The organism is Bradyrhizobium sp., assembly GCF_052389815.1.
Lineage (GTDB): Bacteria > Pseudomonadota > Alphaproteobacteria > Rhizobiales > Xanthobacteraceae > Bradyrhizobium.
The window spans coordinates 1-114,270 of sequence record NZ_JBQTHN010000016.1; the positions used below are offsets into that span (position 1 = coordinate 1).

General features: G+C 60.7%; 103 protein-coding genes, 1 tRNA gene and 1 pseudogene (1 of these 105 only partly in view). 32 read left to right on the forward strand and 73 right to left on the reverse strand.

Features of this window, described 5'->3' with window-relative positions:
• Positions 1–29 precede the first annotated feature (29 nt).
• The 4 genes from ACT4OC_RS03815 to ACT4OC_RS03830 form a co-directional block, all read right to left on the reverse strand.
• Positions 30–266 (reverse strand): hypothetical protein, encoded by a 237-nt coding sequence (locus ACT4OC_RS03815; RefSeq protein ID WP_444837680.1) that lies wholly within the window; start codon positions 264–266, stop codon positions 30–32.
• Positions 267–462: 196 nt separating this feature from the next.
• Positions 463–1,329, reverse strand: a complete 867-nt coding sequence (locus tag ACT4OC_RS03820; RefSeq protein WP_444837681.1) for a hypothetical protein — start codon at positions 1,327–1,329, stop codon at positions 463–465.
• A gap of 323 nt (positions 1,330–1,652) precedes the next feature.
• Positions 1,653–1,733 carry a pyrroloquinoline quinone precursor peptide PqqA gene (gene pqqA, locus ACT4OC_RS03825; RefSeq protein ID WP_444837780.1) on the reverse strand — a complete coding sequence of 27 codons (81 nt, stop codon included), beginning with the start codon at positions 1,731–1,733 and terminating at the stop codon, positions 1,653–1,655.
• Between the two features lie 498 nt (positions 1,734–2,231).
• Positions 2,232–3,329 (reverse strand): helix-turn-helix domain-containing protein, encoded by a 1,098-nt coding sequence (locus ACT4OC_RS03830; protein WP_444837682.1) that lies wholly within the window; start codon positions 3,327–3,329, stop codon positions 2,232–2,234.
• A gap of 377 nt (positions 3,330–3,706) precedes the next feature.
• On the opposite strand from ACT4OC_RS03830, the gene xoxF5 reads away from it, so the two are divergent.
• The 4 genes from xoxF5 to gfa all read left to right on the forward strand — a co-directional run bounded on the left by xoxF5 (position 3,707) and on the right by gfa (position 7,892).
• Positions 3,707–5,512, forward strand: a complete 1,806-nt coding sequence (gene xoxF5, locus ACT4OC_RS03835) for a lanthanide-dependent methanol dehydrogenase XoxF5 (RefSeq protein WP_444837683.1) — start codon at positions 3,707–3,709, stop codon at positions 5,510–5,512.
• Between the two features lie 105 nt (positions 5,513–5,617).
• The gene (locus ACT4OC_RS03840; RefSeq protein WP_444837781.1) at positions 5,618–6,106 is read left to right on the forward strand and encodes a c-type cytochrome, methanol metabolism-related; all 489 of its coding nucleotides are present in this window, start codon (positions 5,618–5,620) and stop codon (positions 6,104–6,106) included.
• A gap of 73 nt (positions 6,107–6,179) precedes the next feature.
• Positions 6,180–7,289, forward strand: a complete 1,110-nt coding sequence (locus tag ACT4OC_RS03845) for an S-(hydroxymethyl)glutathione dehydrogenase/class III alcohol dehydrogenase (protein WP_444837684.1) — start codon at positions 6,180–6,182, stop codon at positions 7,287–7,289.
• 33 nt (positions 7,290–7,322) lie between these two features.
• Positions 7,323–7,892: an S-(hydroxymethyl)glutathione synthase gene (gene gfa, locus ACT4OC_RS03850; protein WP_444837685.1), complete on the forward strand. Its 570-nt coding sequence runs from the start codon at positions 7,323–7,325 to the stop codon at positions 7,890–7,892.
• A 299-nt stretch (positions 7,893–8,191) separates the two neighbouring features.
• Here gfa and ACT4OC_RS03855 read toward each other — a convergent pair whose 3' ends face one another.
• The 3 genes from ACT4OC_RS03855 to ACT4OC_RS03865 form a co-directional block, all read right to left on the reverse strand.
• The gene (locus tag ACT4OC_RS03855) at positions 8,192–8,992 is read right to left on the reverse strand and encodes an FAD binding domain-containing protein (RefSeq protein WP_444837686.1); all 801 of its coding nucleotides are present in this window, start codon (positions 8,990–8,992) and stop codon (positions 8,192–8,194) included.
• Between the two features lie 13 nt (positions 8,993–9,005).
• Entirely contained in the window at positions 9,006–11,345 is a 2,340-nt protein-coding gene (locus ACT4OC_RS03860; RefSeq protein ID WP_444837687.1) for a xanthine dehydrogenase family protein molybdopterin-binding subunit, read from the reverse strand.
• Positions 11,346–11,455: 110 nt separating this feature from the next.
• Positions 11,456–11,941 (reverse strand): (2Fe-2S)-binding protein, encoded by a 486-nt coding sequence (locus ACT4OC_RS03865; protein WP_444837688.1) that lies wholly within the window; start codon positions 11,939–11,941, stop codon positions 11,456–11,458.
• A 296-nt stretch (positions 11,942–12,237) separates the two neighbouring features.
• Here ACT4OC_RS03865 and ACT4OC_RS03870 point away from each other — a divergent pair, with 296 nt between their 5' ends.
• The 5 genes from ACT4OC_RS03870 (at position 12,238) to ACT4OC_RS03890 (ending at position 17,999) form a co-directional block, all read left to right on the forward strand.
• On the forward strand, positions 12,238–12,690 hold the full coding sequence (locus ACT4OC_RS03870; RefSeq protein WP_444837689.1) for an SRPBCC family protein: 453 nt from the start codon (positions 12,238–12,240) through the stop codon (positions 12,688–12,690).
• Between the two features lie 327 nt (positions 12,691–13,017).
• Entirely contained in the window at positions 13,018–14,709 is a 1,692-nt protein-coding gene (locus ACT4OC_RS03875; RefSeq protein ID WP_444837782.1) for a PQQ-dependent dehydrogenase, methanol/ethanol family, read from the forward strand.
• A gap of 137 nt (positions 14,710–14,846) precedes the next feature.
• Entirely contained in the window at positions 14,847–16,094 is a 1,248-nt protein-coding gene (locus ACT4OC_RS03880; protein WP_444837690.1) for a c-type cytochrome, read from the forward strand.
• Positions 16,095–16,218: 124 nt separating this feature from the next.
• Positions 16,219–16,893, forward strand: coding sequence for a response regulator (locus ACT4OC_RS03885; protein ID WP_444837691.1), 675 nt, complete (start codon positions 16,219–16,221; stop codon positions 16,891–16,893).
• Positions 16,890–17,999, forward strand: a complete 1,110-nt coding sequence (locus ACT4OC_RS03890; RefSeq protein ID WP_444837692.1) for an ABC transporter substrate-binding protein — start codon at positions 16,890–16,892, stop codon at positions 17,997–17,999. The genes ACT4OC_RS03885 and ACT4OC_RS03890 overlap by 4 nt, the downstream gene beginning before the upstream one ends.
• A gap of 33 nt (positions 18,000–18,032) precedes the next feature.
• On the opposite strand, the gene ACT4OC_RS03895 is transcribed toward ACT4OC_RS03890, so the two are convergent.
• Positions 18,033–18,653 (reverse strand): response regulator, encoded by a 621-nt coding sequence (locus tag ACT4OC_RS03895; protein ID WP_444837693.1) that lies wholly within the window; start codon positions 18,651–18,653, stop codon positions 18,033–18,035.
• A 363-nt stretch (positions 18,654–19,016) separates the two neighbouring features.
• On the opposite strand from ACT4OC_RS03895, the gene ACT4OC_RS03900 reads away from it, so the two are divergent.
• Positions 19,017–19,703 (forward strand): response regulator transcription factor, encoded by a 687-nt coding sequence (locus ACT4OC_RS03900; protein WP_444837694.1) that lies wholly within the window; start codon positions 19,017–19,019, stop codon positions 19,701–19,703.
• Positions 19,704–19,864: 161 nt separating this feature from the next.
• On the opposite strand, the gene ACT4OC_RS03905 is transcribed toward ACT4OC_RS03900, so the two are convergent.
• Positions 19,865–21,211 (reverse strand): hybrid sensor histidine kinase/response regulator, encoded by a 1,347-nt coding sequence (locus tag ACT4OC_RS03905; RefSeq protein ID WP_444837695.1) that lies wholly within the window; start codon positions 21,209–21,211, stop codon positions 19,865–19,867.
• 5 nt (positions 21,212–21,216) lie between these two features.
• Entirely contained in the window at positions 21,217–22,383 is a 1,167-nt protein-coding gene (locus ACT4OC_RS03910) for an FIST N-terminal domain-containing protein (RefSeq protein WP_444837696.1), read from the reverse strand.
• 222 nt (positions 22,384–22,605) lie between these two features.
• On the opposite strand from ACT4OC_RS03910, the gene ACT4OC_RS03915 reads away from it, so the two are divergent.
• The 4 genes from ACT4OC_RS03915 to ACT4OC_RS03930 all read left to right on the forward strand — a co-directional run bounded on the left by ACT4OC_RS03915 (position 22,606) and on the right by ACT4OC_RS03930 (position 26,191).
• On the forward strand, positions 22,606–22,980 hold the full coding sequence (locus ACT4OC_RS03915; RefSeq protein WP_444837697.1) for a c-type cytochrome: 375 nt from the start codon (positions 22,606–22,608) through the stop codon (positions 22,978–22,980).
• Between the two features lie 630 nt (positions 22,981–23,610).
• Complete coding sequence (locus ACT4OC_RS03920; protein WP_444837698.1) at positions 23,611–24,345, forward strand: ABC transporter permease; 735 nt, start codon at positions 23,611–23,613, stop codon at positions 24,343–24,345.
• Complete coding sequence (locus tag ACT4OC_RS03925; RefSeq protein ID WP_444837699.1) at positions 24,308–25,072, forward strand: ABC transporter ATP-binding protein; 765 nt, start codon at positions 24,308–24,310, stop codon at positions 25,070–25,072. Before ACT4OC_RS03920 ends, ACT4OC_RS03925 begins: the two co-directional genes overlap by 38 nt.
• A gap of 147 nt (positions 25,073–25,219) precedes the next feature.
• Positions 25,220–26,191: a YVTN family beta-propeller repeat protein gene (locus ACT4OC_RS03930; RefSeq protein WP_444837700.1), complete on the forward strand. Its 972-nt coding sequence runs from the start codon at positions 25,220–25,222 to the stop codon at positions 26,189–26,191.
• A gap of 71 nt (positions 26,192–26,262) precedes the next feature.
• Here ACT4OC_RS03930 and ACT4OC_RS03935 read toward each other — a convergent pair whose 3' ends face one another.
• Together ACT4OC_RS03935 and ACT4OC_RS03940 are read right to left on the reverse strand one after the other, a co-directional pair.
• Positions 26,263–26,658 (reverse strand): addiction module antidote protein, encoded by a 396-nt coding sequence (locus tag ACT4OC_RS03935; protein WP_444837701.1) that lies wholly within the window; start codon positions 26,656–26,658, stop codon positions 26,263–26,265.
• Entirely contained in the window at positions 26,655–26,810 is a 156-nt protein-coding gene (locus ACT4OC_RS03940; RefSeq protein ID WP_444837783.1) for a hypothetical protein, read from the reverse strand. Before ACT4OC_RS03940 ends, ACT4OC_RS03935 begins: the two co-directional genes overlap by 4 nt.
• 585 nt (positions 26,811–27,395) lie before the next feature.
• Here ACT4OC_RS03940 and ACT4OC_RS03945 point away from each other — a divergent pair.
• On the forward strand, positions 27,396–28,361 hold the full coding sequence (locus tag ACT4OC_RS03945; RefSeq protein ID WP_444837784.1) for a hypothetical protein: 966 nt from the start codon (positions 27,396–27,398) through the stop codon (positions 28,359–28,361).
• Positions 28,362–28,479: 118 nt separating this feature from the next.
• On the opposite strand, the gene ACT4OC_RS03950 is transcribed toward ACT4OC_RS03945, so the two are convergent.
• The 5 genes from ACT4OC_RS03950 to ACT4OC_RS03970 form a co-directional block, all read right to left on the reverse strand.
• A complete protein-coding gene (locus ACT4OC_RS03950) occupies positions 28,480–30,297 on the reverse strand; it encodes a DEAD/DEAH box helicase (protein ID WP_444837702.1) in 1,818 nt (605 codons plus the stop codon).
• A 290-nt stretch (positions 30,298–30,587) separates the two neighbouring features.
• Positions 30,588–31,508 (reverse strand): SWIM zinc finger family protein, encoded by a 921-nt coding sequence (locus ACT4OC_RS03955; protein ID WP_444837703.1) that lies wholly within the window; start codon positions 31,506–31,508, stop codon positions 30,588–30,590.
• Positions 31,509–31,511: 3 nt separating this feature from the next.
• Entirely contained in the window at positions 31,512–34,214 is a 2,703-nt protein-coding gene (locus ACT4OC_RS03960; protein ID WP_444837704.1) for a DEAD/DEAH box helicase, read from the reverse strand.
• Between the two features lie 326 nt (positions 34,215–34,540).
• Positions 34,541–34,810, reverse strand: a complete 270-nt coding sequence (locus ACT4OC_RS03965) for a type II toxin-antitoxin system Phd/YefM family antitoxin (RefSeq protein WP_444837705.1) — start codon at positions 34,808–34,810, stop codon at positions 34,541–34,543.
• Positions 34,780–35,073: a type II toxin-antitoxin system RelE family toxin gene (locus ACT4OC_RS03970; protein ID WP_444837706.1), complete on the reverse strand. Its 294-nt coding sequence runs from the start codon at positions 35,071–35,073 to the stop codon at positions 34,780–34,782. The genes ACT4OC_RS03965 and ACT4OC_RS03970 overlap by 31 nt, the downstream gene beginning before the upstream one ends.
• 554 nt (positions 35,074–35,627) lie before the next feature.
• Between ACT4OC_RS03970 and acs the strand changes: the two genes are divergently transcribed.
• Together acs and ACT4OC_RS03980 are read left to right on the forward strand one after the other, a co-directional pair.
• The gene (gene acs / locus ACT4OC_RS03975) at positions 35,628–37,658 is read left to right on the forward strand and encodes an acetate--CoA ligase (protein WP_444837707.1); all 2,031 of its coding nucleotides are present in this window, start codon (positions 35,628–35,630) and stop codon (positions 37,656–37,658) included.
• A gap of 56 nt (positions 37,659–37,714) precedes the next feature.
• Positions 37,715–37,972, forward strand: a complete 258-nt coding sequence (locus ACT4OC_RS03980; protein WP_444837708.1) for a hypothetical protein — start codon at positions 37,715–37,717, stop codon at positions 37,970–37,972.
• A 512-nt stretch (positions 37,973–38,484) separates the two neighbouring features.
• Here ACT4OC_RS03980 and ACT4OC_RS03985 read toward each other — a convergent pair.
• Together ACT4OC_RS03985 and ACT4OC_RS03990 are read right to left on the reverse strand one after the other, a co-directional pair.
• Positions 38,485–41,259 (reverse strand): UPF0182 family membrane protein, encoded by a 2,775-nt coding sequence (locus ACT4OC_RS03985; RefSeq protein ID WP_444837785.1) that lies wholly within the window; start codon positions 41,257–41,259, stop codon positions 38,485–38,487.
• A 235-nt stretch (positions 41,260–41,494) separates the two neighbouring features.
• Positions 41,495–41,570, reverse strand: a tRNA-Glu gene (locus ACT4OC_RS03990).
• 114 nt (positions 41,571–41,684) lie between these two features.
• Between ACT4OC_RS03990 and ACT4OC_RS03995 the strand changes: the two genes are divergently transcribed.
• Positions 41,685–43,091 carry a tyrosine-type recombinase/integrase gene (locus ACT4OC_RS03995; protein ID WP_061979539.1) on the forward strand — a complete coding sequence of 469 codons (1,407 nt, stop codon included), beginning with the start codon at positions 41,685–41,687 and terminating at the stop codon, positions 43,089–43,091.
• Between the two features lie 160 nt (positions 43,092–43,251).
• On the opposite strand, the gene ACT4OC_RS04000 is transcribed toward ACT4OC_RS03995, so the two are convergent.
• The 7 genes from ACT4OC_RS04000 to ACT4OC_RS04030 form a co-directional block, all read right to left on the reverse strand.
• Positions 43,252–43,470: an excisionase family DNA-binding protein gene (locus ACT4OC_RS04000; protein WP_082773477.1), complete on the reverse strand. Its 219-nt coding sequence runs from the start codon at positions 43,468–43,470 to the stop codon at positions 43,252–43,254.
• 293 nt (positions 43,471–43,763) lie between these two features.
• Positions 43,764–44,945, reverse strand: a complete 1,182-nt coding sequence (locus ACT4OC_RS04005; protein ID WP_211377814.1) for an NAD(P)/FAD-dependent oxidoreductase — start codon at positions 44,943–44,945, stop codon at positions 43,764–43,766.
• Positions 44,946–45,091: 146 nt separating this feature from the next.
• The gene (locus ACT4OC_RS04010; protein WP_006018766.1) at positions 45,092–45,592 is read right to left on the reverse strand and encodes an aromatic-ring-hydroxylating dioxygenase subunit beta; all 501 of its coding nucleotides are present in this window, start codon (positions 45,590–45,592) and stop codon (positions 45,092–45,094) included.
• A gap of 9 nt (positions 45,593–45,601) precedes the next feature.
• Complete coding sequence (locus tag ACT4OC_RS04015; protein WP_249130839.1) at positions 45,602–46,936, reverse strand: aromatic ring-hydroxylating oxygenase subunit alpha; 1,335 nt, start codon at positions 46,934–46,936, stop codon at positions 45,602–45,604.
• A gap of 184 nt (positions 46,937–47,120) precedes the next feature.
• Complete coding sequence (locus ACT4OC_RS04020; RefSeq protein WP_211377812.1) at positions 47,121–47,462, reverse strand: non-heme iron oxygenase ferredoxin subunit; 342 nt, start codon at positions 47,460–47,462, stop codon at positions 47,121–47,123.
• 35 nt (positions 47,463–47,497) lie between these two features.
• A complete protein-coding gene (locus ACT4OC_RS04025) occupies positions 47,498–48,178 on the reverse strand; it encodes a glutathione S-transferase N-terminal domain-containing protein (protein ID WP_211377811.1) in 681 nt (226 codons plus the stop codon).
• A 12-nt stretch (positions 48,179–48,190) separates the two neighbouring features.
• Positions 48,191–49,843: an FAD-binding oxidoreductase gene (locus ACT4OC_RS04030; protein ID WP_013500414.1), complete on the reverse strand. Its 1,653-nt coding sequence runs from the start codon at positions 49,841–49,843 to the stop codon at positions 48,191–48,193.
• Between the two features lie 359 nt (positions 49,844–50,202).
• Here ACT4OC_RS04030 and ACT4OC_RS04035 point away from each other — a divergent pair, with 359 nt between their 5' ends.
• From ACT4OC_RS04035 to ACT4OC_RS04055, 5 genes are read left to right on the forward strand one after another with little or no spacing between them, the layout of a single operon-like run.
• A complete protein-coding gene (locus ACT4OC_RS04035; RefSeq protein ID WP_321175269.1) occupies positions 50,203–51,171 on the forward strand; it encodes an ABC transporter permease in 969 nt (322 codons plus the stop codon).
• A 4-nt stretch (positions 51,172–51,175) separates the two neighbouring features.
• On the forward strand, positions 51,176–52,078 hold the full coding sequence (locus ACT4OC_RS04040; RefSeq protein WP_006018760.1) for an ABC transporter permease: 903 nt from the start codon (positions 51,176–51,178) through the stop codon (positions 52,076–52,078).
• A gap of 33 nt (positions 52,079–52,111) precedes the next feature.
• Positions 52,112–53,809, forward strand: coding sequence for an ABC transporter substrate-binding protein (locus tag ACT4OC_RS04045; RefSeq protein ID WP_444837709.1), 1,698 nt, complete (start codon positions 52,112–52,114; stop codon positions 53,807–53,809).
• Positions 53,810–53,869: 60 nt separating this feature from the next.
• Positions 53,870–54,811 carry an ABC transporter ATP-binding protein gene (locus tag ACT4OC_RS04050; protein ID WP_311970907.1) on the forward strand — a complete coding sequence of 314 codons (942 nt, stop codon included), beginning with the start codon at positions 53,870–53,872 and terminating at the stop codon, positions 54,809–54,811.
• Positions 54,808–55,848, forward strand: a complete 1,041-nt coding sequence (locus tag ACT4OC_RS04055; protein WP_211377808.1) for an ABC transporter ATP-binding protein — start codon at positions 54,808–54,810, stop codon at positions 55,846–55,848. The genes ACT4OC_RS04050 and ACT4OC_RS04055 overlap by 4 nt, the downstream gene beginning before the upstream one ends.
• A gap of 27 nt (positions 55,849–55,875) precedes the next feature.
• Here the strand turns inward: ACT4OC_RS04055 and glcF are convergent, their stop codons facing one another.
• The 7 genes from glcF to gor form a co-directional block, all read right to left on the reverse strand.
• Positions 55,876–57,183 (reverse strand): glycolate oxidase subunit GlcF, encoded by a 1,308-nt coding sequence (gene glcF / locus ACT4OC_RS04060; RefSeq protein ID WP_061979548.1) that lies wholly within the window; start codon positions 57,181–57,183, stop codon positions 55,876–55,878.
• A 17-nt stretch (positions 57,184–57,200) separates the two neighbouring features.
• Positions 57,201–58,391, reverse strand: a complete 1,191-nt coding sequence (glcE, locus tag ACT4OC_RS04065; RefSeq protein ID WP_056299309.1) for a glycolate oxidase subunit GlcE — start codon at positions 58,389–58,391, stop codon at positions 57,201–57,203.
• Between the two features lie 15 nt (positions 58,392–58,406).
• Positions 58,407–59,843, reverse strand: coding sequence for an FAD-linked oxidase C-terminal domain-containing protein (locus ACT4OC_RS04070; protein WP_211377807.1), 1,437 nt, complete (start codon positions 59,841–59,843; stop codon positions 58,407–58,409).
• Positions 59,844–59,930: 87 nt separating this feature from the next.
• Positions 59,931–60,800: a hypothetical protein gene (locus tag ACT4OC_RS04075; protein ID WP_006018753.1), complete on the reverse strand. Its 870-nt coding sequence runs from the start codon at positions 60,798–60,800 to the stop codon at positions 59,931–59,933.
• Positions 60,801–60,927: 127 nt separating this feature from the next.
• Positions 60,928–62,382, reverse strand: coding sequence for an NAD-dependent succinate-semialdehyde dehydrogenase (locus ACT4OC_RS04080; protein ID WP_006018752.1), 1,455 nt, complete (start codon positions 62,380–62,382; stop codon positions 60,928–60,930).
• A gap of 25 nt (positions 62,383–62,407) precedes the next feature.
• Entirely contained in the window at positions 62,408–63,964 is a 1,557-nt protein-coding gene (locus ACT4OC_RS04085) for a class I adenylate-forming enzyme family protein (RefSeq protein WP_211377806.1), read from the reverse strand.
• A 218-nt stretch (positions 63,965–64,182) separates the two neighbouring features.
• Complete coding sequence (gene gor, locus ACT4OC_RS04090; protein WP_061979552.1) at positions 64,183–65,568, reverse strand: glutathione-disulfide reductase; 1,386 nt, start codon at positions 65,566–65,568, stop codon at positions 64,183–64,185.
• Positions 65,569–65,770: 202 nt separating this feature from the next.
• On the opposite strand from gor, the gene ACT4OC_RS04095 reads away from it, so the two are divergent.
• Complete coding sequence (locus ACT4OC_RS04095) at positions 65,771–66,499, forward strand: FadR/GntR family transcriptional regulator (RefSeq protein ID WP_061979553.1); 729 nt, start codon at positions 65,771–65,773, stop codon at positions 66,497–66,499.
• An 87-nt stretch (positions 66,500–66,586) separates the two neighbouring features.
• Here the strand turns inward: ACT4OC_RS04095 and ACT4OC_RS04100 are convergent, their stop codons facing one another.
• The 4 genes from ACT4OC_RS04100 to ACT4OC_RS04115 form a co-directional block, all read right to left on the reverse strand.
• Entirely contained in the window at positions 66,587–67,435 is an 849-nt protein-coding gene (locus ACT4OC_RS04100; protein ID WP_152343749.1) for a carbohydrate ABC transporter permease, read from the reverse strand.
• A gap of 134 nt (positions 67,436–67,569) precedes the next feature.
• Positions 67,570–68,442, reverse strand: coding sequence for a carbohydrate ABC transporter permease (locus ACT4OC_RS04105; RefSeq protein ID WP_211377805.1), 873 nt, complete (start codon positions 68,440–68,442; stop codon positions 67,570–67,572).
• A 32-nt stretch (positions 68,443–68,474) separates the two neighbouring features.
• Positions 68,475–69,836, reverse strand: coding sequence for an ABC transporter substrate-binding protein (locus ACT4OC_RS04110; RefSeq protein ID WP_211377804.1), 1,362 nt, complete (start codon positions 69,834–69,836; stop codon positions 68,475–68,477).
• The gene (locus ACT4OC_RS04115) at positions 69,796–70,956 is read right to left on the reverse strand and encodes an ABC transporter ATP-binding protein (RefSeq protein WP_211377803.1); all 1,161 of its coding nucleotides are present in this window, start codon (positions 70,954–70,956) and stop codon (positions 69,796–69,798) included. Before ACT4OC_RS04115 ends, ACT4OC_RS04110 begins: the two co-directional genes overlap by 41 nt.
• Before the next feature lie 261 nt (positions 70,957–71,217).
• On the opposite strand from ACT4OC_RS04115, the gene ACT4OC_RS04120 reads away from it, so the two are divergent.
• The 7 genes from ACT4OC_RS04120 to ACT4OC_RS04150 all read left to right on the forward strand — a co-directional run bounded on the left by ACT4OC_RS04120 (position 71,218) and on the right by ACT4OC_RS04150 (position 78,440).
• On the forward strand, positions 71,218–72,465 hold the full coding sequence (locus ACT4OC_RS04120; protein ID WP_061979556.1) for a CaiB/BaiF CoA transferase family protein: 1,248 nt from the start codon (positions 71,218–71,220) through the stop codon (positions 72,463–72,465).
• Between the two features lie 308 nt (positions 72,466–72,773).
• Positions 72,774–74,366 (forward strand): GMC family oxidoreductase, encoded by a 1,593-nt coding sequence (locus ACT4OC_RS04125; RefSeq protein WP_061979557.1) that lies wholly within the window; start codon positions 72,774–72,776, stop codon positions 74,364–74,366.
• Between the two features lie 446 nt (positions 74,367–74,812).
• Positions 74,813–74,932, forward strand: a complete 120-nt coding sequence (locus ACT4OC_RS04130) for a hypothetical protein (RefSeq protein ID WP_329958366.1) — start codon at positions 74,813–74,815, stop codon at positions 74,930–74,932.
• Positions 74,929–75,678 carry an ABC transporter ATP-binding protein gene (locus tag ACT4OC_RS04135; protein WP_211377801.1) on the forward strand — a complete coding sequence of 250 codons (750 nt, stop codon included), beginning with the start codon at positions 74,929–74,931 and terminating at the stop codon, positions 75,676–75,678. Before ACT4OC_RS04130 ends, ACT4OC_RS04135 begins: the two co-directional genes overlap by 4 nt.
• Positions 75,679–75,986: 308 nt before the next feature.
• Positions 75,987–76,697: a helix-turn-helix transcriptional regulator gene (locus ACT4OC_RS04140; RefSeq protein WP_211377800.1), complete on the forward strand. Its 711-nt coding sequence runs from the start codon at positions 75,987–75,989 to the stop codon at positions 76,695–76,697.
• A 94-nt stretch (positions 76,698–76,791) separates the two neighbouring features.
• A complete protein-coding gene (locus ACT4OC_RS04145; protein ID WP_061979585.1) occupies positions 76,792–77,424 on the forward strand; it encodes an acyl-homoserine-lactone synthase in 633 nt (210 codons plus the stop codon).
• A gap of 62 nt (positions 77,425–77,486) precedes the next feature.
• A complete protein-coding gene (locus ACT4OC_RS04150; RefSeq protein WP_061979559.1) occupies positions 77,487–78,440 on the forward strand; it encodes a LysR family transcriptional regulator in 954 nt (317 codons plus the stop codon).
• On the opposite strand, the gene ACT4OC_RS04155 is transcribed toward ACT4OC_RS04150, so the two are convergent.
• From ACT4OC_RS04155 to ACT4OC_RS04265, 23 genes are all read right to left on the reverse strand, one after another.
• Positions 78,413–78,655, reverse strand: a complete 243-nt coding sequence (locus ACT4OC_RS04155; RefSeq protein ID WP_061979586.1) for a DUF2274 domain-containing protein — start codon at positions 78,653–78,655, stop codon at positions 78,413–78,415. The two genes, ACT4OC_RS04150 and ACT4OC_RS04155, sit on opposite strands and share 28 nt — an antisense overlap.
• 7 nt (positions 78,656–78,662) lie before the next feature.
• Entirely contained in the window at positions 78,663–79,865 is a 1,203-nt protein-coding gene (locus tag ACT4OC_RS04160) for a TrbI/VirB10 family protein (protein ID WP_061979560.1), read from the reverse strand.
• Positions 79,862–80,836 (reverse strand): P-type conjugative transfer protein TrbG, encoded by a 975-nt coding sequence (gene trbG, locus ACT4OC_RS04165; protein ID WP_444837710.1) that lies wholly within the window; start codon positions 80,834–80,836, stop codon positions 79,862–79,864. Before trbG ends, ACT4OC_RS04160 begins: the two co-directional genes overlap by 4 nt.
• A gap of 2 nt (positions 80,837–80,838) precedes the next feature.
• Entirely contained in the window at positions 80,839–81,519 is a 681-nt protein-coding gene (gene trbF / locus ACT4OC_RS04170; protein WP_061979562.1) for a conjugal transfer protein TrbF, read from the reverse strand.
• Positions 81,520–81,567: 48 nt separating this feature from the next.
• Positions 81,568–82,779 carry a P-type conjugative transfer protein TrbL gene (gene trbL / locus ACT4OC_RS04175; RefSeq protein ID WP_444837711.1) on the reverse strand — a complete coding sequence of 404 codons (1,212 nt, stop codon included), beginning with the start codon at positions 82,777–82,779 and terminating at the stop codon, positions 81,568–81,570.
• 3 nt (positions 82,780–82,782) lie between these two features.
• The gene (gene trbK-alt, locus ACT4OC_RS04180) at positions 82,783–83,148 is read right to left on the reverse strand and encodes a putative entry exclusion protein TrbK-alt (protein WP_329958365.1); all 366 of its coding nucleotides are present in this window, start codon (positions 83,146–83,148) and stop codon (positions 82,783–82,785) included.
• Positions 83,148–83,879 (reverse strand): P-type conjugative transfer protein TrbJ, encoded by a 732-nt coding sequence (trbJ, locus tag ACT4OC_RS04185; RefSeq protein ID WP_061979565.1) that lies wholly within the window; start codon positions 83,877–83,879, stop codon positions 83,148–83,150. The genes trbK-alt and trbJ overlap by 1 nt, the downstream gene beginning before the upstream one ends.
• Entirely contained in the window at positions 83,879–86,317 is a 2,439-nt protein-coding gene (gene trbE, locus ACT4OC_RS04190; RefSeq protein ID WP_444837712.1) for a conjugal transfer protein TrbE, read from the reverse strand. Before trbE ends, trbJ begins: the two co-directional genes overlap by 1 nt.
• A 7-nt stretch (positions 86,318–86,324) precedes the next feature.
• Positions 86,325–86,588: a VirB3 family type IV secretion system protein gene (locus tag ACT4OC_RS04195; protein ID WP_061979567.1), complete on the reverse strand. Its 264-nt coding sequence runs from the start codon at positions 86,586–86,588 to the stop codon at positions 86,325–86,327.
• Complete coding sequence (locus tag ACT4OC_RS04200; protein ID WP_444837713.1) at positions 86,588–86,914, reverse strand: TrbC/VirB2 family protein; 327 nt, start codon at positions 86,912–86,914, stop codon at positions 86,588–86,590. Before ACT4OC_RS04200 ends, ACT4OC_RS04195 begins: the two co-directional genes overlap by 1 nt.
• Entirely contained in the window at positions 86,911–87,831 is a 921-nt protein-coding gene (gene trbB / locus ACT4OC_RS04205; RefSeq protein ID WP_444837786.1) for a P-type conjugative transfer ATPase TrbB, read from the reverse strand. Before trbB ends, ACT4OC_RS04200 begins: the two co-directional genes overlap by 4 nt.
• A gap of 247 nt (positions 87,832–88,078) precedes the next feature.
• Positions 88,079–89,386: an MFS transporter gene (locus ACT4OC_RS04210; RefSeq protein ID WP_444837787.1), complete on the reverse strand. Its 1,308-nt coding sequence runs from the start codon at positions 89,384–89,386 to the stop codon at positions 88,079–88,081.
• A gap of 106 nt (positions 89,387–89,492) precedes the next feature.
• Entirely contained in the window at positions 89,493–90,146 is a 654-nt protein-coding gene (locus ACT4OC_RS04215; protein WP_061979570.1) for a hypothetical protein, read from the reverse strand.
• 238 nt (positions 90,147–90,384) lie between these two features.
• A complete protein-coding gene (locus ACT4OC_RS04220; protein WP_230551328.1) occupies positions 90,385–90,807 on the reverse strand; it encodes a CopG family transcriptional regulator in 423 nt (140 codons plus the stop codon).
• A 9-nt stretch (positions 90,808–90,816) separates the two neighbouring features.
• On the reverse strand, positions 90,817–92,793 hold the full coding sequence (locus ACT4OC_RS04225; RefSeq protein WP_230551329.1) for a conjugal transfer protein TraG: 1,977 nt from the start codon (positions 92,791–92,793) through the stop codon (positions 90,817–90,819).
• Between the two features lie 91 nt (positions 92,794–92,884).
• Positions 92,885–94,612: a relaxase/mobilization nuclease domain-containing protein gene (locus ACT4OC_RS04230; protein ID WP_444837714.1), complete on the reverse strand. Its 1,728-nt coding sequence runs from the start codon at positions 94,610–94,612 to the stop codon at positions 92,885–92,887.
• 717 nt (positions 94,613–95,329) lie between these two features.
• A complete protein-coding gene (locus ACT4OC_RS04235; RefSeq protein WP_444837715.1) occupies positions 95,330–95,836 on the reverse strand; it encodes a S26 family signal peptidase in 507 nt (168 codons plus the stop codon).
• Positions 95,836–96,300 carry a DUF2840 domain-containing protein gene (locus tag ACT4OC_RS04240; RefSeq protein WP_444837716.1) on the reverse strand — a complete coding sequence of 155 codons (465 nt, stop codon included), beginning with the start codon at positions 96,298–96,300 and terminating at the stop codon, positions 95,836–95,838. The genes ACT4OC_RS04235 and ACT4OC_RS04240 overlap by 1 nt, the downstream gene beginning before the upstream one ends.
• Positions 96,301–96,628: 328 nt before the next feature.
• Positions 96,629–97,531 (reverse strand): replication initiator protein A, encoded by a 903-nt coding sequence (locus ACT4OC_RS04245; RefSeq protein ID WP_444837717.1) that lies wholly within the window; start codon positions 97,529–97,531, stop codon positions 96,629–96,631.
• A 2-nt stretch (positions 97,532–97,533) separates the two neighbouring features.
• Complete coding sequence (locus ACT4OC_RS04250) at positions 97,534–97,812, reverse strand: helix-turn-helix transcriptional regulator (protein ID WP_444837718.1); 279 nt, start codon at positions 97,810–97,812, stop codon at positions 97,534–97,536.
• A 124-nt stretch (positions 97,813–97,936) separates the two neighbouring features.
• A complete protein-coding gene (locus ACT4OC_RS04255; protein WP_444837719.1) occupies positions 97,937–98,410 on the reverse strand; it encodes a DUF2285 domain-containing protein in 474 nt (157 codons plus the stop codon).
• Positions 98,411–98,516: 106 nt separating this feature from the next.
• Complete coding sequence (locus ACT4OC_RS04260) at positions 98,517–98,708, reverse strand: transcriptional regulator domain-containing protein (RefSeq protein ID WP_444837720.1); 192 nt, start codon at positions 98,706–98,708, stop codon at positions 98,517–98,519.
• A 159-nt stretch (positions 98,709–98,867) separates the two neighbouring features.
• The gene (locus ACT4OC_RS04265) at positions 98,868–99,146 is read right to left on the reverse strand and encodes a DNA -binding domain-containing protein (RefSeq protein ID WP_444837788.1); all 279 of its coding nucleotides are present in this window, start codon (positions 99,144–99,146) and stop codon (positions 98,868–98,870) included.
• A 181-nt stretch (positions 99,147–99,327) separates the two neighbouring features.
• Between ACT4OC_RS04265 and ACT4OC_RS04270 the strand changes: the two genes are divergently transcribed.
• Entirely contained in the window at positions 99,328–99,573 is a 246-nt protein-coding gene (locus tag ACT4OC_RS04270) for a helix-turn-helix domain-containing protein (RefSeq protein ID WP_444837721.1), read from the forward strand.
• Between the two features lie 105 nt (positions 99,574–99,678).
• Here ACT4OC_RS04270 and panD read toward each other — a convergent pair whose 3' ends face one another.
• From panD to ACT4OC_RS04335, 13 genes and pseudogenes are all read right to left on the reverse strand, one after another.
• Entirely contained in the window at positions 99,679–100,026 is a 348-nt protein-coding gene (gene panD, locus ACT4OC_RS04275; protein WP_444837722.1) for an aspartate 1-decarboxylase, read from the reverse strand.
• Positions 100,027–100,311: 285 nt separating this feature from the next.
• Positions 100,312–100,632: a DUF736 domain-containing protein gene (locus tag ACT4OC_RS04280; protein WP_444837723.1), complete on the reverse strand. Its 321-nt coding sequence runs from the start codon at positions 100,630–100,632 to the stop codon at positions 100,312–100,314.
• 543 nt (positions 100,633–101,175) lie between these two features.
• On the reverse strand, positions 101,176–101,658 hold the full coding sequence (locus ACT4OC_RS04285) for a hypothetical protein (RefSeq protein ID WP_444837724.1): 483 nt from the start codon (positions 101,656–101,658) through the stop codon (positions 101,176–101,178).
• Between the two features lie 141 nt (positions 101,659–101,799).
• Positions 101,800–102,729 carry a DUF2493 domain-containing protein gene (locus ACT4OC_RS04290; RefSeq protein WP_444837789.1) on the reverse strand — a complete coding sequence of 310 codons (930 nt, stop codon included), beginning with the start codon at positions 102,727–102,729 and terminating at the stop codon, positions 101,800–101,802.
• A 310-nt stretch (positions 102,730–103,039) separates the two neighbouring features.
• The gene (locus ACT4OC_RS04295) at positions 103,040–104,104 is read right to left on the reverse strand and encodes a DUF7146 domain-containing protein (protein WP_444837725.1); all 1,065 of its coding nucleotides are present in this window, start codon (positions 104,102–104,104) and stop codon (positions 103,040–103,042) included.
• Positions 104,104–108,438: a strawberry notch-like NTP hydrolase domain-containing protein gene (locus ACT4OC_RS04300; RefSeq protein WP_444837726.1), complete on the reverse strand. Its 4,335-nt coding sequence runs from the start codon at positions 108,436–108,438 to the stop codon at positions 104,104–104,106. Before ACT4OC_RS04300 ends, ACT4OC_RS04295 begins: the two co-directional genes overlap by 1 nt.
• A 247-nt stretch (positions 108,439–108,685) precedes the next feature.
• Positions 108,686–109,057, reverse strand: a complete 372-nt coding sequence (locus ACT4OC_RS04305; RefSeq protein WP_444837727.1) for a hypothetical protein — start codon at positions 109,055–109,057, stop codon at positions 108,686–108,688.
• A 113-nt stretch (positions 109,058–109,170) separates the two neighbouring features.
• Positions 109,171–109,515: pseudogene (locus ACT4OC_RS04310) on the reverse strand (DUF4326 domain-containing protein).
• A gap of 169 nt (positions 109,516–109,684) precedes the next feature.
• Complete coding sequence (locus ACT4OC_RS04315) at positions 109,685–109,879, reverse strand: hypothetical protein (RefSeq protein WP_444837728.1); 195 nt, start codon at positions 109,877–109,879, stop codon at positions 109,685–109,687.
• Positions 109,880–109,881: 2 nt separating this feature from the next.
• The gene (locus ACT4OC_RS04320) at positions 109,882–110,256 is read right to left on the reverse strand and encodes a DUF6915 family protein (protein ID WP_444837729.1); all 375 of its coding nucleotides are present in this window, start codon (positions 110,254–110,256) and stop codon (positions 109,882–109,884) included.
• 11 nt (positions 110,257–110,267) lie between these two features.
• Positions 110,268–110,744: a DUF6878 family protein gene (locus ACT4OC_RS04325; protein ID WP_444837730.1), complete on the reverse strand. Its 477-nt coding sequence runs from the start codon at positions 110,742–110,744 to the stop codon at positions 110,268–110,270.
• Between the two features lie 108 nt (positions 110,745–110,852).
• Positions 110,853–112,997 carry a ParB/RepB/Spo0J family partition protein gene (locus ACT4OC_RS04330; protein ID WP_444837731.1) on the reverse strand — a complete coding sequence of 715 codons (2,145 nt, stop codon included), beginning with the start codon at positions 112,995–112,997 and terminating at the stop codon, positions 110,853–110,855.
• Positions 112,998–113,174: 177 nt separating this feature from the next.
• Positions 113,175–114,270 carry the 3' portion of a DUF932 domain-containing protein gene (locus ACT4OC_RS04335; RefSeq protein ID WP_211379701.1) on the reverse strand. 98 nt of this gene lie beyond the right edge of the window, so only the last 1,096 of its 1,194 coding nucleotides appear in the window; its start codon lies off the right edge, out of view; its stop codon occupies positions 113,175–113,177.

Consider the following 114,270-nt stretch of genomic DNA (forward strand, 5'->3'; position numbering starts at 1 on the left):
AGCCCGGCCGGGCAGCGCCGGACGCGGCTTCAGCCGGTTGGCGCGGCGCTGCCGAGATCGGCCTTGTCCTTGCTGTGCGGATATTCGCAGCGCCATTTGACCGCGGTCCATTTCGGATGCTCGGCGAGCCATTGCGCGACATAGGGCTGAGCGGCCATAACACATTGCCGCAGGGAGAAATCCGAGGAGAACACCAGCCGCCGCTCTTCGCACGTGGCCGGCGACGCGACGGCGCATACCGTCACGATCAGGTTTATCGCATTCATACGCACGTCCTTCTTCAAACAAGCGGCTCCGGAATTACGCCGCCGACCGGGCGAAGTTTCAAGAGACCTGGTGGAACTCAACGGCTCGATCCGGCCTGGAGCGAGATGAACTCTCTTCGAACCGTCGTCTCCCTCCAGTCATTTGTTTGAGCACGATCTTGTCGGAAGAACCGCTCCCACACTTCCGGATCGTGCTCTAGAAGTTGACACCGAACACCAGCCGCGCCTGGTGACGCTCGAAATTGACGAGATCGAGGGCGGCGCGCGAAGCGGCCGGACGTCCCCAGGCCTGCATGCTCCAGGCAGCGGTCAGCCGGGAGCGTGGCGACAGCTGGAAAAATGCCGTCGGGCCGATGAAGACGGCCTGGCCCGAAAATTCTTCCAGTCCAATCCCCTCATACTTGCGAAGATAGCGCGCCTCGCCGCCGACCAGGATGTCGGGACGTATTCGGAACATCGCCCCCAGCGCGGCGCCGACGGTGGACTCCTGCTCCGCGGCGCCGGTTGTCAGGTTGCGCGTCCATTCCGGCTGATAGATCAAGTTGAGGGTGGCGAGCACATGGTTCGGGATCAGGTCGCGCTCCACGGCCAGGCGGAATTCGGTTTCGACATTGCGCACCGCAGCCCCGCTGACCTCATCGATGCGGTTGAGCTGGCCCTCGACGCCGAATGTCAGCCCGAAGGGTGCGCTCTCCCGACCGAGGAGCCTGTAGCGCAAGTCGACCGAAACGCCCTGCCAGGTCAATTGCCGGCGATCCGCCATATCCGGGACGGCACGAATGTCGTGCGCGGTGAAAGTGCTTCCGATCTCGATACGGAAATTCTCGACTGGCACGAATTCCAGCTCGAAGTCCTGACTGCCGGCGCGATACCTGCCGCCATCCCTGGCAAAGCGTCCGGTGGTCTTGGTCTGGAATTCGCGCTCCCCGACAGTGCCGACATCCGTGCCGATCATGAATCCGTACACATGCTCGGTTTCGATGCCGTCGGCACAGGCGTTGCTCGGCAGCAGCGCGGCAAGGCACAGAACGGCCGCCCGGAACGTTCTTGCTGGAATTGGCATCCGCATTCCGATGGCCTGGGGAAAGATTTGAAAGCTGCGCCGCTCGTGGACGCATCCTTATCACAGGCGGGAACCGGCGGCGAGCAAGCCTGGAGCCAAATCCGGACCGCTGCGCCCTGCCCGGCAAAAAAATTCCCCGGCCGAAAGTGCCGAGGCGGCGCCTTGTTCGTGGTGGAAGACCGAGGGCATCGCCCTCGTTATCCGATGGATTGCAATATCCAATGGACGGCAGATCCGATGGACTGAAGATCCAATGGACTGCAAGCCGCGTCTGCCGCGGCTCCAGCCTGCAGTTGCCGAAGCCGGGCAGATCGCTGTGGCGTCTACTTGCGCGAAGCGCAAGCGTACATGTTGATTTCCATGCCCACCTGTACTTCAACGATTTTCGGAGTCTTCCAAGTCATTGGGGGCCTCCCACTAGTGTTGGCGCGAGGTTCGCGCCGGGATTGAACGTAGGGCGAGCGCGAAAGCAACGCAAGCGTGGAACGCCACGGCCAGGCTCGCGTGTGACAATCGTGCAGTCGATACTTCGCTCTCGGGCAACAATCACTTCACTCCTAGGCAATCACGGCGCAATTCCCCGATCGATCGAGGATCTCATTGCTCTGCCATTCCTTTGTTTCGGGCGGGCGCGCGGGCCGCCCTTTTCGACCGATGCGGCTGCGGATTCCGGGTGGTCAGGCCAATGTTGCCGTTGTTCAATCGAACGCTTCGCGGACCAGGATTTGCGAGGGTACTCATGCGATCAACATGCTGCGGAACACTCGGTGTATTGCTTGCCGTCTGGCTTGCGGGGCCGGCTTGTGCCGAGGACAGTGCCGGCGCGCCGGCTCCGAACGCGGAAAGCCCGACTCAGACCGGGAAAGAGCGGCTCGGCAGGAAGTGGATGGATGAGCAGCGCATCAACAATTGCAATGTGCCGACCGACAAACGGGGCAATAGGCCGCGACCAAGCGTTTGCCCATCTGCGCCCACGGACTGAGGCTCACGTCGCCGGCGTCGCCGTCGAGTTTAGGCGGTCGTTCATCACTCGGGACACGCCTGGAGGCGTCTTGAGGATAGTGCGCCTTGTGGATGGAAGACGGAACGATCCCGAAGTACTTGCGAAACACGCGGCTGAAATGCGACGAGCTCGAGAAGCCCCATGAAAACGCCACGTCGGTAACCGTCTTTCCGGGGTGCGTCTCCAGCTCGTGGCGGCAGTTCTGCAACCGCGCGTGCCAGATGTAATCGCTGACGGTCATTCCCCTGTCGCTGAACAGCATGTGCAGATAGCGCTTGGTGCAGCCCAAGTGCGCGGAAATCCGGTCGATGCAGAGTTCGGGATCGCGCAGATGCTCGCGGATGAAAGCCTGGGCGCGAATGTACATCGCCTCGGGGCCGCCGCGATCGAAAGCTGCATCCGCCTCGCGCAGCGGCAACAGCAACAGATCGATCAGCGAATCGGCGACGATGACGGCGTTGTTCGGCGAGAGCTCCGCGGCCTCGCCGAACGCGGCAAGCACGAAATCATGAGAGATCCGGCCGGTCCCGGTGCGCGCCGAAAGCTTGCACGCCGACATCCGCTCCGCGTGAAAGCCGCGCTCGCGAAGCAATTCCTTGGGCACGATCACCACGTCGTGCCGTGTCAGGCCCGGATTGACGAACGTATGCGGGCAGGCAACGTCGTAGGCCAGGCAATCGCCCGGCCTGAGCTCGATGCGCCGGCCGTCCTGCTCGAAATAGGACACGCCTTCGGTCTGAAAGTGAATCTTGACGTAGGGATGCTCGGTCGATCTTGCGCGGGACACCGTGTGCGCGAGCCGATGCTGGCTCACCTCGATATGGCAGAGCTTCAGCCGCGAAACCGTCGTGAAGCTGACTGTCGCATCGAGCGACAAACCCTTCAGCGGATCGATGTCGAACTCGCCGCAGAGATCGGTCAGTGCATCTGACCAACATTGAATCTGCTTCCTTGGCGACAATCCGACAGTGCTCAGCGAGTGAACCGTTTCGGACATTTCCCGCCACCGATCGAGAGACGTGACACTTGCCGCGAGGGCTCCGTCACGATGAAGCCACATTCATCTCAGGTAGAACGTCGTTTGGGCGTCGAGCACGCATCCCCCCGCGCCCGTCTTGCAATCCTCCGACTTAGTCTCTGCGCCGTCAAGAAAAACCTCGGCTGCGACTACCGGCCTGTTGCCGCACGCGTCGTCACGCGGGCGCGGCCCACGAGACTCGATTCAAAAAAGTGCCCGGGGCTTCTCTTTGAAACAAATCCCCTTCCCTCTTGGGCAAGTCTCCCGTTCTCGAACGGGACTAGCATGCAGGAACAGGATGGAAAAAGTGGGCCGCTTCGACGGAACCCAGAGTTCATCAGTGGGAGGAATCCGCTATGCGCAACGTTGTGATTGCAGGTTGTCTTGGTTCCGTCGCGGCGTTTGCCGCGGGCGGCGCCGTAGCCAACGACGAACTGATCAAAATGGCGCAGAACCCGAAGGATTGGGTGATGCCGGCCGGCGACTACGCCAACACGCGCTACTCGAAGCTGAACCAGATCACGGCGGCCAATGCCGGCAAGCTGCAGGTCGCATGGACGTTCTCGACCGGCGTGCTGCGCGGCCACGAAGGCGGGCCGCTCATCATCGGCAACATCATGTACGTCCACACGCCATTCCCCAACAAGGTCTACGCTCTTGACCTGTCCAAGGACCAGCAGATCGTCTGGAAATACGAGCCCAAGCAGGATCCAAACGTCATTCCGGTGATGTGCTGCGACACGGTCAACCGTGGCGTGGCCTATGCCGATGGCAAGATCTTCCTGAACCAGGCCGACACCACCCTGGTCGCGCTCGATGCCAAGACCGGCAAGGTCGAATGGAGCGCGAAGAACGGCGATCCGGCCAAGGGCGAGACCGGCACCTCGTCGCCGCTCGTCGTCAAGGACAAGATCCTGGTCGGCATCTCCGGCGGTGAATTCGGCGTGCCGTGCCATGTCACCGCCTACGACCTCAAGTCGGGCAAGCAGGTGTGGCGAGCTTTCTCCTCAGGACCGGACGACCAGATCAAGGTCGATCCCGAGAAGACGACCGAGCTCGGCAAGCCGATCGGAAAGGATTCGAGCATCAAGACCTGGCAGGGCGATCAGTGGAAGATCGGCGGCGGCTGCACATGGGGCTGGATGTCCTATGACCCCGCGCTGAACCTCGTCTATTACGGGTCGGGAAATCCGTCGACCTGGAATCCGAAACAGCGTCCGGGCGACAACAAGTGGTCGATGACCGTGTTCGCGCGCAACCCGGATACCGGCATGGCCCGTTGGGTCTACCAGATGACGCCGCACGACGAATGGGACTTTGACGGCGTCAACGAAATGATCCTCAGCGACCAGCAGATCGGCAACACGACGCGCAAGCTGCTGACTCATTTCGACCGCAACGGTCTCGCCTACACGATGGACCGGGAAACCGGCGAGCTCCTGGTCGCCGAGAAGTACGACCCGAAAGTCAACTGGACCACCGGCGTCGACATGAACAAGAGTTCCCCGACCTACGGCCGACCCAAGGTCGTCAGCCAGTATTCGACCGAGCAGACCGGCGAGGACAAGAACACCAAGGGCGTCTGCCCGGCGGCGCTCGGCACCAAGGATCAACAGCCGGCCACCTACTCGCCGGACACCCAGTTGTTCTATGTGCCGACCAACCACGTCTGCATGGACTACGAGCCGTTCAAGGTGAGCTACACCGCAGGCCAGCCCTATGTCGGGGCGACGCTTTCGATGTATCCGCCCCCCGGCGAGACCCACATGGGCAACTTCATCGCCTGGGACAACAAGACCGGCAAGATCGTGTGGTCGGTCAAGGAGCCGTTCTCGGTCTGGTCGGGCGCGCTCGCGACCGCCGGCGGCGTGGTGTTCTACGGAACGCTCGAAGGCTACCTCAAGGCGGTCGACGCCAAGACCGGCAAGGAGCTCTATAAGTTCAAGACCCCGTCCGGCATCATCGGCAACGTCACGACCTACGAGAACGGCGGCAGGCAGTATGTCGCAGTACTATCGGGCGTCGGCGGCTGGGCGGGCATTGGCCTCGCAGCCGGTCTGACCGATCCGACCGCAGGCCTCGGCGCCGTCGGTGGCTACGCCGCGCTGAGCAACTACACCGCGCTCGGCGGAACGCTGACGGTGTTCGCCCTGCCGCAATGAGCCAGTCAACCTCATCCGGCGCATGGAGACATCCATGCGCCGGTCTCATCCGGTTCCGGTATCGAGGACAAGCTCTTGCGTAGCATACAGGTCGTGGCCGCCGCGCTGATCGTCGTGGCGATTGGAGGAATCGCCTTCGCTCGAGACAAGGTCGATCCGGCCGCCGTCAAGTCGGAGGACGGGAAGTACTTCGACAAGGAAGGCACTCCGACCTTCAAGGTCGCGGCCGACGGCACGGTGGACTGGTACACCTACTCCGGCTACCGCCGCTATCACTCGGAATGCCATGTCTGCCATGGGCCGGACGGGATGGGATCGACCTACGCTCCGGCACTGACCGATTCACTCAAGACCATGAGTTACGGCGACTTCCTCGGCGTCGTTGCCAGCGGCCGCAAGAACGTCAACACGGCGCAGGAGAATGTGATGCCGGCGCTCGGCGATAATCCGAACGTCGCCTGCTACATGGACGACATCTACATCTATCTGCGCGCCCGCGCCAATGACGCCGTCGGGCGTGCGCGTCCGGCCAAAAAGGAAGACAAGCCGGACGCCTACACCCAGGCGGAGAATTCCTGCATGGGAAAGAAATGATCCTTCGGAAGATGCAAGGCCCGGCGGGCAGGCATGTCCTTGCGGCGCCTGCAAGGCGAAAGTGGAGTTGGAAATGAAGACGCGCGCTGCCGTCGCATTCGAAGCCAAGAAGCCGCTCGAGATCGTCGAGGTCGATCTGGACGGTCCGAAGGGCGGCGAAGTGCTGGTCGAAATCAAGGCGACGGGGATCTGTCACACCGACGCCTATACGCTCGACGGCCTCGACAGCGAGGGAATCTTTCCTTCGATCCTCGGCCATGAGGGCGCAGGCATCGTCCGCGAAGTCGGCCAGGGCGTGACGTCGGTGAAGCCGGGCGATCATGTGATCCCGCTCTACACGCCCGAATGCCGCCAGTGCAAAAGCTGCCTGAGCCAGAAGACCAACCTGTGCACCGCGATCCGCGCGACGCAGGGCAAGGGCGTGATGCCCGACGGCACCAGCCGCTTCTCCTACAAGGGCAAGCCGATCTACCATTACATGGGCTGTTCGACCTTCTCGAACTTCACCGTGCTGCCCGAGATCGCGGTGGCGAAGATCCGCGAGGACGCTCCGTTCGACAAGAGCTGCTACATCGGCTGTGGCGTCACGACCGGCGTCGGCGCCGTCGTCAACACCGCCAAGGTCACGCCGGGCTCCAACGTCGTGGTGTTCGGACTCGGCGGCATCGGGCTCAATGTCATCCAGGGTGCCAGGATGGCCGGCGCCGACAAGATCATCGGGGTCGACATCAACGATTCCAAGGAGGAATGGGGCCGCAAGTTCGGCATGACCCATTTCGTCAACCCGAAGAAAGTCGGCGGCGACATCGTTCAGCATCTCGTCGGACTGACCGACGGCGGCGCCGATTACACCTTCGACTGCACCGGCAACGTCACGGTGATGCGTCAGGCGCTGGAATGCTGCCACCGCGGCTGGGGCACCTCCGTCATCATCGGCGTCGCCGAAGCCGGCAAGGAAATCGCCACCCGGCCGTTCCAGCTGGTGACCGGCCGGGTCTGGAAGGGCACCGCATTCGGCGGCGCGCGCGGCCGCACCGACGTCCCGAAGATAGTCGACTGGTACATGAACGGAAAGATCCAGATCGATCCGATGATCACCCATGTTCTGAAGCTCGAGGAGATCAACAAGGGCTTCGATCTGATGCACGAAGGCAAGTCGATCCGCTCGGTCGTCGTGTTCTGAAATCAACAACGTCAAACACAAGGAGGATAGGCCATGTCCGTTCGTATCCACCCATCGGTTGACAGCGGCGTGAAGAAGGGTTCGGGCAGCTTTTCCGGCGGCACGTTGGTCTGCAAATGCAGGGACAAGCCGGTCAAGATCGGCATCAAGGGCGACGTCGCGCACAATCACGCCTGCGGCTGCACCAAGTGCTGGAAGCCAGAGGGAGCGACTTTCTCGGTCGTCGCGGTCGTGCCGCGGGAAAATGTCACCGTGCTCGAAAACGGTGACAAGCTCGCTGTCGTCGATACCTCGGCGGCGATCCAGCGCTATGCCTGCAGGGCCTGCGGCACGCATATGTACGGTCGCATCGAGAACAAGGCCCACCCCTTCTACGGCCTCGACTTCATCCACCCCGAACTGTTCCAGGAAGCCGGCTCCGCGGCGCCGGGCTTTGCGGCATTCGTATCGTCCGTGATCGAGTCCGGCGTCAATCCGTCGGAGATGCCGGCGATCCGGGCAAGGCTCAAGGAGCTCGGACTCGAACCCTATGATTGCCTGTCTCCCGCGCTAATGGACGTGATCGCCACCCACGTGGCGCAATCGAGAAAGGAAGCGGCCTGATCTCGCTTCACGCGCGACCGCCGGTAGCAACCATTCGCCACCGGTGGAATGGCGATCGGCCGACGCACGGCCGCGCTCGTCCGCTGCTGGCCGTGCAGCCCTCGATCGGCATCGAGCGGAGGCGGGGGCGATCTCCCGCGCGACGAGAGCGCGACCTGCCGCGCCGTCCCGGTGCATTTACTCCTCTTGGGTCATCTCCACAGCGAAAAAAATGCGAGGACCCGCGGTCCTCGCAGTTGGGGAGAGCTCGCCGAGACCGCGCTGCCGCCGCCATCGGCGAGATTCACGGATCCTGGTCGTCAAACGGCCGACGCGACCGCACGTTGCGCCATCACCCTGATCAGGTTGGCACGGTAGTCCGCCGAGCCGTGGATGTCGTCCAACAGCCCGTTGGCCGCGATCTCGACATTGTCGAGCGCGGCGGCCGACCAGTTCGCCTTGAGCGCCGCCTCGATTGCGCCGACCCGCATCACACCGTTCGGTGACGCGCCGGTCGCGGCGACCCTCACATCGCCGGCCCTGGTTTTCGCGACAAAGACGCCGGTCAGCGCGAAACGCGAGGCCGGATGCGGAAATTTGGCGTAGCCTGCCTTGGCGACGACCGGGAACGAGACCGCGGTGATGATCTCGCCGTCGGCAAGCGCGGTCGAGAACAGGCCCTTGAAGAACTCGTCCGCGGAGACCACTCGCCTGTTGGTCTTGATCGTCGCAGCCAGCGCCAGCACCGCCGCGGGATAATCCGCGGCCGGATCGTTGTTGGCGAGCGAGCCGCCGATGGTGCCGCGATGGCGCACGGCGGGATCGCCGATCTGCGCGGCGAGACCGGCCAACGCGGGAATCGCCTTTTGCACCGCGACGCTGGTAGCGACGTCGTAATGCGTCGTCGCAGCCTTGATCGCGATCACGTCACCCGATGCCTCGATGCCGATCAGCTCCTTCAGCTTGCCGAGATCGATGACGTCGGATGGCGACGCCAGCCGCTGCTTCATCACCGGGACCAGCGTGTGACCGCCGGAGAGGTATTTTGCCTCGCTGGATTTGGCAAAGAGAGAAGCGGCCTCGTCGACCGAGGCGGGACGGTGATAGGTGGTCTCGTACATCTTGCTTGCTCCCTTAGCCGTGGATCGCGCGCCAGACGCGGTCGGGCGTCGCCGGCATTTCCAGCTTGTTGTGGCCGATCGCATCGGTGATGGCGTTGATGACGGCGGCCGAGGAGCCGATCGCACCCGCCTCGCCGCAGCCCTTGACGCCGAGCGGATTGCCCGGACACAGGGTGGTGGTGTGCGAGAGCTTGAACGACGGCAAGTCATCCGCGCGCGGCACGGCGTAATCCATGAAGGACGCCGTCACCGGCTGGCCGTTGCCGTCGTAGAGCGCGTGCTCGAGCAGGGCCTGGCCGATCCCCTGCGCCAGGCCGCCATGGACCTGCCCCTCGACGATCATCGGGTTGATCAGGCGTCCGAAGTCGTCGGCGGCGACGAAATTGACGAACGAGGTCTTGCCCGTGCCGGGGTCGACCTCGAGCTCGCATATGTAGGAGCCGGCGGGGAAGGTGAAGTTGGTCGGATCGTAGAACGCGCTCTCCTTCAGGCCCGGCTCCATGCCGTCGGGCAGGTTATGCGCGGTGTAGGCCGCCAGCGCGACCATCGGCAGCGCAATCGACTTGTCGGTGCCGGTCACCTTGAACTCGCCGTTCTCGATGACGATGTCGCCTTCGGATGCTTCCAGCGCGTGCGCCGCGATCTTCTTCGCCTTGGACTCGACCTTCTCCATCGCCTTGACGATGGCGGACAGACCCACCGCAGCGGAACGCGAGCCGTATGTGCCCATGCCGAACTGCACCTTGTCGGTATCGCCATGGACGATCGAGACCTGGCTGATCGGGATGCCCAGTCGATCGGAAATCACCTGCGCGAACGTCGTCTCGTGACCCTGGCCATGGCTGTGCGATCCCGTGAGGATCTCGATGGTGCCGACGGGGTTGACGCGCACTTCCGCGGATTCCCACAGGCCGACGCCGGCCCCGAGGCTGCCAACCGCCTTCGACGGCGCGATGCCGCAGGCTTCGATGTAGCAGGACACGCCGATGCCGCGCAGCTTGCCTTCCGACTTCGCCTTGGCCTTGCGCCCGGGGAATCCCGCATAGTCGATCGCCTTCATCGCCGCATCGAGCGAGGCGTCGAAGTCGCCGGTGTCGTAGGCCATGATGACCGGGGTCTGATGCGGGAACTGCTTGATGAAGTTCTTCTTGCGCAGCTCTGCCGGATCGATGTTGAACTGGCGCGCCGCGGTCTCCATCAGACGCTCCAGCAGATAGCTCGCCTCCGGCCGGCCGGCGCCGCGATAGGCGTCGACGGGCGTCGTGTTGGTATAGACCGTGATCACCTCGGCATGGATTGCCGGAATGTCATACTGACCCGACAGCAGCGTCGCATAGAGATAGGTCGGCACCGACGAGGAGAACAGCGACATGTAGGCGCCGAGATTGGCGTGGGTCTTTACGCGAAGCCCGAGGATCCTGTGATCCCGGTCGAACGCCATCTCGGCATGGGTGATGTGATCGCGGCCGTGGGCGTCGGTCAGGAAGGCTTCGGTGCGATCGCCGGTCCATTTCACGGGACGGCCGACCTTCTTCGATGCCCACAGCGCGACCATTTCCTCCGGATAGATGTAGATCTTCGAACCGAAGCCGCCGCCGACGTCGGGCGCGATCACCCGCAGCTTGTGCTCGGGCGCGATATTGTAGAACGCCGACAGCACGAGGCGCGCCACATGCGGATTCTGCGAGGTGGTGTAGAGCGTGAAATGCTCCTCGGCCGCATCGTAGTCCGCGATCGCCGCACGCGGCTCCATCGCATTCGGCACCAGGCGGTTGTTGGTGAGATCCAGCGAAACGACGCTTGCAGCCTTGGCGAAGGCGTCCTTGACCGCAGCCTCGTCGCCGATCACCCAGTCATAGATGACGTTGCCGGGAGCTTCGGGATGGAGTTGCGGCGCCCCCGGCGCGATCGCCGCGCGAACGTCGGCGACCGCCGGAAGCTCCTCATAGTCCACCGACACGGCCTCCGCGGCGTCCCTCGCCTGGTTCCGGGTTTCCGCGATCACAACGGCTACGGCCTGGCCGACGAACCGAACGATCTCGGGCGCCATCGCCGGCCACGCCCCCATCTTCATCGGCGAGCCGTCCTTGGAGGTAATGGCCCAGCCGCAGATCAGGTTGCCGACCTTGTCGTCGACGATCTGCTTACCCGTCAGCACAGCCACCACGCCCGGCATCTTCACTGCGGTCGACGAATCGATGCCCTTCACCCGGGCATGCGGATGAGGGCTGCGCACGAAATGCGCGTAGGTCATGCCCTGCAGCTTGACGTCGTCGACGTAGCGTCCCTTGCCGGTGATGAACCGCCTGTCTTCCTTGCGCGCAACGCTTGCGCCAATCCCTTCAACGCCCATCGCGTTTCTCTCCTGTCGGACCGATCATCGCTGTGCGGATTTCGCAAAGGCGATCCCGGCCGGATTGAATTACGTGTTATGAAGTCCGTAGAGGAACGATCCGCGCGGGACTATTCCGCCGCCTGCGCCAGCTTCATGCGGCCGGCGGCGTCGAGCACGGATTTGACGATGTTGTGGTAGCCGGTGCAGCGGCAGATGTTGCCCTCGAGCTCGTGACGCACCTTGCTCTCGTCCAACTCGCCGCCGTTGCGGTTCACGACGTCGACCGACGTCATGATCATGCCCGGCGTGCAGAAGCCGCACTGGAGCCCGTGGTTGTCGCGGAAGGCGGCCTGCATCGGGTGCAATTCGTCGCCCCTGGCAAGACCCTCGATCGTGGTGACGCTGCTCCCGGCCGCTTGCGCCGCCAGCACCGTGCAGGACTTGACCGCCCGTCCGTCGATATGAACCACGCAGGCACCACACTGGCTGGTGTCGCAGCCGACATGCGTGCCGGTCAGATTGAGATGGTCGCGAAGCAGATGGACCAGAAGCGTGCGGTCCTCGACATCGACTGCGACCGCCTTGCCGTTAACTGTAAGCTCGACATTTGGCACGCCGTTTCCTCCTCGAAGTTGTTGCAGTTTTTTTGAATAGGAACACGGCCGCAAAAATTTGTAATCGCGATCTTGGTAGTAGGCAGCGACACGTTAACTCGTTGAAGTTCAACGAGCCCGTCGCCGGACCTCTCTGGAAACGGCACGTCGCGCCCCTCCTCGATCGAGCACCGATGCCCGCCACGTAGCCCAAACAGAGGCGTTCGTCGCCTAGTACTTCCTGGCGATTGCCCGTCGACGCAACCCGACCTAACCACCCCGTCAACCAGAACAACGAAACGTGGAGGATTCTGCCGATGCAGATGACCGAGAGCCAACGCATTCCCGCCCCCAAGGCCAAAGTGTGGGCCGCGCTGAACGATCCGGAAATTCTTCGACGCTGCATTCCCGGCTGCCAGGAACTGGAGATGACGTCGCCTACGGAGATGACCGCCACCGTCGTCATCAAGCTCGGCCCCGTCAAAGCCAGGTTCGGCGGCAAGGTCACCCTGACGGATATCGACGAGCCGAACAGCTATCGCATCGTCGGCGAGGGATCCGGAGGCGTTGCGGGCTTTGCCAAGGGCGGTGCCGACGTGCGGCTCGAGGAAGAGGCGCCGGACGTGACGATCCTGCACTACGAGGCCAAGGCGCAGATTGGCGGCAAGCTGGCGCAACTCGGCTCGCGTCTGATCGATTCGACGGCCCGCAAGCTTGCGGCCAGCTTCTTCGAAAATCTCGCCGGCGCCGTCGCGCCGGCCGCGACCTGACCTGTGGCGGCTCGCGAGAACCTGGCGTCCATCAACCGAGGAACCTGAAGAGGCAGCGGTGCTGACTCAATTCCTCGGCCGTCCTGCGTTCGCATCCGCGCTGCGAAGCGCGAATCGCGCGGCGCCGACAACGGGGCTGCAAGGCGGCGCGCAGATCTGACTACTACCTTCCGCCTATACTACGTGCAGCGAGCCGATGCTGTAATTTTTCGCGATGTCTCGCAGCACGTCTGCGCATCGAAGGCTTGGCATCTGCACCAAGCGCTGATTGGCGACGCAGGTAATCACATCCCGGAGGAAACAATGAGATTAGCGCACAGGGGACTGTTGGCTGGCATATCGATCGCCGCAGTCATGGCGGCAAGCACGTTAGCGACACACGCCAATGATACCGTGTTGAAGGCCGAAGCGGTGGCGGAGCAATGGGCGGTGGCCGGCCGCGATTACGCCAACACCCGCTTCAGCCCGCTCAAGCAGATCAACACCGACAACGCGAGCAAGCTCTCGCTCGCCTATTCATTCTCGCTCGGATCGCTTCGCTCGAACGAGGCCTCGCCGATCGTCATCGGCAACACCCTCTATGTTTCCACGTCGTGGGGACCGAAATACGTCTATGCGCTCGATGCTGCGACGGGTGCGCGCAAATGGACCTATGAGCCGGAAATTCCCGACGACGTGCTGCAATACGCCTGCTGCGACGTGAACAGCCGCGGCATCGCCTACGCCGACGGCAAGCTGTTCGTCGGGCGCCTCGACGGCAAGCTGACGGCGCTCGATGCCGCCACCGGCAAGGCACTGTGGACCACGAAAGTAGTGGACTACAAGCAGGGCTCGGTCATCACCTCGCCGCCGCTCGTGGTGCGCGACAAGGTCATCACCGGTTTCGGCGGCGGCGAATACGGCGTGCGCGGCGCGCTGCTGGCATTCGACATCACCACCGGCAAGCAGGTCTGGCAGACCTACACCGTCCCTGCACCGGACGAGCCCGGCGGCGATACCTGGAAGGGCGACAGCGCCCAGCACGGCGGCGGTGCCGCCTGGCTGGTCGGCTCCTACGACGCCAAGACCGACACGGTATACTGGGGCACCAGCAATCCGGCCCCCTGGAACACGGCCGTGCGGTCGACCGGCAATGGCAATTTCGGCAAACTGACCAACCTCTACACGGCATCTACCCTGGCGCTCGATCCGAACACCGGCAAGATCAAGTGGCACATTCAGACCACGCCGGCCGATGCCTGGGACTATGACGGCGTCAACGAGGCCATCCTTGCCGACCTCAAGATCGGCAACAACACCGTGCCTGCGCTGCTCAAGGCCGATCGCAACGGCTTCTTCTTCGTCGCCAACCGCGAGACCGGCAAGGTTCTCTCGGCCGAGAAGTTCATCTTCGCCAACTGGGCCGAGAAGTGGGACGTCGCCACCATGCGCGCCGTCGAGAATCCCGACAAGCGTCCCGGCCCAGGCCACCCTGCAAAGGACATCTGCCCCAACCTGATCGGCGGCAAGAACTGGCAGCCGATGTCGTACAACCCGCAAACCGGGCTGGTCTACATTCCGACCAACAACGTCTGCATGGATTGGTCGGTCAGCGACGTCACCTACAAGCGCGGCGTGTTCTATCTCGGCGCGGAATTCCCGACCAAGGAAGGCCCGGGCGGCTTCCTCGGCGAGCTCGTCGCCTGGGATCCGGTGAAGCAGAAGAAGGTCTGGTCCATCAAGGAGGACCTGCCCTTCAACGGCGGCACGCTGACGACCGGCGGCGGCCTGGTGTTTTCGGGCAACCTTCACGGCGACTTCCGCGCCATCGACGCCAAGACCGGCAAGGTTCTCTGGAGCAAGACGCTCGGCTCCGGCATCGGCGCGGGCCCGATCACCTACATGGTTGACGGCAAGCAGTATGTCGCCATCGTCGTCGGCCGCACCGCCGCCATTCCCGCGTTCCTTGGCGAAGTCGGCAAGAAGATGACGGCAGCGGCGCCCGAGGGCGGCTCGCTGTTCGTGTTCAGCGTCCAGTAATCGCAAGAAGGCCGGCGCGTATCCCGACGGGGTACGCGCCGCCACCCGACGAGCAACTGGTTTTCGGACAACCGCACCGTTGCCGGAAATCCGCTCCAAGAAATACCGCACAGAGCAGGAATACCGGGAGGATGACGATGCACTCAGCGAATCCCATTGTTGCCGGGTCCACGCGACCAAAGCGCCGCGCCCTTGCCCGTTCGGGCTTCTGCGCGCTGCTCGCCGTCGCCGCGGTTGCGGCTTCCGCCGGGCCAGGCCGCGCGGAAGAACAACTCCCCCTGCGGCTCTGCGCCGATCCGACCAACCTGCCGTTCTCCAGCGACAGTCCCGCGCAACCCGGCTTCTATCTCGAGATCGGTCAGGCCATTGCGCAGGCGCTGGGACGGCCGGTCACCTACGACTGGTACAAGTCCTACTTCGGCAAACGAACGGTGCGCGTGACGCTGCTCGGCAGGCACTGCGATGCGATGGTCGGTCTGCCACGTTCCGAAGACTTCATGGGACCGGCTGTGATCTTTTCCAGGACGTTCGTGACCGAGAGCTATGCGCTGGTAACCGCAAACGAGCTGACCATCGCCGGCATCAACGACCTCAAGGGCAAGCGGGTTGCCGTTCAATTCTCGACGACGCCGCAAAATCTTCTTGCCGAGCGGAATGATGTCCAGATGGTCACCGTGCTCTCCCCGGAAGCGGGCATGAAGGCGCTGGACCAGGGCAAGGCCGACGTCGCCTTCATCTGGGGCCCGGTCGCCGGCTGGCTGAACAAGACCAGCTACGGCAATCGGTATCGGATCCAGCCTACCGAAGGCGCGGGACTATCGTGGGACGCCGCGATCGGCTTTGCAAAGGCGTCGAAGCAATTGCGCGACCAGGTTGACGCCGCGCTGCCCGGGATCGAGCAGAAGATCCTCGAGCTGTCCGCAAAGTACGGACTGCCAACGGCTTCGCCGATCCGGATCGGAGCGACCCGCAACGCGATAAGGTTCGCCGCGCTCGAGACTCGCATCATGTCGGATCTCGCGCCGTCCGGCGCCGCGGCGGCGGTGTCGTCGTCAGAAGAAGCCGTGCCGCGTCCCGCCATGCGGGTCGCCGACGCCGCATCGGCCAAGCCGCCGGCGGCGGTGAACGCCGGAAAGGAGATCTTCAACGGCACCTGTGCGCATTGTCATGGCCCTGACGCGGTGCAGAGCGAGCGCAAGATCGACCTTCGGCTGCTGAACAACCGGTATGGCGAGGACATGCGCGCAAGATTCATGACGACGGTGAATGAGGGACGACCGTCAAAGGGAATGCCGGCCTGGAATGAGGTCTTTACTGAGGATCAGTTCGAGAGCATCTATGCATATCTCCTCACCGTACAGGCGCCGGCCGACACCACCAATTGAGCCGCGTTCGGGAGAATCGGCAGGGCTTGCGGCTGCGCAGCCGATGGAACCTTGCGTCGTTGGTGAGCAGGGACCGGACGGACGAGTTGCGTCCGGCCCCGCCTCTAAGTCCGGGACTGACGCAATGACCACCTTCCTGATCATCGACGACCATCCGTTGTTCCGGGAGGCGCTGGGCAACGCGGTCCGGCTCGCACATCCCGAGGCCCGTATCCTGGAAGCGATGTCGATCGCGGAGGCGCTTCATATCCTCACCAGCGAGGAAAGCATCGATCTGGCCCTGCTCGATCTGTCGCTGCCGGACGCCATGGGGTTTTCCGGCTTCCTCCGCCTGCGCGAGACCTATCCTCGACTGCCGGTCGCCATCGTCTCGAGCGAGGAAGATCAGAACGTCGTGCACGAGGCGCTCTCGCTCGGCGCGGCGGGCTACCTGCCGAAATCGACGTCCAAGCGCGAACTTGCGGCCTCGATCGGGCGCGTCCTGAGCGGCTCGATCTCTGCGCCGAGGGACTTCGTCGCCGTCCCCAACGCCGGTCACAAAAAGACATTGCAGGCGCGGCTTCGCGAACTCACCCCGCAGCAGATACGAGTGCTGGACCTGGTCCGGCGCGGCTATCAGAACAAGCAGATCGCGCTTGAGCTCCAACTCGCTGAATCCACGGTCAAGGCGCATGTGACGGAAATCCTGCGGAAGTTGCGGCTGTACAGCCGCAACAAGGCTGTCATCGAGATCGGCAAGATCGAGCTGCCGGCCCCCAGGCAACGCCAGTCCAGGGCCGATAACGGCAAACCGCGATGAACGGAATGGAAGCGAAGTTCCGCAAGGACGATCGCAAACGGCGGTCCGCAACCGGTGCAGACATGCCGCCAGCCGGGCAGCGCCGGAATCCCGATCGCCACGCGCCGCGGCGCGCGCCTTGGTCGCTACGCCTTTGCCTTGCTGCGCTGATACTGCTTATCGCCGCGATTCCGGCGTCAGCCGCCGAGACCCTGCGTGTCGGATTCCAGGCGACAGGAACCTTCGCATGGGTGCTCGACGTGATCCGCCGCCACGGCCTCGCCGAGGCCGCCGGACTCGACATCAAGGTGACCGAGTTCGCCTCTCCGGATGCCGCCAAGCTCGCCCTCAACGGCGGGTCGGTCGATATCGCGATCTCCGACTGGCTTTGGGTCGCAAGGGAGCGCGCGTTCGGCAGCAAGCTCCTGTTCCATCCATATTCGAGCGCGGTGGGCGCGGTGATGGTCAGGCAGGATTCTCCGCTGAAGGAGTTGTCCGACCTGAAGGGACGCGTGCTGTCGGTTGCCGGCGGCCCGCTCGACAAGAGCTGGCTCGTCGTGCGAGCCGCAGCGCTCCGGCGCGGCATCGACCTCAGGCGGGAGGCAACGCTGCAATACGGCGCCCCGCCGCTCATGTTCCACAAGCTGCAGCAGGGCGAGGCCGACGCCGGCCTCAATTTCTGGAACTTCTGCGCTCGACTGGAAGCGGCCGGTTTCCGCCGGCTCCTCGACGTGCGCGACGCCGAATCCGAGCTCGGTATCGCGGAGCCGGTCGCCATGATCGGATATGTCTTCCCGGAATCGTTTGCAGCGAGCCGTCGCCACACGATCGACCGCTTTCTCGAGGCAACAAAGGCCGCCGGCGACATCATGGAGCGGTCCGACGCCGAGTGGGACGCATTGCGTCCCTTGATCAGGGCCGAAGACGAGGCGACGTTTGCAGCGATGCGCGATCGAACCCGGGCCGGCTTTCCCCGGCAATCGCTCGAAAAGGAGATCGCAGGCGCTCGCAAGCTCTTCAGGACGCTCGCGGAACTGGGTGGACCCGAGCTCGTTGGCCCGGCCAAGGAGCTCGATCCCGGCCTCTACTACGATCCTTCCGCCAACCGGGGAGTAGAGATTCGATGACGCGGCGCCGGATTTCCCGTGATTCGCAATGGATCAGGCGAGCTGGCTCTGGATGGCGAAGCGCACCAGTTCCGACGATGTGCGGACGCCGAGTTTCTGGCGAATGATCGAGGAGTTGTTGGCAATGGTCTTGTAGGAAGCGTTGATCATCCAGGCGATCTCGGCCAGGCTCTTGCCGGTGCCGAGCAGACGCAGGATCTCGATCTCCCGCGGTGTGAGTTTCGCGAGCCGGTTTCCAGTCGGGGTGAGCCGGGCAAAGGCTATGCTCTGTGCGATCGCGGACGGGAGAAAAACCCGTCCATCGCCGACCTCGCGGATCGCGCTGACCAGATCGGCCGGATCGCCTGATTTCGAAACATAGCCGCGCGCGCCGCATTCGATGGCTCGCGCAGCAAAGATCGGATCTTCATTCATGCTGAACATGATGATGCGAGCGCAAGCCTCCCGGGCGAGCATGCGTTTTGCGAGCTCGAAGCCGGACACCCCGGGCAGGTTGATGTCGAGCACGCTGACGTCGGGACGCTCGGCAAGAAATACCTCCAGGCCCGTCTCTGCGTTTGGCGCGTCCAGAATTACGAGCTCGGCATCATCGGCCATCAAGGCCCGGCAGCCCGAGGCAACGATCGGATGGTCATCGACGATCAAGACGCGCATCGGACAATCTCACTCGCCGGCATTGGGCACGCCTTCGACGATGGGGGCCGCAGGGGGCGGAACGACCGGCTCGCCCGCGGAAAAGTCGACCGCGCCGCGGCAACACTCGAAGAAGCAGCCTGCCGTGCAGAGCTCCAGCTGTTTTGTCAGGCTCTCCAGCATGAAGTACGGAATGATTCGGCAAGCAAGGGCCTACTTGGTAGTAGAGGACGGTCGCTCCGATTTCGCACGAGCGAAACGTGCCGGCGCAAGGAATTTGAGTTTGCGTGCGATTAGCGGCCGATTTTTGATCTGGATCAAATCGAGGCGGTGCCGAGCCGCCATGCTATATATATCATGGTGGGACTTGGGATGGGCGCGAACGTGACCACATTTCTCATTGTCGAAGACCATCCGCTGTTTCGCGAGGCGCTGGAGAACGCGATTCGTTCCGCCACGCCGGAGGCGGAAATCCTGCAGGCCACATCGATCGATGAGGCCATCGAGGTGCTGTCATCGACCGATGCGGTGGATTTGACCCTTCTCGATCTGTCGATGCCGGGCACGACGGGCTTGTCCGGACTCATTCGCATCCGCAAGGCATTTCCCCGCAATCCGGTCGTCGTTGTCTCGGGTCACCAGGACCCGCAGATCGTGTCGAGCGTGCTTTCCCTGGGTGCCTCCGGTTATGTCCCGAAGTCCACCTCGAAGGAGGAGCTGGCCCGTTCGATCGAGGAAGTGTTGCGGGGGTCGATCTACGTTCCCAGCACCTATCGCGCCGTCGCCTATGCGCGCGGGGCCAAAGGTCCCGCGCAAGAACTGCTGAGGCGCCTGCACGATCTGACGCCGCAGCAGTTGCGCGTCCTCGACATGGTGCGCCGCGGCTTGCAGAACAAGCAGATCGCCTACGAGCTGCAGATTTGCGAAACGACCGTCAAGGTTCACGTCTCGGAAATCCTCCGCAAGCTCAATGTCATCAGCCGCACCAAGGCGATCATCGAGATGTCCAAGATCGATTTCGCGAATCTAGCAAGCGACAGCGCAGCGAAGCGAGCCCAGGACCGCATATGAGCCGCCCGCCGCGGCGTTCCGCTGCGCGTGCCGAAGCGCGATGAAATTGGGATGGCTAGTCATCGCGCTTCGGGTCGTTGTTCGGGCGTTATCCCTCGGGTCGAGCCCTAGGGCATGCTTTTCGGAAAGCCGCTTCACACCTTTCCGGATCATGATCCGAACTAGGCCAGCATGAACGAAAGCAACGCCCGCATCTCGGCCGGCTTGACCGGCTTTTTCAGGACCTCAAGACCGTTGAGGCTCGCCTCCTTTGCGGCCGCCTCCGAGTAGTCCGCGGTGACGATCACCGCGGGAATATCGACCTTCGCGTGCCGCCGAATTTCCTGCACGGCCGTCAGCCCGCTTTCGTCATCGAGATGCAGGTCCGCGACGATCGCATCGGGAATCTCTCCGAGCACGGCCAGGCGCTCGAGCGCGTCGGCTGCCGACGTCGCAGGCACGACCTGACAGCCCCATTTCTCGAACAGAATGGCCATCGCCTGCGCGCTCGACGGATCGTTCTCGATCAGCAGAATGCGCGCCCCTTCCAAGCCGCCATACTCGAGATCGATGCATTCGACCTCGCGCCTTTCTTCCCGGACGGTGGCGGGATCGGCGCGATCAAGCAGGAGGCAAAACGTCGATCCATGTCCCACGCGCGACCAAAGCCGGACCTCGTGCCCGAGCACGGTGGCGAAGCGGCGCACGATCGACAGACCGAGCCCGAAACCCGTACGGTCGCCGGCACTGGTCTCGCCGCGCTGGAACTCGACGAAAATTGCCTCCTGCTGCGCCCTGTAGATTCCCGGCCCCGTATCGGAGACCTGGATGCGGACGCGCTTTCCGTCGCGCCTGCACCCCATGACCACCCCGCCTGACCTCGTGTAACGCAGCGCATTCGACAGCAGATTCTGCAAGATGCGGCGAAGCATCATCGCGTCGGAGACGACCGCGAGCGAGGACGGACAACAGCGCAGCGAGAGACCCTGCTTCGCCGCGATGGGCGCGAACTCGAGCCGAAGCGGATCGAACAGCGAGGAAATTGCGATCGGCCGCACGTCGGGCCGCAACGCGCCTGCGTCCAGCTTGGAGATGTCCAGCAGCGAACGCAGCAGATCCTCGAGCGTCATCAGGGAGCGATCGGCCTGCTCGACCAAGCCCGACCCGCCTTTTCCATCGATCATCTCCGCCAGCGTGGACAGCGTAAGTCGCGCCGCGTTGAGCGGTTGCAGCAGATCGTGCGTGACCGAAATCAGGACCGACGATTTCAGCGAACTCGCGGCCTCGGCCTGCTGCTTGGCGCGATACAGGCTTTCGTTGGCCCGCTCGATGGAGTACAGCGCCTCGCGCAATTGTTGCGTTCGGTCGCGAACCTTGTGGTCGAGCGCGATTGCCGTTTCGAACAGCGAGAAGGCGTTGAACTGCTGATCCATCGAGCGCTCGACGCGCGACATCAGCACCGAATTTATCTTCCTGAGCTTGGCAGTCTCCCGCTGCAGCTGCTCGATCGCATCCGGTTCCTGTGACATCTCGATCAATCCGGCCGCCTGCCGATGGCCACGCCGGTCAGCGTCTGATTCACATGCATCGAACCGTACTGCTCGCCATAGGTATGGAAGCCGATGACCCGGTTCTGGCGGTACAGCTCCGACATCTCGCGCGCGAACTGGTGCTGCTCGGCGTCCAGACGCCGGAAGATGCATTCGAATCCGATGTAGATGGACACCTCGCCGATCTCGTCATTCAGCCGGGAGAACACCTCGCGCGTCGCGCCGATCGGGTTGCGCGACTTGGCCGCGGTGAGCACCATGCCCTCGTCGATCGCACAGAAGAAGCTGAGCGAACCGTCGGGATTCATCCGTTGGATCGATCTCGCATAGTATGCTCCGCCCACCCTCACCAGCACGGGGTGGGAGGCGAAAGAGAACGGATCGAGCCGCGCATCGGCAAGGCCGACTGCGCGCGAATATTCCTCCGCAGCCGGCTCCGCGTTCAGCTCCTTGACGATCCGCCCCTCGATGTCGGCTTCCGTCACGACCATCTTGGTCGACGTCGGTTCGAAGTTGTCGCATTTGAACAGGCGAAACGGCAGCGGCGTCGTGAGAAGGATCAGTACCGCGGCGTCCGTATAGGCCCGACCGCCGAAGAAGACCCAGGTCTTCTCGAAGCGAAGCCCATCGCCCGCGGATCCGCCGACGACCGGAATGTCGTCCAGCGAGGCGTAGATCGCCGACATGACGGCTTCCTCGCGCCGGCACATTCCGTCGATCAGGACCAGCCCGAACGACCGCTGATCCTCGACGTCTGCATCGCGTCGCAGCAGCTCCTGCCGAAGCTCGGCTCCGATCCTGCGGCCGTCCTCGACGCGAAAGGCCGCCAGATCGAAGATGGGTTTTGCCACCACCTTGAAATCGCTCTCGCTGAACGCGAGCGCTACGACGCTGTTTTCCTCCCAGCCGTCCGGCGCCAGCTCGCCTGCCGTCGTGCAGCCGTAGATCGGCGTATCGCCGAAATGCGCCGCCATCTCGGCGATGAACCGGTCGGGATCGTAGTATGGCGAGAGAAAAACCAGCACCATCGCCAGCCCGTCAGACGGCAATTGTTCTGCGATTTCCGTTGCAGCCTGCGCGACCGAAACTGCCCGCGACCTGGCGGCTGCCACACCACATGAATCGCCAAACCGGGCCTCGGTTTGCCTCACTTGGTCTCTCCCGGAAACAGGGCTGGTCTGCCGCCAATTTGTCCGCAAGGATATGGTGCTTTTCCTTCGGCTGCAACCGAACCGACCGCTCGTTTTGATCCAGAGCAAGGACCCATGAACGCGCGGGTGCATGGTGTTCCGCACGTCGGCACGGTTCCCGATCGCAGATACTGCGGCCGACAATGGCCCCGAATTCCCGGAGCCAGCCAATGGGGGATAAGCATGATCGAGCGCGCGATTCTCATCGCTTTGCTGGCCATGTCGGCCGCGGGAGTGCGGGCGGCGGATGCCGGAGACCCGGCCGCGGGCAAGGCGTTGTTCGAGCGCACTTGCCAGAATTGTCATTCCGTCGAGATCGGCGTCAACAAGGTCGGGCCAAGTCTGTGGAACGTGGTGGGACGCCAGCCCGCGGTGGTGCCCGATTTCGTCTATTCAGACGGGATGAAGGCCAACAAGTCGGCATGGACGATGTCCGCGCTGGATGCCTACCTCGCGGATCCACGGGGTGACGTGCACGGCGTGAAAATGTTCTTCAAAGGACTGCCCGCGCAGAAGGATCGTGCTGACGTCATCGCGTTTCTGCAAACGTTGAGATAGGCGGACCCAAGCCGACCGGAGCAGCCGGGCGTTGCCGCTTGCCGATGCATCACGCCGAATTTGCCGCCGATCGGGTAAGGCAACCGGAGCTGCATTGCACAAGCCGGCCGCCTTCCGCGTCCTACTACCAAGATCGCGATTACAGCCACCGCAATCCGTGTTCTCATCCTGACAAACAGGGCTCGCACCCTATCGCGGTCGACGGTCGCGGTCGTCGAGACATGTTCGTCGGCGCGTCGAAAGGCCGTCGATGATCGTACCGCGTTGGCAAAACTACAGATTCCTGCGCCGCTTACGGTGCACGGAAACATCCGTCCTGCCCGCGGAGAATGATGCCGGGGAGCCGGCAGGCGCATCGCGACGCGGCTTTGCGCATCGCGCCGTTGTTGCCGCTTCTGTTGCACAGATCGGTCGACCTGACGTGGGATGTGAACCGGTTCCTGCCGGTGCACGCGCTCTACGCACGTTTTTGCCGGCCAGTGCATTCGTGACGCAGGCGGACGCGACTTCGACTATCATTCGTCTTCAGGTCATGTTCCGGTGGTGAACGACAGGGCCGGCGGCTGCGGCAGGTTCCGTCCCGGTGGCACGCCCGGTCGCCGCCGGCTAACGAGTTGCGGAGGATGAGCCGTGGCACGCGTCCTGTCGATCCTCGCCTTCGTGGCCATCTGGGCCGTCGCGGCCCTGCTCGCGCAGTCGCGGATGCTGCCGGGCCCGCTCACCGTTGCCGAAACGATCGTCGCCGAGACCGTCAGCGGAGAGCTTCCCTACGAGATGGGCTGCACGCTCGCGCGGGTCATCGTGTCGTTCTCGATTGCCCTGGTGCTCGGCTCGCTCGCCGGATACGCCATGGGGAACTGGAGGACGGTCGACCGGTACGCCGATCCCTGGCTGGTGGTGCTGATCAACCTGCCGGCGCTGGTGACGATCATCTTTGCCTATATCTGGATCGGTCTGTCGGAGACAGCAGCGATCGCGGCAGTTGCGCTGAACAAGCTGCCGAACGTGGTGGTGGTGATGCGCGAAGGAACGCGGGCGCTCGACCAGGGACTGGACGAGATGGCACGGGCATTCAGATTGTCGGGCCTCGCGCGCATCCGCCATGTCGTTGTCCCGCAGCTCGCGCCCTATTTCGCCGCAGCATCCCGATCGGGACTTTCCATTGCCTGGAAGATCGTGCTGGTGGCGGAACTGATCGGGCGCCCGAACGGCGTCGGGTACGTTCTCGGCTCGGCGTTCTCCCTGTTCGACTTGACCACGATTCTCGGCTATGCGCTGACGTTCAGCGCGCTCATGCTGGCAATCGAAAACTTCCTGGTGCAGCCGCTTGAAAGACGAGCCCAACGCTGGCGCCGACGCGCTTGAGCTTCGCGTCGACCGCAAGACCTTCATCTCCGCCGAGGGAGCCCCGGCAGAAGTGATCCGCGGTCTCGCCCTGCGGCTCGAGCCCGGCAGCTTCGGTGTCCTGATGGGTCCGTCCGGCTGCGGAAAGACGACGGCCCTGCGCATCGCCGCCGGGCTGGATGCGGACTTCTCGGGTGTGCGCCGCCTGCCGCCATCCGCGCGACTCGGAATCGTGTTCCAGGAGCCGCGTTTGCTGCCCTGGCGGACGGTCGAGGAGAATATCAGGCTTGTCATGCCGGCAGGGGATGCTGGAAGCGACATCGGCGACCTGATCGACACGCTCGGCCTCGCCTCGCACATGTCGCACTACCCCGGAGAGTTGTCCCTGGGCCTGGCGCGCCGCGCCGCGATCGCGCGCGCCTTTGCGGTTCGGCCCACCATCATGCTGCTCGACGAGCCGTTCGTCTCGCTCGACGAGACCACTGCCGCCCGCCTGCGGGAGGAATTGTTCACGCTGACGCGGCGCGAAGGGATGACGACGCTGTGCGTCACCCACGATCTCGGCGAAGCGGTCGAGCTGGCCGACCATCTGTTCTTTCTGTGTCGTCGGCCGGCGCGGGTGATCTTCGAAAAGCATCTGCCGTCGAGCGCGGTGCCCCGCAGCAAGGCCGATATCTCGCTGATCGAGGCGGAGCTTCGGGAAGTGCTGTCCGGGTTCAACGGAACGGACCCGCCTCGCGCCGGATAGATTCGAGCCGGACGGCTACGACTTTGGTCCCGATGCCGCGTCCACGTCGACGCGACAGAGTGTTTCCCCGCAGCCAACAGCGGCAATGCGCCACCGGCAAAATTTCCAAACCGCGTACCCGGCTGCACCGAGAAGGGGATGCCATCGATGCCGCGCCGTTGCCTGCCGGCCTGCCTCGCCGTTCTGTTCCTGCTGACGGCGCCGGCCAACGCCTTCGTCGCCTACGTCTCGAATGAGAAGGCAAACTCGGTATCCGTGATCGACACCGCGACCTGGACCGTCACCTCGACCATCAAGGTCGGGCAGCGCCCGCGCGGCATCGAGCTCACGCGCGACGGCAGGTTCGTGCTGGTCGCGGTTGGCGACGACGACACCATTCAGATGATCGATACGGCGAGCCGACAGATCGCCGGCACCCTGCCCTCGGGCCCCGATCCGGAACTGTTCGTGCAGGACGCCGCCGGCAAGATCCTCTACGTTGCCAACGAGAACGACAACACGGTTGCCGTGATAGACATCGAGAGCCGCGCGCGCCTCGGCGAACTGGAGGTCGGCGTCGAGCCGGAAGGTATGGCCATCAGCCCCGACGGGGCGATGCTGGTCAGCACCTCGGAATCCACCAACATGGCGCATTTCATCGACACGGCGACGCGCAGGATCGTGGCCAATGTCCTGGTCGATGCACGGCCGCGCTTTGCGGAGTACAAGCGCGACGGCTCGGAGGTATGGGTATCGTCCGAAATCGGCGGCACCGTCTCGGTGATCGATCCCGCCAGGCGTTCGGTCGCCAAGCGGATTCAATTCGCCGTTCCCGGACTGCGAAAGGAGGCCATTCAGCCCGTCGGCATCGCCATCACAGCGGACAGCAGGACGGCGTTCGTTGCCCTCGGCCCCGCCAACCGGATCGCGGTCGTCGATGCGTCCAGCCATCAGGTGACCAAATATCTGCTGGTCGGCCAACGCGTCTGGCACATGGCCTTCACGCCGGACCAGAAGTATCTGCTGGCGACCAACGGCCTGTCGAACGACGTTTCCGTCATCGACGTCGCCGCGCTCAAGGTCGTCAAGACCATCCAGGTCGGCGAACAGCCCTGGGGCATCGCAATCTCGCGACAATGAAGACTGGCGGCATCGACCACCCTTGCTGCGCCGCGCTGGTATGAGCAGGACAGTGCAGCCTCGCTCGCCACCTACGCCGCTGTCAGCTTGCGGGCCTTCTTCGCTCGCGCCGGCAACCTGCTTTCGACTGAAAACCCGACATTCAGCGCCCTCATGATGGTGGCAATCGTTTCGAAACGCGGCTTGGCACCATGCGCAAGTGTCTTGTACAGGCTTTCCCGGCCGAGACCGGACGCCTTCGCGACCTCCGCCATGCCGCGCGCCTTGGCCACGTCACCAAGCGCCTTGAGCAGTACGCCGGGGTCTTCGTCGCTGGCGGCGAGCGAAAGATACTCCGCAATCGTTTCCTCGCTATCGAGGTAATCAGCGACCTCGAATGGCGCGTAAGCAACTTTTGGCTTCGCGCTGGACTTGGCGCTGGATTTGGCTTTGGACTTGGCTTTGGGCTTGGCTTTGGCCTTCTTCATCGTCCGCTTTCCTTCAATTCCCTCGCCATGCGCTTTGCCCTGGCAATATCGCGGCGCTGGCTGGACCTGTCGCCACCGCAAAGCAGCACATAGACAGCGGCACCATGACGCACGAAATAGACACGGAATCCCGAACAATGGTGGATTCGCATTTCCGAGACGCCTTCGCCCACCGGCTCGCAATCCCCGAAATTACCCAGGGATCTTGCGACAGCCGGTGGAGTATCCGCGCCCTGGTCCTCTGGTCTTTCAAGCCATTCAGCCAATCGGAAAAGACGGATGACCGAATGAGCGTGTTCATGGCCTGATGTATCTAATTGGATACAGATTATCAAGTAGAAGCCGCGCTTCCTGACCGAACGGGATGGGACGCATTCCAACCGCGATCGTCGATCGAAGCGGGCGATGCGGCCCGACCTGATGTACGCCGCCGTGCTCTATCTCGCCGCAACGGGCTACGCGCTGAACAGGATCTTCCTCGCGCTGGAAGCGCGGATGGTGCCGTGGATGGGCAGGTCGTGAGGCCTGGCGTGCGGCGGCGGCCGCCGGCATTCAAAAATGTGCTTGCTCGCCAACCTGCGTTTCAGGACTGCAAAGCGGAAGATAATCGACTATCATCTGCGTAGATCGGCCGAATGCGGCCATCGAATCCGCGATTGCCGGATCACTACCGGAGCAGCAACCGAACCGGGAAAGTGTCAAGGAAGATGGGGGATGTTCCGTTTCTGCAGTCGGGAATGCACCTTCTCAAGAGGCTTTGTCTCGTCGGCACAATTGCCGTTTGGGGGACGGCTGCATCCCTTGCAACGGAGCAACCGTCCGACATTCCGGCCTGGCTGCGGAGCCACATCGGCGAAGGCGAGGGTCAGATCGCCCAGGTGGTCTTGCAGAGGGCGCGCGCGCTCTATCTGAAGAAGGTGGCCGAAGGCATCGTCAAAAATCCCTGCTATTTTGCCATGGACGCGACGCGTCCCAACGGCGGCAGAATGGGGAAGCGGTTCTACACGATCTGCGAAGCCGACCGGTCGTTTCGTGCGGTCTCCACGGGTCATGGCAGCGGCCGCAACATGAAGGGTGTCCCGAACTTCGCGAACGGAAGGGAATGCGTGAAGAATTTTGGCAATGCGCTGGATTCCTATCTGACGACCGGCGGCGCCTACGTGACGGCCGAGACGAGAACCTCGTTCAAGGGCTATTATCGCAACTCCGCCAAACAGGATGCCGCCTTGATGCGCTCGTTCGTTCAGTTCGACGGCGAGGGAGAGACCGCCAATGCCAGGGAGCGCGCCATCGGCGGGCATCCGGCCGTTTTGCTGAGGAAGATACGTTATCGCTGGAGGCCGCGCAGTCCGCACGCGAATGAACACGGCTGTGGTCCGGTAGGCACGCTCGAGGACTACGCCGGCGGACGCAGCAACGGGTGCACGACCTGGTCGCGGTCCGACGCAGAAAAAATCATTCCATTGCTCAAGGATCCGACGACGCTCTACATCTACCCGGAATCGGAGGACATCAAGGCGGTCGCGCAAGCCGTCTCGGCTCGCAAGCCGCATTTGCGCAACAGCTCCTATTGGAACGCCGTCTGCCTGAAGCAAATCGGCGCCCCGAAATTCTGGTCAAGAGAGCAGCTCGAACCGCTCCTCGCCCAGTACCACAGGGATCCGGAACCGGCCCCCAGCCGCCCGGCGACCTGCAAGCCGTAGATTGTTCTGCTTCTCTCAATCCGCTGTACACGCAGCGGTTCGCCGGAGGTCGTCTTTCTGATCCGTTACCGCGCGAGTGCGTCCTACCAATACAAGGACAAGCAATATGGGTTCTGGTCTACGCGATCAACCGCTGCACCAGCGCCGACTCACTTGAGTACGTCAAAAGTGCCTCGTGAGTCGCCCGAGTGACCCCAACGTACGTTAGTCGAACACATTCCTCCACCGGCTCGCCGTGGCGGCCGAGCAAGCCCAATCCCGCAATAGCGACGCACGGAAACTCGAGCCCTTTCGCGGTGTGCATGCTCAAAAACCGCACCGCCATCCGTTTCGTCGAAACTCTGTTCCTGTTGTTTTTGGCCATATCGATCGGCACTTCATGCTTGGTGAGTATCTGAGCGACCCGCTCCCCAATCCAGTGCTCCGGATAAAGGCAAGCCATTTGCGCCCACTCGTACCCTGCCTTTTTGCGCCCGAGAAACCACTCGGCGACGCAGTGAGCTTCTGCGTCGATGCTGACACACTGCCGCACGTCTGGCACCAGTCCCTGCCGACCCGCATCTTCCGGCATCAGGATGGCGTGCTCATCATCGGCCGTCGTTCCAGGAGCGCCGATCACGTCTGAAGCAAAGCGTCTCGCGAAGGCAACGATCTGGGCTGTGTTGCGGTAGTTGACTTTTAGCACGGTCGTTCTGCCCTTCGCTTCAATTCCGAGCTGACTCCACACCGGGCGCTCACGCCCTTTGTAGATGGCCTGTATATCGTCGTAGACGACCATCAGCGCCTTCGTATGCGGGTTCACCATCTTGGCCGCAAGCGCGAGCCATTGCGGCTCGAAGTCGTGTGCCTCGTCGACCAGGACAGCGTCGTACTGTGCCGTTGGGATATGCCCCTGATCTACAGCCTTCACGACCTCGGTAACGCTCGCAGCCAGTCGCTTTGCGTAGTCCGGATATTCTCGCTCGGATGGGGCGGGAATCCCGAAAGTCCGCAGCATCCGGTAACACCATGAATGAAAGGTGAGGACCTGAACACGGTCCTCCACGCCGCGATTCTGCATCGCATCCTCAAGTCGCCCAGCGATGCCATTGGCGTAGCACAGGATGAGCACCGGCTTTGTCGCCGTACGCGCCAGATATTCGGCTCGAAAGGCAAGGATCAGCGTCTTACCCGATCCAGCAACGCCGCGAATAATTCGATGCCCCTCTCCCAAGCTGCGCGCAATCTGCTCCTGATGCATGTCCATGACTGCAAGCGTCCGGTCGGATGGATCGGGCACCATCGCTTCGTCCAGAGGTAGAGCAATCTGTCGTATGCGGATCTCGGGAAAGAGCAGCGCACGCAGCCGGTCGAACTGCGGCATCGACAGAGGCTCTCCGAGACGCGGATAAACCATGCGCCACAATCTGGACCGGAATTCTTCAGGGTCCGCGCCCTCCGTCATTTCATCCTTGAACACACATAGATGCTCGGCGAACACCTCCTTGAGATTGGTCTGATCGAACTGCTTGCGCGTGATATTCGTGAATACTGCCCCGAACCCGAAAGGAAGGATGGGTCTGCCCATGAAACGATGACCGGCCGGAAACAGCAATTGCCCATCCCGCTCCAGCGAGCGCACGACCTCGAAGGTATACTTGCGAGCCTGCTCCAGGGGATTGCTCTCCCGCACGATGCCGCGACTCGTCAGCAGTTCGACTTTTGCCTTGTCGGCCGACACGATTGACTCCAGGCGCCAGTCCTTCACCTCAAGCACGAGCAGGCCGTTCGCTGGATGAACGATGATAAAGTCCGGATGCCGGTTGCGAGGGCCTACCGGGAGGTTGTGCCAAACGACAGCGTTCTCTTCGAGGAAGTCCTTGAGGCGCTCCGCGAGTCGCAGCTCGCCACTGGTGTCGAAGCGCGCGAAGCCCAGGCTAGGGATCAGGATTGCCATGTAACGACCAAGAGGCGGACAACCAGCTCAGAGCTTAATGCTACCTCAACACGCTTGGGATCGATGCTCACGGCTCTGCCCCTTCGCAAATCGTGCGTTTTCCCGCAGTCAGTGAGAGCAGAACTGACCTCGCTTGTAAATTGCGTCACGGAGCGCTGATGAGCCGCCCTTGTATAATTCCCACGAGAGGAAAATCAGATCGAAAGGAGTGAGGCTGGCGCGCCAGTCAGGATAGAACTGCGAACTCTTATGTCATTGAAATTTCGATATAATCTACTGGCCAGGATATATCATGCGGTATGAGACGATCGCTGGGGGCGCCGTTTCCTGGCACTTGTTCGAGTCGTTTTCTTTCCGGAGCCGACCCGACTCGCGCGATCTGAAGTATCGTCCTTTGCCGCCGGTTTCGTCTTCTTGGCAGACGTCTTCTTTCCTTTTTCCGGCTTGGACCCTTGGGGTGGCTTTGAGGCCGGGGAGGCGGGACCCGGGGTATGACCGGATTCAGCCATCTCCAGCCCGAACAGGGCGGCGACATCGCTTTCATCGAGCACCTTCGCTGCACCTGACGCCGCCCTTGTCAGCGGTGAACCTTGTCCAGCACTGGCGATCAATTCATTTTCGTCCACGTTGCGCAGTACGAAAAGAAGCTGAGGTCTTTCGTCGAGCCTGGCGCCGACGCCATACAGGACCGCCGCAACGTGCTTGCACATGTCCGCCCAATCCGGACAGCTACAGGACAGCTTGATTTCCGCCGGCGACGGAAACAGGCCGTCCCCCTCTCGACAGACCCGGTCCATGACGCCTTTCGCCAAGCGGCCCTGCAGGAGTTCAACCAGCGAATCGACGGTTCCGGCGCAGTCCCGGCATATGGATTTCCAGCGTGCCGGCGTAACCGGCGCAATGGCAATCTTGATCCGGTAGAGTTCAGAGCCGGCGACCATTGCGGCGATCTGGCCCTTGGTCATTTGCAGATCGACAACGGAACCGTTTCGGACATAGGACCGGCCGCGCGGCAAGCGATTCGCATAATCGCTGTATCGTTCGAGGTTAACGCACCAGGACTTGCCCCAGAAGCTGTTGGCAATCGTGCGGCCGTCGATCTTCACGGGTGCAATGGACCGTCCCTGCTTTTTGAGCTTGGCCAGCTTGCGTTCCGCCTGCCGCCGCCTCTCGGCCACCGATACGTAGGGATGCCATTCGTAGTAGCTCATTCGTCATCCCTCCTTCATCGCCGCGCCCAGATCGAGAGTCACGAGTTTAAGCAACTCCTCGTCCCTCATCTCAGTCAACAGGATGTCGGCTCCGCCGCTGAGGAAATCCCCAGCCAATTGCTTCTTCGACTCGATCATATCGTCGATCTTTTCCTCCACGGTGCCGCGACAGACGAACTTGTGCACGAGCACATTCCTGGTCTGCCCGATCCGGAAGGCGCGGTCGGTGGCCTGGTTTTCGACGGCCGGATTCCACCACCTGTCGAAATGGATGACATGCGAGGCCGCGGTGAGATTGAGCCCGGTACCGCCCGCCTTGACCGAGAGCACGAAGAACGGGACGCTTTCGTCTTCCTGAAACCGGCGCACCAGCTCCTTGCGCTTCCTGACCTCCGTCTCGCCGTGCAGGACGAGGCCGGGCCTTCCGAACACGGAACCGAGGAACGCTGCGAGGGGCGACGTTGTCTCCCTGAACTGGGTGAAGACCAGGGCCTTTTCCTGCCGGGCCGCAACCACTTCCGCGATGTCGCGCAGACGCCCGAGCTTACCGCTGTCCTCTTCATCCCACGCGCCGTCCCCGAGCCAATGCGATGGATGGTTGCAGATCTGCTTCAGCCGCATGAGAGAGGCCAGGACGATGCCCCTGCGCTCGATGCCATCGGCATGTTCGAGATGGCCGGCCAGCTCCGTCACCGCTTGCTGATAGAGCGCCGCCTGCTTGCGGCTCAAAGGGCAGAAGGTTTTCACCTCGGTCTTGTCGGGCAGGTCGGCAATGATGCTCTTGTCGGTCTTCAATCGCCGCAGGATATAAGGGCGCACCAGGTCGCGGAGCGGGCCATAAGGATTGTGTGGCCTGTCGGCGAGGCGTTTGACGAATGAAGAAAACTCCTTTGACGATCCCAACAGGCCCGGATTGATGAAGTCGAAGATCGACCACAGGTCACCGAGCCTGTTCTCGACGGGCGTACCGGTCAGCGCTATGCGCATTTCGGCCTTGAGCTTCTTGACCGACTTTGTCTGCTTGGCCGCCGGATTCTTGATGGCCTGCGCCTCATCGAGCACCACGAACCGCCAGGATGCGTCTTGCAGCCCGGCCGTGCGCGTCAGAAAGCCGTAGCTCGTGATGACGAGATCGACATCTGCGAATTTGTCCGCACCGTGGCTGATTGGCGTCTCGGACGACGATGCGGATGGATGGACGACGATGGTCTTCAGGCTTGGTGCAAACCGGGCAATCTCCGCGCCCCAATTGGCCAACAGCGAGGCAGGGGCGACGAGCAGGCACGGTTTCCGATTTTCCTTCTCCTCGTTCTTGAGCACCAGCAACAGCGACAATATCTGGATGGTCTTGCCGAGCCCCATATCGTCGGCAAGGCAAGCCCCCAGCTTGAGCTGCGTCAGCAGATAGAGCCATTGCACACCCGAGTGCTGATAGGGTCGCAGTGTACCCTTGAGCTCCCGACCTGGGCCGACCTGCGCGCGCCCGTCGGGATGGCGCAGGGACGCAAGCTTCTCCGCCAGCCAGGGACCGGCCACGATCTGGCTCCAGTCGAGACCGGCCGGCCCAGCAACCTCATCTCCGGCCATGCCGGCCCCGGCCAGCATGCGCATCGCCTCGATGAACGAAAGGCCATCGGCGACTGCGCGACGCTCGACGGCCTCGAATTGTTCGAGCGTGCGACTCAGTCGTTCATGATCGACCTCGACCCATTTGCCGCGAATGAAGGCCAACCCTTCGGAATGCGCCAGCAGCTGCTTGATCTCGCCCTTCGAGAGGGTTTCACCCTCGAGCGTCACCTCCATTTGAAAGTCGAGCAGCGCATCCATGCCCACTTGTGACGGCGCATTGCCCCCAACCGTCGCCTTCACTTGCGGCCGTGTAGGGCGGTTCATGCGCCAGCTCGCCGGCATGCGCACGATCACGCCGGCACTTTCGAGCGCGGGAGCATCCTTCAGGAATTGCAGAGCCTGTTGCGGGCTCCAGCGCAGCGGGTGAAAGATGTCGCCCGCATCGACCATGGTCCTCAACCAGGGACAACTCTCGGCGGCGCGCTGGACCGGCACCAGCAACGAGAGCAGGCGTTCGCGGTTTCTCGCACCGGCATATTCCTGCAAGGCCTTGCCGAGCGGCAGATGCTGGGCTCTGGCCTCGATCGAAAGCCGGGTCGTATAAGTCGCAAGAAACGCGAACGGGGCATCCTCGTCCTTCCGGTTCTCCGCAAGGTTGAAATGAACGCGCCCGACCAGGTTCCAGGCCGGATGACGCCTTTTGAGGAACTCCTGCACCGAGAGCTTGGCTTGCGACAGTTCGGCATCGAAGGCCGCATCCATGCCTCGCCAAAGATCGGCCAGAACGGCCGCTGTCAAATATTCCGCACCGATCATGGGCGGAACGGCCGCCGCCATCACGTCCAACTCGCCATCCGCGGGAATTGGCACAGGCGGCTTGGTACGACCGTCTCCGACACCGGGAAGAGCGCACAGCGCGGTCACGTAGCGCACGCCAAGCTCTCGCCAATACGACACCGCCAGCGGCAGGGCCGTCCCGACCTCGTTGGCGCCGAGCCACAACAGCCCGTGGCCGGAGCCCCGAATAAATGCCTGCTCCAGCCGCAAGCCTTGATCGGCCTGCCGCGCGGCAGCTTCCCCCGTTTGCCGCAGCGTTAGCGCGCCGTGCGGAGTGAGAATGGGTTCCAGCGCCATCATGACGTGCGTCGTTGCGATCCCATCGGGAACATCAGCGATGATAGCGATGAGCTTCGCGCCTCATCGAGAAGCACCTCGCTATCCGCTGTTCGACCACGATGTACCAAGCGCGATCCCGGTTGGATATTCCGTTTTGCGGTTACTCACGCAAGAGTCAGTGGCGCCAGCACAGACGCAGAGTTCGCAGTCTTATTCTCATTGGTGGCAAAATGGCGCCGATGAAAATGGGCACTACTGCTTCGTTGTGGCGCTATGATGCTGCGCGCCACGCCATTCCTTCCACCTGCCTGACCTGCGCGCGCTCCGACGCGAGCTGTGGGTATGGGCTATTCAATGTCCTCGAGCCTCGTCCCACGTCCCGCACGCAGACTGTCTCGCGCCTGCTCGATACGACGCAGGAAGCGCGGGTCATGTTCGAGACGGTACTCGAACCAGTCCTCTTCGGACTCGAAGCCGATCAGAACGCCAGCAGGCTTGCCATGGCGCGTGATAACAATCTCCCGCGTCTCGGCTTCGCGAAGAAAGCGAGAAAGGTCGTCCTTAACCTCGGACAGCGGAACTTCCTTCATTCCGGATTTACGAATTGTGCGAGCCATGACTCGGCCTCCGACTTGGCCACGATCGCCAAAACTTCGACGGTCGTGCCGGATACATCATAGAATACCCGGACATCGTCCACCCGCAGCCGAGACTGCGGACGGAATAGTCCTCCCAATCGCTTGATGCGACTGCGGCTCGTTTTCTCAGGTTCGTGTCTCAGATGCGTTTCGAGCGCAGCCCGCACGGTCGCCCTATCATTTGCCGTCAGCCTTCTGAGGTCTCCGACAGCTTCAGGAGCAAGGATGATCTCGAAAGGCATTCTGGCCAGATCATAGCCAGAATAGCGCGAACGTCAAACTATCGGCACACGGCCCATCCTGCATCGAACGATAGCGCAAGGACGGCGACGTCGGAGCTGCTGCAGCGTGCTCTGGCGTAAGTGGCGCGCCACTCAGAATATAACTGCGAACTCTTATGTCACTGAAATACCGATATAAATCCTGCAGCGTGAATTTCCTCGAGCGAGGATCGTCGATCTTAGTTGGCGTAGAAACGTAACGTCCGTTGCAGGGCGGGCGGGTTCCATCACGCCAGACAGGCTATCCGCCGGGAGCGGTCTGTGTGAGAGGCAGAGAGGGAGAAAACCTCGCCAAGCTGGCTGAAACGATTTAAACTTTGCTGGCTCGTTACGCCCCCGCTGGGCGTTCGGCACGAATTGCGCTCCCGCCATGGCATAGGGGGTGCCGGATGATCGGATTTCTTCGACATGCCTTCTTGAAGCGGCCTCGCGCTGCGAGCGCCGCGCGCGTCTGCGCGAGAGCACCACACCGCCCATGTGATTTCGAGGCTACGCGATAGCTTGGGAGACAGCGTATGGCACATACAACAACAGCAGAAGTGTCGGAAGCCGAGATCGCGGTCCACTGGCAGGAAGAAAACTACGTCAACCCGCCGGAGCGATTTGTCGCGCAGGCCAACCTGACGGACAAAGCGGTCTTCGACCGATTCAGCCTCGATAACGTCCCGGACTGCTTCAAGGAGTACGCCGATCTTCTTCACTGGTACCGGCCCTGGGACGTCACGCTTGATACGAGCAATCCGCCGTTCTGGCGATGGTTCGTCGGCGGCAGGATCAACGCCAGTTACAACTGCGTCGATCGCCATCTCGCCAAGTACAGAAACAAGACCGCGATCCACTTCGTCCCTGAGCCGGAGCACGAAGCGATCCAGCACGTCACCTACCAGGAGCTCTATGTGCGCGTGAACGAGGTCGCTGCATTGTTGCGAGATGGCTGCGGTCTCAAGAAGGGCGACCGGGTGACGCTGCACATGCCGATGGTGCCGGAGCTTCCGATCACGATGCTCGCATGCGCCAGGCTCGGGATCATTCACTCGCAGGTCTTTAGCGGCTTCAGCGGGAAGGCCACGGCAGATCGCATCGTCGATTCCGAAAGCCGTGTGCTGATCACAATGGACGCCTATTGTCGTGGCGGCCAGCTTCTCGATCACAAGGAGAAAGCAGACGTCGCAGTCAGCGAGGCGGAGAAGGAAGGCGTCAAGGTCGAGAAGGTGCTGGTATGGCAGAGATATCCGGGGCAATACTCGAGCAAAACGCCGCTGGTTGGAGGCCGCGATTTCGTCATGAACGAGATGTTGTCGGCCTATCGGCACCGCCGGGTCGACCCCGTGGAAATGCCTGCGGAAGATCCGCTGTTCCTGATGTACACCAGTGGCACCACCGGGAGGCCGAAGGGATGTCAGCACGGCACCGGCGGATATCTGTCCTACGTCGCGGGAACGTCGAAATACATTCAGGACATCCATCCGGAGGATGTTTACTGGTGCATGGCCGATATTGGCTGGATCACGGGGCACTCCTACATCGTCTATGGGCCACTGGCGCTCGCCGCCTCGTCGGTGGTGTACGAGGGGCTTCCTACCTATCCCGACGCAGGGCGTCCGTGGCGCATCGCCGAAGAGCTCGACGTAAATATCTTTCATACCTCGCCGACAGCAATACGGGCGCTTCGGCGCGCCGGGCCTGACGAGCCGCTCAGGTACAATCATCACTTCAAGCATATGACCACCGTGGGCGAGCCCATCGAACCGGCAGTATGGAAGTGGTACCACGAGATCGTCGGCAAGGGCGAGGCGGCCATCGTCGACACCTGGTGGCAAACGGAGAACGGCGGCTTTCTGTGCAGTACAGTACCGGCTCTCGACCCGATGAAGCCGGGAAGCGCAGGGCCGGGCGTGCCGGGCATTCACCCGATCATCTATGACGAGGCCGGCGCCGAGATTCCACCGCGCTCTGGCCGTGCCGGAAACATCTGCATCCAAAACCCGTGGCCGGGTTCATTTCAGACGATCTGGAAAGACCCCGACCGCTTCGTCCAACAGTACTACGCGCGCTACTGCAAGGACCGAACGAGCCGCAACTGGCGTGATTGGCCGTACATGGCCGGCGACGGCGCTCTGCAGGCGGCCGATGGCTATTATCGGATCCTGGGTCGAATCGACGATGTCATCAACGTGGCCGGGCATAGGCTTGGGACCAAGGAGATCGAGTCCGCCAGCCTGCTTGTCGAGGAGATCGCCGAGGCGGCAGTGGTTCCTGCCAGGGACGAAATCAAAGGCAAGGTCCCCGATCTCTACGTATCGCTGAAGCCCGGGCTCGCCCCCAGCGAGGACATCCGCAAGCGAGTGGAGGACTCTGTGATCCGTGAGATAGGGGCGATCGCTCGTCCGCGCCGTGTCGTGATTGTCCCCGATATGCCAAAGACCCGTTCCGGAAAGATCATGCGCCGCGTTCTCGGGGCGATTTCGAACAACGAGGACGCCGGCGACATCTCGACGCTGGCCAATCCCGAGATCGTCGATGAGATTCGCAAGATGAAATCCTAGTCCGCGGTCTTCGCGGCTTGTCCCGCGAAACGCATCGGACAGAACACGGAGGAGCGATGGGCACAAACGAAATCGTGGAATGCATCCGGCCATTGCTGGCGAGGTTCTCCGAGGATGAGGAGGTCGTGCGTCGGTTAGTGGCGACGGACGGAACCTTCGACGCGCTTTGCCACCAATATCGCCGCGTCACTGATCTCCTTAAAGCTCACGAGGCGGAAGCTGGTCAGGAGGCGGAAATTGAGTGGCTCGAGAAACGCCGGGCTAGTCTGGAAGAAGAATTGCTGACGCGCATTGAGGGATATCAGCCGCAGTAGTGCTACGCCGAAGAGGCGCGGAGCGCACAGCAGTCACGGATGGCGAGAGCCGAGTGTCCGGCGGGCGATCGGGTCGCTGGCACGTCTCAGCAGAGCGACGCGCGCTGTCGCGGAGCCGCTGGATCGCGCTGCAGATCGATGCGATCCTGCTCGTCTCGGCCCTGGGCGAAATTGCCAATGCGGCCATCCATGTTGCGATCGGTAATAAGCACTGGCCCAAAATTAATTTTGTCCCAGGTGGGTGCGGGCGTAGCCTCGTTGGCGGATCGCGCGAGGCTGCCCACGCCAGCAGAGCCCGAGCGGGTCGCTCCCGCCAGCGCCAGTCGAAGTGGGCCCGATCCACGCGTTTGGTGCACCAGAACGGCGCTGGCAACAGCGCCGTTCTTATTCTTCCGAGGCAGCGCACAGATTTTCTCCTCCCGCTGCAGATCGATGCGATTGGGCGGGCGGCTGGGGAAGGATGTTCGCGTTAGGTGGAGAAAGGAGGCGGCACCGGACTGCGGATCGGGACCCTAATGGCCGGCGGAGTCTCGGTTCATTTCCTCCAAAAGCTCGCGCATTGCATCGAACTGCGTACCGAAGCCCTTCCAATCTCCGGACTTCAATCGCTCCACGGCTTGATTGTAGCGATCGAGCGCCTCCCGTGCCTGACCTGTGCGGGGCCTCCCCCCCGGCATGCTTGGGATTGCCGGCGCTGCATCGGGTTGAATGAACAGCGCTGACAAGGCCTCGGCGAGCGTCTCCTTCATCACCACATGTTCGCCGTAGGCTGCGATCACGCGTTTCAGTTCCGGCAGATGTCCGTGCTCCGCCCGCAGATAGAGCGGCGTTACATAAAGGATCGAGTTCTCGATCGGGATCACAAGCAAGTTCGCACCGCGTATCACCCGCGAGCCCATCTGATTCCACAGCGTGATTTGTTGCGAAATCTCGGTACTCTGATTGATCCGCGCTTCGATCTGGAACGGCCCGTAGACGAGCTTCTCCTTGGGAAATTCGTAGACGATCAGCTTGCCGTAGTCGGGCGCGTCGCAGCGCGCGGCAAGCCACGCGATCATGTTGTCGCGGCGGCTAGGCACCATCGGAAGCATGAGAAAGAACTCGGCCTGCGGCTCGCCGGGCAGCCGCATGATGATGTAATAGGGCGCCATCATTGCAACGCCGCCGCCGCCCGGCTGGCGCGGAAACTGCCAGAGATCCTCGCGGTTATAGAAAACGTCGGCCGCCTCCATGTGATATGTCTGATAGAGCCGCGCCTGAATCAGGAACAGGTCCTCCGGATAGCGAATGTGCCTCTGCAGGTCCGCCGGCATAGCCGCGAACGGCTTGAACAAGCTCGGAAAGATGCGCTGGAAGGTTGCCGCGACCGGGTCGCCGGTGTCCATCAGATAGAAGTCGACGGTCCCGTTATAGGCGTCGACAATGACCTTCACTGAGTTGCGGATGTAGTTGAGGCCCAGCCCTTGCGCAGGCTCCGCATAGGGGAAATAGGAACTCACCGTATAGGCATCCTGTATCCAGAACATCCGCCCGTCGCTGATGACCAGATAAGGATCGTGATCGAGCCTGAGGAAGGGAGCGATCGTTCGTGCCCGTTGCTGGATGTTGCGGCGGATCATGATCCGGCTGTCGGCGGTGATGTAGCTTGAGAGCACCAGGTTCGGGTCGTTGAAGTAATAGGCAAGCAGGCCTCTCCACGCCATCGCTCCTATGGGAATGCCACCGGTACCGTCATAGGCCGCGTAAACATTGTCCTTTCCCTTCGGATAGTCGAACTCGGGTGTGCTCCCTTTGACGATGACGTAGCTGTCGGGTTCCTCGCCGTAGTAGATGCGCGGTTCGCGGATCTGAGGGCCTCCGTCCGCTACAGGAGGTATGTCGCGCAAATACAGGAATGGCAGCCCCTCGGTGGTCTTGCGAGTGACCGGGCTCATCACCGCGCCGATGCCGTGGGTAAACAGCACGTGGCGGTTTACCCATGTCTGAGCATTCGGCGGCAGCAAGGAGGGCCGCAGTTCGCGGGCCGAGATCATTACGCTTTGATAGGAGCCATCAAGCCAGTAGCGATCAACGTCAAGATGATGGAATTTGTAGTATGTGCGGATCTCTTGCAGTTGCGCGTAGGTGTCCGACAAGGGCAGCCAGTCCCACAGCCTGATATTCTCGATGGTCGCCTTGTTGGCGTCGAGCGTCTTCGAGGTGAGCGTTTGTTCGGCGGCAAACGGCTCGGCTGTGATCCGATCGAGATCGTATGCCTGCCGGGTGAGCGCAATGTTGCGCTCAATGTAGGGTTTCTCCAGCTCCAACTCGCTTGGTTTGACGAAGAACTGCCGGAACAGCACCGGAACTATGCCGGACAGGACGAAAGAGCCGATCACGACCAGCATGACCGCGGCGGCAGGTAGCCGGTAGGTCCTCAGCCGCAGGTTTGCCAACGCAGCAAACGCCGCAATGATCGACAGCCCGATCATCAGCCAAAGGCCCGGTAGCCCCACATACACATCGGTGTAGCTGGCGCCGACGACGACGCCGTTGTCGCCATAGAGCAGCAGATAACGGTCGAGCACGTACGACCAGGCCTTCACGACGAAAAAGAGAGCAAGCAAAGCCGAGCCATGAGCGATTGCTGTCGGTGAGATCGATCGACGATGAATGTCATATTCGATGTCGCCGTGTATCCAGTAGATCGCTGCGGCGAACAGCGCACTCAGAACCAGCGTGAGCAGCATCCAGTTCTTGACGAGGATATAGGCTGGCAGCACGAAGAGATAGAAACTGATGTCCTTGTTGAAGAGCGGATCGTCTGCGCCGTAGGCAACGTGATAGAAGAACTGCAGGATGACGCCCCAATTGCCGACCTCTGCGGCGGCAACCAGCAGAGCGAGCAAACCTGCGCCGCCCGCGATGACGCCGGGCCACGGCAGCCGATCGCGCACGACCGCGAACAGGTCGGGTGGCGGCACATTGCCTGCAAGATTCGACACGAAGTCCGCGACAGTTTGCGGCGGCTGCCTTCGGGCAAAGCGCACCGCGAGCCATCCGTTCAACCAAAGGATGACCGCAGTTCCGGTCCAGACTGCAAAAAAGATGACGGCTTTGGCGCCGATTGTCGTCCAAAAAACCTGCGGAAAACCGATCGCGGTAAACCACAGCCAGTCAACCAGGAAGTCGCTCACGAGCCAGAGCAGGATCAGGCAAATCCCGACGAAGACGGCCGCAATGATGGCCCCGACCACGGCGCTTCGCCGTGGTGCCTTCCGTTCGGGTCCGGCAATCCCGATCGTCATGGTTTGATCATAGCGGAAATGAAGGACGCCTGCCGCTTGATTCGCGGGCAGGCTTGCGCGGCAGAAGGGCGCGCCGATGCTCAAAGCGCCGTCGCCCGGGACCGGCAACGGCGCAAAGCAGCCGACAAGGTGCGAAGCGGCAGGATGCAGCCGTCGGCCAGCAGTCAATTATCTAGCAACATGCTGCTCCAGAAACCGGAGCAGCATCGAATGATGCCATGGAATATCGTGGATTTGGCGCTCCCTAGGGGAATCGAACCCCTGTTTCAGCCTTGAGAGGGCTGGAAGTTTTTTCTCGGCCGGTTCACATTTGTTCGCCACAATCTAATCTTATCAATAGCTTATCTGAAAGCCGTCCGTCACTGTTCGGCTTTGTACGCCGATGCTTATTCGACTGATATTCGACGACTTTGGGGTCGGGTGCTGTGACGAAAACACTGACGGAAGCTCAGATCACGACCGCCAAGGCGCGCGCCCGGTTGGAGTTTGGCGTGCATTGGCGCCGCCTCGACGCCGAGGCGCACCTTGGCTATCGCAAGAACAAGCGGAGCGGCGTGTGGTTCGTGCGTTGGCGTAATCACCATGCCGGAGCCAACTACAAGCAGGCGCCGGTCGGCGTCGCTAACGACGTCAACGACAAACCTGCCGAAGGAACGCTGACTTTCGAGCAGGCGGTGACACAAGCGCGGGAACACGTCACCCGGTCCAGAATAGAAGCGGCGGCGCAAGCAGCCGGACCAGCACCCACCGTGCGGACGGCTGTAGAGACATACATCAGGGAGCGTAATGCCCGTGATAGCCGGAGGGCTGGCCGCGAGGTCCGATCCGATGCTGGTCACCGCTTGCGGCGCTACGTTCTTGGTCAAGAAGAGCGCGGTAGCCAGGAAGCCGTTGAGGCTGCCTCTCTCGCCGTAGTCCATTTGCACGCGCTACAGGAAGATCACCTCTTCACGTGGCGAGAGGACCTTCCTGTAGAATTGAAGGCCACGACGAAGCAGCGGCTCATAAACGACCTGAAGGCAGCGCTGAATGCAGCATGGCCACGCTTGACGGCGGAACAAAAGAAGCTGAATCCAACATTCCCATCTATCGTAAAAGACGGGTTCAAGGCTGAGCGCATTGATGACGATGACGAGATATCTGTCGCCCGAGACAATCAAGTCCTCACGGACGCGCAGATCAGCACCTTGCTTCGAGCCGCATGCGAGATCGACGACGAGCAGGGATTTGAAGGCGACCTATATCGCCTTGTCGTCTGCCTTGCAGCAACTGGCGCGCGATTTGCGCAGGCAAGGCGGATGCGCGTCAGTGATGCACAACTGAAAGAGCAACGCTTGATGGTACCGGGTTCCTACAAGGGGCGTGGCGGAAACGGTGGCTCCGTCCCGGTTCCGGTGGGCGAAGATATCATCGAAGTCCTCTTACCGGGAATCTTAGATCGTCCGAGGGACGCGCCGTTGTTCGAGCGATGGAGCCATGAGCAGGAAGCAGGTAGCATCGTTTGGAGAAAGTCAGAACGGGGTCCGTGGAAGACGGCAGAACTTACTCGTCCGTGGCATGCTATCCGCGAGCGCGCAGGGTTGCCGGAAGCCATTCCTTATGCCTTACGACATTCCAGCATCGTCCGCGGCTTGCGAAACCGACTGCCTATTCAGCACGTTGCTAAGCTGCACAACACTTCCGTGAAAATGATCGAGCGGCACTACGCGAAATATATTTCGACAGCCTTGGAAGATCTCGCTCGGGCAGCAGTTGTACCGCTGGTCCCGCGGCCCGGTGAAAATGCGGTCGGCGCGGATGACAGTAAGAAGCTTTTGCCATCTAACGCATAACTTTGCAGGCTTGGCTTCCGCGGCCCCAAGCCCGGAGCGCACTCACTGCTTTTCCGGGCTGATATACAATCGATCAAGAGCTAATTCACAATCGATTCGATAGGCCTGCTGTCGTCAGCTTCCGCACCTGTTCGGGTGACTGTCATCAGGAGCCGCGAACCTATCCGCGGTCGGCTGGTGTCGTATTGACGCCAACCAGAGCCAGCAGTGATTGCACAATGACTAGCCGACGACGACCGACGGTCGTCGTGGTAACTCGACCATCGCCGATTAATTCATAAATCTTGGTCCGCCCGAGACCGGTCACTTCACAAGCCTCCGCGACGGTGCAGGTCAACCGCTGCGCAAACGGAAGGCGTCGACCTTGATGACAGGGCATCGACTTATCTGCCGTCGCCTCGCGTTCAATTTGGACACTGCGTTCGAGCTCCGGACCACGCCGTATCAAGGTTACTCCTCCCCTACAATCGAAGAGCTACCCTGAGGCGCGCCGCCTTCCACGTCAACGGAAGCAGAAGCGCAGAACGGAGAGCCTTAGCGAACGTCAGGAAGCATCGGAAAACTCTCGGCAACAAAAGGCATCGCAGAATTTTTCACAACCAATATCGACGTATCGCGTAAGAACTTCCCACCCACTCGGCACGGAAGGTGGAGTCGCCGCTAACGGGAGCGTTATCTGGCCGCCCTATTGAGCAATTTCTCTGGAATGATTCCGTCATGAAGCATGGCACGCTTTAGCATCGAAATATCACGGCCGTTGTTCACCGCGATTGCGCCGGCAATTTTATCGTGACTATCGAGGAAGATTGCCGTCCAATTGTTCGTTTCAGGATCGTCCAGCACGACACTGCGGTCAGCATTTTGCAGCACTCCTAACGACTGAATGTTGTGTCCAAACTGGTCCGACCATAGCCACGGCGGCTCCGCATAATGCGAGTCAATCCCTGCCATGGATTTCGCCGCGACCAGCGATTGGCCCGAGGCCACCTTCCAGGACTCAAGTCGCTGACGAAACGCGCCGCCTAAGACGGGGTGTGACGTCACCTCTCCCGCAGCGAAGATCGCCGGATCAGATGTCTGGCAGCGATCATCCACGACAATACCATCATCGACGTCCAGCCCCGCGTCCGATGCAAGTTGGGTGTTGGGTTGAACCCCGATCCCGACAACGACTGCGTCGACATCTGCGAATGCATTCCAGCGCAATCGCAACGAACCATCATCCTGATGATGAATTGAATCGATCTTTGAGCCAAATTCGAACTGGACTCCGTTCAGGCGATGCAATTTCTCAGCCCAACGGCTCAGGATAGCAGGCATGCCGCGAGATAGTATCCGATCCGTCATCTCAAACAGAAAAACCTCGCAGGCCATCGCCCGAGCGGCGGCAGCAACCTCTAACCCAATGAACCCGCCGCCGATCACAGCAATTCGACGCGATTCCCGAAGCACGGATTTCAAGCGAACCGCGTCTTCAAGCGTTCGCAGATAGAGAATTTTCGAGCTTTGCCCGACGCTATCCGGCAATTTTCTCGCCCGCGATCCGGTCGCGAGGAGTAGCCGATCGTAAGCATAAGCATTTCCGCAAGCGGTTAGAATTTCGGAGCGGTTTCGATCGATCTGCGTCGCGGTTTGTCCGGGATGATACGAAATACCGTTCTCATGATAGGTCTCCGCGTTTGCCAGATAGCGCGGTGCGCCCTCGCCAAGGACTTCTTTGGACAGCGGCGGGCGATCATACGGCAGGCCGAGTTCGTCTCCGAGAATATCGATCTTGGCTTGTGGCGCCAACTCGCGAAGATGCACGGCGGCTGTGTGCCCCGCGAGGCCTGCTCCGACAATCACAAAACGCATTTTAGCGCTCCCTGTAGGGGAAGGGCACATTCGGCGCGCCCGTCCTCCTTATCCGCCGTTGACAGGCGCCGAGCACTCTCACATTCAATACCTTCAGCCGAAGGCTAGTTGGCAGATTCTGCTGATATTCATCTGCGACGCACTTGCTAGACGCTGTAGAAATCGAGCGCAGTGGCCATTTGATCGTTCGTAAGGGAAATCTTTTTGAATCCGATCAGCCAAGCCTCTCCAAGACGGCGCAGCCGAAATTCAAGGCGTCCGAAGTTGGTATGGCTTTTACAAGCGCGCGGATCGTACGTATGAACCGTGAAGCAGGCATTTCCCTCGATCGAATCCGTCGAGGCCGCATCGACCATGATGTTCGTATAGGAATGAACCGTGCGCGGAAGCGGCATCGCCGTGATGGACTTTCGCGACTGTATCCTGTCAATTCGGTCACTCAGCCCATATGAGTTCTCATGATATATCATTGAAAGCTCGCGGTTCGGATTGGACGTCGTCTCGTACTCGTCCTTCCAGGCCGGCACCCAGAAAATCGCATCGTCAGCGTAGAGCTTGACCCAATCGCGGAATTTCTTCTGATCCAGAAGTCTTGCCTCCGTGAAGAGAACGCGAGTAGCAATCTTCAGGTAATCATCCTCTGACATGTCGCTAACCTAGCCTTCCGAAGGATCACGAGTCATAAGGCGCAGCCATTCCCGGTAACCGGAATGAAAGCATGTCTCATCGCCGAACAGGGGCGCTCCATAGGTCCACCGATCAGGTGAAACCTGCAATTCGGAAGAGTAGTTGAGTGCCTCGCCGGACTTCGGCCTCAAGCCTCGCGCATACCCCTGCGTAGGACCAGCGAAACGAGCTCCGTAGCCGGTCTGGCAAAGCTCGTACATGACGTTGTCGTCGGACGTCGCAAGACCGCTCGGATTGAAGAAATCCTCGTACAGACGGATGCGAACGCGGCGCGCCTCGTCACTTTCACCAATTGGGGCAAGACAGTGAGACGTAATCTCCGTCTTGTCCGGAGCCAATGGCCGCCACGTCCGCAACTGCAGCGTGCCGATATCAACGATCTGCAGGTTAGGATAAATCGTGAGATTGCGCTGACGAAACATCCACCTGAGCTTGTCTTCCCGAGTCTGCCCCTGAACCGTCGACAGAAGTTTGCCATCCTGATTGAGAGGGCGGAGCTTATAAACCCTTGACGCGTGAATGGACCACATCATCGCGTGCCCCCTCGCCAGGCTGAAGCTTCCTTGCGCGTCGGGGTCGGTCTCTGTCGGATTCCACGGCTTTACTTCTAGCGGTCCTCTCCGCACTTCACGCTTCTTGAGAACGTCGATATACGAACTGTGCGTTGAAGCGAAGTGGTAATAGTCAAGCCCGTTCTCGAACTGAAGCTTCCAATTGGCGTCGAACGTGTAGCTTACGTTTCCGTCAACGAACTCCAGCCCTTCGACGCCCTGATCGACAACGAGATCGATAAACGCGCGCGCGTCACCAAGATGCTCCTCTAGCGTCGGCACGTCGGGCGACACGCTTGCAAACAGAAGCCCTCGATAGCTTGCAATCTTGGGAACAGGCTTGAGGCCATGATCATCCGCAAGAAAGGACGGCGGATACTGGCCATCCTTCTCATCGGTCATCGAAACATTCTTGCCGGCACTATCGTACGACCACCCATGATAGCGACAAACATGGAATTTCTGATTGCCCTTCTTAAAGGGGCAAACGATTGCCCCGCGGTGGCGACAGGTGTTAAAGAAGCATCGAATTTCTCCAGTCCCGTCCTTTGTAATCAGGACGGGGTGGCGCCCGATGTACGTCGTCACGAAGTCATTCGGCTTGCGTAACTGACTTTCCAGCCCGACGAAAACCCAAGTCCCTTCGAAAACGTGAGTAAGTTCGCGCTCAAAAATATCCCGATCGGTGAACACCGTCCGATCTACCCGAAATATTCCGTCATCGGGTCGATCGTCCAGCAGCTTCGAAACCATTTCGGGTGTGATTGGCCCACCTCTGACACCACCATCGCTCGGCCTCACAGGGCTGGGTACTTCCGACCTGAAGCTGGTCAATTCGACCTCCTCTATTTTTCTTGTAGCAAAGCGGAGCGGCTATTTCGGACGAGATGGGGGCGTCACACTAAATGGCGACATCGTCGCCCCCCTTGCCGTTAAGTTAGGTTGACGCGTCGGGATTAGACGGTGCCGAGGTGACATCGATTTCCACAGCATCACCGACGACACGAACAGGATAGGTTGCCAGGGCCGTTTCTGCTGGTGAGGTCAACGCCGCGCCCGTTCGAACATCGAAGCGGGCGCCATGAAGCGGGCACTCGATCTCGTAACCATCGAGCCAACCGTCGGACAGAAGTGCATAGGCATGAGTACAAACGTCAGACGTGGCAAAATACTCTTCGCCGCAGCGGTAGAGCGCAACTTTGCATCCGTTGATATTGAGCTGCTGAATGCTGTCATCCGACACATCTTTCGTAAAAGCGGCTTTTACCCAGTTAGTCATTCGAGTCGACGCTCGCTTTTGGATTGTTGCGAACTTCAGTTCTTTCCGAACATATTCTTCCAGGCCTCGGTGCCCGGCTTCGCTTCCCATTGTTTGCTGTCGGACAACGTATTTATGCCCGCCCTAACCCCCGGACGGTCTTTGATCGCCTGGTACCATCGATCAATGTTCGGGTACTCCGACAAGTCACGTCGATGCAGCTTTCGCGTGCGAACCCAAGGGAATGTGCTGATGTCAGCGATGGAATACTCGCCGGCGAGATATTCAGATTCGCCAAGGCGCTTCTCGAGAACGTTGTATATTCGACCAACTTCCCGATCATAACGTTCGATCGCGTAATCGATCTTCTCAGTCGCATACACCATGAAGTGGTGCGCTTGGCCCAGCATTGGACCCATCGTCGTATTCTGAAATACAAGCCACTTTAGCGTATCGTAGCGCTTTTCAGGATCCTGAGAGAGAAATCTACCGGACTTTTCCGCGAGATAGATAAGAACGACCGCGGATTCAAAAACTGCATATGGCTTGTTGTGCGGGCCATCGTGATCCACGATGGCCGGCACTTTGTTGTTTGGATTGATCTTCAGAAATTCCGGATGAAACTGCTCACCTGCCGTTATATCAATCGGAACTACACGATACTCCAAGTCCAACTCTGCCAGCATTATAGCTGCTTTATACCCGTTCGGGGTTGGCCAGAAGTATAGATCAATCATCGCAGAAGACTCCTATCCGACGATCTTGAGCCCTGCTGGCTTGTCAACGATCAGCCCAGGGTTCAACATCCACTTCGGGTCCAGTTCGGTCTTGGCGGCTGCCAGCACACGGCGGAACAACGGATCGACTTCCTTGTCGTACCAAGGACGGAACGATTTTCCGACAGCATGGTGGTGCGTGATGGTTGCGCCGAGTTCGATTAGCGCGTCCGACGCAACGTCGTGGAGCATCTTATAGGCTTCAAGGCTGTTGGCGTGCGTCGAAGGAGCCATGATCGAATAGTAAGGAGCCGGGCCGTCCGGATACAGGAAGGAGAACCTGCGGCAGACGATGCCGCCGCCAAGATTTTCCTTCTGGGCCTTCCGGATGCGACGCATGATCTCGGTATCGACTTCTTCGAACCGATCCCAAGTGTAGGCAGTTTCGAACGTGAAGCTGACGATTCCCATCGCTGCGCGCGTATGCATCAACCGGGGCAGATATCTGAACTGGTGCCGCCAGTTACCCTGCGGCCCGCTACGGCTGGTCTCCAGCGCGTTGTCCGCAGTTCCCGCCTGTTGCTTCACGACGCCACCGAAGTCCTTGCAGATTTCGAGACTACGCTCCAGCCACGCGTCCACCGGATGGTCGGCGGATTCGAAGCCCAGCAACAGGACCGAATCGGTGCCGTCTCCAGCGCCGTAGAATTTGGCGTCCTGCTCGTCCAGATAGCGACAGTTCGCCGGGAACAGTCCTGCTTGGGTGATCTGACGGACGGCCTTGGCACCCTGATAGAACGTCTTGAAGGAGATCGACGCATTCGCACGGAATTTCACACGCCCCTGTAGACGCATCCATGCATCGGTGATGATGCCCAGCGAGCCCTCAGACCCGATGAACAGCCGATCCGGATTGGGTCCCGCACCCGAGCCTGGCAGGCGGCGGTTCTGGATCGTTCCCGCCGGGGTGACCACGCGCAGGCTTTCCACCATGTCGTCAATATGCGTGAGATGGGTCGCATAGTGACCGGAAGAGCGGGTTGCGATCCAACCGCCCAGCGATGAGAATTCCCACGATTGCGGAATATGGCGCAGGGTGAGGCCATGCGGCTTCAGTTGTTCTTCCAGAGCCGGACCGAGAATACCCGCCTGGATCCGCGCGCAGCGCGACACGGGGTCGACTTCGAGAATCTTGTTGAGGTTGCCCAAGTCGATTACGACGACCCCGGGAAAGGCGTCGCGCTCGGGACCCCAGAAGCCGCCGGTGACGCTCGATCCGCCGCCATACGGGATGCATGCATAACCATTTTCCCCGCACCAGTCGAAGATGGCAGCGATGTCTTCTTCGTCGCGCGGATAGGCCACGACGTCCGGAGCCTTCTTGAAATCGCGCCGGTAGATAAGGGTCATGTCCTTGAAACCCTTACCGTACGTATGAACAATTCTGTCCCATTTTTCCGAGGTACAGAAATCCTCCAGCGTTCGCGGGATCTTTATGCGCGACGCATAAAGTTCAATCTCGTCCAGAGTCGGATCTGACAGAATTTCGATGTCTTTAATTCCAAGCCGCTGCTCCACGCGGTCTCGCATGGTTCGAATTTCGTCCTTGGAATTATCTTCACCTTCATATCCCCACGACCAGAACTTCCTTCGCTGGCCGTAGTAGCCACTCTTTTCCTTCGCCACAGCGCTTCTCCTTCGAGATTTTCGACGTAAATCAACCATCCAGGTGCGCATGCGTTTTGGTAGACATCGCGATCTGGTTGGACCAGATTGGCATATCCAATTCGCTCAGTCAATGGTTCTCGGATTAGATAGGCGCCCCGGAGCTACGCCACCGCGACAACATTCGCCTTGACACCGCCGCCAAGAGCACGCTTGAATGGTATTACCAGATTGGATGTGCCAGATTGCAACTGATCTGCAAATAGAGAACTCACCTCATTTTTTGATGAGCGGGCGTTCAGCGGCCTTTTTCACATAGAGAGGGACAAGAGCGTGGTGCTGTCGGACCAAGCCAATCTGCATGGTGAGCGCGCCCTCCAATGGACCGCGTCATGCTGAGATATCTAATTCGTCGCCTTGTCGCCCTTGTGCCGACGTTCCTGTTAGCGAGCGTTATTGTGTTCTCGGCCATTCGCCTGATACCGGGAAACACGATCGACATGATGATGTCGCAGAACGACATCTCGGCCAGCGTCCAGACCCGCGAAGATCTTATCAAGGCACTCGGGCTCGATCAGCCGGTCCTTGTACAATATTGGCACTGGATCAGCTCGATTGTGTTCCACGGGGATTTCGGTCGCTCGCTTTGGACGGGAGATAGCGTCACCCGCCTCGTCGCCGAGCGCATGCCGATTACTCTGTATCTAGGCGTGCTGGCCATGATATTCGCGCTCTTGATCGCGCTGCCCGTCGGGATCATCTCGGCGATCCGGCAAAACAAGCCGGTCGATTATCTCGGCCGTGTCTTTGCCATCACGGCCCTGTCCGTCCCGCCTTTTTGGCTCGGGACATTAGTGGTGGTCGTGCCGGCGATGCTTTGGGGGATCGCTCCGACCGTGCAATATGTTCGGCTGACCGACGATCCCCTCCTTAGTCTCCGCCAGATGGTGCCGCCCGCCATCGTCCTCGGCATCGCCTTGTCGGGAGTGACGATGCGGATGACCCGCACCATGGTCCTCGAAGTCATGCGCCAGGATTATGTCCGTACAGCTTGGAGCAAGGGTCTCGACGAGCGGACGGTCGTCCTGCGCCATGTCCTCAAAAACGCGCTTCTGCCGGTCATAACCATCGTCGGGTTGCAGTTGCCACTGATGATCGGTGGCGCGGTCGTGATTGAGCAGATCTTCGTGATCTCCGGTATGGGCCAACTACTCCTGATGGCGGTGTCGCAGCGGGACTATCCGGTCATTACGGGCATCTTTCTCCTCGTGGGCGTCGGCGTAATGACGATCAACCTGCTCGTCGACATCAGCTACGCCCTCCTAGATCCCAAGATTCGTCAGGGCTGAACGCATGACTATCGAGTCACCTCTGAAGATCGAAACAGGTCCCGGGCGAGGCGCTTGGGCAGCACCCGTCAGGACTTTCTTCAGTCGCCTTTTTAAGCAGGATATCCTCGGAACGGTTTGCGCCGGCCTTCTCGCCGCGATCGTGGTCTGCGCACTCTTGGCACCTTGGATCGCACCGTACGACTTCGACGCGATCGACCTTACATCGCTGATGCAAGGGCCGTCCTGGTCGCACCACCTCGGCACAGACGAACTCGGACGCGACATCCTCAGCCGGATCATCTATGGAGCCCGTACTTCCGTTATCGTCTGTATCACCGCCGCGCTGCTATCGCTCGCCCTATCGGTCACGCTCGGGGTTCTGTCCGGGTATTTCGGCGGACGTCTCGATGCCCTGGTTCAGCGGTTCGTCGATACTTGGCAGAGCTTTCCCGACCTAATCGTGCTGATCGCGGGCGTCGCGGTTCTCGGCCCCGGGATCGTGCAGATCATCGCCCTCCTCGGCATCCTCTACGGCGTTGCCGGTTCGCGCATCGTACGCGGCGCGGTCCTGTCGGCGCGCGAGCAGCTGTACGTGCAGGCGGGCCATTCCTTCGGCGCCGGTAACTGGCACATTATTCTCCGGCACATCCTGCCGACGATCGCCGCGCCCCTCATCGTGCTTTACACCACGCGCCTCGGCGGCGTGATCCTGGCCGAATCGAGTCTCAGCTTCCTTGGTCTTGGTGTGCCACCGCCCGCACCCGCGTGGGGCCGTATGCTGAGCGATGCCCGCCCTTACATGTTCGAGAACGTCTGGATGGTCGCGGCCCCTGGCCTCGCGATAACTCTGATCGTTTTTTGCGTGAACATCTTCGGAGACTCTCTCCGCGATCTTCTCGATCCACGCGGAATAGTGCGCAATTGAGCGAAAAACCATAACACTAAGGAGGAGCAAGGAATGGTAGGCCGACATCTCGGAACAATGGCGGTTATCGCGCTCGGGGCTGTGATTGCGACCCAAGCCGTGAGCGCCCAGGAACCCAAATACGGTGGCACGCTGACCATCGTTCCTTACTCCCCGGGGATTGCGGCGTTGTCGTGGGATCCCGCCGACTGGAACTGGAAGGTCTCTATCGATGCTGGGCCCTACATGGAGCAGTTGATGGTGGGCGATCTAAGCAAAGGCGTACGTGGCGGCGGGAAGAACAACTTTTTCAGCGAGGCCTGGCTCAGCGACGACGTGCTGCGCGGCGAACTCGCAGAGAGCTGGGAGGTCGTCGACAAACCGCTCTCGATCGTTATCAACCTGCGCAAGAACGTGAAATGGCAGGCCTGCAAAGGCATCATGGAAGCGCGCGACTTTACCGCCAAAGACGTCGTGTTCGCGTATAACCGTCTCGTCGCTAGTCCGAAGGCGAACAAAGTCTATTTTTCCTTCATCGACAGGGCCGAGGAGACGGGACCGCACCAGGTGACCTTCTTCCTGAAGGAGTACAACTCGGAGTGGAAGTACCGCCTCGGCTACGGCTATTACGCCGGCATCTATCCCAAAGAGATCACGGAGGCCCCTAACGGCGGTGCTGGCAACTGGCAGAATGCCTGCGGCACGGGTCCCTTCCGGTTGACGCGGTATGAGGCCGGGGCCTTCGGGGATTATCAGGCTAACAAGGAGTACTGGGACCGCGAGACGATCGACGGCAAACCTTACAAGATCCCATTCGTCGATAACCTTGTGATGCGGACGATCGGGGATTCACAGACACGCCTAGCCGCCTTCCGCACCGGCAAGATCGATGTCATGGCGAATATCAACTGGGACGAACTCAAGTCACTGGCGCCGATCCAAGATAAAATCAAAGTCATCGAACACCCCGACTATGCGGGTGAGGCACTGGCAATGCGGGTCGATGCACCACCCTTCGACAACCAGAAGGTGCGTCTCGCCTTGAATCTCGCGGTCGACCGGGCCGCCATCTCGAAGCAGATCTATGGCGGCCACGCCGACTTTCCGCACCTGCCGATGGACGAAACTTGGGAAGGCTATTTCACGCCGCCCGAAAAGATGCCGAACGAGGCCCGGGAGGTTCTCCAATACGATCCGGCCAAGGCCAAGAAGCTCCTCGCCGAAGCGGGTCTTGCGAATGGTTTCGAGTTCAAGGCACAGGTTCCGAGCTTCCCTGAGCAGCTAAAGAAAGCGCAGATTGTAGCCGGATATCTGTCGGCAATCGGCGTAAAGATGACCATCGAGCCAAAGGAGTATGGAGCGTTTCTCAGTCTGATGACCACCGGCAAGCACGGCCCCGGCTATTGGCATTTCGCAGGCATGAGCAATCCGACGGCCTCAATCGAGAAACTGTACCGGTCCTCTTCCGTCTGGAATTCGGCCCGCGTCAACGACCCGAAGGTCGATGCGGCACTCGACACCATCCAGCAGGAGAGGGACCCGGACAAAGTCAAGAAGGGCGTCGCCGCGCTCACCAATGAGATGACCGCGCGAGCGCCATTCCTGTTTCTGCCCAGGCCGCGCTCGTTCACGGTATGGTGGCCGTGGGTCAAGAATTACTATGGTGAGATTTCGGTCTCCGCTCGGCGTGATGCGCCGGTCTGGGCGCGCGCTTGGATCGATCAGGATCTAAAGAAGTCGATGGGCTTCTGATCGATGCACGGAACTTTGGAAATGTCGGGGCCCCCGATACTGGATGTACGCGGGCTCTGCGTGGGCATCTGGTCGGGCAAGACGGAGCTGAGTGCTGTCGCAGACGTTTCGTTCCGGGCCTATTCAGGCCAGGTCGTGGCGCTCGTAGGCGAAAGCGGCGCGGGCAAGAGCATCACCGCGATGTCGCTCACCCATCTACTGCCAATGCCACCGATCAAGATCACGGCCGGCGAAATACGCCTCTCCGGCCGTGATATGCAGACGCAGTCACCGAAACAGATCAGGGACATCCGAGGCAACGAGGTCGGCATCGTTTTCCAGGAGCCGATGACAGCGCTGAACCCAAGCCTGCGCATCTGGCGCCAGATCGCCGAGCCGCTGGTGCGTCATCGCCGGATGTCCTGGAGCGCCGCCAAAGCGCAGGCGATCTACCTTCTCAAGAAGGTCCGCATCCCGGATGCAGAGACCAAAGCCGAGGCCTATCCTCACCAGCTCAGTGGGGGTATGCGCCAGCGTGTCATGGTTGCTATCGCGATCTCCTGCGAGCCAAGACTCATCATCGCGGACGAGCCGACGACAGCACTCGACGTCACCGTGCAGGCGCAGATTTTGACGCTTCTCACTGACCTTACCCGCGGATTGGGCGGGGCGCTGCTTCTCATCACGCACGATCTCGGCGTCGTGGCGCGCTACGCCGATTGGGTCAACGTGATGTATGCCGGCCGCATCGTCGAGACAGCGGCGGCCGACGAGCTCTATCGCGATGGGCGCCATCCTTATACGCATGCCCTCCTCGCCTCCGTGCCCAAGATCGTCGGTCCGATCGCTCATCGGCTCGAGTCGATCGCTGGGCAGCCACCCGCCCCCTCCGACGGAACCGGGGGCTGCGCCTTCGCACCGCGCTGCCCACGTCGGACCGAACGGTGCGACGAACGCCCTCCGCTTAGCGGCGACGAACGCACACGGAACGGCCATCTGTTCGCGTGCTGGAATCCGCTATGAACGACGTAGCAACGAATATTCTCGAGGTCTCGGACCTGTGCGTCGACTATGCAAGCACAACCTCTTTCGGCGTAACGGGCGCCCCCTCCGTTCGAGCTGTCAAGGGCATATCCCTCACACTCCAGCGCGGCGAAACTCTCTCGCTCGTCGGCGAAAGCGGTTGCGGCAAATCCACCACGGCCATGGCCATACTACAACTGACGCCGCCGAGCGGCGGCCGGGTCGTGTTCGACGGACGCGATATCACGAGCTTCAGTCATCGCCAGATGCGACCGCTAAGGCGTGAGATGCAGGTCATCTACCAGGATCCGTTCGGGTCGCTAAATCCCCGCATGACAATCGCCGACCTGATCGCCGAACCGATGGCGATTCAGGGCGTCGGCAGATCGGGCCACGAGCGCCGCGCGAAGGCTGCCGAACTCCTAGATACGGTCGGAATGGGTACTCGCTTCCTCGACCGCTATCCGCACCAACTCAGCGGCGGCCAGCGTCAGCGGGTCGCCATCGCGCGCGCCCTGTCGCTGCGTCCGAAACTGCTCATCTGTGATGAGCCGGTCTCAGCTCTCGACGTCTCAGTGCAGGCCCAGGTTCTGAACTTGTTTTCCGACCTCAAGGAGCAGTTCGGCTTGTCCTATCTGTTCATCTCGCACGACCTCGGCGTCGTCCGACACATGAGCGATCGGGTCGCAGTGATGTATCTCGGACGCATCGTCGAGATCGCGACGCGCGACGACCTCTACGGCGAACCGCTCCATCCCTACACGCGCATTCTTCTCGATGCGGTAGCGGTGCCGGACCCGCAAATCGAGCGCGCCCGCGATCACGTGCTCCTTCAGGGCGAGGTGCCGAGCGTCGCCACCCCCCCGCCCGGCTGTCCATTTCACCCTCGCTGTCCGTCCGCCATGCCGGTCTGCAGCCGCGAAATTCCGCCGCTGCGGTTGCACGGAAATCGGCAGATCGCCTGCCATCTGTATGATGAGACAGCAGCCAAGAAGGCAATCGAAGCCGCGATGGACGGAAATGGCAATCCAAACTAGGATGTCAGAGCGGGCGCTTGTCCGCACCTAGCCCAAGCACCCCTCTAGGACGTCAGGCAACGGGCCGCCCATCGCCCAATCGACCAACTCCACCGTGTGGACGACTGGAATGCGTGTTCCAGCACCAATCTGCGTTATGCAGCCGAGATTTCCACTCGCAATGATTTGCGGTTTGACCTTCTCAATGTTGGTGACCTTTCGTGCGCGCAGTCGATTGGCGATCTCAGGCTGCAGTACGTTGTATGTTCCGGCGGAGCCGCAACATATGTGGCCTTCCGGTACTTCTCTCACTACAAACCCCATTCGCCTCAAAAGTGACTTCGGCTGATCTCTAACCTGCTGTCCATGCTGCATCGAGCATGCCGAATGGTAAGCCACGACCTGGCCGGTAGTCCGAACACCGTCTTGAAGCGGTAATTCATGCAAGAATTCTGTGATGTCCCGCGCTAGAGCCGAGATCCGTGCGGCTTTCTGAGCGTAGGCGTTATCGTTGCGAAGTAGGAAGCCATAATCTTTAATGACCGTTCCGCAACCGGACGTCGTAACCACGATGGCATCGAGGCCGCCGTTCTCGATTTCACGCGTCCATACATCCACGTTGTGTCGAGCCGCATCCAGCGCCCGACTTTCGTATCCCAAGTGCTGCACGAGAGCTCCGCAGCACCCTTCGTCGATCGGTTGAACTACTTCGATACCGTGACGCGTCAACAACCGGATTGCAGCCTCGTTGATGTTCTGGCCGAGGACCTGCTGGGCACATCCGCTCAGAAGCGCAACCCGACCGCGCGGCCTGTCGACGGTCGCGCCCGGTAACCTTCGGGTCGGCCTTCTTCGCTTGAATGACGACGAAAGTTCAATCATCGCAGCGAGTTGCGCGCCGCCGGGAAGATTGGCGAGCCACTTTCTGATCGGCCTGCTCACGGTAGCCACGCGTAAAGCCAACCTAAGTCGGCCCGGAAACGGCAGCACCTTCGCCAACATGCCTCGAAGCAACCTATCAGGCAGAGGACGCGTGTAGGTTCGGGCGATATGGGCTCGCGCGTGATCGACCAGGTGCATGTAGTGCACGCCGGACGGACAGGTCGTCATGCAGGAAAGACACGTCAGACATCGATCGATATGCTCGACGACCTGAGGGGTCGCCGGCTTTTCCTCCTCCAACATGTCCTTGATCAGATAGATGCGCCCGCGCGGACTGTCCGCTTCGTCACCAAGAAGCAGATATGTCGGGCATGTCGCAGTACAAAAGCCACAATGCACACAGGCACGGAGGATTTTTTCTGACTCGCTTACATGTGCATCGGCCAGGGCCGTCAGCGAGAAGTTTGTTTGCATACCAGTCCGCCCTCGCCTCAGATACCGGCGTACATCCTGCCGAAATTCAGAACGCGGTCAGGATCGAAACATTTCTTGATTTCCTGCGTCAACTTGAGCACCGCAGGAGGAAGCGGTTCGAACACATCGATCCTGTGGCGCATCTCCGATGAAGCCCGTACGAGTGTGGCGTGCCCACCGGTATTGGCCATAGCTTCCCGGACAACCGATGCTCCTGCATCGTCAGCGTCCACGACCGCGAGCCACACGAGACCGCCGCCCCAGTCGAAGAAATACCGCACGCCGAGTTTTTGCCGGATGTCGGCAAGAACATGCGGCGCTTTGGAGGGGGCCAAGGACAACCGCCAAATGGAACGATCCATTGGCTGAGCCAGCCAGTGCGCGTCGCGCACGCGCAACCACAGGTTCGCGCTTTCATCACCTTCGATCAGCTCGGCCCTACCAAAGGAGCGCCACAGCTTGGCAAGCTCACGGGCACCATATGCTACCGAGCCGTCAGAACCCTCGAGTCGAACGATCGTAGTCGAGTCCGACCCAATACTCGCCGGAATATGCGCTGCCGCCGAGACCGCGAAAGACGACCCGAGCGCTGCGGTGAGCGCTGCAATCGCTGTCGTGTCGTTCATGCCGCCCAATCCCACCGATAGGGAACGCGCCGGCTTAGGCAACACCTTGAAGATGACCTCGCTCAAAACGCCGAGCGTACCCCACGCACCGCAGTTCAGCTTGACTAAATCGAGTCCGGTGACGTTTTTCATTACGCGCCCGCCGGATTTGACGACGTCCCCGCGGCCCGTGACCAAGCGAACGCCGATCAGGCTGTCGCGACAAGCTCCGACCGCGATACGACGCGGACCCGAAACATTCCCGGCGACAATACCTCCGATTGTCGGCTCCGCGCTCGTCCCGAACAGCACACGATGATCCATCGGCTCGAACGGAAGCATCTGGTTGTGCTTGGCGAGCATCCGATCGATCTCGGAAACCGGCGTTCCAGGCAAAGCACCGATCACGAGCTCTGTCGGCTCGTAAAGCGAGACTCCCCTCATGCGCTCGGTCGTTAGAGACATGGCGTATCCACCCAGCGGTCGGCCCATCGCCGACTTGGAGCCGGCGCCGCGCACGACGAGAGGCATCTTTGCTGTAGCCGCATCCTTGATGGCAGACGACAGTCCGCACTCGTCGCGCGGCTTATAGCAATCGGTCATCACACTCCCGTCACCCTAACCTTGACATCGAAAATCGAGGGGAAACACCTTATCCGTATTGAGCAGCCATCGCGGATCGAACGCGGCGCGCACCCGAATCTGTTGAACCAGATCGGCATCGTCAAACTGGTAGCGCATTAGATCACGCTTCTCGATACCGACACCGTGCTCGCCCGTCAGGCACCCACCAACTTCAACGCAGAGCCTGAGAATGTCATCTCCCGCTGCTTCCGCCTTCGACTGCTGCGACGGATCGTTCGCGTTGTAGAGGATGAGCGGATGCATGTTGCCGTCACCGGCATGGAAAACATTCGCGACACGCAATCCGTGTCGCTGTACGATCTTGGAGATCTCCGCCAAAACGTACGACAGCTTGCCGGTCGGCACCGTGCCGTCCATGCACAAATAGTCAGCGACTCGCCCGGTCGCACCGAAAGCCGACTTCCGCCCCTTCCAGATTGCCGCCGTCTCAATTGCCGACCTGCTCTCGCGCACTGTCGTCGCACCGTTCGCACGAGCGATGGCGGTGATGTCCGCCAGCGTCGCGTCCATCTCGGCGTCGGACCCTTCGACCTCTACAATCAGAAGGGCCTCGACATCGAGCGGATAGCCGGCCTTGGCGAAGGCCTCGCAGATCTCGATGGCGGCCTTGTCCATGTATTCGATGGCTACGGGAATGATACCGGCGGCAATGACGTCCGCAACCGCCTTGCCCGCTCCCTCGCAAGACGGGAAACCGAACAGAACCGGGCGCGCTCCCTCTGCCGATTTCAGAATTCGGAGGGTCGCTTCGGTCACTATCCCGAGCTGCCCCTCGGAGCCGACGACCAGGCCCAGCAGATCGAGTCCAGCGCTATCGAGATAGTCACCGCCGAGATCGATGATCGATCCATCGATCAGTACCATCCTTACGCCGAGGAGGTTATTGGTCGTGACTCCATACTTCAGGCAATGCGCGCCTCCGGAGTTGTTGGCAATGTTGCCTCCGATCGTGCAGGCAAGTTGAGAGGAAGGGTCTGGCGCATAGAAGAAGCCGTTCTCCGCCACCACCGCCGTTACGCTCAAATTTGTGACTCCCGCTTCGACGCGGATGAAGCGGTCATCGTAGTTGACCGCGAGCACCCGATTCATCTTTGAAAGTCCGAGAACGACGGCGTCTTCACTCGGAATTGCCCCGCCGGCGAGAGACGTACCTGCGCCGCGCGGCACGACCTTGACGCCGGTGTCGTGACAGTATTTCAGAACGGCACTCACCTCTTCGGTCGTCTTCGGTAGGACGACGGCGAGCGGCATCTTGCGATAGGCCGTCAACGCATCTGTCTCATAAGCCCGACACTCGTCCGTCGACGTTATTAGCCCAGCGGGGTCAACAAGGCGGGTTAGATCGTTTATGATTGAATCTCGGCGCGCGAGGATTTCTCGATTTGGTTCGGTGAACCTAATTTTGCTCATCGTATCCTCGTCATCGGATAATTTTCCGATGGGTCAGTCGCGGCCTGATGCAATCGACATAAGCCCGACGCATCCACCATCAAGCTTCTATTGCACTAACGCCACGACCCTCTCAGGGTGACCCGACCAGCGCCAACCAAGCGTCGGCCGCGATAGCCCTAGCATCATTCCGCCAAGGGCCGGAGGATGAAGCCAGAGTTGCTCCGGATCTCGACCGCTCCGCTTCTCCTCGCGCGGATCCAGCGTGTGTCCCACGTCGTCCGCCTTCGCCGATCTTTCGATGCGACCGATCTCTCGGCTTTCGGCATACGCCATATAGAAAGACGAGCCTTGGCGGGCGTGATACCTGCCGAGCGTCTTGGTGAAGTCCGTCGGCGTGATGACTTCAAATCGGTCGAGGCGATCAGGCGCGAAGAGAGTGAGGACGCCCGTATAGCCAAAGAGCTCCGAGGTAATCGTCACGAAATTCCGTGTATCAAGACGAAAGACTTCGGCGAAGCGCGTTACCGCGGCTGCCTGGTCGGCCGCGAGCAAAGTCACCTCATAAAGAAAATCAATCCCGCCGGTCGGCTCCACCGTACGCGGGGGAGAGATTACGAAATGGACCGGCTTCCCCTCGATTTCGAACCGGAGAAAATCCTGGCCATTTTCGTGCTGATGCTCAACTCCGACCGACGTGGCATGATGCACCAGTGCACGCGGGTCGAGTGAGGTCGCGCCGGCGCCGAATAGATGAGATCGCCCGCGTCTTGCCAGTTCGTCCGCGACAACGCCGTTGCCTTCCGGCTCCAGCAACTCAATCTCGCCGGTCCCGGCACGCAATGTCACTCGTTTGGCGCCCAATCCCCGGACCCGATCCGCAGAGACTTGTTCCGCCCCCAATCGGCGACGCCACATCTCCGCGGCACTTTTGGCATCCGGCGTCGCGATCTGAACGCGGTCGATGGTCAACAACATTTCGCTAACTCGCTTTAGGCGTTGGATCTTTGGGCCCTAGAGTCTGGCGCGGCGAAGGACCGTCGCGAGGTTTGACCTGCGCGACGCATGCTCCGCGACGGCGTATCAGCATTGCCGATAGCGCATGCTAACCGTGCATCTGGGTCAGGAACTTAGTGTTGAGATACGCGTCCATCGCTTCTGTACCACCTTCCGAACCGTATCCGGAGTCCTTGATTCCTCCGAAGGGAGTCTCCGGTAGGGCAAGGCCTTGGTGGTTGATCGACACCATTCCACTCTCCACGATCGAGCCGAGCGCGCCGATCGTCGCCGCTGACTTCGTATACGCATATGCAGCAAGGCCATAAGGGAGCCGATTCGCTTCGACCATGGCATCCTCGAATGTCGAGAACGACGCGATTGGCACAACAGGGCCGAATGGCTCCTCGTTCATAATGCGCGAGTCCAGAGGTACGTCCGTCAGAACCGTCGGTTGAAAGAAGAAGCCATCGTTGCGCAGGCGCCTTCCACCTGTCCGGATGCGCGCGCCGCGCTGAACGGCGTCCGAGACCAGCGCGTCCATCGCCTCGACTCGACGGAGATTAGCTAGTGGTCCCATTTGGGTCGCTTCGTCGAGGCCGTCCCCGACGACGAGAGCTTTGGCAGCAGCGGTGAATTGTTCAACGAAGTCGTCGTAGACCCGTTCATGGACCATGAACCGGGTCGGAGAAACACAAACCTGGCCGGCATTCCTGAACTTTGCCGCGGACAGCAATTTTGCCGCTTGTTTGACATCTGCGTCCTCGAAGACTAGCGCAGGCGCATGTCCACCTAGCTCCATCGTAACGCGCTTCATGTGACTTCCAGCGAGAGCCGCAAGCCGCTTCCCGACTGGCGTCGAACCCGTGAACGAAATCTTGCGAATGACAGGGTGGGCAATCAAGTATTCCGATATGTCGGACGGCACACCGAAAACGAGATTGAGGACACCGGAGGGCAAGCCGGCATCGACATAAGCATTGACCAGAGCTGCACAACTTGCCGGCGTTTCTTCGGGTCCCTTCAGAATCACGGAGCACCCGGCCGCCATTGCAGCTGATATCTTTCTGACGGCTTGGTTGATCGGAAAATTCCACGGCGTGAAGGCGGCGACAGGCCCAACTGGCTCGCGGATCACGACCTGCTGTACGGCGCCGGAACGAGACGGAATGGTCCGACCGTAGGATCGACGCGCCTCCTCCGCGAACCAGTCGATGATGTCTGCGCCGAGCAACACCTCCATCTTCGCCTCGCCCAGCGGCTTGCCTTGCTCGAGCGTCATGATACGCGCGATTGAGGCGGCTCGCTCGCGGAGCTTTTCGGCAGCCCCACGCATCAATTTGTATCGCTCGAAGGAAGACGTCCTCCGCCACAATTCGAACCCGCGCACGGCCGATTCAAGTGCGTCGTCGAGATCGGGGATAGACGCGTGCGCAACCGTTCCGATCAATTTTCCCGTCGCCGGATTCAGGATGGGCTCGACCTTTCCGCTCGTTCCATCGCGCCAGGATCCATCGATGAACAACTTTGTATCGGGGTACATCTGCTCGCGACTTGTCACCATTTCCATCCGTCCGGTCTATAATTCGTTAAACTGAGGTAGCCGCTGACAGCGACTCCTCGGCGCGCTTTTTCAAGTCGTGCTTTCTAATCTTCCCGTTCGGGGCTACTGGAAGTTGCGGCAAGACAATGATCTGCTGCGGCTTCTTGTATGGTGCGAGCTGCCGCTCCACGAGCGCGAGCAGTTCGGCCACTTCGATGGTGCTTCCAGGGGTCGGCTCAACGAAAGCGATGATCTCCTCGTTACCCTCGATTGATCGCCCGACTACAGCGGAATTCAGAACCGCCGGATGAGAATTGAGGACAGCCTCGATTTCGGGCGGATAGACGTTGAAGCCGGACCTGATAATTAGCTCCTTCGACCGCCCTTGGACCACCAGTTCGCCGCCCGGCGACCGGCTGACGATATCTCCGGTTTTCAAATATCCTTCGCGATCGATCGCCTCCGCGGTCTTGTCCGGCTGACCATAGTACCCCAACATCACATTGGGCCCGCGGACGAGCAGTTCGCCCGCTTCGCCATCGGGTACTTCCCGCCCATCAGGTCCGACGATCTTGGTTTCGATTCCCGGGATTGGGGGTCCGATGTTGATTTCGTTGCTTCCCATGGCATACAGCGTCCGACTGATGGTCGGAGACGTCTCGGTCAGCCCGTAACCATTATGAAGCACCACGCCGAACACTCGCTCGACGCTCTGTCGCAGAGACAGATCGAGCGGTGCCGTTCCGGTATAGACATAACGAAGGTTATTGGGCGTGAGCTTGATATTGTTCTGATCGACGTAAGCGATGATCCGCGACAACATCGCAGGAACGGCATTGAAGGCGGTCAACGAACCATCCACGACGGCGTCGATTGCTTGCGTGAGAGAGAACCTCGGCATGATCCGCAGGTGTGCGCCGACAAACAACATACCTTGCAGCAACGTCAACCCGTACGAATGAGAGATCGGCATAACGCAAAGCGTGACGTCCTCGGGAAAGAGCGTGTTGGTTCTTTTGCCCCGGCCCGCCACGTAAGCGAGGTTGCGATGACTGAGCATCACTCCCTTCGGGCGACCGGTAGTCCCCGTCGTGTAGATGAGAACTGCAACCTGACGGGCGGGATCCTCATAGACCTCCTCGGGAACGGCGCTCGCCTCCAACTTACCGACCTTGATCGCTTCAATCCCCGTGAACGCTTCGGCTTCCGCGCCGCGCCGGCACGCCGCAGCATCTGCTTCCGCCGATATTCCATGCGTATAGAATACGCGTCTGGGCTTGCAATCACTCTCAATGGCGTCCAGTTCGTGCGGGCCGAGCCGTGCGCTCGTCATCACTGCCCATGCATCAAGCCGGCTCGCCGCATACATCAGGACGATGGCGCCGATTGAATTCTCGCCCACCACCATGACCCGATCACCGGGACGGATCCCTAGACGCGCCAAGTCACCTGCAACGGCCTCGATCGTATCGATCAGTCTCCGATAGGACCAAACGATGCCCCGCTCGTCAGTAAGAGCCGGCCGGGATGCTCCTGCTTTGGCCCCCTCATCCACAATGAGGTGGATGCGTCGCGGCAGGCTAGTCAAATAATCCACTTCCATGGTGGGCCCAATCTTCTTCGCCAGAACTTCCGCATCCAGCTCCTCGACTACAAGCGGCTGCGGATGGCGAGGTTAGTCTGTTGCTGGATTGTCACCGATATATTGGTAGGACCAGTTTGGTATGATCACAATCGTATTGTCAAGTGCGTTTTGAGCGGCGCCGCATAACGGCGCGCGCCAAAGGCCTGAACTCGCACAATCGATCGAAATTGAGCTTTCTAAGCCGCCGCGTCGCGCACGTAACGTGCAGTGCGGGTACGCATAGTCACCAGTTCCTCGGCGGAGGTCGGGTGCAGCGCCATAGTGGCGTCGAAGTCCGCCTTGGTAGCCTTCATCTTTACGGCAATGGCGATGACCTGAACCAATTCGGCCGCGTCCGATCCAACGATATGGCAACCCACGACGCGGTCGCTCCCCGCGTCAACCACCAGTTTCATCAACACCCGCGACTCGCTGCCGGACAGCGTCGCCTTCAACGGGCGGAACGCGGCCTTGTAGACATCAACGATAGCGAACTGCGCCCGCGCCTGCGCCTCGGTGACGCCCACGGTGCCGACCTGGGGCTGCGTGAACACGGCGGTCGGAATATCGATGTGATCGACCTTGACCGCCCGCTTGCCGAAAATCGTATCGGCGAAGGCGTGGCCCTCACGGATCGCTACCGGCGTCAGATTGAAGCGATGGGTGACGTCGCCGACCGCATAGATATGTGGCACCGAGCTCTGCGAGGCTTCGTTGACGGCGATGCCTCCGTTATCCGGGTTGATGGCGACGCCGGCTTTCTCCAGCCCGAGATTTGCGACGGCGGGGTGACGGCCGATGGCGAACATCACCTTGTCGGACGCGATGCTGGAGCCATTCGACAGGTGCGATGTGTACCGATCGTCGTGCTTCTCAATCCCGTCGACCGTGCAACCGGTCAGGATGGTAATGCCGTTCTTCTCCATCTCATCGCGGACATGGGCGCGGACGTCGTCGTCGAAGCCACGCAGGATGTTGTCGCCGCGATAGACCACAGTCACGAGGGAACCAAGGCCCGAGAAGATGCACGCAAACTCCAGCGCGATATAGCCACCGCCCTGGATCAGGATACGCTTCGGCAATTCGGGTAGATGAAATGCTTCGTTCGATGAGATGACATGCTCGATGCCGGGAATGGCCTTGCCGTGGTTCGGTGCGCCGCCCGTGGCGATCAGGATATACTTCGAGCGCACCTTCCTGCCGCCGTCGAGCACCAGCGTATGCGGGTCCTCGAACACGGCGCGCGACTTGATCACCTGCACGCCAGATTTCTCCACGTTGGTGGTGTAGGCCGCTTCCAGCCGGGCGATCTCCTTGTCTTTGTTGGCGATCAGGGTGGCCCAGTCGAACGTCGCCGGCGGAACGGTCCAGCCCAAGCCCGCGGCATCCGCGATGTCGTGGCTGAAATGCGAGGCGTAGGCGAATAGCTTCTTCGGTACGCACCCGCGAATGACGCAAGTGCCGCCCATCCGATATTCCTCGGCGATCATGACGCGGGCGCCATGGCCAGCGGCGATCCGCGCGGCGCGCACGCCGCCCGAGCCGCCACCTATGACAAACAGATCCGTCTCAAAGCTATCCATGCCGGGAAATCAATTCTTTAGGTGGATTTGGCGGGTTTCAGATGCTTCAATTTCCTCAACCTGATATCTATTGAAGCAGGGCGGATTCGACCGAGATCCTCAAGATTCCTCCAAAGTACTGGTCGACCAATTTGGTCGGCCATGATTAGCTACCAAGGAAATCGAAATCAAGTGTTCGGCAGGACCAGGCAGGATATTTTAGATGACTGAGCGAAATCGAACCGACAAGCTTGAGGCTCCTTCGAACGCCATCGGAAAGATCCTTTCCTTCATCCGTGAGCGCCGCTATCAGCCCTCCGAACGGTTGCCATCAGAACGCGACTTTGCGGAAAAGTTCGACACCAGTCGCGGCGCGGTTCGAGAGGCTCTGGCCGCACTTGAAACCATGCGAGTGATAGAACGGCGCCCAAATTCTGGAATCTATCTGCGAAAGATCGAAGAGAGCAGCATCGATGCTCTAGTGCTTTATGCTGAATCCGGAGTTCCATTCGAGGCCAAGGAAATCGCCGACGTCATGGAGGTCCGGCGCATGCTCGAAGGGCAGGCGGTCAGGTTGGCCTGCACACGCAGGACCGCGGACAACATTCGCGAGATCACCGCCATACTTGAAGAGACCAACAAGCGCCTATCTAAAAAGCAAAGCATAGAGCGCGAGGACGAGGCGTTCCATCTTGCGATTTTTTCTGCAACCAAGAACGACATTTTGCTGCGCGTGGCGAGATCGTTCTACGAACTGTCCAGGCATCGACGGAAGGTCTACTTTGCCGACCAAAATCGAGGTCGACAATCTTACGAGGACCATTGCACCATCTTGGAAGCGATCGAAGAGCGGCGGGTAGGCCTAGCCGAACAACAGATGAACGCTCACCTCTCGCGAACAGTGGAGGCATGGCAATCGCTTCTAGGGGAAACCAAAGTCACAAAACGTTAGTCTTGCCGGGCACCCCGTCCGCCATCTCTACGCGAAATACCCACGGTCTAGCGCGAAGCACGAGGACGTGCTTCGCTCGAACAGTGCCTAACCTTTGAGCGCACCCGCCGTCAGCCCTGCGACGAAATATCGATAGCAGAACATAAAGATAACGAACAACGGCAGAGCAATAAGGGTTGCGCCGGCGAGTATCTCACCCCAACGCAGATCTTGCGCGCCAAGCATTGATGCCAAGCCCACGGGCAATGTCTTGCGATCATCACTCATGATGAGGATGAGCGCGAATACGTAGTCCGCCCAGGACAGCAAAAACGAGAAGATGCCGACCGTAATCAAGCCGGGGGCCGAAAGCGGAAGGACCACCTTGATGAAGGCGCCGAATTGGGAACAGCCGTCCACCATTGCCGCTTCCTCCAGATCGAACGGCATCGATTTGAAAAAGCCCCATAGCAGCCACACCGCCAGCGGCAGCGAAATCGCCAGGTGAGCGATTAGCAGGCCCCACAAGCTATCGGCTAAGCCAGCTATTCGGAACAAGGCGGACATCGGAATAACCAACATCAATGGCGGAAACATGTAGGCGAACAGCATGGACGCGACCAACGTCGTTTTGCCCCGAAACCGCAAACGCGTCGCTCCATAAGCAATGAATGATGACAGCGTCGTCGCCACGGCAATCGTAGCCATAGCCATCATGACGCTATTAACGAAATTCGCCGGATAATTCGTAAGCTGCAAGAGTGACTTGTAAGAGCTTAGATCGGGCGGCCAGAAAACCAAGGATGAATCCAGGAATAGCTTTTCGGGCGACCTCAGACTGGAGAGGATCATCCAGTAGATCGGGAAGAAGGAATAGATGCAGATTAGCGCAACCGCGGCATACAAACCGACGCGGCCGGCAATCTGCTTCGGCGACTTGCCGTAATACCGCGTCATTTTCCCGTGCGAGACTGAAGGTGTGGAGTCTGAGATTTCTCTTCCTGAGCCGCTAGAGCTATGCAACATCCGCACCGCTCGTGAACCAACGACGACAGCGGCAGCAGAGCGGGCTTGATTTTGAGTCGACATCGTCATCGTCCCTGCTTGGCCTCGTCGATCGGAAAAACCCTGAGGTAAATCAAGATAATGCTCGCCAACATCAAGAACGAGATGGTGGCGACAGCGGCCCCCCCTCCCAAGTCGAACTCGAGAAACGCTTTTCGGTAGGCCAACGTGGGAAGCGTCTCGGTTTCGTTGAGCGGTCCGCCCTTCGTTAGAAGCCAGATCACGTCGAACTTGTTGAACATCCAGATCCCTCTCAGGAGGATGACCACGATCAACACTGACCTCAATCCTGGCAGCGTGACATGCCAGAATTGCTTCATAACCCCTGCTCCATCGACCCGGGCCGCTTCATACAGTTGACCCGGAATGGATTGAAGGCCGGCAAGAACACAGGTCACGACAAACGGCGTCCAGATCCAAACGCTAACAAGGACAATAGTCGCCTTCGCGCTCGTTGAATTACCTCCCCAATCGAACATCCCATATCCGAATGACGCGAAGACACTCTTGAGAAGGCCGTAGTTGGGATCAAGAATCCACTGCGTGATGAGGCAGGCGACGACCGTCGGAAGAAAATACGGCACGATTGAAAGCGCCCGCACGACAGTCTGCCCCACAAACTGCCTATTGAGGACGAGCGCAATGGTGACGCCGAGAACGACTTGCAGCACGATCGCTGAGATGGCGATCGTGACACCGTTTAACAGCGAGCCCCAGAACAGCGGCTCACTAAGAACCTTCACGTAATTGCCAAGTCCCACCCACTGCGGCGGGTCGATGAACGACGCCGCTGTGTAGAAGGAGAGCTTTATCGAATAGAGGAGAGGTCCGCCAACAATTGTACCGAGTACCAGTACACCCCCGATGAACAAACCGATGATTCGCCAGTCCTGTCGCATAACCTCGGGCCTCTATTCACCAGTTCCGATGCTCAGCCAATTTTTCGGATTCGATCGGCGGCGGCTTTCACGCAGTCGCTTGACGACATGTTCTTAAGAACCCGATTTTGCAGCATCTCCGGCATAATGTTCGCATCAAAGACCTTGCACGGTCGCAGATCAAACGACGGACCCGTCATATCTATTGAGTTAAGAACCGTCTTGCTGTCTTCATCAATGAACGACTTCATCTGCTCCATCGTCGCCCAATGCTTCTGAATCATCGGATGATTTTTCCACCGCGGATCTTCGTAAATGTCCAATCGCGCCGGTTGGAAATTCATCCAGGCGGAGTGCAGCCAGCGAATATAGTGCTCGTCAATAAACCATTGTAGAAACTTAAAGGCCGCCTCAGTCTGCTTAGTCTTGTAAAGAATAAAGCCATCGAAGGCGAAGGACAGTGCGTTCTGCTTACCAGCACTGTCTGGAGAAGCGAAAATGCCATACTTGTTTGCGAGGTCCGGATTGCGAGCTTCCAGCGCCTCGACTACGCGGCCCGAATAGACGGTATGCGCAACCTTTCCTGTCGCGAACAGACTCATCAGCTCAGCATAGCTGACCGTGTTCATGCCAGCCGGCATCGTTTTATAAAGATCGGCATATAGATCGAGAAAACGGCCGGTCGGTCCGGCATTCTCCGGCGCATCGAGAACGACGTTCCACTTGTCGTCATAAAACTTCGGCGCGTCTGCAAACAAGTTGCCGAAGCTCGCCCAGTTGGTGGCACTGTCACTCGCGAGCGGTATGACGCACCCCCCTCGCTCTATGTTGCCATCCTTCGCGACAGTCAGCGCCCGGCAATTCTCAAGGAACTCGGCCCATGTGTTGGGAACCTTCAGGCCCTTCTCCTGATACAGATCTTTTCTGTAGAAAACCGTCACCAAATTGTAGTCATAGGGATAGAACCAATTTTCTCCCTTATATGACCAGGTTCCCTGCTTCCCCCACGAATATTTTTTGACAAGATCCGTCAACGGCACGATGTGACCCGCCATCGCGTATTGCAAGATGTGCGCAATGTATCCCGCCGTGGCGATATCGTAAGGAGCGCCAGCATTGATGGCCGCCATCGACTTCGCATAACCACCACTAATCGGCGTCGAGTCGACGACGATTTTTACGCCGAACTTGCTCTCGTATTCATTGCACGCATCGCGCAAGGCCGATTGGCTCGCAGCAGTCGTTTCAGCGTTCAAAATGCGAAGCGTTACCCCGGACTGTGCGTTGACATAGGGCGCGGAAAGTGAGCCCGCGATGCCAGCTGCTGCACCAGCCGTCGTTTTGAGAAAACGCCGCCGATCGATGTCGCTCACGTTAGCCTTGGAGCTCGGCGCGCCTAAGCTGAGCTTGTCCATGAAGTTCTCTCCCGTTGCCATTTTCGCCTTTCGTCGAGGTCCGCCTCAGTGTCTTGCCGCTCTCGCGCGAGAACAGGTGCAACTTCTCTTGAGACAAATTCACAAAAATTCGGTCGCCCGCCCTCAGCGCATCGTCCCGAGCAAATACCGCGCGGATTTTGTTGCCATCGATCTTACCCAGCACATAGGTTTGCGCGCCGATTTGCTCGACCAAGCCGACTACCAGCTCAAAAGCCGTGGAGGTTTCCGCGCGCTCGATGTGCTCGGGCCTAATGCCAAGCGTGACATCCCTTTCCGCTCCGGAGAATGACTGGGCAGGCAAGTTGACGCTCAAACCGCCGGAGCGCATTACGAGCGCGCCCCCGTCGCGCATCAACCCGCCATCAATCAGGTTCATCTCTGGAGACCCGATGAAAGTCGCCACGAAGGCGTTCGCGGGCCGATCATAAAGGTCAAGCGGACTGCCCGCCTGTTGGATGAATCCGTCACGCATGATCACGATACGATCGCCGAGCGTCATGGCCTCGACCTGATCGTGGGTAACAAATATCATCGTCGCGCCCAATCGGGCGTGTAGCGTCGCAATCTCCTCGCGCGTCCGGACCCGCAGCTTCGCATCAAGGTTCGAGAGGGGTTCGTCGAGGAGGAATACGTCGGGATCTCTGACTAACGCGCGACCAAGCGCTACGCGCTGCATCTGACCACCCGACAATTGGCGTGGCTTGCGCTCCAGCAGGGCCTCCAATCCGAGACTTGATGCCGCGCTGCGCACCCGACGATCGATCTCATGCTGTGGCGTCCTACGGACCCGAAGGCCGAAGGCCATGTTTTCGAAGACCGTCTTCTGTGGATAGAGAGCGTAGTTCTGAAAAACCATCGCAATGTTGCGATCTTTCGGCGGAAGCGCGGTGACGTCCCTTCCGTCGATCAGAATCTTGCCGGATGTGACGTCATCTAGACCGGCGAGCATTCGCAACGTCGTGGACTTGCCGCAGCCGGACGGGCCGACGAACACGACCAGTTCGCCATCGGCAATATCCAACGAAAAGTCCTGAACGGCCCACGGCCCTCGATCTCCTCCAAAGGATTTCGCGACATTCTGAAGAGTTACTCGCGCCATACAGCCAGACCTTCACGTTCTTCCCGGTATTTTCATTAATTGGCTAAACCAATTTGGCTGGACCGTATGTCGCGTGATGCGCGGTGTCAAGCAGCTCCAATCCCGCAATCATGCGCGACTCTTCGACGCGACCGGCAATCACGCTGCCCATCAACCGCGATCGGCATTTCATTTGGTTTGACCAATCTGGTCGTTCCACATATAGTTAGTGCGGCCCCGCACGGCGCGCGGCTATTTGACCGCAGACTTCAAGGAAGCGTGATGGCTGGACCGTTGGCAGGTTATCGAGTGCTGGATCTTTCGAGAATCCTCGCGGGGCCTTGGTTAGCGCAGTTGCTGTCTGATCTAGGAGCCGAGGTTTGGAAGATCGAACGCCCTGGCACCGGCGACGATACGCGGCAGTGGGGCCCGCCCTTTCTGCGGAAAGACGGTGGAATTGATACGACCGAAAGCGCGTATTTCCTGAGCGCCAATCGCGGCAAGCATTCGATATGCGTCGATATATCGACTGACGAGGGTAGCGCCATTGTGCGCGCACTTGCCCAGCAAGCCGATCTCGTGATCGAGAACTACAAGGTCGGCGACATGGCGCGTTACGGCCTCGACTACGAGGCGCTTAAAAGCGTCAAGCCTGACATCATTTACTGTTCCATCACCGGCTATGGCCAGACCGGCCCGATGAAGGACGTCGCAGGATACGATATGGCCATTCAGGCCATCGGCGGCCTGATGAGCATTACCGGAGAGAGTGACGACAAGCCAGGCGGGGGTCCCCAGAAGGTCGGGGTTCCGATCGTCGATATTCTCACTGGCATGTATAGCGCCGCCGGCGTCATCTCCGCATTACTGCATCGCGAACGCACCGGAGAAGGACAGCATATCGACATGGCACTGCTGGACGTCCAGGTCGCGGTTCTCGCCAACCAAAATTTGAATTTCCTCACGACCGGCACGCCGCCGAAACGGTTCGGCAACGCGCATCCAAACATCGTTCCATATCAGGTCTTCAGAACCAGCGACGGTTCCTTCGTGCTCGCCGTTGGTAATGATCAGCAATTCCGGAAGTTCTGTGCAGCTACTGGTTTAAGCGGCCTGGCAACCGATAGCCGTTTCGTCACTAACACCGATCGGCTTAAGAATCGTGATCAACTCATCCCCCTGCTCGATGCGCATCTGATACAGCAGGCGACCCAGCATTGGATTTCCATTCTGGAGCCCGTGGGCGTGCCTTGCGCACCGATCAACCGGCTGGATCAGGTGTTCGCTCACCCTCAGGTTATCCATCGGGAGATGCAGGTCAATCTTCCTCATTCTTCCGGAACAACAGCCCCTCTCGTCGCCAATCCGATAAAGTTTTCCGGAACGAAGATCGAATATGCCAAAGGACCGCCGCGGCGAGGCGAGGATACTGCAAACATCCTCAAGTCGATACTGAAGTACGACTCGGCGGCCATCCAAGATCTAAGTGAGCGACGGATCATCGATATCGGACGTCCCGAAGTCGGCTAGGGGCCAAGAGCCCATATCACTCGTCGAATCGTCTCTTGGTCCGGCTGGATGGCAGGTTTGGCAGGAGCGAGCAGCAAAACGGCGAGCCCTGCGCCGAGGAGCAGGAACGCGGCCACGATCCTCCGGTATTGAAACATGAGACGAGCTCTCCGTTGACTACCAGGCCTTCGTCGCTATAATTGGATCGACCTTATTGGTAGGACCAATTATAGTTTGGCGATGGCTTTTGCAAGTCGGGAAGGCCTGACCTTGGCGAAACTGGTCGCAAAAACGAACCGATCGTCGGCTTTTGAAATAGGGGACGGAGGATGAAGCTCTCGAAATACGATTATATCGTTGTCGGCGCAGGATCGGCAGGATGCGTGCTCGCCGCTCGATTGAGCGAAGATCCCAACGTCAAGGTGTTGCTGCTCGAGGCCGGACGTCCCTCTTCTTCAATCTTCGTTCACATGCCGGCGGGCATTCGCGTGCTCTACACGAGTCCGAAGCATAACTGGCAATTTTGGACCGAACCGCAGACCGAACTCAACAATCGCAAGATCTATATTCCCCGTGGCAAGGTGGTGGGAGGGTCGTCCGCCATCAACTCCATGATTGCGATCCGGGGAAATCCTCAGGATTACGACTCATGGGAAGCGCAAGGCTGTCGTGGGTGGGGGTACGAAAACCTCCGCCCCTACCTTAGAAAAATCGAGGACGCCGCCCAGGTAACGTCCCAGCCCGATCAGGACCGAGGTTATTCGGGTCCGATCCGACTTTCTTATGGCGTATTGCAGCATCCAATCTCGAAGGCATTTATTGAGAGCGCCAAGTCGGCAGGCCTCCCCGAGAACAACGGCTTCAATGGTCCGTCTCAGATGGGCGCAGGCTTCTACGAACTTACGATTTCAGACGGCAAGCGTTCAGGTGCTTTCAAGTTTCTCGACCAGGGGAAAGGACGAAGCAATCTGACCATCATGGCCAACACTCAGGTTCGGCGCCTCGCGGTCGAAGGCACGCGCGTTCGGGGTGTTGTCATTGACCACAACGGGCGTGAGGTCACCGTTTCGGCCGAACGAGAAGTCTTGCTGACTTCCGGGGCCATTGGTTCGCCGCAATTACTGATGCTGTCAGGAATTGGACCGGCCGATCACCTCCGTTCACTCGGCATCAAGCCGGTGCTCGATTCCGCCGGCGTTGGAAGCAATCTGCAAGATCATTTGGATTGTGCGATTCGATTGGAGGCGTCGCAGCCGATCACACTGACGCCGTACATTGGATTGATCAGAGGTGCCTTGGCTGGCGCACAATATATGCTCCGAGGAACAGGGCCCGGCACCTCGCAGGGCGTCGAAGCCGGAGCCTTCTGGGGGCCCGATAAAACCTCATCGTGGCCCGAGTGGCAGGCTCATCTCATCGTCGCGCTTCGAAACCCGCCGCCGGGCGAGCGCGTCCCACACGGCTTTGCCATTCGTGTATGTCAGCTTCGCCCGAAGAGTCGTGGAACGCTGCGCCTGCGATCGGCCGATCCCTTCGTTGCGCCGGCGATCGACCCCCGCTTTCTATCCGATGAAAGTGATTTCGTCAGTATGCAGGAAGGCGTTCGGCAGATGTGCGAGATCATCGATCAGCCGGCGCTCCTAAAGCAGATTAAGCGCAAACTCGATATCGATCCGTTTACCAGCGCGGAATCCCGCAAGAAGTGGATACGAGCCCGCGCAGAAACGATCTACCACCCGGTCGGAACATGTCGCATGGGTGAGGATCGCGACGCCGTAGTCGATAGCAAGCTTCGGGTTCGGGGCATCGATAATCTACGCGTTATCGACGGTTCGCTTATGCCAACCGTGATCAGCGGAAACACCAATCTGCCGATCATGGCCATGGCGGAGAAAGCTGCAGAGTTGATTGCGGGGAAGTGACCCAATGTTCTCTCCTCAATGGCAGGAACAGTCTGAACCCTTGCCTTTCATCACACAGGCTATCGCTTGATTTCCCGTGATCCCGCTCGTTGTCGGCGGTCTGACGCGAAGGCGTCAGTAAATGGCAGCAAGCGCCGAAGCGCGCCCTCCCTAGACTGCCCGGGGTCCGATGACGGGTCCCGGGCTCCTTTTATGGATTTGAGGACCCTTTTGGACGTTACCCGCAATTGTCAACGACGTCCGTGCTGCTCTGATTGTTCGATAAGGAAGGTCTAACTGGGACAGCCTTTGCTCGCGCGTTGGCGGGAAAGCCAAAACTCCTCCTACTCGACGAGCCGGCAGCCGACCTTAATCACGTTGAAACCGATGAGATACGCGCTCTGATTCAACAGATAACCGAGACGGGCGTTACGGTCGTGTTGGTGGAACATGACATGAAGCTCGTCATGCAGGTTTCCACACGGATCTTAGTTCTCGATTACGGAAGGAAGCTGGCAGAAGGAAGTCCGGACGAAGTAAGGGTAGATCCTCAAGTTGTCAGTGCATATCTGGGCGCAGCCGCATGAGTCATATCCCTGAGCAATCCGCGGCCGACTCGCTGGCAAAGGGGCTTCTCGAAGTGAGGAGGCTGAAAGCTCGATATGGTCCGATAGAGGTCCTGCATGGGCTGGCGCTTTCAGTGGACAAAGGGCAGCTTGTTTCGCTGGTTGGTGCCAACGGCGCCGGTAAGACGACGTTGCTGCGTGTGCTGTCCGGGGTTCATCCCGCAAGCGAAGGCACAGTGATGTTTGGCGGGCAGGATATCTCGCGCGTCTCCTCCCACGCCCGCGTTTCGCTGGGCATTTGTCAGGCGCCCGAGGGGCGCCAGGTGTTCGGGCCAATGTCGGTCGAAGACAATCTTCTTCTCGGCGCCTATCGTCGTCGGAACGCGCAACTGTCCGAGCGAATGGAGCAGGTCTATCTGCTCTTTCCCGTGCTGAAGGAGAAGCGGAGATTGCTCGCGGGGACGCTTTCCGGTGGTCAGCAGCAGATGCTGGCGATCGGGAGAGCACTGATGGGCGAACCACAGTTATTGTTACTGGATGAGCCGTCTCTTGGTCTGGCGCCGCTCTTCGTTGCCGAGATATTGCAGGTGATCGACCGTCTGCGCGAACAGGGAATGACTATTCTCTTGGTGGAACAGAATGCTCGAGCCGCTCTGGCGATGGCCGATTTCGGCTATGTCGTGGAGACTGGACGAATAGTGAAGTCGGGATCGGGGCGAGAACTACTGGGAAGCGACGACGTGAGGCGAGCCTATCTCGGCATGTAAATCGCCGAAAACGAGGTGGCTGGGAGAGATGCATGATCAACCGGCGAATATTCTTAGCTACGATTCACGCGCTTTTGGGCGGGCTGTCTGCCAGCGAGGTCGACGGCCAGGAAGGTTTTATTCGCGGGCGGTGCCGATTTTGGTTCGCAGCAAAGGATGGCACTAGGCGAAACGGCTGTCTCCACTGAGCAGGACCGGACCATTTTTCCGGTGTCAAAGTGCGCGTTAGAAATTGCGATCGTTCCGATGTCGGGAAGCAACTGCGATCTCTTCGCGCTGCGATGCCAACCTAGCAACTGGTCGAACACATGCATCGCGAGTTTCAGAGATTTATTGATCTGCTGTCGGTCGCTAGTGATCGCCACGCGTTTTTGGAAGCGATAACAGTCACTGCGACCGCGCTAGACTTGCCTTGCTTCGCATATCTCGCGCTAACCAAAGAGCCACTTGTAATCTCGACATATCCTCCCAACTGGGTTGCACACTATGTACGGAATAGTTACGAGCGTCTCGACCCTGTAATCTTGCAGGCGTTGCAAACTGGGGCCCCCTTTCGGTGGGGACAGGGCGTATCCACGACGTACCTCTCTCCAGCCCAACATGAACTGTTTGAAGAAGCGTCTCAATTTGGGATTCGATCTGGTTTCACGGTTCCGATTCACGATGGTCGCGGCCCAGTTGCTGCCCTGACCTTTGCCTCCGATCAACGAAGCTCTACGTTCAACAAGTGCATAGATTCCAACGAACGTGCACTTCAATTGATTGCATTGTATTTTCATGCGCACGTCCGCAGCGTGTTGCGCAATGACCACAGCGTTGACGGAATCCGCCTTTCACCGCGCGAATTTGAATGTCTTGAATGGTCTTCTCGTGGCAAATCGGCTTGGGAAATCGGGAGCATTCTAGGCATCTCTCGACGAACCGCCGCCTTTCATCTGGACAATGCCCGAGCAAAACTCGGCGTTCGCACGGTTCGTCAGGCAGTCGTTCGGCTAGCTGAGTCAAGATATCGACGATAATCGGCAATTTCCCGCAAGCACGCTGTGCAGGTGCACAGGGTGCATCGAGGCATTTTGTTTGCTTTCACTGCCAATACAGAGCAGGGAGGCAATAATGTTGCAACTCATAGCGCCGGAACACTACGGCGAATTCATCGACGATTTAGCTGAGATGCACCGGCTGCGCTATCGCGTCTTCAAACAGCGTCTGGATTGGGATGTTCAGGTCAGTGGCGACATGGAGGTAGACGAGTTTGATGTCCTTCGACCAGTTCATCTACTGCATAGGTCGACTGATGGTCAAATTCAGGGGTGCGTCCGGCTTCTCCCGTCCATGGGACCAACCATGCTTCGAGACACTTTTCCAATTCTTCTGGGGGGGCAGCCGGCACCACGAAGCGATCACGTGTGGGAAAGCAGCCGATTCGCTCTTGATCTTCATCCAGATGCACCGAAAGCGGCAGGCGGACTTGCTGCCGCTACCTACGAGCTCTTTGCAGGCATGATCGAGTTCGGTTTGTCTATTCGGCTAGCCGAAATCGTGACGGTTACCGACACCCGCATGGAACGTATTCTTCGACGCGCCGGGTGGCCCCTTCGTCCAATCGGAAAGCCTCGTCCCCTCGGAAACACTATTGCGGTCGCGGGTTACCTGGAGGTGTCGACTGATGCCCTGGTGCGCATCCGGAGCGCGGGCCGCATCTCATGCCCGGTGCTGTGGGCTCCAGTGATGCGAGCGGCCGCTTAAGGTTTCGGATTGTGACGCATGAATAGACACATTGCCGCATATTGCGCAGCAAGTTTTTCCAAATGAGCAATTTCAAAGGACCAGGTCACTCCCTGCGCGGCAGCAAAGCTCTCGAGTTGAAACACCTGCGATCGGCCGTCGCTGCCGCCGAGTGTGGCAGCTTCCGTCAGGCCGCGGAACTGCTGAGATTGCAACAGTCGACTCTCAGCAGATCAATTCGCCAGATTGAACATGGCCTTGGCATTACGATTTTCGAGCGATCAAGCGGAGGTGTGAAGCCCACGCGCGCAGGCCGCAGCGTTCTTCGCCTGGCAAGAGCTATTCTTGAAGAATTTGACGCGCTTGTAGCTACGGCCAAGTCCTTACAACGCAGCGAGACAGGGCGGCTGGCCATCGGCTTTTGTACGTCACTTTCGGCTGGAAACCTGAAAGCCACATTACTCGACCTCAAGCAGCGTTTCCCGCAAATCGACCTTGCGACCGTCGAGCGATCACGGACGCGCCTGGCAACGGCACTTCGCAGTGGCGTGCTCGATATCGTCATTGTAACAGGAAGCCAGCCACCATTGGACAGCAAGACTATGTTGTTGTGGAGCGAGCGTGTTCTAGTGGTTCTCCCCGAGGATCATCCTCTTACTGCGCGCGAAACTGTCTACTGGACCGACCTCCGCGGCGAGACCGTGCTGCTAAGCCATTACGATCCTGGACGGGAATTTGAAGATCTTCTAGGCTCGAAGCTAGTCTTGCCTGAGGATCGTCCGAAGATCGAGCGCCACGACGTTAGTTGCGGCATTATCAAGAGCCTGATCAGCATGAAGCGAGGCATCAGCCTGGTGCTCGAATCTGACATGGAGGCCAATTTTGCCGGATTGGTCTACCGGGAGCTGCGCGATGGCACGGGGCCAAGCCGGTTCGACTATTCGGCCTATTGGCGAGCGGACAATGAAAACCCCGCCTTGAACGCCTTCCTGAAGATGCTCTCCGAGCGCTATCTTTCGCCTGGCTTGGCGACATGACGCGCTCGGCGAACTTTCAAGAAACTTCTGTCCGCTGCCATGAATCGCGCCAACATGGGCGCGATAAGCTTTGTTGGATCAGTGATCGATTGGCCGGTCTCGAGTGCGAGAATTTCGGCATAAGTGACGAGATCCCGGTGGACAGCTGCCGGCAATTCGTGGGTCACCTTGATCGGTTTGTCGTCTTCGATTGCTCCGAGCTTGAGCTTAGCCATCGTCATTCTATCCTTTGTAGGGCTCGAGCACCAAATCGCGGTTGATGATGACCCGGACTGGGAATCCCGGACGGACCGTTAACGTTGGCTGGACGTTGAGATTGCGGCGAACCAGCTGTTGGCCTGTTTGATTGAGGGAATTCCCCGCGCCGCGTCGTAACGCCTGAATAATAGCGCCGTTCGTATCGTTAACGTCTGCGCCCGAATTCACCTCAGTGCCGACGGCGAGTAGAGTGGATAGCGCTGCTGCTCCGAGTAACTCTTTCCAGTGGTTATCGACCTGATCTTCAAGACCGGAATATCCCGCGGCATCAGCGCCGGGCTGACGCTCCAATACGATTGAACGTCCATTCGGCATGATGAGACGAGTCCAGACGAGGAGGACGCGGGACTGCCCAAATGCTACCTGGCTGTCATAGGCCCCGATCAGTCGCGCGCCTTGCGGGATCAGCCGGGCTCGCCCGGTAGGAGTGTCGTAGACATTTTCAGTCACTTGCGCCGTGATCTTGCCCGGCAGATCTGACCGGATCCCAGTGATGAGAGCCGCCGGAATGATAGTCCCCGCTTGGACAACAAAGGGGGATGCTGGCCTCACCAAGCGATCGGGGCTTGTTGTCCGCCGATCGATAGGTGCATTGACGAAGGCGAGTTTTCGGTCCTGGCCATTTTGGGTAAATGACTCGTCTGAGGACATCGTCCCGTTTGAAGGCGTCTCGTTGGACGCTGATCCGGCGGCCGGTGGGCGGATGGCGGTGTTGGCAAACACCTTGCTGATGCGCGCCGCCTCGGTTTCCTGATTGACGCGCTGCTGTTCGGCATCGATGGCCAGCGAGCTAGTCGATGACCTCTGTGCCGCAACAATGGGACGGCCGAGATCGCCGGGCAAAGGTGGTCCAAGACGCGGCACGTCTTGGGAAATTCCGGCATAATCCTTCGGCAGGCTCTTGAGCTCATCAGCAACGTTGTGGCGATCGGTCGAGTGGAGTTCTTCTCGAGCCGGACCCTGCTTTGACCTGTCCTGCAAAGACCACAACACCGCGCCACAGATGATGGAGAAAGCCAAAGCGGTGACGCCCGCAAGCACCTTACGTGACAGACGCGTGACCTGCGGCTGATCGGGTCGCAGCCGTAGAGTTTCGGCGATCTTTTCGGGTTGCTGTGGCCGAGAAGCTTCGTTGGATGACGGGTTCGCCTGATCGGTACCGGTCACATCGACCTCCCATCGCTTCGAACAATTCGCACCTTCTGTTGGTTCTCGCCTCCCAATCTCAATTCAGCGGCGGCGAACAGCCGATCCACGATCAACACGTTCCGGTAGGCCCGGTAGTTGACGAGCTCGGTACTACCCTCAGCTCCCATGACGAAGAGCGGCGGCATCTCGCCCTGGCCGATGCCAGGCGAGAATTCGATGTAGACCTTGCGGCCGTCGTCATACGCGTTGACGGGACGCCATGGTGGATTGTCTCCCTCAATGGCGTAGCGATACAAACGCTGCGCTTGATCCGGAATGATCGGCGTCGGTGGCAGAGCTCGACCAAGCACGGCGCGATCTTCCGGGTAGAACCATGCAACCGACGGCATATACGGTTTTTCACGGGAGCGCAGCTCAATCAGGTAGGTCCGCCGATCGGTGTTGATGACAAGATTGGTCTCGATCGCGGGGCGTGTCGGCTTGACCATGATGTGGACACGGCGGGTGTCGCCGCTGCCACTCTCGGTATCGCCAACTACCCAGCGCACGGTATCTCCTGCGGAGACTGGTCCCGAGCCGATGAGTTGTTCACCGGGCTCAAGCGCAATGTCCGTGATCTGTCCCGGCGCGGCATAGACTTGATAAAGGGCACCCGGACTATACGAGAACACCTGCACGGCATTGAAGTAGCCGGTTTTGCGAGGCTCGACACGAGCGGCATCGTTCGCGCTTTCAATTCGCTCGATCGGCTCCTTCGCCTCCCCCTTCTTGCCGCCGCGTGCCGCCTTCCATACCGGTGGGACATGCAACGGTCGCGGACGATCGTCGGCAAGCGCCGACAGTTCGGGAAGTGACGGTACTTCGCTGTCATAGCTGATCTGGGGAGGCTTGAACGCGGTACAGCCTCCGAGCGCTGACAAACAGATCAGAAGACCCAGAGGCAGGCGCGGCTGAATCCTCTGTAGCGCAGCAACGAGACTTGATGGCATGGCTATCCCAGCTCCTTCGACCAGTTGATCGCATTGACGTAGATGCCGAGTGGATTCTTGCGCAGCCGATCGAGATCGCGCGGCGTTTCCACGATGATGGTAAGAATTGCGGTCCACCGTTCGGTCACGGCAAGCTGACCGTTCTCGTACCGGCGTTCGATCCAGGCGATCCGAAAGCTGTCGGGAGACGCCCGAATAACGCTCGAGACTTCGACAGCGACCTGTGTCTTGCCGATCTTGTCGAAGGGATTGTTGTTGCGCGCATAGTCATTGAGCGCAGCCGCGCCGCGGTCCGTCGTGAAGTCATAGGCACGCAACCAATCCTGGCGCAGGACAATGGCGTCCATCGGCAGGCCACGCACATGTTCGATGAACCTGGCGAGGTGAAAGGTAATCTGCGGATCGGAGGGTTGATAAGCCACGTTAGCAGGAGCGACACTTCTTGCCTCGCCTAGCCGGTCAACTTCAACAACCCACGGCGTGACGGTCCCTTGGGCTGACTGCCAAACTAGAGCTCCGGCGAATCCCGCGGCGAGGGCCAGACAGCCAAAGGCCATCAGTCGCCAGTTCCTGGCCTGAACGCGGGCCGACCCGATGCGGTCATCCCAAACCTGGGCGGCTCGTTGATAGGGAGTTACCGGCTCCGGCGCGCGGCCATAGTGAACGGCCGATCGTTTGAACATGCTTTGACCTCAAGACAGGACTGAGAACGGAGTGCGAGAAATCGAGCGTCATTGGTCCTTCTGCGAGAGATCGACAGATCCGCCGCTCCCGCCGTGATCGCCTGAACGGACCGCTTGCGTTGCGGCTGACGCTCCATGACTGATGGTCTGCGCCCGCTTCATGCGACGAACCCAAGAGGGCGTGCCTTCGGATGACGTTGAAGAAGGATCATCGACATCGCCGCCACGGCCGCTTCCAGCCATACGAGCGGCGGCTGAGCGCAAGGGACTTGCGGGAGCGGAAGCGCTCGCCTTAGCAGTACCGGATAAGCTACCGGCCCGGAGCGCGCTGGAGGCGCCACCGGCACCGGAGGCTGCGCTGCCGGCCAGTCCAGCGCCGCTGGCCGCGAGACCCGCTCCTGCCGCGACCACGCCGCCGGCAGCCAGCCCTGTGCCAACGGCTGCGCCGGCACCAAGCTGCGGGCCTCCGGAGACGATACCGTTGGCGATACCGGGTCCGAAGATACCCAGGCCCAACAAGGCAAGAGCGCCCAGTACCAGCGCCATCGCGTTCTCGATCGTCGGCTGGTTGCCGCCGAACCCGGCCGTGAACTGCGCAAACAAGGTCGACCCAATGCCGACAATGACGGCAAGCACTAGAACCTTAACGCCGGAGGAGATCACGTTGCCGAGCACGCGTTCTGCGGCAAAGGCGGTCTTTCCAAACAGGCCGAACGGGATCAACACAAAGCCGGCGAGCGTCGTCAGCTTAAATTCGACTAAGGTGACAAAGAGCTGAATGGCCAGAATGAAGAAGGCGAGCAGCACCACGATCCAGGCAAACAGCAGGACCGCGATCTGGACGAAATTTTCGAAAAAACTGACATAGCCCATCAGCCCCGAAATCGACTCAAGGATTGGGCGACCGGCGTCGAGTCCGACTTGCGCGATACGGCCCGGCCGCAGAAAGTCTGCTGACGAAAGGCTCGTGCCCGAGGCCTTCAGCCCCAAGCTCGCAAAACTCTCGAAGACAATGCGGGCGAGGCTATTCCAATTGCCGATCAGGTAGGCAAAGACGCCAACAAACAGCGTCTTCTTGACGAGGCGGGCGATGATGTCCTCGTCTGTGCCCCAGGACCAGAACAGGCCTGCCAGCGTAAGATCGATCACCGCGAGCGTGGTGGCGAGATATCCGACGTCGCCTCCTAGTAACCCGAACCCGGAATCGATATAGCGAGTGAAAGTTTCCAAGAACTGGTCGATGACGCCGGTACCACCCATTGGTCACTCGCTTTGCGCTGGCAAGAATGGATAGCCCGATGTGAGGCGGCTTTCGTCCTTAGGCGGCACTGGAGATGAAGGTCGCGCATTCGCCTCCGGATGTGTTGAGGACCCGTTCTGACCGAAGAACTGACGACGCGTCTCGGCCCAGATCTTTTTGCATTCGAGAAGAGCGTCTCGCTCGTCGGAACTGACGGTACGACATTGCTCGAGCTTTGCCGCCGTCGAGTCGGACTTCGGAGTAAGGGACCTGCGAGGTTCGGTGTGACTTTCGTCGTCGCGCAGGCGGATTGCGCAGGCAGCGACGACCAGGACAGCAATGAAGACGGCAGCGACCCTCGGGAGCCGCTCAAGTCTGTTGGTCATCATCAGTGGAACATCTGCACGGTTGTCGGTTGATAACGACCTCGGGTCAGGAAACGCCGCAGCTGCTCCCTACCCTGGTCCTGGGCCGCCGCTCTTTGAGCGGCCTCCAAGTTTTGCGCTCGCCCTTGTGCGGCGACGGCGGCGGTGAGATCGGCAATCTGCTGTGCCTGAAGCGCCAGAAGCTGATTGCCGGCCTGACTTGCCTGCAGCGCGCCTGCTGCGCCTTGGCTCGCTGTCACCAAAGCCGACATCTGGGTCCGGTTGGTTTCTAGATTGCCGACGACGGTTGCCTGCACCCGCATGGCGTCTTGCAGACCCGCCACCGCGTTCTGCCAGCGTGTTTGTGCGTTGGCGGTAAGGGTCTGGTCAGGCATGTTCGCAGAGGCCGGCGCGTAGGTGGTGGAGAACGCGCGATCGATCTGCTGGACGTCGTAGGCAATCCGCTGCGCCTGAGAGAGAAGCTGTTGCGTGCGCTGGATCGACTGCTCAAGCTGCTGCAAGGATGAGTACGGCAGGCTTGCCAGGTTCTTGGCCTGATTGACCAGCATCTGCGCTTCGTTTTGTAGCGAGGTGATCTGGTTGTTGATCTGCTGCAGTGCGCGCGCCGCCGTCAGTAGATTCTGCGCGTAATTGTTGGGATCGAAGACGACCAACTGCGCCACGGCCTGCCCAGGCGCTTGAGCAGCGACAATTGCAATGAAACTCGCTGTCAAGAGCGTACGGAGACGACTCATCAGAAGCCTCCGTCCTTGGCGAGCTGCGGAATGAGATCGCAAGCCCATCCAATGTCGCGTGCCCTAAGCCAGCCGGCGACGAAACCCTCGCTTCCGTGTTCGGCTAGTACCCGCTCAATCAGAGCCTGATCCGCCTTCAACGAAGCCGCGGTAAACGCGAGCGCGACTTCGCCAAGCCCAAGCTCGAACAGCCGATTTCCCCGGCGGGACTGGCAATAGTAGTCCCGCTTGGGCGTCGCGCGGGCGAGGATCTCGATCTGGCGGTCATTGAGGCCAAAGCGCCGGTAGATGGCCGTGATCTGCGGCTCAATAGCGCGATCGTTCGGCAGGAAAATTCGGGTCGGGCAGCTCTCGATGATGGCCGGTGCAATTGCCGAGCCGTCAATGTCGGCCAGTGATTGGGTGGCGAAGATGACGGAGGCGTTCTTCTTGCGAAGCGTCTTCAGCCACTCGCGGAGCTTGCCGGCAAAATCGGCATTATCAAGCGCAAGCCAGCCCTCGTCGATGAGGAGCAGGGTTGGACGGCCGTCAAAGCGATGCTCAATCCGGTGAAACAGATAGGAAAGAACTGGTGGCGCGACGGTTGTCCCGATCAATCCATCGGTCTCGAAAACCTGGACTGACGAATCCCCCAGCCGCTCGTGTTCGGCATCGAGCAACCGGTCATACGGACCCCCGAGGCAATAGGGTTGCAACGCCCGCTTCAACGCATTGGATTGCAGAAGAACGGCGAGCCCTGTAAGGGTACGCTCCTCGATCGGCGCCGACGCAAGCGAGTTTAGCGCTGACCAAACGTGGTCCTTGGTCTCTGGCGTCACCTCGATCCGTTCGCGAACCAGGATCGAAGCGATCCATTCGGCTGCCCAGCCCCGCTCCGAGACGTCATCAATGCCCGCGAGCGGCTGGAGAGCGACAAACTCGGAGGATTCTCCTGCGACGGAACCGCCGAGGTCATGCCAGTCGCCGCCCATGGCAATCGCGGCAGCACGGATCGACCCGCCGAAGTCGAAGGCAAAGATTTGCGCGTCGGGATAGCGGCGGAACTGCAGCGCCATCAGCGCCAGCAGCACCGACTTGCCGGCGCCGGTCGGGCCAATGACAAGGGTGTGTCCGACGTCACCGGCATGCAGCGAAAACCGGAACGGGGTCGAACCTTCCGTCTTACCAAAGAACAGCGGAGGCGCCTTCAAGTGATGGTCTCTCGCCTCTCCGGCCCATACCGCCGACAGCGGAATCATATGGGCGAGGTTCAAGGTCGAGATCGGCGGCTGGCGGACGTTGGCATAGACGTGTCCCGGCAGGCTACCGAGCCAGGCTTCGACAGCATTGACGGTCTCCACCATGCAGGTGAAGTCCCGGCCCTGGATCACCTTTTCGACCAGCCGCAGTTTTTCATCGGCCGCCTGCGGATCCCGATCCCAGACCGTGACCGTGGCTGTAACGAAGGCCTGGCCGATCTGATCCGAGCCCAATTCCTGCAGCGCGGCATCAGCATCGATCGCCTTGTTTTGCGCATCAGTATCGAGAAGACTTGAAGCTTCGTTGGTCATCACCTCCTTCAGGATCGCCGCGATCGACTTGCGTTTGGCGAACCACTGGCGGCGAATTCTTGTAAGCAGCTTGGTCGCATCAGCTTTGTCGAGCATGATCGCCCGGGTTGACCAGCGATACGGGAACGCCAACCGGTTGAGGTCGTCGAGAATTCCGGGCGTGGTCGCCGTCGGAAATCCGACTACGGTCAAACCGCGAAGATGCGCCGCGCCCAGCAACGGTTCAAGACCACCGGTCAGGGACTGGTCCGCAAGCAGCGCGTCGAGATACATCGGAATCTCGGGCACGCGAACGCGATGCCGTTTGGTTGAAATCGTGGAGTGAAGATAAGTGAGCGTTGCCTCGTCATCGAGCCAGCCGCATTCCGGCATAAAGCCCTCGACGAGCTGCAAGACGCGACTGGTCCGATCGATAAAGCCGCTGAGCACCTCGCGCGCATTTGCCCCTAGGGTGCGATGGCTGCCCTCGTACAGCAGCTGCTCCGCCATGGCGGCGCCCTCCTCCGGCGGAAGATAGAGGAAGGTCAGGTAATAGCTCGATTCAAAATGAGCGCCGGCTTCTCCAAACTGCGCCCTACGCTCTGCGTCGACCAACGCGGACGCAACATCCGGAAATGTATCGGGGGGATAGGCTCCGGCCGAGTGGCGCTGGGCCTCGACGAATATCGCCCAACCGGAGCCCAGACGACGGAACGCGTTGTTCAGACGCCCCACGACCGCGACAAGTTCAGCTGGTACGGCGCTGTCGAGATCCGGTCCTCTGAACTTTGCTGTCCGCTGAAACGAGCCGTCCTTGTTGAGGACGATCCCCTCATCGACGAGCGCAGCCCAAGGCAGGAAGTCGGCAAGGCGGGTGTTCGAACGGCGATATTCGGCGAGGTTCATCATGGAGAATTCAGGTGCTGAGGTGACCAGGAATGCGAACGTGCCGGCGCACGACCTCGACGAAGTCAGGATCGCGCTTGGCGGCCCAAACGGCCGCCATGTGGCCGATGAACCAGAGAAGAAGGCCGGCTAGCCAAAGGCGAAGCCCTAGGCCGAGTGCGGCGGCCAATGTGCCGTTGACGATGGCGACCGAGCGCGGTGCGCCGCCCAGCAGGATCGCCTCGGTGAGCGCGCGGTGCACGGGCGCGACAAAGCCTGAAATTTGCTCATCCATCAGATCATCACCCCACCGCCAAACGAGAAGAACGACAGAAAGAAGCTCGAAGCGGCAAAGGCGATCGACAGGCCAAACACGATCTGAATCAGCCGCCGGAAACCACCTGACGTGTCGCCGAATGCGAGCGAGAGCCCGGTCACGATGATGATGATGACCGCGATGATCTTGGCGACCGGTCCTTCAACCGATTGCAGGATTTGGTTGAGCGGTTGCTCCCAAGGCATGTTTGAGCCGGCGGCCCAGGCCCGAATGCTCAGCGAGCAGAACGCTGCAATCGCCGTGGCCGAACGGACGCCGCGCCCGAGAAAGGACAGCGCGCTCATGATTGATCTCCAATTGCTGAAAGGCTGTAGTCGCCTGATGCCCCCAAACCCGCGACGCAAGCGAGTTCACTCAGGCGTCGCTCAGCGCCGCGGCCGGCGAGCACGGCAATCACGTTGATGGTTTCGGCGATCAGCGCACGCGGGACGGTGGCGACAGCTTCCTGAATGAGCTGCTCAAGCCGGCGCAGCGCCCCGAGTGCGGTGCCGGCGTGGATGGTGCCGATTCCACCTGGGTGGCCCGTCCCCCAGGCTTTGAGCAGGTCGAGCGCTTCAGCCCCACGGACCTCGCCGATCGGAATGCGATCGGGCCGCAGGCGAAGCGAGGAGCGGACAAGATCCGAAAGCGACACCACGCCATCCTTGGTGCGCAACGCCACCAGGTTCGGCGCCTTGCACTGAAGCTCGCGCGTATCTTCGATGAGAACGACGCGATCGCTGGTCTTGGCGACTTCGGCAAGAAGCGCGTTTGTCAACGTCGTCTTCCCGGTTGATGTACCGCCGGCGACCAGAATGTTCTGTCGTGCCATGACCGCGGCTCGCAATGTGCCGGCCTGGTCTGCGGTCATGATCCCCGCCGCGACGTAATCCTCAAGCGTGAACACTGCGACGGCCGGTTTGCGGATCGCAAACACTGGCGCGGCAACCACCGGCGGCAGCAAACCTTCAAATCGCTCCCCGGTCTCCGGCAGCTCGGCCGAGACCCGCGGCGCGCCCGCATAAACCTCGGCACCAACGTGATGAGCAATCAACCGAATGATCCGCTCCCCGTCGGAGGTGGACAGGGTTTCGCCAGTGTCGGTCAAGCCGCTCGACAGCCGATCGATCCACAGCCGACCATCCGGATTGAGCATCACCTCAACAATCGACGGATCTTCCAGGAACCGTGCGATTGCGGGACCAAGCGCCGTGCGCAGCATGCGTGCACCGCGCGAGCTGACCTCCGGCTGAAACGAATGGATTGTCACCAGACCCCCCAAGGAGCTGAGGGTCCCCAAGCGCCCTCAGATGGGGATGATTAGAAAAAGCAGGCGCTCGTTTAGCGCAACAAGGTCGAGTGGTCTTCGCAGGGTAGCGTAGGAAAAGAAAGGTCCGATAAGACGCGCCGTGTCCCGACGCGTGAACTGCGGTATTAGTGACGATTGTGATCGAGATGGAAGGCTTGCCTTACCACTCTCCGCTTTCATGCGGCTCAAACATCCTAATCTCGGTCGAGGCAGTGACTGTCTCAACCGGGACATTATCGTTCGCAAGCGCGCGAAGAAAGGATGCCGGCGCTCGCCAATCAAGCGAACGAAGCCATGGGACGACAAACCAAGCCAACGCCACGATCTGTACAGCAACGCTGACAGCAAACGCGACCTGATAGGCTATTGCGGGATAGTGACCGTCCTGGGGAGTCCACTGCTCCAGAATGAGGCCGGTTCCGTACTGGACCACGAACGCCCACCCGAAATGAAGCACGTTCAAGCTGCCATTCGCTCGCGCGGCGAGCTCACTTGGAAAGTATTCCGCTATGATCGCAAAGCTCAGGACTGTCGCCGCGCTGACAATCGAAACGACAATCCAGGGCAACAGTGACGGCAACGGCAGACGCATGATCAATGCCAGTTCGGCAATCACAAACAACGCTACCACCGCCGCGAACAAGGTTTCTGTGCCTATCCCACGTCTCCGCAATCGGTCAGCTATGGTCCCGAGTAGCAAGGCACCGAGACAAACTGCGATTGCCATGAGAAAGAGTTGGGCGATCAAGGCTTCGCGGTTGAAACCTTCGACATCTGCGAGCCAAGGGGCGGCCCACAACCCCTGCAACGACCAGGCGGACCCAATACAACTCGCGGAAAGCGGAGCGATTCGCCAGAAGCGCGGATCTCTGTAGATCGCTCCGAGTTTCAGGGACGTCCGCTGCGGCAACACTAATTGCGCCTTGTCTGGTACTGCCAAGAAGATCAGGAGAGCTGCAGCGAGTGTCGCGGCAGCCGAAAGCTCGAACAGCCCCCGCCAACCTGAATAGCCCATTAGCCATTCGGCCGGTGCCGTTGCCGTCACCGCGCCCAGCGCGCCCAACATAATCATGTAACCGTTGATCAGGGCGACACGCTCTCGTGGAAACCAGGTGACGATCGCTTTGAGCCCAGCCATCAATGCGGCGGCTACCCCAATCCCGATCATTGCGCGCGCAATCAGAAGCTCCAGAAGACCGGTCGATGCTGCAAATAGCGCTGCGCCGCCCGCAGCCACAACCAGGAGCACACTCTGGACGCGACGTGGGCCAAAGCGGTCCAGCAGTACTCCTATTGGAATCTGAGCGCCCGCGAGAACGAGAAAATAGACCGCCGTCAGCAGGCCAAGGTTGGCCGCATCGAGCCCCAATTCAGCTGAGAGCGGCCCAGAGATCAAGGTGTTGATGGTACGGAACAGGTAGGAGAGATAGTAACCCGCTGCGAAGGGCAGAAAAACACAGGCGATCAGGCGCCAGGCCGGAAGTCGCCCGGAGGGGTCGGACTCGGAGTGGCTTTGCTTGAGCTGTGAAGTGCTCGTCGCGGCGCGCGCGACGCAATCGGAATGGTTTGCCGATTCAGCAGAATGCGTTCGGCAGATGCCGAAAGTTTGGGTTGCTGCCGTCCTCCTCGACGGCAGCGGTCAGGTCGGCAGTTGCGTCTGGAGCGGTGGCCGGGGGTGCCTCCTGGTCGCTATGCGCGGAGACGGGCAAAGCGTTTTCAATCGGAGGGCCATCAGGTCTTGGCGCACTTACCTGCTCGATTGTCTCCCGCATTAGGGACCTTCCCGACCGAACGCGCTTGTCGACCTGCTCGGCCAAGGCCATGAACCGTTCCTGGCCAACCGCACACGCCTCATGCTGCTGTGCTTGAGGCATGGCGGGCGTAACGGTCAGGTGATAACGAGCATGCAGCGCGACCGTCTCGGCGATGGTCCGGACATCGTCATCCAGACGCTCAAGCTGGCTTGTTATCCGCGCGAGAGCCTCATGAATGAGCCCTTCGATGGGCGGTGCCGGATCGAGGAAGCGCTCGAGAGCGGCCTCCATCACCATGCTCTTGCCAACGCCGGGACGGTCGGTGGCAGCTTCCAGTCGCTTGAAAAGCTGGTCAGTGAGCTTGACGGTGACCTTTCTCGTCACAGCGGAGCTCTGCTGTGCTGATCGCGCGTCTGGGTCGGCATGCTCCGAATTTGCCCCGTTCGCTCCGTTGAGTTCAGTGTCGATGCCCATAGTCGACTCTCCCGAATGCACAAAAATTCAGCGCGCGCATGCGAAGCTGCGCTCCAATTTCGTGACAAATGACAGTGATTGCCCCAGCGACGATGGGGCGACAGAAGGAGCAGGACGCCCGCTACTTCAACCGGAGAGAGTCCAGGGGCGTAGTCTGGCGTAGCGAAAGAAAGGAATGGCGCGTTGGTCCTTTGGCGACGATTTCCTACCTGCCAGGCAACTCGACGGGGAAATTTCGCTACTCGGACGTGCCTGAGGCCTGCAAGTCGGTGCTCACTTCGTCCAGTACCGTTGAGCCGCTGGAGAGCCGCCGTCCAAGTGCTTCAACAAAGCGATCGTAGCGCCCGGCGCCCTTGGCGCGCGCGGCCGGTGTCGAATGCTCTGGCAGCGCTGGCGTGGAGGTCAACCAGAAACGGATGAACAGCGCGACGGTCTCAAGCGTCACGGTGTCGTTGCGTTCGAGACGTTCGAGCACGCGTGCAATCCGATCCAGCCGCTTGGCAATGGCCGCCTCGCGGCGGTCGGAATCGTCAGGCGAAAGGAACGAAGCGATTGCAGCCTCGGCGACCAGCGACTTGGGCTGGGCGCGGCGCTTTGCGAAGGCATCCAGCGTCTTGAAGGTATCGGGATCGAGGTAGATGCTGAGCTGGACCTTTTTCATACTGACTACTTACAGGTCCATACCATCGTCGGGGTCGAGGCTGACAGCCCGCGCGACACCCTGCATCGACCGGTTCATCGCTTGCGCCTGGATAGCATCGGCGTCTCCGTCATCGGGCCCAGCGTCGAACTCGTGCTCGGCAAGCGGCGCCTTAATCACGACCTCCTCATTCTGCGGAAGCTCTGGCTCGCGGCGAAGGCCGCCATTCGGGTCGTCGCCCCTGCCCTTGCGCTGTGTGAGCAAGTTTATTGAAGGGGGAATCGGCGCACGGCTCGACCAGTCGTCCTGTCGTGCAGGCAAGGTGATCGGTTCGGGGCGTGGTGGCCTCAACAACCGTTGCTGGAACTGCGGATCCTCATAGTAGCGGACCTTGGTGGCCCGCACCGGGTGCACTCCGGAGATCATCACGATGGCCTCTTTCGGTGAGAGCTGCATGACCTCGCCCGGCGTGAGCAGCGGCCGAGAGGTCTCCTGACGGCTCACCATCAGATGTCCAAGCCATGGGCTTAAGCGATGCCCGGCATAATTCTTCATGGCGCGCAACTCGGTAGCCGTCCCCAGCGCATCCGACACGCGCTTGGCGGTTCGTTCGTCATTGGTCGAGAAGGCGATCCGGACATGGCAATTGTCCAGAATCGCGTGGTTCGGACCATAGGCGCGTTCGAGCTGATTTAGACTCTGGGTGATCAAAAAGCTGCGGATGCCATAGCCTGCCATGAACGCGAGCTGGGTTTCGAAGAAATCGAGCCGGCCAAGCGCTGCGAACTCATCGAGCATCAGCAGGAGTTTTTGACGGCGCCGGTCGGGATCCAGGCTCTCGGTCAATCGCCGTCCGATCTGATTGAGGATGAGCCTCATCAGGGGTTTTGTGCGGACAATGTCGGACGGCGGCACCACGAGGTACAGCGAGACGGGTCGAGTTCCGTCCATCAGATCGCGGATGCGCCAGTCGCACCGGCCGGTGACCTTGGCCACGACCGGATCCCGATAGAGTCCCAGGAAGCTCATCGTGGTCGACAATACGCCCGAGCGCTCGTTCTCGCTCTTGTTGAGGAGCTCGCGCGCAGCTGAAGCCACGACTGGATGAATGCCAGCCCCGAGATGCGGGGTTGCCAGCATTGCTTTGAGCGTCGCCTCGATCGGGCGCGACGGGTCGGACAGAAAATTGGCGACGCCGGCGAGCGTCTTGTCAGACTCTGAATAGAGAACATGCAGTATCGCGCCCACCAGCAGCGAATGGCTGGTCTTCTCCCAATGATTGCGGCGCTCGAGGGCCCCTTCGGGATCAACCAAAATGTCAGCGATGTTCTGGGCGTCACGCACCTCGCAATCGCCCCGGCGGATCTCGAGAAGCGGATTGTAGGCGGCGCTCGCCGCATTCGTCGGATCGAAGAGAAGCACTGGCCCGAAACCAGCGCGCCAGCCCCCGGTGATGGCAAAATTTTCACCCTTGATGTCGTGGACAATGGTCGAGCCCGGCCAGGTCAGAAGCGTCGGGACGACGAGGCCAACACCCTTGCCCGACCGCGTTGGAGCAAAGCAGAGCACATGCTCGGGCCCGTCATGCCGAAGATAGCGGCCCTGAAACCGGCCGAGTACCACACCATCGGCCCCCAACAGCCCCGCGCGCCTGACCTCGCGTGCATCCGCCCATCTGGCTGAGCCGTAGGTAGTGACGTCCCTCGCCTCCTGCGCCCGCAACACCGAGAGCGCGATTGCGATGGCGATGGCCGCGAAGCCACCGCTCGCGGCAATGATGCCACCCTCGAGAAAGATTGCCGGTGCGTAGCCGTCGAACTTGAACCACCAGCCGAAGAAGCTGAACGGCTGATAAACCGGCCAAGGCCCGAGCGTGAACCAGGCAGGTCCGAGCTGCGGCTGGAAGCCGAGGCGCCACGCGGTCCACTCGGTCGCCGCCCACAGGAAGGCGAGCACAACCAAACAGACCAGGATCACCTGATGCCAGAGAATCTTGGTCGCGGACATGGGTGAAGGTGTTGGCGCCATCGACACGCGGGCGCAAGGACGAGGTCCGCTGCATCGCATTCGAGCGTGTCCTGGCGCAGAGATCGGCGGGTCAAAGCGACAGCCCGCGCTTGCGCCCAAAACTCCAGTCGACACTGCCGGGACCGGCGATGCCGCTCACCTGTTTCCCCCGTTCGCGTTCGAGCGAAGGTGCCCAGGGCACAAGCTGGAAGCCGAGACCATTGTCGATCATCGCGAAACGGCCGGAGGCCAGGGACAGCCTCTGCCGGTAAACTCCAGAAACCGGCTGGCCTGTTTCGCTCGGCAAGTGCGAAAGCCCTGTTTCCTCGGCCAGACGCCGTCCGACGTTATCGAGTTCGCGCCGCCGCAGGGTTTCGATCAGGCCGCGGCCAAGCGTAACCTTTTCACCCGCCCGGCGGGCGAGACCCCACTCAGCCAACGCGTCGATCCGCCGATCGAGCGCGGCGCGGACCTCGGCGCCAAAACCGGCGCCCGACAGTTCGGCGGGCTCGCGCGCAGCGAGTTGCCGGTCCAGCCAGGTGGCGCCGTCCGCCACGACCTGTTGATCGAGGTTCAGGTCCGAGCGCACGGCGAGCGCGATACGTGTTCGGCCGCTTGTGTCCTCGAAGCGCCGGAGTTCCACGATCGCGCCGATCGGCCCATCGCCGGCCATGTCGATATCGGGGAGTTTGAGGTGATGCACGCGCCCGTCGACCCCATCGACGATGGCAAACGCCGTGCCCTTGAGCTCGTCATCGAGCCCGCGGGCGATGAGCCGGCCGATCACCGGCTCTCCATGGCGTTCGCCTTCGAGCGCCCAGGATGAGGGCGCACGGGTCGCGCCATCTTTGGTCAAGCTCTTGTGCAGCCGCTTGATGATATCCCCGCGCTCGCCGAGCGCACGCAGGCGCGACTCCACGTCCGTGGGCAGCACCCAGCGGGCGGGACCAGCCGGTTCGGCCAGGCCCAATCTCTCAAGCGTCCGCATCCGCCCGATCCGGATCTCCCGCAGTGGGTCGCGCGCTGCATCCCGGTCCGGCCTCAAATCGATCACTCCGTCCGCCGCCCCCGCTTCCCGGGCTAACGCACGGTCGAGCCTGGTCCAGCGCTCTGCAGTCACCTCCACTTCAAGGCTACGGCGGACCTCAAGTTCCGACCGTAGGCCGAGTTCGCGGGTAACGAGATCGCCGGCGCGGGCGCGCAAGCCCGTCGCAATGTAGTCGCGACTGATGACGAGGTCTGTTCCGTCGTCCGTACGGCCGCGCGCGAGGACGTGGATATGCGGATGCTCCGTATTCCAATGGTCGATCGCGACCCAGTCGAGCCGGGTGCCGAGGTCGCGGGAGGCCTGATCCATGAGCTCGCGGGTGAAGCTGCGCAAGCTCGCGAGCTCGGAAGCATCGTCGGGCGAGACGATAAACCGGAAATGATGCCGGTCACCCTCGCAACGCTCAGCGAAAGCGCGACCATCTGCATCATCGCCCGCTGCGTCAAACAGCCGGCCAGGTGCGCCGTCGCGGGTCACGCCGTCGCGCTGGAGGTAGCCGACATGGGCCCGCAGAGCCCCCGGCGATCGCATTCGGCGCACCACGCGGGCCTTGATCATGGCGGTTCGGGCGCGGCTGTTGAGGAGCCGGGTGGCGGCAAGGCTGGCCGCGCGACCGCGTCCGAACTTGCTGGCACGGCTGCGGCGGCCCCGCGAGTAACCGCCGGCCTTCTGCGCGGCCTTGAGTGCCTGCGCCAGAAAGGATTTTGTCCGGGGCGCGCGGGTCGAGCGGATGCGGCCCGGACGGATGCGGAAATCGTCGTTACCGGTCATCCTGCCCGCCGTAAGGTGTCGAAAGCTGAGCAACAGTAGCGCGTTGGCGAGATTCGCAAGTTGTGCTGGCCATTCGCAATGTTTGCCGCGTCATTGGAATTTGCTGGTGTTTACTGCTCGAACCGACCCGCCGAACCTTGCGGCTTTTATCCTGCCCTCCTCGGTCGCTGGTTCCCAGGGCCCAACTTCCAAGCCAACAGACTCTCGGTACTCGCGGCGATTTGCGACAAAATGCAGTTCGGGTCATTGCGGTGGATCCTCCAATAGCGTTTGCCCGAACACGTCGGCTGGTGGCCGATTCATTGCGAAAGAGCCGCCGCGACTTGGCAGTTGACTTGCGAAGCCCCCACTGTTTGCGAGCGAAGCGAGCGTTTGCGATAGCGATCGTTACCCGAAGGGCCGAGACACCCGTAGGGTGGCTCGGTGAGGAGCGAAGCGACGAGTAGAGCGCGGGCCGAAGGCATCGCCCGTATGCCATCAGCACGTTAATATCGCACTCCTCCGTTGACCCGCCCCTGGTCTCTCCCAGTTAGTCTGGAACCCACGAAAAGATCCGACAGCACGCGACGAACTGCGATTGGGTTGGTCAGCATTGCGCGGAGCCACAACAACACGCGTGCCGACTGCTGCGCGAGGACTCATTGCAGAAGCCTACGCGTTGGCGGTGCAAAGAATCGAGCAGAATAGTTGCAGTTCGACTGCTAATACCGAGCATGTTCATTCTCTGTCAGTCCACACCGGGATCGCTCGGCCGATAACGGAAGATGCAGGAATGGGGCCGAAATATCGCCCGTCAAAAGAGTCCGCCGACTGCCAGTTCATGACAAAGATTTCGTCGGCACCAAGGATGCGGCAGCCCTGCCAGACCGGCAGTGGCCGGCCGCGTTGATCGCGATCGCGTGCCTGGCCCATCTCGATGCTGTCCACCACGATCGTGGGTCCGGTTCTGCAGACGGTTTGTCCTGGCAGTGCCAGCACACGCTTGAGCATCGGAAGACCGTTCGGCAAATAGCCGTTAAGGTCGAGGAAGGTCGCCAACGGCTCGGGTGGCCGAACGGCCACGAGCCGGGTGACATCCAATCTTCCGACGTCTTGCAAGCGATACAGACCGATCGGCACGCTCTCCGACGCGTTCCAGATGTACCACGGTGAGGTGTTCTCGACCGGCCACAGCGCGAGAGTTGTGGCGCCACACATGGCAAGAATGATCGCCAGCCGTTGCATCAGAATGCCACCCGTCGCCGCTGGAGCCACGCCCGGTGACGCCCGGCGGTGTAGATTCGAGGCGCTTCGTTGACTGACAGACGGTTGTGAACGTGGTGCCAATACTCGGGGGCTGCTTCGGCGGGATGGATGCCAAGCACCTCCACCGCGTCGATCAACTGGAGAACGCGCTCGACCTTTGGCCAGCCAGATAATCGCAGCAGACTTTCGCCACCGGGGCTGACCCAAGGCACGGTCGAATAGCATTGGCCAGGCATCGGCGCGCGCAAAATGTCGATGCGAGACAGCACGGTCCCGAAGTCATTTGAGGTCCAACGCACAAAGGCGAAGATGCTGCCTGGCGTGAATGAGAGAACGCGCCGGTGACGGTCGATGATCTTTTCCGATACGGGCTTGCCGAACCGAATTCGGTTCTCGATCCGCTTCTCGAGCCACAAGAGCTCAACGGTTGTGAGATCGCTCACCTGACCGCTCCGCATTGTTGAGAGAGATTTGTGGGACGTGCCAGCGGCCGCGCTGTCGCCGGCGCGTCGAAGACAATGCCTCGGTTAGGGCAGACCGGTTGTGGTGAGCCGTTCACGGGCCGGCACGGCCAAAGCGCATTCCTGCTAACATTCGCAGTCAACAGGCGCAGATCCGTTAGAAGGAATCCGAAGGATTCCAGGTTAGTAAAGTTACGGGCGCGGAAAATCTTGGCGCAGCAGAGCGTTAGCTCTGATTTCCGTCCCCGATAGCACGTGGATCGGGTCCTCGATGGCACGAGGGTTCTGGTCCCTGATAGCACGATCGAGTTCACAGCTTATCCCCCGCTGGTGAGGCGAGGCCACGCTTGCGCAGTCGCTGCGTCAGCGGGTTGACAGGGACGGGTACGAAATTCAATCGTTCTGCGCGATTTGGGTCTTGTGTGATAGCGAGCCGATAGCCCGGCAAAGTCTGGCAGCGCACGATCTGGCGCAGGTCGTAGGCAAAATGTTTGAGCGGCGACAGGCTGCCTGACTTGGCGTGCAGGTGCACAACATCAAAACTCCAGCCGCCATGCTGGTGGCCGCCGTGCTTGCGGACAAGGCGATAGAGCCAGCGCTCGAGTCCGCCGGTCAGGTCGAAATACGCACGATCGATGGTCAACACGAGCGCCTCGTCGAGAACGCCCGTGTAGAACCAATCGGGCAAGATCAGTTCCAGTCCACGCGGATGGCCGTGGGCGTCAGATGTCTCTTTCCACTCGTTGATCCAGGAGAAGCGATGCCGCCGACGTTCCGTCGGTTGTCGGATCGACGTCATGACGGTCGTCGATTGCAGCCGGTCGAGTGCAGCCTTGAGGCGATCGTAATCGCGCGCGCTGGTGCCGCGACCGACGAAGGTCAGGATCTCGTAGGGCGTGGCGGCCATCAGCCGCGATGTCTTTAGGCCGGCATCACGGGCCTCGACGATTTGCGAAGCGGCCCAGATCAAGACGTCCGCATCCCAGATTGTCGCCATGCCATGTTCCGGCACGGCTTCGACACGAATGGTGACCGTGCCGGCTCTGAAGTCGATTGGTGCACTTCGCTTGGACTTCGCCAGCGAGAAGAACGGATAGGCCATCAGGTCTTGTGCATCGCGCGGCGCCAGATCACCCGGCAGCGCACGAAACAGATCGAGCTGATCGCGCTCCGAGCGACGCCGTCTGTGTACAGAGGAGTTGCCGTCCGACATAGTCAGCGCCGCTCCTTGCCCGCATAGGGAATCGGCGCGTGCCGCTTGGCTGGCAAGACCGTGTCGTTGCCAGGGTCGCTGGTCGATGTCTTGGTACCGCGGTCAACCCAAGCTTTCAGATCATCGAGGGCATAGACGACCCGACCGCCGAGCTTCCGGTAGGTCGGCCCCGTGCCATAGGTTCGGTGCTTTTCCAGGGTTCGTCCGGACAGACCGAGAAAGCGTGCTGCTTCCGGCGTGCGCAGGTATCGCGGCGGCAAGCCGGCGTTCGGGTCAGGCATTTGAGAGACTCCGTGGTCGTCTGGCGCGCGAACGAGTTGGATCGCGCGTCGAGGGAGACGATGGCGGAGTAGAAGTGCTTAGGGGGATGCCGAAGATGGGGAGATGATTTTCGGTACCCCTGCCCTATTCCTTGCGATGTGGTGGACGGAGCAATGCGCGATAGCCGCCGCGCATCAGCGCCAAGCCGGCCTGCACCAGGCGGATGGTCCGGCTGCGCAGCTCATGAGTCTTCCAGGCGCGCTCAGGTATGCGCTTTCGGCCGAACAATACCTCGGCGATCGCCCGATAAGAGGCACCATCCATGCGCCCATCGAGGGCGCGCAGAGCCAAGGCTAGTCGTTCGCGCCGCTGTGCCGAGAGCTGATGAAAGGGAGGCCCTGGCGGACGGCCGTTGATGGCGCGCCACAGCCGATGTGAGGAATGCGCGCGGATCTCAAAATCCGGATCGAACGGCAGTTCGGCTGCGTAAGAGACACCCAGCTGCGGTGCCTCTTTCAACCACAAATGATGTTGGGCTCCCTGAATGCGTAACACGGCATGCCAACCGTCCGGCGCGTGTCTGATGCTGCCCGATGCCAGCTCGGCAAGCGGCAGCATCGGGCCGGCGGCGTGCGAGACAGACGCGCTCCGGACAACCGGCACCACCGTAGGCAGGGCCTCGGGCGCCCAAAAAATTGTCTGTTCGTCAAAGGACCCGTGTGGGTCATGCGCGAAAGCAGACGCCCCATCTCCTTCGAAATTCAGAAGTCACCTGCCCCTCCTTCGATCGAGCGTCGCGGTAGGCAATTCGATAGTTGGGACTCCGCCGGAGTGACTCCCACGCGAAATCCGCGACCTCTCCCGACTTGATGGCGCGCTGATACGCGCCCGGCGAGCGCCAGTCGAACTCGGACATTGCTTTGATCCCCTGCCGTAAGGCGATAGCGACGCAATGTCTATGAAGCCTTGGGTTGTTGTGGAAGTCACCAATTGTGCATTGCGTGATGCGCGCAGGCGATCACGCGTTAGCGGGAGAAATTTGTTCTCGACTGCAGATTCCAGACGAAAATTACTGCTACTTGATCGCGCCGCCGCGAAGCAAATCGCGATAGCCGTGGTCTGCCATCCACCTTGCGCGCGCCAAATGACTATCAAACGCATTGCGAGCGCGCGCCGGTTCGTGATCCGGATCGATATGCAACACGATCCGAGCAACTTCCCTCCAGTCGGCGCCGTCGGCCTCCGCATCGAGAAGACGCCAATACGTCACCAGATGCTGTTCATCGTAGCTCGTGAGCACCGGATCATCCGGAGCTGAGTCGGCGGCATCAGGATCGAGTGGTGGGGTCTGCATCAGTGCTACCAACAACTCCATTGAGCGATTCTAGTGCCTGTGCGTAGATATATCCACAGAACCGCCATAATATTATCAGGTCCAGCATAAAATTCCTGAGAACGACTAGTCATTAGACTAGTCGCGCACGCTGGTTAGTTGCCTTTCCGCGTATTATAACACGTAGCGCCAAAATACGCGATTGCTTCCTATCCTGCGGATGGATATTCGCAAGGTTTTTGGAGCAAATGCGCGTCGATTTCGCTTGGCCCTGGGCCTAAGTCAGGAGGCCGTTGCAGAACGTATGGGCGTCGATCGCGCCTTCATCAGCAGCATGGAGCGAGGGTTGCAAAATGTGACCCTCCTTACAATGTGGCAAGTTTCTCAGGCACTTGAAGTTCGACCTGCAGAATTGCTCGACGAGAAAGCCTCGAAGATCCGCTCCTGATTCCAGCTACGAGGCGCGGGACCGGGAGCTCGGCATGCAATCAGACGTTCCAAAAAAAGCAGCTACGATCGAGCTAAGCGGTACGATCTCCTGACGGTGCGATCTTCACATCTTGCGATTCTTTTCGTCGACGAGCACGACCCGCGGCTGAAACTTGCGAGCCTCGTCACCGTCAAAACTGGCGTATGCAACGACAATGAGCTTATCCCCCGCCATCGCCAGACGTGCGGCAGCCCCGTTGAGCCCAATGACGCCTGATCCGGCGGGAGCCTCAATCACATAGGTCGAAAATCTCGCACCGGTATCGATGTTGTAGATATCGACGCGTTCATTAATGAGAAAACCAGCAGCCTCGATGAGATGTCGGTCAATGGAAATCGAGCCCTCATAGTGCAAGTCGGCTTCAGTCACGCGCGCACGATGAATTTTGCCCTTCATTAAGGTCACCTGCATCGCCTGTATCCCGTGTCGTTGTCTTGAAGTTTGCGGCGCTGCCAATATGGACCGAGCGGCTGCACGTCAATAGGAGTTGTAGCTAGAACTTTACGCCGTCGGGCATTCTCCAAGAGAGACTGATCGAGCACGACTATTCTCGAAAATCGATCTTCGGGAGCAAATTCTTACCTGATACGGAATAAAGATTAGTCGTGACGACCTTCACAAAGGCGCCGAGGGCTGGTGGGCACCAAGAGAAGAGCCCCGCCCGAGCAGATCGGGCGGGGCTTGGCGGAGCGAGTCTTATTCGCCGTTCTTGCGGGGCCGCGACCACAGCAGGGTGTATCCTTCGCCGCCCTCGTCGTCGAACAGGTTCGCGTAGATCGGCGCGTTGAAGGAGGGATCGTCGAGCTTGAGCGAAAGGTAGTCGCGACCTTCCTCGGAGCGCTTCGACCAGGCGGCACCGATCTCGGCCCGGCCCACAAAGACCCGGTGGCTCGGAGCTTTGTCGTTGGAGGGGTTGGATTCCGCGACGATGCGGACGCCTTTGGCCTGCAGGCTGAGGGTGATGATCTCGCCCTGGAAATCGTTTCCGACCTTCTTGAACGAACCGATGGTAGCCATTTGTCTTCTCCTGTTGTGCTTCGAGCCCGCGACCACCGCGGCCTCGATGGCGATGGACGGGCCGAAGACGATCGGCGACGCACCCGCCTTTGGGCCGGAGCGAAGCGGAGGACGCTGTCGTAGCGACTTTCTTGCCGCGCGAGGAATGGGCGTAGCCCAGGGGAAGAAAGTCGCTACGACAGCGTTGCGGCTCAGACGATCGAGGCGTAGCCGGTCTTCGGCCAGATCAAGCCATCACAGAGGCCCGGTGCGTCCGTGCTCTGAACCACAAGTCCGGGAGAAGATGGTGGACTTCGGTTGGCTCCGTGCAAGAGGTCGAAACGGTTCGGCGTAGAAAAAGAAATGAAGGAAAGCAAAAGCGGTATCGCCAGCGCGAAGCCAACCTCAAGAGAACGACTCCATCATCCGATCTATGTGTACCGGCCGCAATCACGCCGTCGGTCGAAGCGCTCCGATGAAGGTCGCGATTACCTTTCGCTCAAGCTTCTGACCGACCAAATGCGCCGCTTTAGCCAACCAGTCAGAGAGACGGATGGCGCAGGATCATTGCTGATGTGCTGCGGCTGTGAGAACAGGTTGAGGATCGCTCCCGACTGCTCGGCCCGAATCGAGCGGGCGGGTCTCGGTGAGGATGGTCAAGCGGGTCCACGCCGTGCCGCCAATGAAGATCGCGCCGAGGCAGGCGAAGACCTCACGCCAGACCAATGACGGCACGCTGAACTGCGACATCACAAACACCACCTGATAGCCAGCAAGTGTAGCCGGCACGGCAAAAAGCGCGGCAATGATGGCACGGATGATCACTGAGCGTGTCATCGCGAACGCAGTTTGACCGATTGCGAGTGTCACCCCGCTGGTGGCAATGCCAGCAATCGCCGCTCCGAAGATACCGGCGCCGCTGTGCAATGCCATCATGAAGACATTGAGTCCGACAAAAAATGGCAAGGCGAATACTGCCAGTGTGAAGATCAGCCAGCAGAACAGGCCGATGCCAGCAATATTCAGGAGGAGTCCAAGGACGAGCATGGTGGTGGCTCCATATGCAAAGGGATAACGGTTGCGCCTTCCACCACCACCACGGCGCAAGTTTGGATGTGCAATCGAAACGAGGCGGAGTTGCGGCGATGCAACTCCACCTCGGTGGTGTGAAGGCCGGCAGGACGGCGCTTACGCGCCGTTGCCGAACGTCCAGACGGGGATGCCGAGCTTCCTGGCCTTGTCGGTCAAGTTATGCTGGATGCCGGTGCCCGGGAGGAAGACCATGACACCGATCGGCAGCAGCTCAAGCATCGCATCGTTGCGTTTGAACGGTGCTGCCTTCGCATGCTTCGTCCAGTCCGGCTTGAAAGCGATCTGTGGCACCTTGCGGTTAGTGGCCCATTTGGAGGCGATCAGCTCGGCGCCTTTCGGCGAGCCGCCGTGGATCAGGACCATGTCGGGATGCTTGGCGTGAACCTTGTCGAGGCGATCCCAGATCAAGCGGTGGTCGTTGCAGTCGAAGCCGCCGGTCAGTGCGACCTTCGGTCCGGGAGGCAACATGACCTCGGTCTCGGCGCGGCGCTTGGCGGCGATGAAGTCTCGGGAGTCGATCATTGCCGCGGTGAGCGTGCGATGGTTGACCAGTGATCCCGACCGGGGGCGCCAGGATGAACCGGTGTGGAGTTCAAAGCGCTCGATGGCCTGGTCGCGGAAAAGTTCGAGGCAGTTGCGGCGCTCGATCAGCGTGATGCCTTCTGCCGTTAGGCGTTCGAGCTCGACCGATCGTACTTCCGAGCCATTCTGCTCGCGCTGGCTCTTGCGTTGCGCCTGTTCGTTGTCGTCGAGCTGCCGTCCGATGCGATCTGCGGCACGATGGAAGAGGTTGACGGTCGACCACAGCAGGTCCGGAAGGTCCGGTTCGAGCCGGGTGTCGTTCAGCGTGGCGACCAGGGCGTCGAAGATGTCGGCAACAGCGCCCGCGATCGTCTTGCCTTCTGGCAGGGGTCTCGGATCGGGCTGGTCGTCGAATGGACGGTAGCCAAAGAGCTGCAATTCGCTGAGGACGAGGTCGGTCGGAGATGCCGCTTTCGGTGGTTCGATGTCGTCGTGGTCGGTCATGGCGTGAAGTCCTTTGCCGGATTGGCCGCGCCCATCGCGGCCTTCGTGGCGATCACTCAGACGGTGGGCGGGACGGGCCGGCACCCGGAGCAACGCGGAGGGCCGTAGCGCCAGCGAAGGATGGCTGTGGGGCGACTATTTTGCTTCGCGATGCAAAGGCCCGAAGGGCCGGCGGAAAATAGTCGCCCCTCAGCCATTGCCAGACCGAGCCGCCTGCCGTCCGATCGCCCTCTAGAAGGCCGTGGTCGCGCCTCTCCGGCATTGGGCCACCGCGGCCGAGGCTGTCGACGTGGATAGGAACCAAACGCGCCTATACGACGGTAGCCGACAAGAGAAGAAAGCGGGAGACGTCCTCTGGTACGAGCTGCAGCCGCAACGCCGCTCGTAGGGCGTCGAGACCGAAGATGTGCAGATCTTCGTTGAAATCGCCCAGCCGAGGTGACAAGGGGACTGCTTCGATGCCGGCCGCTTCTGCGCGGTCTAACAGAATGGCTTGCACCATGTCTCCAGCGGCGTCAGCATCCCGGGCGATATAGAGCCGACGCAAGCTCGACGACAGCAGCATGGCGGCGAGGTGATTGGCCGACAGCGCCGCAGCCATCGGCAATGTTGGAAGCGCACAACGCAGCGAGAGCATGGTTTCGATGCCTTCGCCGGCCACAAGCACGTCGTCGTCCGGCGTACCGAAGCGAACCGCATTGCCGAGTAGATCGCCCATGGCCCGTCGCGGCGTGTCGACCGGAGCCTTGCCGAGCCGAATCCGATCAAAGCCGTTCGGATCGAGCCACGTGCGATGCACACCGGTGATTCTGCCATCGAGATCTGTGACACAGGCGATCATCGCCGGCCAGGTCTCGGTGGGCAGGTGCTCGTCAGGCCGATAGTAGCAACGCGGATGGAAGCGGAGGCTACCAGCATGGTGCACGTGGACGATTCCGCGACGCCGCAGATAGGTCTCCACCATGGTGCCTTCGATCGGACCTGAGATCGCGAACAGCCGCCTTGCGGCCTCTTGTGATCCCGCCGGGACGGAGCGCACTAGTGGCAGTCTTGGTACGGGTTCCGATTCAGTGCGAGGTAGCTTGAGGAAGCGCCTCGCCTCCTCGGCAACTTCGCGGAAGTCACGGAGCCCAAGGCTGTGCCGAATGATGTCCAGGAGATCGCCATGCTGGCCGGTCGCGGCATCGGTGAACTTGCCGGCGGGGCCCTTCGGGGAGTCTTGGAGCCGCACGAACATCGAGCGGCCCGGCGTATTGTAGACGTCACCAACCAGCCAATAACGCCCTTCGCGCTTTCCATTGGAAAGGTAATGACGGCACACCGCCTCAGCCTCGCGCGCGAGGCGATGCGCTAGTTCGGAGGCGTCGCGGCGCATCACGCGGCCTCCCGTTCGGCGATGCGCTCGATTGGATAGTGCTCGAGCACCCTCGCCAGGACTTCGACGCCGCCCTCGTCGGTGGGCACGAACATGCGCAGCTTCCAGGAGATGATCTCGCTGAAGAGACCACACGCCCTGAGGCGATCGCGCATCGTGTCGTTGAATCTGGACAGCTCGATGCGGTGTCTGCCCATGACACGGACTCGGCGAAGCTGGAGGCCTTCAGCGAGGTCGAGAACAGTTCGCCCCTCCATCAGAGCGGCAAAGGCCGCGTCCGACGACAGCTTTGGCGCGTCGGTCGCAAGCACATTCGCGGCCCAGGCGGCCGAAACCTTGCGGCCGATGACTCTTTCTCCGGTATCGGTCTGAAGTCGGTAGACACGCGTCGACTCATTCGGTAGCCGCTTCCAGATCGGCAGCAGCAAGCCAGCAACGATATGGATCGTGCTTTCCGAGAATTCGGGCACGTCATGCAGCTCGGCCTGCCAGGCGGCGCTGAAGCGTTTGCGGTCGACTTCCGCCCAGTGGCTTTCCGCCATCATCTTCAACGGAAGGCTGCTATGTTCCATCGGCCGGATCAGCCGCACACGCCGTTCGATCTCGCCGTCATCGAGCATGAGACTCGGCGCTGGCACCTGAACGGCGGCTCGGCCGGAGCGCTCGTTGACCAGCAGGACGCCGGAGGAATCGGAGAGCCGATCGAGCGCCTCGTCCAGCGTCACGGGACGGTTGCGCCGACGTTCGGTGATGGTGAGCAGCCGCGTCTCCGCGCCGGTCCCAGGATGGGTGTGGATGACGCTCCGGTCAGCGACGACGAAGCTCTCGGCGAGTAGCGTCTCCAAGCCGGCATCGTAAGTGCCGGACGCGATGGCTCCCTCGATGCGAGCGCTCAGCAACTGCTCAAAGGCCGTGAAAAGGATATTTTGAAGCTCGATGGTGAGCGCCAACAACCTGTTGAGGAAGGTCGTGATCGGCGGAAGCTCATCCTTTAGCCCATTAGCGTCCATAAGCTTCAGTCCGGTCGCCTCTTCGAACCTCTCGAGCGAGCAGCCCTCAATCTTGCCGCGCGCGAGCAGCATGTAGAACTGGCGCAACGCATCACGGCCATACTGGCTTTCGAGATTGTCTTCGGGTCGGAATAAGCCCTGCCCGCCGGTCTGGCGCTGACCTCGGGTGATGGCCCCTAACGTATCGAGCCGGCGAGCGATCGTAGAAAGGAAACGCTTCTCCGCCTTGACGTCAGTGGCGATCGGCCGGAAGAGCGGCGGCTGCGCCTGGTTGGTCCGGTTCGTGCGACCAAGACCCTGGATGGCGGCATCCGCCTTCCAGCCGGGTTCGAGCAGGTAATGGACACGCAACCTGCGATTCCGAGCCGATAATTCGGCATGGTACGAACGTCCGGTACCGCCCGCATCGCTGAAGACGAGGATGCGCTTGGCGTCATCCATGAACGCTGCGGTCTCGGCGAGGTTTGCCGATGCGGCACGGTTCTCAACGATGAGGCGCCCGCCCTTGCGGATGACGCGGCGAGAGCGTCCCGTGACCTCAGCAACCATCTCCGTCCCAAAGCGCTGGACAATCTGGTCGAGCGCGCCCGGCACGGGCGGGAGCGAGGCGAGCTTTTCGATCAGGCGGTCGCGGCGCCTGACGGCTTCCCGACTCTCGACCGGCTGACCGTCGCGATAGACGGGCCGGGAGGAAAGATTGCCCTCGCTGTCGGTGAAGGGCTCGTAGAGCTGGACCGGGAAGGAATGGGCGAGGTAGTCGAGCACGTACTCGCGCGGGGTGATGTCGACCTGAACGTCGCCCCATTCCTCGGTCGGGATCTCGGCAAGTCGCCGCTCCATCAACGCCTCGCCCGTGGAGACGATCTGGATGACCGCGGTATGGCCAGCGTCGAGATCGCGCTCGACCGATCGGATCAGCGACGGCGTCTTCATCGAAGTCAGGAGATGACCGAAGAAGCGCTGCTTGGCGCCTTCGAAGGCGGATCGCGCGGCGGACCTCGCCTGCGCGTTAAGCGTGCCGGTCTCGCCGGTGATATTCGCGGCCCGCATGGCCGCGGCGAGGTTGTTATGAATGATCGAAAATGCACCGGCATAGGCGTCGTAGATGCGGATCTGCTCGGGGGTGAGTTGGTGTTCGACGAGGTCGTACTCGACCCCCTCGTAGGAGAGCGAACGTGCGGAATAAAGGCCGAGCGCCTTGAGGTCGCGCGCCAGCACCTCCATGGCCGCGACGCCGCCCTCCTCGATTGCCTCGACGAACTCGGTACGGGTGGCGAACGGGAAATCGTCGCCGCCCCACAACCCTAATCGTTGGGCATAGGCAAGATTGTGCACAGTGGTTGCGCCCGTCGCGGAGACATACACCACACGGGCATTCGGCAAGGCGTGCTGGAGCCCTAGACCAGCGCGGCCTTGCTGAGAGGCGACCTGGTCACCACGCTCGCCCTTGCCGCCAACCGCGTTCTGCATGGCGTGGCTCTCGTCGAAGACGATCACTCCGTCGAAATCGGAGCCCAACCATTCGACGATCTGCCGAACGCGCGAAAGCTTTTCGCCGCGCTCGTCGGTGCGCAGCGTAGCGTAGGTCGCAAAAAGGATACCTTCCGACAGCCGGATCGGCGTGCCCTGCCGGAAGCGGGAAAGCGGCGTAACGAGCAACCGCTCCACCCCGAGCGCCGACCAATCGCGCTGCGCATCCTCGATCAGCTTGTCGGACTTGCTGATCCAGACCGCACGACGGCGGCCCTTGAGCCAGTTGTCGAGCAGGATACCGGCAACTTGCCGTCCCTTGCCCGCTCCGGTGCCGTCCCCCAAAAACCAGCCGCGGCGAAAACGAACGGCATTCTCCGCGTCATCACGCGCGGCCCCGACGCCGTCAAGAGTCACATCGACCGTCCAGAAGCCAGCGAGAAACTCCGAATGCGCCTCGCCAGCGTAGATGACGCTCTCGAGCTGGGCGTCGGACAGGATGCCATCCGCTACGACATTGGTCGGCAAGTGCGGACGATAAGATGGCTTTGGCGGAGCGACTGATGCCATCGCTGCCGACTGCACGAGTTTGGTCGGATGCGCCTGTGCGCCGGGAATGCGGGTCGACTGAAGTGAGTAGGCTTCATAGAGCGCATCGGTGATGGTACTGGCATCAGTGGGCGTCCAGTCGACCACCTCGTAGGCGACTTCAGTCGCCATCAGGCCGATTGCCGGCGCGGCCGCCGACGGCTGGCGCTGGGCGACATAACCGCGAACGGTCCGCGGCGTGGACGGGCTGGCAATTGCTGGCACTGCCGCCGCTGGGGTGCCTACGATTGGAGGACGTGGTGGTACAGACCGGACGACCCAGCCGAGCAAAGTCGGCAGGTCGGGTGCGATGCTGCCGGATACCGGCAATGACGCTATGTCGTCGGCCGGCACGCGATCGATAACGGTCAGGCGGGTGTCAACCGTGGTGCCGTGCTTGGCAAAGACGGCGCCGCCAATCGCCACCGAGAAAACGACCCGGCTCTGCTCCTGCAGTCGTCTGAAAGAGTCGGTCCACACGGGATTGTCGGGTGCGACGTTTGCGCCCGTGATGGCGACCAGCCGTCCGCCTTCTGGGAGACGGGCCAACGCGGAGGCAACGTGCCGTAATGCCGCATCCGCCACCCGACGATCGACGTGGACCGCTGCCGAGAACGGCGGGTTCATCAGCACGACGCTCGGCACGATACGCCCATCGAGGTGGTCATTGATGTGTGCGGCGTCAAATCTCGTGGTGGAGACGGCAGGAAAGAGCTGCCCGAGAACGCCGGCGCGGCTCTCGGCGAACTCGTTGAGGACGAGAGAGGCGCCGGCGAGTTCTGCGAGGACGGCGAGATGGCCAGTGCCGGCTGACGGCTCCAGCACGACATCGGCTGGCGTGATCGCGGCGGCAACGCTCGCGACATACGCCAATCCGATAGGTGTCGAGAACTGTTGGAGGGATTCGCTTTCCTCGGACCGGCGTGTCTGGGTCGGAAGGAGACTTGCGATTCTCGTCAGCATCGACAACATGTCCGCCGGCGACGCCGCCTTGGCGCGCATGGCGGCGCCATGCCGCCCTAGGAAAAGGACGGTCGCCGCCTCGCAGGCGTCATAGGCGGTCTTCCAACCCCACACCCCGGTCGCATCGGAGCTGCCGAACGCTGCCTGCATGGCGCTGCGCAGGACGGTGGCATCGATGCGACGTCCCTGTTCGAGATCGGTCAAAAGCTGTCGCGCAGCCCTGACAACTGCGGATGCGACGACTGCGGTGGCACGCATCGAGAGCGGCGCGGCGCTGGCGCCGCCGACGAGAGATTCGGTCATAGGAGGATTTCTCAGGAGAGCGGGAATGGGCCGAACCGCCCGGCGCTCTCACGACCGCGGCGGCTCGAATCCTTCCCGGCCCGCCTCTCCTCTTGATCTCCGCCAAAGAAGAAAGGTCCGGCGTCCAGCGCCGGACCCTTTTGAGCGAACTATCCAAACCGACGATCACTTGTTGGGACCGTACTCATCATTGAGCAGAACGAATGTGATGCCCTCGTCGGTGGCGTAGTTCTTGGCGAGGTTGACGTCACACATCGCACACCTCGCGGATCCAATGCGCGAGTTCGCCGGGCCTGTTGAGCAAGTCGAGCGATGCAAAATTGTTCGGGCCGCCGACATAGTCTTTCCGGCCCTTGCAGGTCCGAAACAGAATGCCGCTGTGAGAGCCCAATGCCGATTGGGAGACCTGCACGTAGAGGTGATCGCCGTGGAGGGTAATTTCGCCGGAAACGGCAGTGCCGGCCTGGTTAGAGCGGAGGTCGTAGGAACCGGGCTCAAGACCCAGCGCCGTCGCAACGCGACGGAGCTGGGATCTCGCACGGCTGTGGAAGAGGCGCTTGGCCTCAGCGTCGTAGGCGACGGACTTTCGAAAATCGAAGGCGTTGGATGTCCTGGACATGTGGGAGACTCCGAGAGCGGGCGAACCACCCCGGCGGCTCGCTCTCGCCGCGCGCCGGGCTCGCCTGAGGTCCCGGCCCTCCTCTCGCTCTATGCCGCGGCCTTGACGGCGCGCTACCACGCGACGCGCACCTCGCGCGCAGCGTTGGCGAGCCGCATCAAGAGATCGCCGTGGCAGGCGCGCGGCGCGCAGAAGCACACGAGATCGCGTCCACGCAGTTCATCGAGCGCACGCAGCAGATGGTGCTGGTCCGCCAGTCACCGCTCGTACTTGGCGATGACGGCCGCGCGGTCGCCATCGCGGCCAATCCGGAACGGATTGCCCCATTTGCTGCCGCGCCCGATGTAGACGGCGCCTGCCGGAATGCCCGCGTGATGCTTGCTGAGAACCCTGCACATTTTCTGTCGCCTCCCGATCTTCGCGTTGCGGTGGGCTGGCGGCCGGGCGCGGTTGAGCATCGGCTGTCACGCGAGGCGTCTTCCGCCGAAGCGGGAACGGCTTGCCCGTTGATAGCCGATGTGCCACGCCCAGACAGGACGCGACGCAACATTGGCCGGAAGGCGCCGACGAGTGCGGGGTCTCAACAAGCAATGAGATGGATGAGAGAGAACGTCCGATGGAGACGTGTCAGAGCCGCCAGGTCCGTGCGATGGTCTGGGTCTGTCGGTGATAGTCGAGCATCTCGCGGTAGAACCGCTTACGCGCGGTCCGGCGCTTCGGATCGTGCCGCGATTGTCGGGTGAGCTTGCGGGACGCCGCGCGAACCACGGCCCGCCAACTATCATGCACGGTGATGTCCAGGCGAAGATAGGTGCCGTACATGGTCAAGCTCCTTCCGGGGTCGGAGAAAGCAGCGGCTCGAGCTCGCACCCGATGCGCTGCGTGCGGCTCATCCAGGGTTCGGGACGGATGCACCTCACCCAATCGGCGAAGGACGGGATGTATCCGAGATCCTCGATAACGTGCTGCTCACCGACCCAGCGTGTCGGAATAACGCGGCCGGACGACAACGTGATGGTCGGACCAAAGATGGTCTCGGCCATGAAGATGCCCTCGGCGTGATGGCGGAGCGCGCGGTGCCGGAAATCCGCTGTGATCTGCTTGCTGGCGTCGAACCAGCTATGGATCGCCAGATAGTCGTTGACTGCCCCGCCCCACTTCTTCACCGAAGAGAGCGAATGATGATAGGGATGTGCCATCGCTGCCTCCTTCAGAACAGATGCTGGGTGTATTTGGAGGTTTCGATCCGCTCATTGAACTTGAGCGTGATCGTTCGCTCGGCGACGTCGAAGAGGAAGTCGCCGTAGGCGCCCTGGTTATCCTGCCATCCGGAGTAGGTCTGCTGGAGGAGATCGTAGACGAGCTTCTCGATCGCGTCCTTCACCGATAGGATTTGGCGAGTGACTATCTGCCTGCCCCATTCGACCCGCGCAATCTCGACGTTGATGCTCCGGAGATCCGTATCACCGCCTTCTCCGTCGGCGACAGCGCCGTCGATCTGTCCCTCGTCGGCATAGCCGTTGAATGCAACCTCCACGGTGTCGATGCGCGCACCGGCGAGTACGTCGAAAAACGCTGCCTTGTTGTCCGAGAGAGTGGACTTGCAAAGTCTGACAAATTCCTGGTCTCGCGCGAGCCAGGAAGCGGAATCGAAACCCGATCCGGGTGTTGAGGTATCGTCGGCCATGATGATTCTCCCAAGACGATGAAGCCCGGCGCAAGCGCCGAGCTGAACGATGAGGTGCGTGTGATGAAGAGCTGCGGGGCAGCGGCATGCCGCCCAGCAGCGATTGGCTTATTCGGCTGCGACGGGCTGTGGCTGCTCGCTCTCGTCGCCATCGCTCGATTGCTCCTCGTCGGCGGAGAGGAATTCGGGGAGCGGCCCGGCTGCAGAGTCGGAATTGTCCGAAGGCGAAGACACAGCGGCCAGGCGCAGCGGCTCGGGGAGCCAACCGGCCCCCTCGAGCAAGCGCTCGGCTTCCTTCGCCATCTCCGACTTCTTGAGATGATCGATGAGCTGTGCCGAGGATTCGCCCCTTGCCTCACGGACGGCTTCGAGAATCCGGATCTTGGTCACCCTGCCGAGGTAGTTGTCGACCGTCGGCCGCCATCCGGCCTCCGCCATGTCGAGATTGACAGCCCGTGCCAGGCGGTCCGCCTGATCGAGACGGCGCCGCAGGCCATGGGCGGTCACGCCAGAACCGCCAAAGCGATCGACCTTCTCGGACAGCGCATTGACGCCGCCGGAAGCGCAGTGGGCGAGCAGGGCCAGCCGGCTGGCGTCGTCAAGCGCGATGAGCCAATCCCACAACGCCTGCTCATCGGTCGGCATGTCGGCCTTCCAGGCCTCGTGCCGGTCCGCGATCGATCGTGCTGAGGCGCTCTCCTTCAGATCGGGTGCCTGTGCGGGCAGCTGAATGTGGCGAACACCGGCTTCGAGACACCCAGGAGTATACGTCTGGTAGAAGGCATCTACACAGAACTTGTGGAGAAGCATGGTCATCGCGACCTGCGGATGGGAAGCGACCGCATCGCGCAGCGCCAGCGTGCGGTGCGCGGTAAGCTCCATGACGAGGCGGTCGGGTAACGGCCGAACTGCATCGTCGTCCTCCTCCTCATCCGGATTCGCCTGCCCGCTGACCGTGATCGTGGCGCGCTGGGCCAGTGGTGCGTCCTGGTCACCACCATCAGCGTCAGGCGCTGCCGTGCCGGCGTCGGGATCGGGCTCCGCGGTCGCCGCGACGAATGCGGTCTCGTCCTCGCGGCGGACGTAGCCGCGCTCGACATGCAGCGCGCCCTCGGCATCGATGCTGACAAAGGAGCCGGCGTGGACGATCTCGGCCGGCTTAAAGATATCCGGCCGGTTCTCGAAAGCTTCGAGCGCCTCCTCGAGCTCGCCGAGCCGCGCATCCACCTCGTCGGGCAGTTCGTCGGCGTCCTCATATTTCTCCTGAAGCGCATTGTATTCGGCCTGGAGCGCCTCGGCGCTTGTCTGCGCCTCGGCGGTGAGATCGGCCGGTTCGCCTTCGAGCCGGCGGAGCCCATGATCGTGAGCGTAAGGGAAGCTCGGGGCGACCTCGATCCACTTCCAACCTTCGGCTGCGATCGTCTCGGCTTCCGTCCGCAGCTTTTCGGCCACGAGACGCTCGAGCAAAGCGACGTCCTCGAGCCAGCCGCCGCCGTCTTCTTCGAAGAGATCGCGCAGGATGTTGCCGCCGGCCGCCTCGTAGGCCGCGAGACCGACAAACCGCGCGCGCTTGTCGGAGGCCCGAACCGCGCGCTCGGTCAGAAGGCGCCTGATCTGATACGGCTCGTCATAGCCCGACTTGTTGATGTTCTCCCAAACCTGCTCCTGCCGAGCGTGATCAGCCGTGACGGAGAACGCCATCAACTGCTCGAGCGACATGCCGTCGTCGGCATACACGTCGAGGAGTTTTGGGGAAACCGCCGCAAGCCGGAGCCGCTGCTTCACGACACCGACGGATACGAAGAAGATGGCCGCGATTTCCTCCTCGGATTTCCGTTGCTCCCGCAGGGTCTGGAATGCTCGAAACTGGTCGAGAGGATGAAGCGCGACACGATGCACGTTTTCGGCAAGCGAGTCCTCTTCCGCCGAAATCTCACCGCCGGCATCAGCGACGATGCAGGGGATCGGCGCGGTCTTCGCGAGACGCTTCTGTTTGATCAGGAGCTCAAGCGCGCGATAGCGGCGACCGCCGGCTGGCACCTCGAACATGCCGGTTTCCTGTCCGTCGGCTTCGAGGATGGGCAGCACGTAGAGACTCTGCAGCAATTTTTCGCGATGGGCGATGTCCTCGGCGAGATCCTCGATCGAGATGCCGGCCTTGATCCGCCGGACATTCGATTGGGACAGCACGAGCTTATTGAAGGGAATGTCGCGCGACGGCGACAGATTGATCTTCTGAACGGCCTTTGCCATGTCGGTTTCTCCGGAACGGGCGGCCGGGAGCCTCTCTCTCGGCCTCCAACCCGTTCAAGGAGCGAAGCGCCGCCCTCTTGCTCTCAGAGGGCGGCGCCACGAAGAAGACGAAACGGAAAAACGCGGAAGAAGCAAACCCGAGGACGTGGGAAGTTGGCATGCCCGGCTTCGTGGTAGTCAGGCGACGCGATCCAAGAGCTTCTTCGCCTTCGCCTCCATGTCGAGGCGAGCGTCCTGGTGAGACTTGTTGCGGGCGACGGCGGTGATGCCCTGCACAAAATCGAAGATGCTTTCAGGCGGGCGGCCTTCCTCCGCCAACACTGCATCGATCACCTTGCCTGTCTCGGCCTTCGAGAAGCCGCGGCGACGCAGGAACTCGGTGCGATCGTCGTCGTTACGCGCCACGATCCGCTCGCGGGCGGCCTTGACGCCGTTGATGAAGGGCATTGGCGAGGAGTTGGCGAAGTTCAGCAGCGCTGGGGCCGCTTCATGGGCGAAACGATTTGCGGCGTATTTGGAGTGACGAATAGTGATCTCCTCGAAGTCTTCCACGCCCCACAGATTGCGGTTTTGGCAGACTGCACGGAGATAGAAGCTCGCCATGCCGAGTGTCTTCGCCCCAACCTCCGAGTTCCAGCAATAGAAGCCTCGGAAGTAGAGGTCGGGCGAGCAGTCCCTGAGACGGCCAGCTTCGATCGGATTGAGGTCATCGACCAGAAACAGGAAGACGTCCCTGTCGGAAGCATACAGCGTCGTCGTGTCCTTGGAAATGTCGACACGGGGATTGTAGGTCCCGGTCGACCAGTCGAGCACACCCGGCACTTTCCACCGCGTATCGCCCGTGCCATTGCCGGCGATGCGCTGCACGGCCTCAACTAACTCGTGGTCGAAAATTCTGCCGTAGTCTGGGCTCGTGACGGCGCGAAGCTCAACGCGGCTATCTTCGGTCTCGAGCGTTTTGATCTGTTCGACGCGATTGGCGGTCAGGCCAAATTGCAGGTTGATGCCTGCGAGTGCCGCAGGAAGATGCCGCAGGTAAGCGGCCGGCGCGCCAACCTGGCTTGCAAGCTGGCCGAAGCTCCAGTGGGTCGGCGCGACTGGCCTGTCCGAGCCCGGCAGCATCAGGGCCAAGCGCTCGGGGTCCTCGCGGCTTGCTTCCACATGGATGAGCGCGCTTTCCACCACGCGCGTCCGGCTGCGGTCCGTGCGATCACGCACCGTCCGGGCCAGTTCGTTGAGAGACAGATAACGCTGATCCGCCGGACGGGAAAAC

Excerpts from the sequence above, each read along its gene's own strand:
- ACT4OC_RS03815 (WP_444837680.1), bottom strand. The coding sequence starts at position 266 with ATGAATGCGATAAACCTGATCGTGACGGTATGCGCCGTCGCGTCGCCG.
- ACT4OC_RS03820 (WP_444837681.1), bottom strand. The coding sequence starts at position 1,329 with ATGCCAATTCCAGCAAGAACGTTCCGGGCGGCCGTTCTGTGCCTTGCC.
- pqqA (WP_444837780.1), bottom strand. The coding sequence starts at position 1,733 with ATGACTTGGAAGACTCCGAAAATCGTTGAAGTACAGGTGGGCATGGAA.
- ACT4OC_RS03830 (WP_444837682.1), bottom strand. The coding sequence starts at position 3,329 with ATGTCCGAAACGGTTCACTCGCTGAGCACTGTCGGATTGTCGCCAAGG.
- xoxF5 (WP_444837683.1), top strand. The coding sequence starts at position 3,707 with ATGCGCAACGTTGTGATTGCAGGTTGTCTTGGTTCCGTCGCGGCGTTT.
- ACT4OC_RS03845 (WP_444837684.1), top strand. The coding sequence starts at position 6,180 with ATGAAGACGCGCGCTGCCGTCGCATTCGAAGCCAAGAAGCCGCTCGAG.
- gfa (WP_444837685.1), top strand. The coding sequence starts at position 7,323 with ATGTCCGTTCGTATCCACCCATCGGTTGACAGCGGCGTGAAGAAGGGT.
- ACT4OC_RS03855 (WP_444837686.1), bottom strand. The coding sequence starts at position 8,992 with ATGTACGAGACCACCTATCACCGTCCCGCCTCGGTCGACGAGGCCGCT.
- ACT4OC_RS03860 (WP_444837687.1), bottom strand. The coding sequence starts at position 11,345 with ATGGGCGTTGAAGGGATTGGCGCAAGCGTTGCGCGCAAGGAAGACAGG.
- ACT4OC_RS03870 (WP_444837689.1), top strand. The coding sequence starts at position 12,238 with ATGCAGATGACCGAGAGCCAACGCATTCCCGCCCCCAAGGCCAAAGTG.
- ACT4OC_RS03880 (WP_444837690.1), top strand. The coding sequence starts at position 14,847 with ATGCACTCAGCGAATCCCATTGTTGCCGGGTCCACGCGACCAAAGCGC.
- ACT4OC_RS03885 (WP_444837691.1), top strand. The coding sequence starts at position 16,219 with ATGACCACCTTCCTGATCATCGACGACCATCCGTTGTTCCGGGAGGCG.
- ACT4OC_RS03890 (WP_444837692.1), top strand. The coding sequence starts at position 16,890 with ATGAACGGAATGGAAGCGAAGTTCCGCAAGGACGATCGCAAACGGCGG.
- ACT4OC_RS03895 (WP_444837693.1), bottom strand. The coding sequence starts at position 18,653 with ATGCGCGTCTTGATCGTCGATGACCATCCGATCGTTGCCTCGGGCTGC.
- ACT4OC_RS03905 (WP_444837695.1), bottom strand. The coding sequence starts at position 21,211 with ATGTCACAGGAACCGGATGCGATCGAGCAGCTGCAGCGGGAGACTGCC.
- ACT4OC_RS03915 (WP_444837697.1), top strand. The coding sequence starts at position 22,606 with ATGATCGAGCGCGCGATTCTCATCGCTTTGCTGGCCATGTCGGCCGCG.
- ACT4OC_RS03930 (WP_444837700.1), top strand. The coding sequence starts at position 25,220 with ATGCCGCGCCGTTGCCTGCCGGCCTGCCTCGCCGTTCTGTTCCTGCTG.
- ACT4OC_RS03935 (WP_444837701.1), bottom strand. The coding sequence starts at position 26,658 with ATGAAGAAGGCCAAAGCCAAGCCCAAAGCCAAGTCCAAAGCCAAATCC.
- ACT4OC_RS03940 (WP_444837783.1), bottom strand. The coding sequence starts at position 26,810 with ATGCGAATCCACCATTGTTCGGGATTCCGTGTCTATTTCGTGCGTCAT.
- ACT4OC_RS03945 (WP_444837784.1), top strand. The coding sequence starts at position 27,396 with ATGCACCTTCTCAAGAGGCTTTGTCTCGTCGGCACAATTGCCGTTTGG.
- ACT4OC_RS03950 (WP_444837702.1), bottom strand. The coding sequence starts at position 30,297 with ATGGCAATCCTGATCCCTAGCCTGGGCTTCGCGCGCTTCGACACCAGT.
- ACT4OC_RS03955 (WP_444837703.1), bottom strand. The coding sequence starts at position 31,508 with ATGAGCTACTACGAATGGCATCCCTACGTATCGGTGGCCGAGAGGCGG.
- ACT4OC_RS03960 (WP_444837704.1), bottom strand. The coding sequence starts at position 34,214 with ATGATGGCGCTGGAACCCATTCTCACTCCGCACGGCGCGCTAACGCTG.
- ACT4OC_RS03965 (WP_444837705.1), bottom strand. The coding sequence starts at position 34,810 with ATGGCTCGCACAATTCGTAAATCCGGAATGAAGGAAGTTCCGCTGTCC.
- ACT4OC_RS03970 (WP_444837706.1), bottom strand. The coding sequence starts at position 35,073 with ATGCCTTTCGAGATCATCCTTGCTCCTGAAGCTGTCGGAGACCTCAGA.
- acs (WP_444837707.1), top strand. The coding sequence starts at position 35,628 with ATGGCACATACAACAACAGCAGAAGTGTCGGAAGCCGAGATCGCGGTC.
- ACT4OC_RS03980 (WP_444837708.1), top strand. The coding sequence starts at position 37,715 with ATGGGCACAAACGAAATCGTGGAATGCATCCGGCCATTGCTGGCGAGG.
- ACT4OC_RS03985 (WP_444837785.1), bottom strand. The coding sequence starts at position 41,259 with ATGACGATCGGGATTGCCGGACCCGAACGGAAGGCACCACGGCGAAGC.
- ACT4OC_RS04000 (WP_082773477.1), bottom strand. The coding sequence starts at position 43,470 with ATGCCCTGTCATCAAGGTCGACGCCTTCCGTTTGCGCAGCGGTTGACC.
- ACT4OC_RS04005 (WP_211377814.1), bottom strand. The coding sequence starts at position 44,945 with ATGCGTTTTGTGATTGTCGGAGCAGGCCTCGCGGGGCACACAGCCGCC.
- ACT4OC_RS04010 (WP_006018766.1), bottom strand. The coding sequence starts at position 45,592 with ATGTCAGAGGATGATTACCTGAAGATTGCTACTCGCGTTCTCTTCACG.
- ACT4OC_RS04015 (WP_249130839.1), bottom strand. The coding sequence starts at position 46,936 with ATGGTTTCGAAGCTGCTGGACGATCGACCCGATGACGGAATATTTCGG.
- ACT4OC_RS04020 (WP_211377812.1), bottom strand. The coding sequence starts at position 47,462 with ATGACTAACTGGGTAAAAGCCGCTTTTACGAAAGATGTGTCGGATGAC.
- ACT4OC_RS04025 (WP_211377811.1), bottom strand. The coding sequence starts at position 48,178 with ATGATTGATCTATACTTCTGGCCAACCCCGAACGGGTATAAAGCAGCT.
- ACT4OC_RS04035 (WP_321175269.1), top strand. The coding sequence starts at position 50,203 with ATGGACCGCGTCATGCTGAGATATCTAATTCGTCGCCTTGTCGCCCTT.
- ACT4OC_RS04040 (WP_006018760.1), top strand. The coding sequence starts at position 51,176 with ATGACTATCGAGTCACCTCTGAAGATCGAAACAGGTCCCGGGCGAGGC.
- ACT4OC_RS04045 (WP_444837709.1), top strand. The coding sequence starts at position 52,112 with ATGGTAGGCCGACATCTCGGAACAATGGCGGTTATCGCGCTCGGGGCT.
- ACT4OC_RS04055 (WP_211377808.1), top strand. The coding sequence starts at position 54,808 with ATGAACGACGTAGCAACGAATATTCTCGAGGTCTCGGACCTGTGCGTC.
- glcF (WP_061979548.1), bottom strand. The coding sequence starts at position 57,183 with ATGCAAACAAACTTCTCGCTGACGGCCCTGGCCGATGCACATGTAAGC.
- glcE (WP_056299309.1), bottom strand. The coding sequence starts at position 58,391 with ATGACCGATTGCTATAAGCCGCGCGACGAGTGCGGACTGTCGTCTGCC.
- ACT4OC_RS04070 (WP_211377807.1), bottom strand. The coding sequence starts at position 59,843 with ATGAGCAAAATTAGGTTCACCGAACCAAATCGAGAAATCCTCGCGCGC.
- ACT4OC_RS04075 (WP_006018753.1), bottom strand. The coding sequence starts at position 60,800 with ATGTTGTTGACCATCGACCGCGTTCAGATCGCGACGCCGGATGCCAAA.
- ACT4OC_RS04080 (WP_006018752.1), bottom strand. The coding sequence starts at position 62,382 with ATGGTGACAAGTCGCGAGCAGATGTACCCCGATACAAAGTTGTTCATC.
- ACT4OC_RS04085 (WP_211377806.1), bottom strand. The coding sequence starts at position 63,964 with ATGGAAGTGGATTATTTGACTAGCCTGCCGCGACGCATCCACCTCATT.
- gor (WP_061979552.1), bottom strand. The coding sequence starts at position 65,568 with ATGGATAGCTTTGAGACGGATCTGTTTGTCATAGGTGGCGGCTCGGGC.
- ACT4OC_RS04095 (WP_061979553.1), top strand. The coding sequence starts at position 65,771 with ATGACTGAGCGAAATCGAACCGACAAGCTTGAGGCTCCTTCGAACGCC.
- ACT4OC_RS04100 (WP_152343749.1), bottom strand. The coding sequence starts at position 67,435 with ATGACGCGGTATTACGGCAAGTCGCCGAAGCAGATTGCCGGCCGCGTC.
- ACT4OC_RS04105 (WP_211377805.1), bottom strand. The coding sequence starts at position 68,442 with ATGCGACAGGACTGGCGAATCATCGGTTTGTTCATCGGGGGTGTACTG.
- ACT4OC_RS04110 (WP_211377804.1), bottom strand. The coding sequence starts at position 69,836 with ATGGACAAGCTCAGCTTAGGCGCGCCGAGCTCCAAGGCTAACGTGAGC.
- ACT4OC_RS04115 (WP_211377803.1), bottom strand. The coding sequence starts at position 70,956 with ATGGCGCGAGTAACTCTTCAGAATGTCGCGAAATCCTTTGGAGGAGAT.
- ACT4OC_RS04120 (WP_061979556.1), top strand. The coding sequence starts at position 71,218 with ATGGCTGGACCGTTGGCAGGTTATCGAGTGCTGGATCTTTCGAGAATC.
- ACT4OC_RS04125 (WP_061979557.1), top strand. The coding sequence starts at position 72,774 with ATGAAGCTCTCGAAATACGATTATATCGTTGTCGGCGCAGGATCGGCA.
- ACT4OC_RS04130 (WP_329958366.1), top strand. The coding sequence starts at position 74,813 with ATGCAGGTTTCCACACGGATCTTAGTTCTCGATTACGGAAGGAAGCTG.
- ACT4OC_RS04135 (WP_211377801.1), top strand. The coding sequence starts at position 74,929 with ATGAGTCATATCCCTGAGCAATCCGCGGCCGACTCGCTGGCAAAGGGG.
- ACT4OC_RS04140 (WP_211377800.1), top strand. The coding sequence starts at position 75,987 with ATGCATCGCGAGTTTCAGAGATTTATTGATCTGCTGTCGGTCGCTAGT.
- ACT4OC_RS04145 (WP_061979585.1), top strand. The coding sequence starts at position 76,792 with ATGTTGCAACTCATAGCGCCGGAACACTACGGCGAATTCATCGACGAT.
- ACT4OC_RS04150 (WP_061979559.1), top strand. The coding sequence starts at position 77,487 with ATGAGCAATTTCAAAGGACCAGGTCACTCCCTGCGCGGCAGCAAAGCT.
- ACT4OC_RS04155 (WP_061979586.1), bottom strand. The coding sequence starts at position 78,655 with ATGGCTAAGCTCAAGCTCGGAGCAATCGAAGACGACAAACCGATCAAG.
- trbG (WP_444837710.1), bottom strand. The coding sequence starts at position 80,836 with ATGCCATCAAGTCTCGTTGCTGCGCTACAGAGGATTCAGCCGCGCCTG.
- trbF (WP_061979562.1), bottom strand. The coding sequence starts at position 81,519 with ATGTTCAAACGATCGGCCGTTCACTATGGCCGCGCGCCGGAGCCGGTA.
- trbL (WP_444837711.1), bottom strand. The coding sequence starts at position 82,779 with ATGGGTGGTACCGGCGTCATCGACCAGTTCTTGGAAACTTTCACTCGC.
- trbK-alt (WP_329958365.1), bottom strand. The coding sequence starts at position 83,148 with ATGATGACCAACAGACTTGAGCGGCTCCCGAGGGTCGCTGCCGTCTTC.
- trbJ (WP_061979565.1), bottom strand. The coding sequence starts at position 83,879 with ATGAGTCGTCTCCGTACGCTCTTGACAGCGAGTTTCATTGCAATTGTC.
- trbE (WP_444837712.1), bottom strand. The coding sequence starts at position 86,317 with ATGATGAACCTCGCCGAATATCGCCGTTCGAACACCCGCCTTGCCGAC.
- ACT4OC_RS04195 (WP_061979567.1), bottom strand. The coding sequence starts at position 86,588 with ATGGATGAGCAAATTTCAGGCTTTGTCGCGCCCGTGCACCGCGCGCTC.
- ACT4OC_RS04200 (WP_444837713.1), bottom strand. The coding sequence starts at position 86,914 with ATGAGCGCGCTGTCCTTTCTCGGGCGCGGCGTCCGTTCGGCCACGGCG.
- trbB (WP_444837786.1), bottom strand. The coding sequence starts at position 87,831 with ATGCTGCGCACGGCGCTTGGTCCCGCAATCGCACGGTTCCTGGAAGAT.
- ACT4OC_RS04215 (WP_061979570.1), bottom strand. The coding sequence starts at position 90,146 with ATGGGCATCGACACTGAACTCAACGGAGCGAACGGGGCAAATTCGGAG.
- ACT4OC_RS04220 (WP_230551328.1), bottom strand. The coding sequence starts at position 90,807 with ATGAAAAAGGTCCAGCTCAGCATCTACCTCGATCCCGATACCTTCAAG.
- ACT4OC_RS04225 (WP_230551329.1), bottom strand. The coding sequence starts at position 92,793 with ATGTCCGCGACCAAGATTCTCTGGCATCAGGTGATCCTGGTCTGTTTG.
- ACT4OC_RS04230 (WP_444837714.1), bottom strand. The coding sequence starts at position 94,612 with ATGACCGGTAACGACGATTTCCGCATCCGTCCGGGCCGCATCCGCTCG.
- ACT4OC_RS04235 (WP_444837715.1), bottom strand. The coding sequence starts at position 95,836 with ATGCAACGGCTGGCGATCATTCTTGCCATGTGTGGCGCCACAACTCTC.
- ACT4OC_RS04245 (WP_444837717.1), bottom strand. The coding sequence starts at position 97,531 with ATGTCGGACGGCAACTCCTCTGTACACAGACGGCGTCGCTCGGAGCGC.
- ACT4OC_RS04250 (WP_444837718.1), bottom strand. The coding sequence starts at position 97,812 with ATGCCTGACCCGAACGCCGGCTTGCCGCCGCGATACCTGCGCACGCCG.
- ACT4OC_RS04255 (WP_444837719.1), bottom strand. The coding sequence starts at position 98,410 with ATGCTGCCGCTTGCCGAGCTGGCATCGGGCAGCATCAGACACGCGCCG.
- ACT4OC_RS04260 (WP_444837720.1), bottom strand. The coding sequence starts at position 98,708 with ATGTCCGAGTTCGACTGGCGCTCGCCGGGCGCGTATCAGCGCGCCATC.
- ACT4OC_RS04265 (WP_444837788.1), bottom strand. The coding sequence starts at position 99,146 with ATGCAGACCCCACCACTCGATCCTGATGCCGCCGACTCAGCTCCGGAT.
- panD (WP_444837722.1), bottom strand. The coding sequence starts at position 100,026 with ATGCAGGTGACCTTAATGAAGGGCAAAATTCATCGTGCGCGCGTGACT.
- ACT4OC_RS04280 (WP_444837723.1), bottom strand. The coding sequence starts at position 100,632 with ATGGCTACCATCGGTTCGTTCAAGAAGGTCGGAAACGATTTCCAGGGC.
- ACT4OC_RS04285 (WP_444837724.1), bottom strand. The coding sequence starts at position 101,658 with ATGCTCGTCCTTGGACTCCTCCTGAATATTGCTGGCATCGGCCTGTTC.
- ACT4OC_RS04290 (WP_444837789.1), bottom strand. The coding sequence starts at position 102,729 with ATGACCGACCACGACGACATCGAACCACCGAAAGCGGCATCTCCGACC.
- ACT4OC_RS04295 (WP_444837725.1), bottom strand. The coding sequence starts at position 104,104 with ATGCGCCGCGACGCCTCCGAACTAGCGCATCGCCTCGCGCGCGAGGCT.
- ACT4OC_RS04300 (WP_444837726.1), bottom strand. The coding sequence starts at position 108,438 with ATGACCGAATCTCTCGTCGGCGGCGCCAGCGCCGCGCCGCTCTCGATG.
- ACT4OC_RS04305 (WP_444837727.1), bottom strand. The coding sequence starts at position 109,057 with ATGTCCAGGACATCCAACGCCTTCGATTTTCGAAAGTCCGTCGCCTAC.
- ACT4OC_RS04315 (WP_444837728.1), bottom strand. The coding sequence starts at position 109,879 with ATGTACGGCACCTATCTTCGCCTGGACATCACCGTGCATGATAGTTGG.
- ACT4OC_RS04320 (WP_444837729.1), bottom strand. The coding sequence starts at position 110,256 with ATGGCACATCCCTATCATCATTCGCTCTCTTCGGTGAAGAAGTGGGGC.
- ACT4OC_RS04325 (WP_444837730.1), bottom strand. The coding sequence starts at position 110,744 with ATGGCCGACGATACCTCAACACCCGGATCGGGTTTCGATTCCGCTTCC.
- ACT4OC_RS04330 (WP_444837731.1), bottom strand. The coding sequence starts at position 112,997 with ATGGCAAAGGCCGTTCAGAAGATCAATCTGTCGCCGTCGCGCGACATT.